Consider the following 115,343-nt stretch of genomic DNA (forward strand, 5'->3'; position numbering starts at 1 on the left):
CCCAACTACCGTTGGTCTTTTTGTCATGCAAACTTTTAGGCAAACTCCCTCAAAACCAATTTATCTTTCTAAAATTCCTCTCAAATAAGAAAGGACAGGCATTCTAAATGAATACCCGCCCCAACTATTGACAAAGAACCATAAATAAAAGTGCCACAAATCAATTTTAATAACTTTAATCAAAATTGTTTGTGGCACTTTTATTATTTAATTTATTTTTTACTTGGTAATTCTATTTTAGGTTTATTTTTGGATGGTCTATAAATTACAAATTTATTTCCAATAACTTGTACTGGTTCAGCCTTTAAAGCTTCACAAACTATATCACAGGCCTCTCTAGCTGTTAATAACGAATTTTTTAACACATTTAACTTTATTATTTCTCTAGCTTCTAAAGCTTCATCAATTTGATGCAATACTCTTTCGTCTATTCCTTCTTTTCCTATTTGAACTATAGATTCAATACCATTTGCTAAACCTCTTAAGTAGCTTCTTTGCTTGCTTGTAATCATTTTATTATATAAACCTCCCTTATTCTACAAATTCAAATTCAAAATCATTCATTCTTACTAAATCACCATCTTGTATTCCCATTTTCTTAAGTTCTTCAATTATGCCTCTCTTTTCAAGTGCTTTATGGAAATATTTGAGTGATTCACTATCATAGATATTTACACTTAATAACAATCTATCAACAAAAGAGCCTTCAATTACATATGATCCATCATCATCTCTTCTAATAGTATAAGTAAACCTCTTTTCTTCTGGAACATAAACTTCATAATCTTCTTTTTCCTCTACAATATTATCTAACATATTGCTTACATAAAACATAACTTCTTTTAAGCCTTTATTTGTTGCAGCTGAAACTTCGAAAACTTCAATTCCATGTTTGCTTAATTCTTCTCTAAGTCTCTTAACATTTTCTTCGCTACCAGGTATATCACATTTGTTAGCCACAACAACTTGAGGTTTTTTGGATAGTTTTTCACTGTATAGTTTCAATTCTTCATTAATCTTATAAAAATCATCAATAGGATCTCTTCCTTCTATACCTGATGCATCAATTACATGTATTAATACCTTTGTTCTTTCTACATGTCTTAAAAAGTCTATTCCAAGACCAACACCTTCATGTGCACCTTCTATAAGTCCTGGTATGTCAGCTAAAACAAAGCTTTTTATACCTTGCATATCAACAACTCCTAAATTAGGAGTAAGAGTTGTAAAGTGATAATTGGCTATTTTGGGTTTAGCACCAGTAACCATAGAAAGAATTGTTGATTTTCCTACATTTGGGAAACCTATCAACCCAACATCAGCTAACAGCTTAAGCTCAAGGGTAACCCATCTTTCTTCTCCAGGCATACCTGGTTCAGCAAAGTTTGGTGCCTGTCTTGTTGGTGTTGCAAATCTACTATTTCCTCTTCCCCCTCTTCCTCCTTTGCAAACCACAAATTCTTGACCTTCATCAACTAAATCAGCCATTATTCTACCACTTTCAGCATCTTTAATTACTGTTCCTGCGGGTACTTTTATAATTAAATCTTCTCCATCTTTACCAAACTTATTATTTGTTCCACCATTTTCTCCTCTTTGTGCTTCATATTTCTTCTGATATTTAAAGTCTAATAATGTTCTCATATTAGGATCAACTTTAAAAATAACATCTCCGCCACGTCCACCATCCCCACCATCTGGACCACCAAATGGAACATATTTTTCTCTTCTAAATGAAACACAACCATGTCCTCCGTCTCCTGCTTTAACATATATCTTAGCTACATCAACAAACATTGAAATCACCACCTTTAAATAACTTTAATTAACACCGCTTTACAATCTAGATAGTCATATTTATGAATTAAATCTTTACTATTATTCAGTTCTGATAAATATGAATCATCAAAATTTGAAGTATTTGTTAATAATATATACTGTATATTATCTATTGAATAAACAGTAATATATATTTCCTGTTTTTTAAAATCAGATTTTATTATTAGCATTAACTCATTTTTTATTTTTTCTAATGTATCAAAATACTTATTTATATTTTTAGTTATTTCCTCATCAGATATGTAACTTATAATACTTTTTATATGCCATTCTAATCCGCATCTTTCAATTATACTTATAATATCTTGTATAATTAATGCTATATAACTACTTTCTAAATTATATATTTGGCTTAGCATTACCATTTTATTATTTATTTTCTTTATGTAATTTAAGGCTTCATTTGGTTTGTTTATTTGTAAATATCCAAATATAACTTGTAAATAATTCATAAAATCATGTCTTTGCCTTCTCGACTGATTTATACACCACTTAATAATTTTATCATTTTCCATCTTAATCACCTGCTTACATGTGTATTACCAATACAATAATACACTACATATCCATATAATGCAATAAAAATGCACCCTAATGGGTGCATTTTTATTATTGAGCAACTTCAACTGGATATACGCTTACTTTCTTTCTATCCTTTCCGTATCTTTCAAATCTTACAACACCATTTATTAATGCAAATAGAGTATCGTCTTTTCCTCTACCTACATTTTCACCTGGATGTATCTTTGTTCCTCTTTGTCTTACAAGTATGTTTCCTGCAAGAACAAATTGTCCATCTGCTCTCTTGACACCAAGTCTTTTGGATTCACTATCTCTACCGTTCTTGGAGCTTCCGACACCTTTCTTATGAGCCATAATCACACCTCCTTATAAGAAAGCTCTATGTTAATTACGCTTCGATCTTTTCAATCTTAATTTGAGTATATGGTTGACGATGACCTTGCTTTCTTCTATAATCCTTCTTAGCCTTGAACTTGAAAACTATAACCTTCTTTGCCTTTCCATGCTTTACTACTCTTGCAACAACCTTTGCACCCTCAACTGTTGGAGCACCTACAGTTAACTTACCATCCTTTGAAACAGCAAGTACTTCATTAATTTCAACAGTTGAGTCAACATCTGCATTTAGCTTTTCAACGAATAGTAGGTCACCTTCTTGAACTTTGTATTGCTTTCCACCTGTTGCTATTATTGCGTACATCATTACACCTCCTCTACCCAGTCTCGCCGTGGATCTAGGCACCATAAGGTTTTAAGCCCGTCCCGTGCGGTCTACAAAAGGTAGTTTATCATATATAAAGCCATTATGTCAACACCTTTTTAATTTTATTTGAATAAAATCTCCTTCTTCCTTTAACTCATAAATACTTAAATTATTAAATGCAAGTTTCCAATCTTCCTTTTCTAAGTATTTATACGATTCAATTTTTGCGGGTAAAACTTTAATTTCACATTTATATTTTTTCTTTAATGATTTGGTTTTAGTAAAAATCAGGTTATAAAACTCATTAAACATGTGTTGATTAATCCAAAAAATATGCTCATTTTTATTGTATTTTGATATATATATTTCAAACTCCCTTAAAATTGTATGTATATTTTTTGTTTTAAAATCTGAAAGATAATATTTTTCAAAGAAGCTTTTAGAAAATCTTTTTCTTGATAGTTCTAAAATGCCTAAATTAGAAAATCCAAAAATATTAATATCTATATTCTTTTTATTAAAACTTTCTCTAATTGCGTTTTCTAAATAGAGTCTTTGTTTTCTATTAATATCAATAAAATCAATCAATATGTTACCTGTTAAATCATATCTGTTTATATAATCTGCAATAATAGAACAAGCTTCTTGATTTACCTGTAATGCATCTAGTCTTGTTGCTGATTCATCTGAATTTACATCTATTACAGTACATGCTTCCGTAAAATCAACAACTATATTCCCACCTGATTTTAATTTAATATATCTATTTAAATTTGCATCTATTAAGCGGTCTACTTTTAAAAATAATTTTTCGTCTAATTTAAAAATTAAATTTCTTAAGTCTTCATATTGAGTTAAGCTTTTAATAACTTCTTCACTATTTGTTTCAATTTCAAAAACATCTTCATCAATTAGTTCGTAATAAATATTTTTTAAAAATGAATTGCTTTTATATATCAAACTTGGTGATTTTAAATATTTATAGGAGTTTAATATATCTTCTGCTAAATTACATAATTTATAATATTCTTCCTTTGCATATTTTAAATCTTCCTTCTTAGTTCTACTTCTAATAATACAACCATATTTTCCTTTAAATTCAGTAGTATTACTATGTTCTAGAAATTTATTTTTATTAGATATTATCACTTCATTATTATTTAATTGCAGTATTATATATCTTCCTTTTAGTTGAATATTATGTTTTAGCCTTGGTCCTTTGTTTGATTTTGATTCTCTATTTACTTGAACAAGTATATCCTGATTAATTTTTAAATTGTAATCAGAAAAAAGAGGCAAGATAGCCTCTTTTTTAATACCAATATCAACAAAAGCTACATTCATTTTATTAGAAATACCTTTAACTTTACCAACGTATATGTTATCACATATATCCTCTTCTAATTCATTTTCTATATAAATCTTTTGAATTTGATCATCTTCTAACAAGATAGCCCGATTTTGGATTTCATTGTAGTCAATTAATAACTTTTTCAAATTATCACACCCTTTTATAATACTTATCAAGGGGTATAAATTCACTATCCTTTTCAGCATACATTTCAATTCTTCTAACAACTGGCTGACCAAATGCCCCAACTTCCTTCAACAAATCAGCTAAAATTTCTGGACTTAAACTACCTGAATTTGATGTTTTTATAGTGCATTCTACAATAAAATATTCATCAGCCACTTCCTTTAATTTTAAATCATATATCATTTCTCTAATATTTACAAGTTTTTCTCCAGACTTTGATTTTTTAGTTCGAATGATTTCTTTAGAATTTATTATATCTTTAATTTTTGCTTCTATGTTCTTTATATCATCATATTTCAATTTAATCTCATATTTTGCTACTTTAACTGCTGCCATTGATGTAGGCATTTTTTCTTTTATGTGTATTGCCTCAATAATCTCTAAACCTGATGGCATGTTATCATTAATTTTATTCTTTATTTCATTTGTATCAATAATTTTATCAAATTCTATATCTACATACTCTGCTAAACTCTCTACTCCTACTGATAAAGGAGCTGCAAATGAAATACTTGGATGTGGATTAAACCCCTTTGAGTATGTTATTGGTAACTCCGCCCTTCTAATTGCTCTGTGCAGAGTTCTCATTGTATCAAGATGAGATATATATTTAATATCCCCTATCTTCTTTAGTTTTAAAACATACCTATTCATTAAAGCATTTACCACCTTTCAAAAGCTTAGTAATTCCGCAGCCTGTACATCCTAATCTACAATCATGGGTTAATATAGCCTTCTCTGCCTTTTTATATTCATTTATTAGATAACTTTTGCTTACACCAACATCAATAAAATCCCAAGGTAAAACTTCATCTAAGTCTCTATGTCTTGTTGCATAAAAATGAGGATCAATATTGCATTCTTCAAATGCCTGCATCCACTTATTAAATTTAAAGTGCTCCTGCCATCCATCGAATTTACAACCAAGTTCCCAAGCTCTAATTAGCACCTTTGTTAATCTTCTATCTCCTCTTGCAAATACTGCCTCTAGAAAACTAATTGGAGTTTCATGCCAATTGTAAGTTATAAATTTACTCTTTATCTTTTCCTTTAATAACCTTTGCTTTTCATATAATTGTTCCATAGTATTTTGTCCAAACCACTGAAAAGGAGTAAAAGGTTTAGGAACAAAAGAAGAAGTACTAACTGTAACATTTAATCCTTTTTGCCTTTTTTCTTTTGGTACATTAAAATATTCATCTACTACCTTATAAGCAAGTTCAGCAATACCCTCAATGTCTTCATTCGTTTCAAATGGTAATCCGATCATAAAATACAACTTAATATTATTCCATCCTAACTCAAAGGCACTTCTAACTGATTTAATAAGATCTTCTTCAGTAACACCTTTATTTATTACATCCCTCATCTTTTGTGTACCTGCTTCTGGCGCAAATGTTAAGCCTGTTTTTCTAACCTTTTGTATTTCATTTATTAAATTAACAGAAAATGAATCTATTCTAAGGGAAGGCAATGAAATTCCAACATTACTTTCCCTATATTTTTCAATAAGCGTTTTTACTAAGTTTTCAATATCTGAATAATCACATATACTAAGAGATGTTAATGATATTTCATCATACCCAGTTGACTTTACTAATCTATCAGCTAAATCTACTAATTTACTTGTACTTCGCTCTCTTATTGGCCTATATATCATACCTGCTTGACAAAATCTGCATCCTCTTGTACAACCTCTAAATGTTTCTAACATTATTCTATCATGAACTACTTCAGTAACTGGAACAATCATTTTTTCAGGATAATATGATTTATCTAAATCCCTAACTATCCTTTTTGTAATCTTAGTTTTGTAATTAGATTTTTTGGGAACCATCTGCTTTATAGTACCATCGTCATTATATTCTATATAATAAAGTGATGGAACGTATACACCTTCTATTTCACTTACTTTTTCTAAAAATTCCTTTCTTGATGCCTTTGATTCTTTCCAAACTAAATAGAGATCTAGTACTTCATTTAATACTTCCTCAGCTTCACCTAGTATAAAGAAATCTGCGATATCAGCAAGTGGTTCTGGATTATATGCACATGGTCCACCAAAAACAACAAATGGATGATTATTTCTTTGTTCTGATAATAAAGGTATGCCTGCTAAATCAAGCATATTTATAACATTTGTATAACTCATCTCATATTGCAATGTAAAACCAACAAAATCAAATTCACTAAGTGGGTCCTTTGTTTCAAGAGCATAAAGCGGTATATTTTTTTCCCTCATAATATTTTCCATATCACTCCAAGGAGCAAAGGCCCTCTCACAATAGCAATCTTCTCTTTCATTTAACATATGATATATTATTTTTAAACCTAAATGAGACATACCAACTTCATATACATCAGGAAAACAGAAAGCAAATCTTATTTTAACGCTATTTTTATCCTTTTTAACACAATTTACTTCATTCCCAACATACCTAGCTGGTTTCTGTACACTATTTAATATTTCTTCATTTAGTATTACCATTATTAATTCCTCCTGTTTTGTATATTAATCAATTCCTCAAGTGTTATATTCCCATACATCTGAAAGAAATGTACAATATCATATTCAGTTACTTTTCCTAATAAATTTGAATTTTTAAATACGTATATCACATAATAATTATTAAAGCAGAAACTTTGGATAATATCAAGAATTTTATTGTTGAACTGTACTCCTTTTAATTTTATTTTAATAACTTTTTTGTTTTTTAATAAATAATTTTTTAAATACATATCTTTAAGAACATAAATAATTCTGTTCTTATAATCCAACATACTTTCTATGATTATATAAATACATAAAATCATTACTAAGATATAATTAATTTTTTTTATATTTATTGTTGCTAAAATAAATAATATTGATGAAAATATAATACTAGAAATATTAACTATAAGAAAAGACCTATAAAATCCCACATAGTATTTTAATATAATTTTTAATATCCTACCTCCATCAGAAAAATTAAATGGTAACATATTAAATGTAAATAAAACTAAATTAACTTTAAACATAATTTTATTAGGATAAATAAATTTAAATATAATTAAAAATAATAAATTTGCTAAGGGTCCACTAAAAGATATTAAAACATCATGTAAAGGTAATATGAATTCGTTTTTATAATTTATATTGAATCCAATCCATTTAAATTTTATACAGTCAATTTGATATCCCAAAACTAATGAAGTAAATAAATGAAAAATTTCATGTAAACAATAAAAGAAAAAATAATAAAATATTAATTTCATCTCAGCCATGTTATACCTCTATTCAGTGCTCATTAACTTAAGAGGGTCAACAAAATTGTTATTGAATAATACCTCAAAATGGATAGTTTTATTCTTTTCTTTATCTATTTGGCCTATTACGTCACCTTTTTTTACATCTTCTCCAATATCCTTTAACAGCTCAGATATATTATAATATTTGGTTTTGTAATTTCCACTGTGGCTAATAGTAACTACTATACCATTATCTTTTGTATTTTCAACCTTTTCAATTTTACCATCAAAAACACAGCGAACATTTAAATCATCCTTAATTTCTATGTCAACACCATTATTAAAAAAGCTCTTTTTTGTTTTAGCATCTACATATTCACCAAAAGGTCTTACTATATTACCTTCAACTGGCATTACCTCAATTGAAAAAGATTTTTGTTCTTTTTTTAATACCTTATTAGAAAATGTCTGTATTATATCACTATCTTTCATAAATCTATCTGCATATTCTGTGTAATCTTTATTTAAGTAGTTCTCTACCTTAAAAATTAAAGTACTCCCATTGTAATAATTAGTTACTTTTAATAATAAAGCCAATAGAAAAATCAACGTTGCAACTGCAAACCTTTTAGTTAGGCTATCTAAATATTTATTTCTTTTAATTCGATTATATTTATTGTAGGGATTGTTATAGTAATTCAATCAAACCACCTCCATTTTTATCTACTATAATATTTATTTATACATAATAAAAAAATGCATGCAAAACGCATGCATTAAAAATTTATTTTTTTCCTTCTCATACTAACATTTATTATAAGACCAATAGCAATTACATTAGTTAATAGTGATGTTCCTCCATAACTCATAAATGGTAATGGTATTCCTGTAATTGGCATCAGCCCTATGTCCATACCTATATTTTGAAAAACTTGAAAGCCTATCATTGTAACTATCCCAACTACTAAATATTGCCCAAATTTATCTTTTGCAACCTTTGATATTTTTATAGCTCTATATAAGATATTAAAATACAACAATAATAATATTATACTACCTAAAAAACCCCAGTTTTCAGCAAATACTGCAAAAATAAAATCTGTATGTGCTTCTGGTATAAACTTACCTGATGAAAGCTCAGTATTACTCCTAAATATATCTGCTAGTGAATTCTTTGGAAAAAACTTACCTGAAGCTATTGCAAGTTTTGCCATGGCAGCATTATAACCAATTCCTAGTTTATCTAGTTCTGGATTCAAAAATACTAATATTCTATGCTTTTGATGTTTAGCAATTAAATCTAGTTTCCATGCTATTGGAATAAATACTGCCATTATTGAAGCAGGGATATAAATAAATTTTAAATCTAACCCTGCAACAAATAAGATCCCTAAAACTATTACTGCAATAATCATATTAGTGCCTAAATCTGGCTGTAGTTGAATTAACGCCATTGGTATAATTACATAAATAAATATTCGCTTCAACACATCAAATTTATTGACTTCGTCTACCTCTTCAAGTATCTTTGCTAACCCAATAATTATTGACAGCTTTGCAAATTCAGAAGGCTGAATACCAAAAGGGCCTACACCCAACCAAGCTTTAGCTCCATTTACCTCTTTTCCAAATAACAATACTGCAACTATTAATAAATTAGTGGCAACATATATAAATTTATAATATGAACCTATGGTTGTATAATCAATTAAAATAACAAAACAAAATACTATTAAAGAAACAATCAATATAATTATTTGAGCAACTGTATTTCTATAATTCCCTGTCTCTAGAGCATTATTTGCAAAAAATATAGTTGAAATACCTAAAAAACATATAATAATCATGCTTATAAAAATATTTAAATCGAAATATCTAAATAATTTTTTATTTATAGTAATCATATTACACCTCCTCTAACTAATATATTATAAAACAAAAAGGAAGATAAGAAAACATCTTATCTTCCAAACTCCTTCATTTTTTTAATTGGAATATTTGCTACAAGGGCTGGTGAAGAAGTTCCATGTTCACCTGCTCGAGTTAATTTTATTTCTAATCCTGATTCATCTATTTCAGCGTAATCTGAAATTACCCTTATTATATCTCCTTTTACCATTTCTAAAAACTGTGGAGATACATTTGCTCTATCATGAATTAATATAAGCTTTAATCTCTCTTTTGCTACATCTTTAGAAGGAGTTTCTCTACTAAAAAACTTAAACAAATCCATAGTAACACCCCTTACTTCTTAAATAATAACTTTTTAATTGAAGCAAAAAATCCTGTTGGTTCTTCTTCTAACTCAATAAATGGTACATCTTCACCCATAATTCTTCTTGCTACATTTCTATAAGCTCTACCAGCTTTTGAGTTTTCATCTGTTACAGCTGGTTCACCTCTATTTGTTGATATTACTATTTTTTCATCTTCTGGAATAATTCCAAGTAACTTTATTGCTAATATATCAGTCATGTCGTCTATATTTAACATCTCACCCTTCTTAGTCATTTCATACTTTATTCTATTAATTATAAGCTGATGATCCTCTAAACCTTTTGCTTCTAACTTACCTATTATTCTATCTGCATCTCTTACTGCAGAAACTTCAGGAGTAGTAACAACAATTGCTCTATCTGCACCTGCAACTGCATTTTCAAATCCATGTTCAATACCAGCTGGACAATCAATTATTACATAATCAAATTCCTTCTTTAAATCATCAACTAGCTTTTGCATTTGTTCAGGTGTAACTGCTGTTTTATCCTTTGTTTGCGCAGTTGGAAGTAAGAATAAATTATCAAACCTTTTATCTTTAATCAAAGCTTGTTTTAACCTACAAACTCCTTCAACAACATCTACTAAATTATAGACTATCCTATTTTCTAGTCCTAAATGTAAATCTAAATTTCTTAATCCTGTATCTGCATCAACTACAACAACTTTTTGACCCATCATCGCCAATGCAGTTCCAATATTTGCTGTTGTTGTCGTTTTACCGACTCCACCCTTACCTGAAGTCACAACTATTGCCACTCCCATTGCTTTCTCCCTCCATCATTAGTAAAATTTATTTGGTAAATATGGCTCTATTACAATATAATTTTCCTTTACCTTTGCCACTTCTGGTGTTTTTGGTTTTATTTTTTCATCTGGAGCTCTTGAGGTAACATCAGCAATTTTTAATAAAGTTGGCTGAAGCATGTACGCAGCAACTATTGCTCTCCTATTTCCATTAGCTCCTGCGTGAACAACCCCCCTTAAAACACCTAATACTATTACATTTCCATAAGCTATAATTTCAGCTCCAGAATTAACATCACCAATAATTACAACATTTCCATTGTATGTAATTCTCTGTCCTGATCTAACAGTATTTTTGACAAACTTTGTTCTACCTTCATATATGCCCGAAAATACCTTTTCGTTTTCTTCTTTCTGCTTCTTAAAATCACAATATACATTAATATTATACTTTTCTTTTAAAATATCCTGTAACTGTTTTATAAAATCATCATCTAACGTATTTAGTTTGTCCACTAATTTAATAGTACTTCCTCTAAAGAATTCTTTAGCATTATCTAATTTGTTTAATATCTCATTTAAAACTATCTGTCTTTCACTACTATTAATATAGATAACCAGCCCATCTTTTGTTCCCTTCATTACAATGCTACTCATTTTACCCTCCAAGGTCATCTATTAATATTATTCAACATACAACTTAAAATTCCTTCTAAAAAATTACGACATATTTATATTTTAACATACAAATTAGTTTTAAAAAACAGATTTTTTGATAAAAAAAGCTGCCGAATGGCAGCAAAGGTTCATTGTGTAGTATTATTCTGATCAACATTATTTTGCTTATTTAAACCAAAATACTCATCATATATATCCTTTACAACTTTTGCACATGATGAACCATGTGCAGAGTTAAAAACTAGTGCAACAACTACAATCTGTGGATTATCAATAGGTGCAACCCCCACATACCATCCATTAGCAACAACTCCATCTGCTTGTGCTTGTTTTTTAAGCTCTGGCTTATTTGAACTTATAACCTGTGCTGTACCTGTTTTACCTCCGTTTGGTATAGGGTAGTTTCTTAATATACTTGCTGCTGTTCCTTCTTCTGCAACCTTTTTTAATCCTTCCATTACAGCTCGATAATTTTCTGGCTTTATATCTACCTTACTTAATACTTCTGGTTCCACCTTATATTTCACTGAACCATCAGGATTTAAGATTTCCTTAACAAGATGCAACTTATATCTATAACCACCATTTACTACTGTCATATAAAGCTGAGCTATTTGTAATGGAGTAAGTTGGTTAGCTCCTTGACCTATAGATGCATTTAAAAGCTCACTTAAGTTTTGAGTTTCATTTAAAAATATTTGATATTGTCTATATATATATTTCTTTTGATTTTCGCTTAAGCCTGCTAATCTTTCTTCATTTAAATTCTGCTTTAAAAACATCTCCTTTATATCCAATAATAACTTGTCATCTTCTTTTATTTTTAATTTCGCAGCTATCTGTTTTATACTTGCACCTACCTTATTTTCCATATTCTTCTGAACACTAGCTGCACTTCCTACTTTTTCTTCAATCTCAATACCTGTTGGATTTTCATTGTCTTTTGTATTTACTAATCCAAATTTTTCTAGCCATTTATTAAATCTTTCCCAACCTAGCTTATGTCCAACTGCATAATAAAAATAGTTACATGAAACTTGTAGAGCCTTTACAACATTTACAGGTCCATGGGTTGAATGTTTTTCATTATAAATCCAACAATTACCTGTAAAGTTCGGAAGCTCTCTATATGCACCCTTATCAACAATTATAGTATCTGGAGTTATTACACCTTCTTCTAATCCAGCAATTGATGTAAACAATTTAAATGTTGAACCAGGGGGTATTGCCGCTTTTGTGGCATAATTGAAGCTTGGTTTTGCTATTATATCAGTATAATTTTGATAAAATTCCTCTTTTGGTGAAACAAATTTTTCAGGATTTGTTATTTTAAGTCTTGTTTCTTCATCTTTAATTGTACCAAACTCTGCAAACAGATTAGGATCAAATGCTGGTCTACTTACTAATGCAAGTATCTCACCTGTTTTTACATCTACTACAACAACAGCACCTCTGTTTGCATATGGCCTCGGTGTACCATCTGCCTTACCAGACTGTAAATCACTTAACAGTTTATCAAAGGATTCTTCTGCAACCTTTTGTAAATTATAATCTATTGTTGTTACAATTGTATCTCCTGGAATTCCTTCAACTTCACCTATCAATTTTAATTGATTTCCAAATTTATCGACAGTGATATATTTTTCCTTAGGTTCACCTCTTAACGAAGCATTATATTGATTTCGTGTTTGAGTTATATTTTCAAATGTATTTTCTAAGCCTAACGCACCAATTAGTTCACTATTTATGTCATATCCTAAATTTTTATATTTATCAGCTTCACTATCTCCTATTCTTTTTAAATGACCTATTACATGGGCTGCCATAATACCGTTTGGATAATATCTTAATGGTTCTTCTATAAAAGTTATATTGGGTAATTCCTCAGACTTTGTGGCTATATAAAAAGCAGTCTGTCTTGTTACATTTCTTGCAATTACAGCAGGCTTATACTTGTAATATTTGTTTTTATCTATTTGAATTCTTAAAGCCAATAAATCTCTTGCTTCTTCTAAGCTCATATCTTGAATAAATGAATAGCTTTCACCTGTCTTGTTTGCTATTTTAAACTTTACAAGCAACTCATAAAAAGTTGTATTTGCATCTAAATTTAATGGAAGATTATAATCCTTTTTAAATCTTTCTTCTTTAGCCTTTAGCAATGCCTTTATTTTTTCTTCTCTTTTCTTAATTGCTTCCATCTGCTTTTCAGGATCATTTTCTACAGTTTCATCTTCTTCTGGAACGTATACTGTGAAACTAAACTCTATTTTATTATTTACTACCTTAAAAGGTACTGTATCTAACATAAACTTATTATAATCTTGTGTATTATTTTTAATAAGCCTCATTAGTTTTAATAAAACTATCGGAATGTCCTTTTCTGGTACTACCTTTCTATTATCTGTATAAACTATATTAAAACTTTGAATATTTGTAGCTAATTTTTGACCATCTCTAGTTAATATCTCACCTCTTGGGGACTTTTGACTATAAACCCTACTAAATACTGCTTCTGCCTGTTGACTATAATAATCACCATTTAATATCTGTAAAAATGCCAAACGTAATGTCAAAATTATAAACATAAAGATTAATATAATAGAAAAATATCTTATTCTATTATTTTTCATTGTATCACCTACTTAAAACTTCCATTCCCTCTTTAGTGTTTCTGAATTCATCATTCTTTTAACATAATTATAGACAATAACTGCTAAAGCTGAATTAAATAAAGTTTCAAAAACTACAGTCTTTCCAATATAATTATAATTAGTACCTAATATACCTGTTGGTAATAAAAACAGCAATGTAATAGCTAATTTAATTAGTGTTGCAAAAAAAGTAAATATCATAGGTATAATTATCGTATCTTTGTAAATCTTTTTTTCTATCATGCATACTATTAGAGATACTAATACTAAAATTAAAGTATTTAAACCAAAAACATAAGGAAAAAAGGCATCTTTTACAATGCCTATTGGTAATACAGTAAATATAATGTCTGTTTTATCAATAAACATGGAAATGCTAACAATAAAAATTAAAAGTAAATCTATTTTAATACCAAATAAGCTTATATTCATTATTACTGTTTGCTGTAATATTAAAATGATCAATCCTACTAATGCTATTATAAAATTCCTCTTCACAGCGTCTACCCCTTTATTTAACTATAACTTGTACCTTCGTAACTTTATAAAAATTAACAGCTGGTTTTATATATGCTGTTTTTGATAAGTTTATTTTTTCATATTCTATTTTTTCTATTGTCCCAACAATTATGCCACTTGGTACAACAACATCAGCATTATTTGTAATATTGCTTGTAATAACTAAATTGCTTACAGTTGATTTTGTATCGTTTGGCAAATATGATACTTTACATGTATTGCTGTTGTTATTACCGACTAGTAGTCCTTCTTCTAATGTTTCATTAATAACAACAGGTATTTTTATATTCTCATCTAATATAGTCATAACTTTAGATGTGTTTGAAGAAACTTCTATTACCTTTCCAACTAATCCATCGGCTGCTCTTACATAACAACCTTTTTTAACTCCATCATTTTGACCTGCATCAATTATCAAAACATTAAACCAATTATCTCCTACTTTACCTATAACATTAGCTGAAATCAGTTTAAAATTATTGTCTGGCCTAAATTGTAATAATTTACGCATTTCTTCATTTTCAGTTTTTATTTTTTGATAATCCACCAATTTATTTTTCAAGTCTTGTACTTGAGATTTTAATTCAGCATTTTCCTTTCTCAGTGTAGAAATAGATTTTATAAAAGAAAAAATATTTGTTATTCTTTGCCCTGCGATATAAATTTGTTTTTGAATGGGGGCTATAGTTGAAGTTATAACCCCCTGAAAAAAGCCTTCATTATTTTTATTATTGGCTGTTACTCCAATAAAAATTGTTAGTACAAGGCAAAGAACAAGTATAATTGTTAATAACTTGTTCTTTAAAAAATCCATTTAGCTCCCTCTTTCTATCTATTCTTTTGTGGGAAACCAAAACCTCTATTTAGGCCTAGCTTATCTATGTTGTCTAGAGCTTTTCCAGCCCCTATTGCAACACAATCCAATGGATTTTCAGCTATATGAACAGGCATATGAGTTTCCTTGTTTATAAGCTTATCTAATCCTTTAAGCAATGCTCCTCCACCAGTTAACATAATACCCTTATCCATTATATCTGCAGCTAATTCTGGTGGTGTTTTCTCTAATGTTGACTTTATAGCATCAATTATTGCTGCTACAGGTTCTTTAATTGCCTCTCTAATCTCTGCAGATGATACAGTTATAACCTTTGGCAGACCTGATATTAAATCTCTACCCTTTATGTCCATTGTAACTTCTTCTTCATCTGGGAAGGCAGATCCAATTTCCATCTTAATTTGCTCAGCTGTTCTTTCTCCTATCATTAGATTATATTCCTTCTTTATATATTGTACAATTGATTGATCTAGTTCATCTCCAGCTATTCTTAAGGATTTGCTAGTTACTATACCTCCTAATGAAATTACAGCAACTTCTGTTGTACCTCCACCAATATCTACAACCATACTTCCTGTTGGTTCGCTAACTGGAAGTCCTGCCCCAATTGCAGCTGCCATCGGTTCTTCCATTAAATAAACCTCTCTAGCACCTGCATGCTTAGTTGCTTCCTCAATGGCTCTTTTTTCAACCTCTGTAACCCCTGAAGGGAAGCAAACTACTATTCTCGGTTTAACAAATGAACTATTATTAGTAACTTTTCTTATAAATTTATTTAGCATAGTTTGAGTAATATCAAAATCAGCTATAACACCATCCTTTAAAGGTCTAATAGCAACTATATTGCCAGGTGTTCTACCTATCATTTCTTTTGCTTCATCTCCAACTGCTAAAACCTGTTTAGTATTGTCATTTCTAATAGCTACAACAGATGGCTCTCTAAGTATGATGCCTTTTCCCTTTAAGTATATTAAAGTATTAGCTGTACCTAAATCAATACCCATATCCTTTGAAATTCCAAATAGTCCCATTATTCATTCTCCTTTCGTGATGTCATATGATATTTTTTTCTTTTAAACTAATATATTTTCCATCTCCTATAATAAGATGATCTAAAACTTCTATACCCAATATTTTTCCTGCATCTATAAGCCTTTTTGTAATATTTATATCTTCACTGCTTGGATTAGGATCACCTGAAGGGTGGTTATGACACAATATAATAGATGCAGAACTCTGCTTAATAGCTTCTAAGAAAACCTCTCTTGGATGTACAATTGAGGAATTTAAGCTACCTATAGAAATATCTTTAACTTGAATTACATAATTTTTTGTATTTAAAAATATAACTCTAAAATGTTCCTTAGTTAAAAATCTCATTTCATCCATTACAAGCAGCGCTACATCCTCTGGACAAGTTATTTTTACTTTTTCCTGTCCTTTAAATGAATTTAACCTCTTTCCCAATTCAATACATGCCTTAATCTGACACGCTTTTGCAAAACCTATGCCTCTTATTTTACTCAATTCAAATACTGAACTATTTGCAAGAAAGGTTATACCACCATACATTGATAGAATCTTCTTGGCTAAGTCTAATGCGCTTTCTGACTTCGTTCCTGTTCTTAAAATTATAGCTAATAATTCAGCATTTGATAAGGCACTCTCACCATATTTAATTAATCTTTCTCTAGGTCTTTCTTCAATGGGGATATCCTTTATCCTTATGCAGTATTCATTCATAAAATCATTCTCCTTTTAATATATTAATCCCCATCCTTTTAATGTTATCATACAATTTACTAATAGGTAAACCAACAACATTAAAATAACAGCCCTCAATTTTCTCAACAAAAATGCTACCATAACCTTGAATAGCATAAGCCCCTGCTTTATCAAATGGTTCCTTAGTGTTAATATAATATTTAATTTCTTCATCACTCAAATTTTTAAAATAAACATATGTACATTCATAATCATTGATAACTTTGCCATTATATATTAAGCTTAATCCCGTGTACACCTCGTGCTTTTGACCACTCAAAAGCTTCAACATTCTATATGCATCAATTTCATTTTTAGGCTTTCCTAATACTTCTCCATCCTTGTATACAATAGTATCAGCCGCTATGATCAATGAATCTTTTTGTACCCTACTTTCCACATCTAATGCTTTATTATATGCAAAATTTTTAACTAATTCAACAGGATTACTTAAATTAATATTTTCTTCAAAATTTGAGGGTACTACATCGAATTCTAAATTTAAATTTCTAAGCAACTCTATTCTTCTTGGAGAAGATGATGCCAAAACTATTTTCATATCTATCACCTATACTTTTTTATTAGTATTATTCCTATAAGTAAACCTAAAAATGATATAAAGCTTAAATTTAATGTTAATCCAAAAACTAAATTAAACATTTTTAAATCAACGTTTATAGGTTTTGGAGTGCCTATAATAAGCTCAGTAGTAATAAATTTCAAACTTTTAAAGTTCTTAAGAGCATTATTTAATGCCTCTGAAGCCAGTAAGCATATAACGATAATAATTGTATTCTGTAACTTATAATTCACCTTACCCATTATTTTCCCCCTTAAGAATTTTAACAAAAAATAAAAACTTTAAACATATAAATACATAATAAGTTTATCATTTATGATTAATCACTACAATACTTAATGTGCTCTTAATAAAAATTTAATAAATAATTACAACTCTCCTTTAGAAAGTATAGCAACATTTTTAATTAGAGCACTAATTATTTCTTGACTACTGTTTATCTTATAGGCTTGATCATAGTTTTTTAAATATTTTATTATATTCTCCATTTTTTTATCATTCATATATCTTTTATAAAACTGTTCTGATATTAACTTGTAATCATCTAATGAAACTTGGCCATCTTTTAATTTGATTTGAGCTATTACTATTTCATACATATCTTTATTTAAATCATTTTTATTTTCAAAATTTATTTCCTTGATTATACACTTTAATCCTTTTTTTTCTAACTCATTCTTTCTTTTTTCAATTGAATCAGAACTTGTAGATATGTCTGTAATAATGCGATAGATATCATTATCTTTATAATAGTAACTATAGATATCTATTTTTTTTAAATTATCTATCAATACTTTTGCATTAGCTTCATTTGAAAAAACTCCTAATTGTAAAAGATAAATTTTTTGATCTTTTTTAATATTATTAGTTACTACGCTGTTTTTATCTAGTGGATTCAATCTAAGCATAATAAATTTGCTAATATACCAACCAAATAATATGGATATTATTGGTATTAAAATAAAAAAGCAAATATAAATTTTTTGTGCCTCTGTCATTTTCTTACCACCAATTTCAAGTCTTGTGTACTTCATTTTTTATCCCCCTCCATTTCAATTTAATTATATTAAAGTAATCTAAAAAATATTAATGATGAAATGCTATTTTTATTATAAAAATAGAGCCCATACTAGGGCTCTATTTTACTTTATTATTCTAACTGCACCTCTATATCTTGGTTTATAATATGATGAATTTAAATCGGAAATTTTTACTTTATAAGATGAGCCTGAGGAAGCATGTATAAACTGACCATTTCCAATGTAAATCCCAACATGTGATATACCTGCTCTTACTGTCTCAAAAAATACTAGATCTCCTGGTCTTAAGGATTCTTTTGAGACAGCTAGTCCCACTTGCGCCTGTTCACTTGCTGTTCTAGGTATGTTAACTCCTATTTGTCTATATACATATTGAGTAAATCCTGAACAGTCAAAACCATTTAATGTAGTACCACCATAACGATACCTTATTCCTTGTAGAGACAAAGCAATATTAATTAACTCGCTTACATTTCCTTCAGCTAAAACACTTCCTGATCCTCTTGAATAAATTCTTCCTCTTGATGCTGATCTTTTTAAGTTTTTCTTAACTGTTTTTCTTGTTTTGGTTATCCTTCTTGTTGATGTAATCTTTCTAGATTGTCTTGTACTTTTTTTGGCAGCTTGTACATTAATTATTGGGAAAGACGTAAATGTTAATGCAAGTGCCAATGATAAGGATATTAATTTTTTATTCATAAATACACCACTCCTTCTACGCCTCCGGAGTTAGCTGACGGGTTAGGGAGAAGGTGTCCCCGCTATTTTAAATAGCTTCACCCCAAAAACTTGGTTCCTCCGTACCCTTATGGGATTCGGCAATATTATCATAATATAGTATATGAAATAGCTATTGACTATTATACTATAAACAAATTAAAAATTCAACTTTAATAACCTAATTCATCTTTAACAATTATTACTATTCCTCTTCCTTTTACATTTTGTCTATAAGTAACTACATAATGGTTGCAAATCCTATCATTAGAATTACAATCTAAACAATAACCTGTTTCACAGCATGGAGTTCTTCTATTTAATCTCTTAGCATTAATAGGTGAAGCATAGTTTCTAACTCTGTCATATGCTTCTTCTAGGTCTTTAACTAATTTATTTTGTCCAACAATTACAATAACTTTTTTAGGACCAAAAATCATTGCTGCAACTCTATTTCCATTACCATCTAAATTTACCAATTCTCCATTTTCTGTTACTGCATTACTACTAGTTATATAATAATCTGCAAAGAATGTTTCCCTATAAAGATTTGCTATTTCATCACCAGTTAATCCCTCTTTATATCTATCAAGTAATTTTATATCCTTTTTTCTTAGTTCATCTAATATACCTGAATTAACTAACGTCATTGATCCGCCGAATGAAACTGTACTCTTATCCTGTATTAATTCAAGCACTTTTTCCTTCATTTCATCAACATTATTTACAACATATACCTCATAGTTATTCTTTTCAAGTGCTTTTTTTGTTCTTTCTATTTTTTTATCAAAATACCAACTTGTATTAAAATCCATATTATCCTCCCCTTCTTTTTGTGTATATATGTGAATTTAAATAGCCATCTGTATAATTCATTTTTCTATTAAACAAATATCCATTTTCAATCCAAAATTCACTGTTATCTTCATTTATTACTACATTAAAGGTATTAACCCTATATAAATTCGCTAAATATTCTTCAAAAATACCTAAAACATCACCTTTATAACGATTAAACTCATTTTTCATATACAATGCCATTAACCATGACTCCAGCTTATTTTTAATCTCTAACCTACCTTTTAAAAAACCAATTATGTTATCGTTCTTAAGTATTATACAGAAGTATTCCATAGAATTAGCTAATGTTTCTATGTATCTTGATTTAATATACTCATAATTCAATTCTTCCTGTTTAACTAATTGTTCATAATGATTTAGATCTTGAATTAATCTATATATGTTATCTAAATCGTTTTTTGTAATTGACCTAATTGTTAAGTCATCCTTTATAATATTTACTGGTATCATAATTATCACCTAACTTATCTTATATATTTTTTATATTCTATATAACTATCTAAATTCCTTCTGGTTTATTTAAACATATTTTATAAGTCACAAAAACAAAAATAGTCCTCTAAAACTTAGAGGACTTAATTTATAAATCGGCATATAAAAATAAAAGGCCTTTTAAGGCCTTTAGATTCACAATTGGTGCGGAGAGCGGGACTTGAACCCGCACGGGATACCCACACGCCCCTCAAACGTGCGCGTCTGCCGATTCCGCCATCTCCGCTTACAACTTTATATTATCATCCATTTTATTATTTGTCAATATCAATATAGATATATCTGTATAATTTGTAATATTTTCTTATTTTCTTTACATACCATTTGGTTTCATTAAATGGAATATCCTCAATATCAAGTTTACCTTTAGCATTATCTAACCACTTATTAACATTACCACATCCAGCATTGTATGCCATTAGAGCAACATCTATATCCCCATTATACATTTCAATCATTTTTTTTAAATAAAAGCACCCATATCTAATATTTAAATCTGGATCAAATAATTTACTTTTATCAAAACTATCATCCTTTAATAAATTAGAAATATATTCAGCTGTACTAGGCTTTATCTGCATTAATCCAACTGCCCCTTTGTTTGAAACAGCATTTTTATCAAAATTACTTTCAACTTTTATAACTGCAAAAACTAACATAGGATCTAAATTATAGTATTTAGAATACGTATATACTTGTTTTTGGTAACTTAATTTAAATATTTTTTTTAATATGAATTTATGATTAATAGCAACTACTACTAATAAAATCAAACACAAAATTCTTAGGAATTTGTTCATTTTTTTCCTCCATTGAGTGCTATATTTAATAATATGTCTACTTGTTCATATGTATATCTAATACTTGAATTATTATCAATTATAAAATCTGCATATTTTACCTTTTCTTCAAAAGGCATCTGTGCTTTTATTCTATTAATAGCCTCCTCTTTACTAATTTTATCTCTTTCAATAAGTCTTTTAATCTGTGTTTCTCTATTTACATATACTAACCATTTTAAATCAGTTACTTTATACCATCCACTTTCAATTAAGAGTGCTGCATCTAAAACGCATATGTTACTTCCTTGTATTGTAAGTTCCATTATTTGTCTTTTAATTTCATCAAATATAATAGGATGTGTTATCTTATTTAATATATTTAATCTTTCTTTATCAGCAAACACTATATTCCCTAATTTTCTTCTATTTATAGTTTTATCGTCATTTAATATTTCAACACCAAACTCCTTTACAACTGATACATAAGCTTTACTGCCTATATCATATATACTTCTAGAAATTTTATCAGCATCAATTATTTTTATTCCTTTTGATGCTAAATAATTAGATACAGTAGATTTACCTGAAGCTATCCCTCCTGTTAAACCTATTATCTTCACAAATACCACCTACTTCGCATTATACCAATTTTCTGCCCATTTAATATCAACTACTAATGGTACCTTTAGTTCTACTGCCTTCTCCATTTCATTCTTTACAATATTCTTTATATCATCTAATTCATCCTTATGAACTTCTAATACTAATTCATCATGAACTTGTAGTATTAACTTTGATTTATAATTACCTTGTTTTAATCTATTATAAACGTTAACCATAGCAATTTTAATTATATCGGCCGCAGAACCTTGTATAGGAGTATTCATAGCTAATCTTTCACCTAACATCTTTACGTTTCTATTGGATGAATTTATCTCTGGTATAAACCTTATTCTATTCATAATTGTTTTTACATATCCATTACTTTTTGCCTGATTTATAACATCATCTAAATATTTTCTAACTCCTGTATATCTCTTAAAATAATTATCTATATATTCTTTAGCTTCCTTTCTAGTTATCTTTAAATCCTGCGCTAGTCCAAAATCACTTAGTCCATAAACAATACCAAAATTAATAGCCTTTGCCCTACTTCTCTGTAAAGGTGTAACTTCCTCAATCGGAACATTAAAGACTTCTGAAGCAGTCCTTTTATGAATATCTTCTCCTCTAATAAAAGATTGAATTAAGTTTTCATCACCTGATATATGTGCTAAAACTCTTAATTCAATTTGTGAATAATCTGCAGTTAATATAACAAAATCATTGTTTTCAGCCTCAAAAGCACGTCTTATTTCTCTTCCCTGCTCTAATTTTATTGGTATATTTTGTAGATTTGGTTCTGTGCTAGAGATCCTACCCGTAGCTGTTACCATCTGATTAAAGCTTGAATGAATTTTGCCATCATTTTGTATAGCATTAATTAAACCATCAATATATGTAGTTTTTAATTTGACAAGCTGTCTATATGTAATAATTTTTGATACTATTTCATGTTTATCCTTTAACTCTTCTAGCACCTCTGCATTTGTAGAATATCCAGTTTTTGTTTTCTTAATTACAGGTAAATTTAACTTTTCAAATAAAATTACTCCCAACTGTTTTGGTGAATTTATATTAAATTCCTCTCCAGCAATGTCATATATCTCACTTGTTAACTTATCAATTTCTTCTGTAATTTTAAATCCAATCTGATGCAAAACCTCTTTGTTAACCTTAAAGCCATGGTACTCCATAGAAGATAAAACTTCAATTAATGGTATTTCAACTTCGTATAATAATTTTTCTAATGAATATTCTCTAATTGTTTTAACTTTTTCCTCAATAATTCTGTTCATATTATTGACAAAGAGCGCAATACTTTTAATTGTAATTGTTTTTTGATTTATTAACTGTGAAATCACTTCTTCATTTGATGAAAAATCCTCTGTTGGATTCAAAAGATAAAGTATAAGACCTAAATCATTTTTTAATCCATTAAATTTAATATCATTTTTATTTAGAAGGTTATAAACTGATTTAGCATCATATGTATTCTTTTTTATATTTATGTCTTCAAATATGTATTTTAGTTCTTTAACATCATTTTCTTTTATAGCGTAACCATCTTCAAAAACAATAACTCCATCCTTTTTAGAATAGTAAAGACTTATTTCATTTTTATCTTTTATTTTTTCCTTTAATTGTGTAATATCAAACTTCAACTCTATTTCTTCTTCATTCTCAACTATATCTTGTTCACATTTTGCCTCTTCTTTATTTGGTAATTTTGAAAGTAAACTTTTAAATTCTAATTCCTCAAATATTCTTCTAACCTCTGTAAAATCACAGTTTTGAATATCCATTTCATTTAACTCAAAATCAATAGGTACATCTCTATTAATTGTAGCTAATTTTTTACTTAAAAAAGCACTCTCTTTATAAGAGATTAGATTTTCCTTAACCTTTTTCGCTGTAATATTGTCTAAATTTTCATATATGTTTTCAATGCTACCAAATTCCATTAATAATTTAATAGCTGTTTTTTCACCAATTCCTGGCACACCTGGTATGTTATCCGAAGAATCTCCCATCAAACCCTTTAAATCTATTATTTTTATTGGCTCTAATCCATATTTTTGCTTTATATGTTCAACATCATATATTTCTAAGTCAGTAATTCCCTTTTTAGTTATCATAACCTTTGTATTATTAGAAACAAGCTGAAGCGAATCCTTATCACCAGTTAGTATTAAAATTTCATATCCCTGTTCTTCGAATTTTTTACTAATTGTTCCAATTATATCATCAGCCTCATATCCTTCAATTTCATATATTCCAACATTAAATGCCTTTAAAAGCTCCTTTGCTATTGGAAACTGTTGCGATAACTCATCTGGCATTTTTTTTCTCCCAGCTTTGTATTCTTCAAATTCAATATGTCTGAATGTCGGTGCCTTTTTATCAAAAGCTGCAGCAATATATCTAGGGTTAAACTCCTTTACAATTTTTAAAAGTATAACTGATAATCCATAAATAGCATTTGTATGTCTTCCATCTCTTGTATTCATTGGAGGTAATGCATAAAACACTCTATTTAAAAGACTATTAGCATCTATTATTAATAATTTTTTATTCATAATTCCACTCCACTCTCCATATAGTTTTATTATTAGTTATAAAATATAATAACATTATATTTTTTAATCTTCAATTACTTTAAATATAGAAAAATTTTTTGAAATTGATATAATATAAAAAGAAGGAGGGTATAAAATGGCAATATTATATCAAATTTTTATTATCATTGTTTTAACATTTGTTTCATTAGGAATTTTTAATCTATCAAAACCCTATTTAATCAACTTTTTCAAAAAGAGAAAGTGGTTATTATTTATTGTTATGTTTCTTGTATTATTTATACCAATATTCTTCAAAACATATTACGTTAAATCTTTAGCATTTCAATATCTTCAAACAACTTTATTTGTTGTAACATTCTTAACTTATTTTGAGTTGTTAAGACTTGCAAAAATTGAAAAACAAAAACCTATCGTAGGTCGTCCTAAACCAAAACCAAATAGAATTAAAAAGGGGCAGTAAACAATTTGCCCCTTTTATATATTAAAACATATTGACAAAATTTCATATTCATGCTATTATCAAATTGTTCTTGCCGAAGTGGTGGAATTGGCAGACGCGCCGGACTCAAAATCCGGTGGGGTAACACCCGTGCGGGTTCGACCCCCGCCTTCGGCACCAAGGCTGCATTTGCAGCCTTTTATTTTTGTATCTTCACTAACTTCGTGTTATTTGTTAGAATTTATTTGTAATAAATACTGAAATTAAGAAAGGAAGATAAATATGAAGCTTGGTATTGTCGGACTACCTAATGTAGGTAAAAGTACTTTATTTAATGCAATAACACAAGCTGGAGCTGAATCAGCTAATTATCCATTCTGTACAATTGAACCAAATGTTGGTGTAGTTTCTGTGCCTGATAAGAGACTTGAAAAACTTGCTGAAATGTACAATCCTGAAAAGGTAACTCCTGCAATTGTTGAATTTTATGATATAGCTGGACTTGTAAGAGGTGCAAGCAAAGGTGAAGGTCTTGGAAATAAGTTTTTATCTCATATAAGAGAAGTAGAAGCAATTGTTCACGTTGTACGTTGTTTTGAAGATACAAACATTGTACACGTTGAAGGATCTGTTGATCCAATTAGAGATATAGAAACAATAAATCTTGAGCTTATCTTCTCTGATATGGAAGTTCTTGAAAGACGTATGGACAAAACAAGAAAAGCAGCAAGATCTGGTGACAAAAAAGCACAAGAAGAATTAAGCTTTATGGAAAGATTAAAAACTCATCTTGAAGAATTTAAACCTGCAAGAACACTAGAAATGACTGAAGATGAAAGAGAAATGTTAAAACAATATTTCTTACTTACATCTAAACCTGTATTATATGTCGCAAATCTATCTGAAGATGATATAATAAATGGGTATGCCGATAATCCTTTATTAAATAAAGTAATTGAATATGCTAAAAATGAAAATTCTCAGGTTATTCCTCTATGTGCAAAACTAGAGGAAGAAATATCTATGCTTTCTGATGATGAAAAGCAAGAATTTTTAAAAGACTACGGACTTGATGAACCTGGTCTTAACAAACTAATAAGAGCAAGCTATAGTCTACTTGGCTTAATAAGTTTCTTAACAGCAGGACCAAAAGAAGTTAGAGCTTGGACTATTAAGAGAGGTACAAAGGCACCACAGGCAGCAGGTAAAATTCACTCAGATATTGAAAGAGGTTTTATACGTGCAGAAGTTATATCATTTGAAGATTTAGTAGCTTGTGGATCAGAAGTAGTTGCAAGAGAAAAAGGACTTATAAGGCTTGAAGGAAAAGATTATGTAGTACAAGATGGAGATGTAATAGTATTTAGATTTAATGTATAATAGGCTGCAATTTGCAGCCTATTCCTTTTTTTGTTTCTCTTTATTATCCTTAAACTTATTTAGCCTTTTTAAAATTTTTTCTTCAACATAATCAAAATTATTTGTCTTTCTTCCTTTTTTAATAGACGCAGGTAGTAAAATATCAAAACAATCTTCAACACTATTAACTGTATATATATTAAAATTACCTTCTTTTACTGCTGTAAGTATTTCATCATCCAAAACTAAATCATCAACATTAGATTCAGGTATTATAACACCTTGAGAACCATCTAATCCAAATATTTTGCATATATCAAAATAACCCTTAATTTTAGTATTAACTCCTCCAACAGCTTGAACTTCACCTTTTTGATTAACTGATCCAGTAATTGCTATTCCTTGATTAATAGGAACTTCTGCTAAACTTGAAAGTAATGCTACAGTTTCTGCCAACGTTGCACTATCACCGTCAATCTCTCCATACATCTGTTCAAAGCATATACTTGCATTAAAGGATAAGTTACCAGTTTGTGCAAATTTCTCGCCAATATAACCTGTTAAAATCAATATTGCTTTATTAAAAATATTACCACTTAAACCCACTTCTCTATCTATATTTATAATATTTCCATTACCACAAAATGTATTTACAGTCACTTTATTAACTCTACCAAATTCAAAATCACCATAATCAACAACCGACAATGCATTTATTTGTCCTATCTTAAAGCCCGTTACATCAACAATATATTTATTTTGTCTATATAAACTTAAAATCTTGTCTTTTATTAAAGAGTTTCTCTTGTTTTTATTTTCTATTGCCAATTTAATATCATTTTTATCAATATACCTATTCTTATTATCTTTTGCTATTTGGTTTGCCTGTTCTAAAATTTCTATTATTGATGAAATATTGGTTGTTAAATATTTTTTACTCTCTGCTTTGCGTTTTGCATAAGCTGAAATTTCTTGTATACCATCAAATGTAATATCTTTTAAATTCTTTTCTTGAACTATATATTTAATTAATTTTACAAATGTTATCATATTTTCATTATTATCTTCAAATTCATAATCAAAATCTGCTTTAATCTTAAATAGTTTTCTAAATTCCTCATCATAGTTATATAAGATGTAATATATTTCTGGTGTTCCAATCAATATAACTTTTGTTTTTATTGGGATTGGTTCTGGTTTTAAATTTACTATTGGTATTATATCTAATTGATTTTTTAGGTTTTCTATTATAATTTTATTTAAAAGTAAACATCTCTTTAAAGCTTCATAGCCAAAATAACTTTCTAGCAGCTTTCTTGCATCTAAAACCAAATAACCCCCATTAGCTAGATGTAGGCTACCTGGTTGTATCATGGTGAAATCTGTTACTAAATTTCCTGATTTATTCTCATATTCAACTAAACCAATTAATTTTTGATATTCAGGTGTTTCTTCTATTACTACTGGTGCTCCCTCAATTGAATTATTAACCATAACATTTACTTCATATCTGTTTATGAAATTTTCAACAAACTCTTTATCTAAATTTTCAAATTCAACAAATACATCTATATTTTCTATAATATCCAACTTTAAATTGTTTAGATATTGCTTAATTTTATCACTATAACTATATTTTTCAATTAAATTACTCATCTTACCTTCGATATATAGTGTACATAAACTGTTTTCAATATCTTTAATCTTTTGATTCAATTCTTTTTTTATATTTCTAGTTTTTCTTATAACATCATAGGCAGCAGATTTTAACTCATTTACATTTTTATTTATTTCATCTCTATCTTCATCACTCAATTCCAAATATTCCTGTTCAGTCATCTCTTTATTATTTTTGTTTATTGGAATGAATGCAAATCCATCATTAGTGTATTTAAAAACCAAGTTCTTTTCTTTACATTTTTCATTTATTTCATTTGATAAATCTAAAATAATCTTCTCGTAATATTCTATTAATTCATTTCTCTTCTTTTCAAATTCCTCACTACTTATAAATTCAGGTAATTCTTCAATTATATTATCTATAAAATCGTTTATATCTTGTTTGAATTCATATGCTGTTCCAGGTTTAAGTTCAAGTGCTATAGGTTTATAAATATCCTCAAAATTATATACATAGACCCAATCAGAAGGTGTTTTTTCTTTTTTGGCTCTTTTCTTTAACATATCAATTAGATAACTTCTTTTACCAATACCTTCATATCCACAAACATATATATTGTATCCAAATTGGTCCATTTCAAGTGCAAAATTTATTGCTTCAATTGCCCTTTTTTGCTCAATTAATTGATATTCAGGCTTTATCTCACTAGTATTTTTAAACTTAGGTAAATTGAATACAGTTTTTAATTGTTCATATGATAGTTTTTTTATTGGTGACATGCCTTCACCTCCTTACTTAATATATAATATTCTAAAACCTCAATTTTAAGGATAAAAAAATATAAAAAAGAGCTGTAATTCACAGCTCTTTTTTTAATATGACTTTTCTTCATTTGATTTTCCAATAATCTTTAGAGATGAACTTGCACCGATTCTATTAGCTCCTGCTTCAATCATTTTAACTGCATCTTCAAAACTATGTACACCACCTGATGCCTTTACTCCTTTTTCTGGTCCAACTACCCTTCTCATTAATTTAACATCTTCTTCTTTAGCTCCCCATTTGCTAAATCCTGTAGAAGTTTTTACAAAGTCTGCACCAGCTTCAACAGAAAGCTTACATGCAATCTCTTTTTCCTCATCAGTTAAAAGACAAGTTTCTATAATAACCTTAACTAAAGCTTTACCCTTTGCGGCATTTACAACAGCTTCTATATCCTTTTTTACGTAATCATAATTTTTAGCCTTTAACATACCAATATTAATAACCATATCAACTTCTTGTGCACCATCTTCTATCGCCTTTTTTGTTTCAAAAGCTTTAACATCTGAAGTTGTTGCTCCTAATGGGAATCCAATAACAGTACATACCTTTACATTTGAATCTTTTAATTCTTCTGCAGCAAGCTTAACATAACAAGGATTTATACATACTGATGCAAATCCATTTTCTTTTGCCTCATTGCAAATTCTTTTAACATCATCTGGTGTTGTTTCTGCTTTTAATATTGTGTGGTCAATTATTGATGCTACGTATTCTTTCGTAATCATACTACTCCTCCTTTCAAAGTTGCATAAATTATTTTAATATAAAATTATTAAAATTTCAAACACTTTGTTTTTGTTATAAATTAAATAATATTAATATATAATTTTAAATAAAATGAGGTCCCAATAAAGGACCTCATTTTGATTTATTTATTCTCTTCTTTTGGCTGATCATTTTGTGCTACTGGTTTTGGTTGAACTGGTGGAACAGGTGGTTTTGGAGGAGCCTTCTTTATGAAAGTACCTCTAACCATTAAATCCTCTTCATTCTCTGCAATCATTAAATATTCCTTTGTTAATTCGATAGCCTTTCTTGGACAAAAGTCTTGACATAATTGACAAAATGTACATTGTCCTAAATAAAATTGAAATGTTACTTTATCACCATCTTCAACCTTTTCAATTGTTCTTGTAATTGCACCAGGTGCACAAACTCTTATACACATTCCACAATTCACGCATTTATCTGGATGAAATACAATTTTCCCTCTATATCCTTCTGGTGCTTCTTTTACTTCCTTAGGGAAATTTTCAGTTGAAGGCTTTGAAAATAATGATTTAACAGCTTCTTTTAAATATGGAAATTTCATTTCATTGCCCTCCTTTTTTCCTTAAGTATCTCAACAGCTCTCACTAATCCTGCCATTATAGCTTCTGGTTTTGGAGGACAACCCGCAATTGATACATCTATTGGTGCATATTTATCTAATGGACCTTCAACACAATAGCTTCCATTAAATACATTACATGATCTTGGGCATGATCCTAGTGATACAACAACTTTAGGTTCTGGTACCTGTGCTAAAGTTCTTATAAGCCTGTCTCTAGATTGTGACGTTATTGGCCCTGAAACCACTATTATATCTGCATGTCTCGGAGAACCTGCAATCTTAAAACCAAATCTCTCTGCATCATATCTTGGAGTAATAACTGACACAAGCTCTATGTCACATCCATTACAAGAACCTGTATTTAAATGATATAACCATGCTGATTTTTCTAATCCTTTTTGAATTAGCTTTTCAAACATTCAAACACCTCCTAAATTACAACCCAAAGTAAACAAGAATTAAGCTTAATAATGCTAGGGCTGTAGGGTAAGTCCAATAAAATCTTAATGTTTGTTCTACTCTTAATCTTGCTGTAATAGCTTTTAATATAGTAATTGAGAAGAATACAACAACAATACTTAATATAAATTGTAAAATAGCATCTACTGCCAATATACCTGTTCCTGAACCACTTAAAAATAGTGTCACGAAAAGTGAAGTCATTACTAGCATTTTTATAGCATGGTTAAGCTTAAAGATAGCAAGTGGTGCACCACTATATTCAACAAGAGGACCTTCACAAATCTCTATTTCAGCTTCAGCTATATCAAAAGGTAAGCTTCCTACTTTACATGGTATAACAAGAAGCATTGCAATAAAAGCTGGAATCATGCTTAACTTTGTAAATAGTGGTCCATTTTGCGCTTGATATTCTACAATTTGTGATAGTGAGAAAGTCATTATCCCATTATTTAATTCTAATCCTACTTTTTTCGCAATAGCCAACAATGATATTACCATTGGAAGCTCATATGATATTATAGCAACCATTTCTCTTGATATACCAACACCTGCATAAGGTGAACCTGAAGCTGATCCTCCAACAATCAATGCAACAGCAGGAATTGTTAGAAGATATATAACAACAATTAAATCTGCATATGTGCTAAATGGACTAAATTTAAATACAGGTATAAATAATGAAACTGTTATTAAACTTATTAGCCCAATAACTGGAGCTGCTAGGAATGCTCTCTTAGCAGCATTTCTTGGTACTATTGTTTCTTTACCTAAAAGTTTAAAGAAATCATAAAATGGCTGCCAAATTGGTGGACCTACTCTTTTTTGCATTCTTGCTAATAATTTTCTATCTATACCTGCTAACACTAAACCTCCAACAAAACAATAAAGTAGGCCTGGATAAAATAATATATATAATATTCTTTTTAGTAATTCCACACCTAGTCCCTCCTTATCTAACAAATGTGAAAACATATAATAATACAACAGCAGCTGTTAATACAACTGAGAGGGCGTAATCATTTACTACTCCATTGTGAATCTTATGCATTAAATCAAAGTAATGTCTAAATTGATATTTTAAGCCCCAGAACAAGTCACTTCCACCAACATGTGAAAACTCAGCTGATTCACCACTATAGAATACATCATATTTAGCATCTTCTTCATCTGAATAGCTAAAGTGTTTTGGATTAAATCCACCTAGCAATGCTACTAATGTAAATGCTAATAACAATATTCCAAATAGTATTAACCATGCGATTGGTTGCCAATATCCAGCTAATTTATAATCAATTACTGGTGCATTTCCTAAATTGTTATAGAATTTTGACGCAAATTCTGGTCCCATCATTACTTCAACATACTTTGCTGAATTCATAACTGCATTTGCAGCTGGAGTTATCAAGTATTTTGTAAAGCTTGATGGGAATATTCCACCAACTATACATAAAATAGCCATTATCCACATTGGTACCCTCATTGAAAGAGGTACTTCTTCAACATTTTTAAACTCTTTTGGTAATTGTCCAAAGAAAGCTGATTGAGCAACTTTTATAAAAGAAGCTAATGTCATAACACTTACTATTAAAGCAATTATTGTAACAGGAGCATATCCTGCTTCATATGATGCTTGATAAATTATCCATTTTGATACAAAACCATTAAATGGAGGTATACCACTAATTGAAAAAGCACCAATTATAAATATTAAAGCAGTTTGTGGCATTCTTTTAGCTAATCCACCAAGTTTATCTAAATCTGTTGTTCCTGTTGCATAGTAAACTGCTCCAGCACATAGGAACAATAATCCTTTGAATAAAGTATGGTTCAAGGCATGATATAATCCACCAGTAATACCTAAAGCTGTTGCTAAACCAATACCTGTAATTACATAACCAATTTGTGAAATACTGTGGAATGCCAATAGCCTTTTAAAGTCGTGTTGTGCTAATGCCATTGTTACACCAATAAACATAGTAACAGTTCCCCAGAATATTAGCATAAATTGTACAGATGGAAGATTCATACTTTGATAAACTACATATAGTACTCTTAAGATACCATATACAGCTGCCTTATTAACAATACCTGAAAATAACATTGATATTGATGAAGGTGCTGTCATATATGCATCTGGAGCTACAAAGTGTGTAGGTACAGCAAACACCTTAACTGCATAACCTACTACCATTAATGCTAATGCAAACAATGTTGTAATTGTATAATTATTATGCAGTTCTCCTGCTATTTGTGCAAGATTCAATGTATGGAATTGTGCATAAATTATAACAGTAGCAAGTAGTATTAGTGATGAACCAATAGATCCTATAGCAATATATTTAAAACCAGCTTCAACAGCTTCTGGCTTATTGTTTCTAAAAGCCGTTAATGCTACCGAAGCAAATGTCATAATTTCTATCATAACATACATATTAAATAGGTCGCCAGTAAATATAAAGCCCATTACACTCGCTGACATCATTAAAAATAAAACATAGTACTTATCTTTTCCAGTCTCTTTTTCTATATATTTAAAAGAATATAATGCTGACAATACAATAGATAATGAAATAAATAAACCAAAGAATAAGCTTAATTGATCAACTTCTAATCCAATACCTATAGCCCAATTTTGTACAGGTTCCCAATTACCCATCCAGTAAGTAATTATATTTCCTTCACCAATTATTGGTTTGTACATCATTAAAGTAAATATAAAAGACATAAATGTTGCAATTAATACAACCGTATTTCTTAATACCTCATTTTTCTCTTTAATTAGTGCAACAATAAAGGCACCAATAAAAAGTGTAATAATAGCTAATATAGGTAAATGTTGTGTCATCCTTTTAACCTCCTTACCTTATCGGTATCAAGAGTACCATAATGTTTATTTATCATAATAACTAGTGCTAAAGCTAATGCAGTTACACAAGCACCAATTACGATTGATGTAAGAGTTAATGCCTGTGGTACTGGATCAACAAAAAAGGATGTTCTATCAAGCTCTGAAATTGTAAATATAGGTGCGGTACCCCCTGCTTTAAATCCTACACTTATAAGTAATAGATTTATGCCGTAATCTAGTAATCCCATACCAATAACTATCTTCATAGCATTCTTTTTAGTAACAATAGTATATAAACCTAAAACTATAAGAATTATACATGTAATATAATTCATTAATAACATTTAATCACCCCTATCTATGCTTCTTTATTTGCAAGAAGTCCAAACATTAGTAGAATTAAAAATCCTACTCCTGTTAAAACCTTATATCCTACTGCAAAATTCATTAAGAAAATTGTACCTGAGCTAAATAAATCACCAGGATTTCCTACATTATAAAATACATTTCTACAGAAGTTTGCAGCATAAAATATACCAAGTAATGCAAAGAATGAATACATTAAAGCACCTATAGCTTCACTCTTTTTAAGTAAATTTGGTTTTAAAGTATTTGTTGCAGTTTCATAACCATATCCTAAATAAATTAGTACTGCTGCTGAAGCAACTATAACACCACCTTGGAATCCTCCACCAGGGCTAAGATGTCCATGTAAAATTATATAAATACCTAATATTAATCCTATTGGTGCAAAAAAGTCTGCAGCAGATTTAATGATATATTCTTTAACCTTAACATTCTTATTGCTCATATTAATCTGCCCTTCCTTTCATAGCATTTCTTAATATAACAACTGTACCTGAAATGGCAGTAAATAGTACAAATGATTCACCTAATGTATCGTATCCTCTAAAGTCAAAAACTATTGCTGTAACAGCATTAATTGCATGAGTTTTATCAATAGTTTGTTTTACCATTAAATTGGCTACTCCATCCGCATCATTATTTTCATATTTACTTGGATTGTTATATAACTCAACAACATTTACTTTTTCACCATTGAAGGTAGGAGACAATTTTGACATTTCAATTGCTGTGTAACAACCAATTATTAAAAATACTGTAAGTGCAAAGTAAGTGAAAAACTTCTTCATTTTCTAACCCCCTTTACTTTTCTAAGGGCTACAATAAATATAACAGGTTGTAGTACAACTCCTACTGCAGCCTCTGCAATTGCAACATCTGGTGCATGTAACATTATAAACTCTAAAGTAACAAAGGCCCCTACAGCACCTAATGCTATAATTGATGAAAGAAGGTCATCAAAATATACTGTTAAAACTGCTGATACTAAGATACCTATCAATATTAATGTATTTAATAAAACAATATTATTCATTAGGAAAATCCCTCCCATAATCATCACATGTCAAATTATCAGCCTTTACGCCAGACTTATAAGCTGCTTTACAAATAGCATGTCCAGCCACTGGATTTGTAATAATTATAAAAATTGCTATGAATAAAATTTTTATTGCCATTGATGTATTTTTTAATGTTAAAGCAAATAAAAATCCACCAAGAAGAGCACCTAGGGTACCTAGTGTTGCAATATTTGTACTTGACTGCATTCTACAATATGAGTCAGGCATTCTTAAAACACCAACAGTACCTGCAAAGGCAAAAAAACAACCTATTATCATGAATATATAAGCTACATATATCATAGTTTTCCCTCCAGATACTTTGAAATTAGTAGTGTTCCTATGAAACCTAGAATTGCTAAAGTTAATGCAATATCAAGATATATACCTCTTTTGCTGTATACAGAAAATAATACTAATGCTACTACTGTTAGTAAATCAATACTATCTGCAGCAACAACCCTATCAACAACATTTGGACCTTTTAAAACTCTATATAATAGGATTATTGATAATATAATATAAAATATTGATACAAATATTAAACTATTCACTTCCATATCCTCCTTATCCAGTTTTCTAAAGTACCTTTTATTGCTTCTCCAGCTTTTTCTCTGTTTGTTTCAGCAACATCTATCCAATGTATATAGTAATAGTTTTTACCATTTTCTTCTACTATCTCCATTGTTATTGTCCCTGGAGTTAACGTAATTGAATTAGCAAGCATAGCCATTCCATATTCTGACTCTAAATTAACAGGTACTTTTACAATTCCTGGATTAACAGGTAAATTTGGATTTAGAGCTCTTTTTGCAACATCAACATTTGCCTTCCATAGCTCTTTTAAAAATACAAATACATAAAGAATTAAATTTATAAACTTTGCAGGATTAAATAGATGAAAAGCATTTTCATGGATGAAGAATCTTGAAACTAAAGTTGCAACTAATAAGCTTACAACTGCTCCTGCTAAAAGCTCTTGTGTTGTAAATGTCCATGTAAATAATATCCACAAGAGATAACAGAAGATGAATGTTGAAATAATTGAGCTAAATTTTGTTGGTTTCAATTAAAGCCCCCCTTACTTTTTTATTTTTTTATCAATTGCATTTTTCAATGCATTGACTAGCTCATTAAGTCCTTCTTTTGTTTTGTTGGATACTCTGAAAATGTTAATGTTTGGATTTAACTCTCTTGCAACAGATTCAACCTTTTTATCATCGAAGTCAAAATAAGACTTCATATCATATTTATTTAATACTAATATTTCTGAAGTTGAAAACATTAGAGGATACTTTTCTACTTTATCATCACCCTCTGGTATGCTTAAAATTGCAACTCTTATATCTTCTCCAATGTTAAATTCTGCTGGGCATACCAAGTTACCTATATTTTCTACAATAATCACATCAATTTCGTCTAAATTAAAATACTGAAGTATGTGTTTTATTGACATAGCCTCAATATGGCATGCTCCATCAGTATTTAATTGAACTACTGGTATATCCATCTTTTTTATCTTTTCTGCATCTATTTGACCAGCAATATCTCCTTCAATTACTGCTATTTTATAGTACTTTCTAAGCTCATTTATTAAGTTTACAATAAGGCTCGTTTTTCCTGCTCCAGGTGATCCCATCACATTTATCATATAAATATTCTTTTTTTCAAATGTATCCTTTATCTCATTGCTGCAATCCTCATTCCATTCAAGTATTTGTTTTACTACTTTTATTTCCACATCAATCAACCTCCAAACTATCCACGTAAAATTCCTTGCCAGCTGTTATTCTTACATTTAAACTACCACAATTTTTACATCTTAATCTATGTCTCTCAATAATACTTTCATTTCCACATTCATTACACTTCATTCTTGCTTCAACTCTACGTATGATAAGCTCTGCCCCTTCTGCAATTGTACCTCTACTTGCTATATTAAAGTACTCTTGAATTAGTTGGGGAAATACACCTGATAGTTCCCCAACTACTAACTTTATAGAATTTACCTTGTTAAAATGATGTTTTTTTGCTTCACTTTCAACTATTTTTATAATTCCTTCAGTAATTGATAACTCATGCATTTTATCACTACCTATCTAAACATGAGAAGCAAGGATCTATTGATGCAATTATTAAACCTGCATCTGCTACTGTATTATTTTTTAACATATAAGGTACAGTTGGAGCAGTTTTAAAGGTTGGAACATGTATACTTATTCTATAATTTGTTTGTCCTCCATCAGTTACTACATAATAAATTACTTGACCTCTTGGTGCTTCGTGTCTTGCTGTAAATTCTCCAGCTGGAACCTTAGGAAGTTTATTACCTAAATTTATTGGACCTTCTGGAAGGTTTTCTAACGCCTGTCTAATTATCTTTACACTTTCTTCTATTTCTAAAACTCTAACTACAACTCTTGCCCAAACGTCACCATCTTCTAATACAGGTATGTCAAAATCAAATTCATCATAACATGAATAAGGAGCATCCTTTCTAACATCAACTCTTATTCCTGACGCTCTAGCGTGTGGTCCAATTGTTCCCATTCTTTCTGCTACATCCTTTGGTAATACCCCAACGCCTTTAGTTCTTAAAGCAGCTGTTTTATCATTTAAGAATATTTCCTTCATTCGATTGTGTGGTTCATTTAAATCATCTAGCATCTTTAAAACCTTTCTTCTCATTTCATCGTTAATATCTCTTCTTGAACCACCAATTATAACCATACCGTAGTTTACTCTATTACCTGAAATTTCTTCTAGTATATCCATAACTTTTTCTCTAGCATCCCATACATACATAAATAGTGAATCATATCCTATTAAGTGGCAAGCTAATCCTATCCATAGATAATGTGAATGTAATCTTTCAAGTTCAGCCATAATAACTCTTATATATTGACCTCTTTTTGGCACTTCCATTTGTGCTATGTTTTCAATTGCCATAGCATATGTAAATGGATGTGAATGTGAACATATTCCACATACTCTTTCAACTAAAGTTAATGTCTGAATGAAATTTCTTTCAGTTGCTAATTTTTCTATTCCTCTATGGTTATATCCTATAAATACTTCTGCGTCCTTTATTACTTCACCTTCAGTATATAACTTAGCATGAATTGGTTCTTCCAAAGATGGATGATATGGACCTATAGGTATTGTATAACCCATTATTCTCCCTCCTTAAGTGTCTTCTTCCTTAATTCTTCTAATGGTGTTACTATAATATGTCCTTGTCCTTCAAGCATTGTGTCTGGCAGGAATAGTCTTCCCCTCATTTTTAAACCTTCAAATTTTACTCCCATAAGCTCATATAATTCTTCTTCAGGCCATGCTGCTGCAACATCATATATTTCAGAAATTGATGGTAAAGTGTCTTCTCCTACAACTTTGTAGGATTCAATACAATTGCCTACTTCATATTGGTAGTTAACTACATGTTTTCCTTCTTTGTCAACATAGCCATGAATCATTACAAGCCTATGTCCCTTTTCTCTCATTCTTTGAGCTAATGGAACTATTTCTTCTTTTTTAATTTCAATTGATTTAAATTCCTGCATAAATGCACCTCCTATGTACTTTAACATATTCTCGGCAATTGAGCACCTGTTAATTTTGTAAGTACTCTACTACCACCAAGATTTGTATTTAACACAACCTTTGAAGGAAAGTTTTTTGTAACTTTCCCTATTATGGCTGCATCCTTGCCTAATTCAATATTTCTTAAATCATTAATTAAACTTTCTGCAATACTATAATCAACAACAGCTAATATTTTTCCCTCATTTGCTGAGTATAAAGGATCAATTCCTAATATTTCACACAAATTGTTTGTTTTAACGCTAACTGGAATGTCCTCCTCATTTATTTCAATTGAATACTCTGTTCCTTCAACAAACTCATTTAATGTTGTTGCCACTCCACCTCTTGTAGGATCACGCATAATCTTTACTTTATTACCATATTGTAATATACATTGTGCTAATTCATATATTGGTGCACAATCAGATATCACTGAAAACTCATCAACTAGATTGTTTCTTGCAGCCATAATTGAAGCTCCATGATCGCCTACTGTTCCAGTAACTATAACCACATCATTTTCTGCTATTTTATCTTTCCCCAAAAATTCATGTGTTAAAACTCCTATACCAGAAGTATTTATATAAATACCATCACCTTTGCCTTTTTCAACTACCTTTGTATCCCCAGTAACAACTTTTACATTGCATTTTTCTGCTGTTTCTTTTATAGAATTTATTATCTTCTTTAGATCCTCCAGCTTAAATCCTTCTTCAATAATTAAACTTAAACTCAAAAACTTAGGTACAGCACCACAAACGGCTAAATCATTTACTGTACCACAGACAGCTAATTTTCCAATATCCCCTCCTGGAAAAAAGTAAGGGCTAACCACAAAACTGTCTGTAGAAAATACAAATTTATTTGAATCTAATTCTAATATTGCGCCATCTGACAAAGCATTAAGCTCATTACAAGCAAATGCTGGAAGAATTAGATTTTCAATTAATTGTGAAGTTTTTTTACCTCCACTGCCATAAGATAGCGTAATTATTTCGTCCATTTAATCACCTCAAAATTGTAAATATTTATAATACGCTGCACAAGCTCCTTCACTTGAAACCATACAAGGCCCAACTGCATTTTCTGGAGTACACAATCTACCAAAGAGCGAACACTCATTAGGCTCAATTTTTCCTTTTATTACATCACCACACCTACATGCTGTTGTCTTATTATTCTCTCTTAAAGTTATGTTAAACCTTGTAATTGCATCAAATTTTTCATACTCTTTTTTTAACTTAAGACCACTATTTTTAATTAAACCAATTCCTCTCCATAAATCATCTGAAACTTTAAAATACTTTTCTACTTTTTCTTTTATAATTTTATTACCCTCTGTCTTTACAACTCTTTTATACTCATTCTCTAGTTTAACATCATTATTTATAATTTGATTAATTATCTTAAATATCCCAATTAAGATATCTCCAGCTTCAAATCCACAAATAACTGAAGGTTTTTTATATTCATCAACTAAAAATCTAAATCCCTCTTCTCCTATGACTGCACCTACGTGACCTGGGCAAATAAACCCATCTATATCAAAATCAGGTTGTTCTAGTAGTGCCCTTAACGCAGGTTCAACTAATTTATGCATTGAATAGATATAAAAATTATTTATGTTATTATTAATGGCTTCTTCTAAAGCTAATATAGTTCCCGGAGTTGTAGTTTCAAATCCTATACCTAAAAAAACAACTTCTCTATCTTGATTATTCTTTGCTATTTCTACTGCATCTAATGCTGAATAAACAATTCTAATATCGCTTCCCAATGCCCTTAATTTTTCTAGACTTTCTCCTACATTTGTACCAGGCACCTTCATCATGTCACCATAAGTAGTTATTATTAAATCTCTATTTTTTCTACAAAGCTCTAAAATTGCATCTATTTCTTCAGAAGGTGTCACACAAACAGGACATCCAGGACCTGATATTAATTTTATATTTTCAGGTAGCAAACCCTTAATCCCAGATTTTGCAATCGCCATTGTGTGTGTCCCGCACACTTCCATAATTTTTATTTTTCTATCTATCTTTTTCAGAAACTTTATAACCCTATCAATATCTTGAGGTTTTCTAAATTCATTTAAGTGCATCAGTAACCTCCTTAATAAGACGTAGATTTTCTATAGCATCTTCTTCCTTTAATTTTTCTATTGCAAATCCAGCATGTACTATAACATAGTCTCCAACTTTTACGTCTTTAACAAAATCTATTCTAATTGTTCTTTTAACTCCCTCTATTTCAGCTTGAGCTGTATTTCCCTCTATATTAACCACCTTCAATGGTACTGCTAAACACATCTCATACCACCTCCATTTGCAACAACAGCAAGCTGACCTAATGATATACCTTCATCATTTGTTGAAACTCTTTTATGAATGTATACATTAAATCCATCACTTTGCAATCTTGTATATATTCTATCGAGCAAATACATATTTTGAAAAACGCCACCTGATATTACAATATCTCTACAATTAGTCTCTGACTCTATTTGTTTAACAGATTTAACAGCAAAATCAACCAATGTATTCATAAATTTAGCTGATATTATATTTATTGATACACCTCTACCAATATCTAAAACAATTTCTCTTATCATTGGTCTCCAATCAAACTCTAGTAAATCACTTTGCTCTAAATTGTAAGTATACACTCCATTTTCATTCAACTCTGCAGTTTTCTCTAAAAGTATTGCACCTTGTCCCTCATAGCTTGCATAATGCCTTAATCCTAATAATGATGAAACTCCATCAAAAAGTCTACCAATACTTGAGGTAAGGTATGTATTCACATTGTTTTCAATCATTTTATTTATTATTTGGCTATTTTTCATATCTAAAATATTTTTATCTACATTGCCAAAGGTTTGATACAAAAGATCATAAGCAATTCTATCAATTTCCTTTATCGCTAAATCCCCACCTACTAATCTAATCTTTCTTATTGTTGCTCTTCTTTCAAATTCTCTATAATTTCCATATAGTATTTCTCCACCCCAAAGTGTATTATCTAATCCAAGTCCTGTACCATCCCAAGTTATTGCAATAACATTTCCATTTAAATTATTATCAGCCATACATGAAGCCATGTGAGCATGATGATGTTGAACCATATAGACTTCTTTATTATGTTTTTCACCTATGTCTATAGCATATTCTGTTGACATATAATCTGGATGATAATCACACACAATCTTTTTAGGATTAATATCAAAAAGCTTCTTAAAATGCTCTATTTGACTAATATAATTATTGTATGTTTCTATATTTTTTAAATCTCCTATATGTTGACTTAAAAATGCATAATTCTTTTTCAGTAAACAAAATGACGCTTTTTGTTCTGCTCCACATGCTAAAATATCTTCAGCTTCAAATTCAACTTTTATAGGGAATGGGGTATACCCCCTAGAACGCCTTATAAAATATTCATTTCCCTTATATACAAAAATTAATGAATCATCACACCTAACATATATATCTCTATTATGCAAAAGGAAACCATCTGCTACTTCTTTAAGTTCTATTGTTGCTTCATCATTATCTTTGATTATAGGTTTATCCTTCATATTTGCACTTGTCATTACTAAAACATCTAATTCATCATCAAAAAGAAGAAAATGTAAAGGTGCATAAGGTAACATAATACCTAAATAGTTATTATCTATTGATATATAATCAAATATTTCACTTTTCTTTCTTAATAATACTATAGGTCTTCTAAAACTTGTTAGGTGTTCCTCTTCTTCTTTAGAAACTATACAAAACTGTCTAACTGTTTTTATGTCTCTACACATAAGTGCAAAAGGTTTTTCTTCTCTATTTTTTCTCTGTCTTAACTTTTCAACAGCAATTTTATTTTTTGCATTACATGCTAGATGAAAGCCACCTATACCCTTTATAGCAATTATTTTTCCTTCCTTTAAATCATTCTTAACACTTTCTATTACATTTTCCTTTATAATAATGTTATCAGAATTTAAATAATATATATTTGGTCCACAATCAAAACAACAATTGGGTTGTGCATGATATCGCCTATCCTCTATATCTTTGTATTCACTCAAACAACTATCACACATTTTAAATTTGTTCATTGTTGTTTTTTCTCTATCGTATGGTACATCCTTTATTATTGTAAATCTCGGACCACAATTTGTACAATTTATAAATGGAAATTTATATCTTTTGTCATTTTTATCATTTAACTCTCTTAAGCAATCATCACATATAGCTACATCAGGAGAAATTAGCGTAAACTTTGTAGTATCATTGGTACTTTCAATTATTCTAAATTCATTATAACCTAGCAATTCATCATACACAGTTAAATTTATACTTTCAATTACAGAAAGCTTTGGTTTTTTTATCTTAATATCTTCAACAAAACAATGTATCTTGTCTAACTCTCCCTCAACTTCTATTACTACTCCACTTGATGTGTTTTTAACCCAGCCCTTCAATTCATATTCCGATATTAGTTTATGAATAAAAGGCCTGAAACCTACTCCTTGCACTATTCCGTTTACTACTATATTTGCTCTTTTCAACTTCATCACCTATTTAATTAAATATTTAACAAACTGCAAACTATACTATAACAGTTAAAACCTGTACTATCAATATTTCTTGACATCTATTGCAATAATTTAATCTTTCTGTTATTATTATAATACAAAAAATCAATTAATTCAAACAAATAAATTTATTAATTTTTTCTATGTGGGAAAAATAAAATATGATATAATAAATTATTGCAATAATAAATTTTATAGAAAAGGGGAGTTATTATGAGTTTTAGAGAAACACTAGCTAAAAAATATGCTGAGGTATATTTTAAAAAATATGGAGACAGACTTACTCAAATCAGTGGCCATGTTTTAAGTATAAAAACAACAACAAAAACTATCCTTTGGATTTTTAATATTTTAACAGTAGATATAGTAGTTAAGCCTGAAAGAAGCAAATCTGTAATTAAATGTAGATATAAAGCTAAAAAATGGTTTAAAATGCCTACATTCATAGATGTAAGACAAGGTCATAGCGTAATTATTCAAGGCTTAAAACCAAAGAAAGGTAAAGAATCTACTGAATCAATTCAAATAATAAATGTAAGAAACCTTACTACAAAGAAGGACTTAATCCCAATCGATCAAGAAATAAAAAGAGTTCAACAAAGACAGTACATAAAATAAAGCATGTGGACAACCATATGCTTTTTAAATTATAAAAGGGGCTATCTGCCCCTTTTATAATTTATTAAACTTGATATTAATGAAATCAAGCCTGAACACAATAAAACAAGAATCCAATTTGATGTATTTAAAGGTTTTGTACTAAATATTCCTTGCAAATATGGTATATATATTATTGAAATAAGCATTATAAATGATATTAATACAGAAATCACCAAGTACATATTTGTGAATATACCCAAATTTAGTATAGATTGCCTTTCACTTCTGCATTCAAAAACATGGAATAATTGTGATAAAATCAATGTACTTAATGCTACGGTTCTTGCCAAAGTTATATCTGAATTAAATTTAACAAGAGTATATACAAACGACAATACCGTACATATTCCAATTAGCATACCTCTATTTAATATTTTGAACCAAAGACCATCGGAAAAAATGCTCTCTTTTCTATCCCTAGGTCTTCTTGTCATAATATCATCTTCTGCTCCTTCTAAACTCAATGCCATAGCAGGTAGCCCATCAGTCGCTAAGTTTACAAATAATATCTGTATAGGAATCAAAGGAACTGGTAATTTTAAAAGGGACGATAAAAACATAGTTAGTACTTCACCAATATTACATGACAATAAATATCTAATAAATTTTCTTATATTATCATATATTACTCTACCTTCACGTATAGCTTCAACAATAGTTGCAAAATTATCATCCATTAAAATCATTGCTGCAGCCTCTTTTGTAACATCTGTTCCTTGTATACCCATAGCAATACCAATATCTGCTTCTTTCACAGCAGGAGCATCATTTACTCCATCTCCAGTCATGGCAACAACATAACCCTTCTTCTTATACGCTTTGACAATTCTATATTTATGTTCAGGTCTTACCCTTGCAAATACTGAAACCTTATCAATAAAACTAACTAATTTTTCGTCAGATAGTTTATCTAACTCATCACCAGTTATAACCATTTCATCACTGTTTATTATCTTTATTTCTTTCGCTATTGCTTGAGCCGTTAATTTATGATCTCCTGTTATCATAACTGGTTTAATACCTGCAGCCCTACACTCTAGAACAGAATTTAATACTTCCCTTCTTGGAGGATCGATCATACCAACTAATCCAACATATATTAGGTTATCTTCTGTATATGAATTACTGTCAATTATTTTGTATGCAAAAGCTATTACTCTTAAAGCAGTTGATGCCAATTTATCATTCATTTGAATAATTTTACGCTTTAGATCTGTATCAAGAGGCATAACCTTACCATCAATGTCTATATACCTACATGATTTTAGAACAGATTCAACTGCTCCTTTGGTATACATATATTTACTATTACTGTTTGTAACTATCACAGACATCATTTTCCTATCTGAATCAAATGGAATTTCTCTTATTCTCTTAAAATAACTTCTATATTTATTTAAACTTAAACCTGCCTTTTCAGCTAACACAATTAGAGATATCTCGGTTGGATCTCCATAAAATACATATCTATTTTTTTCATAGTTGTAATAAGAGTTATTACAAAGCAACCCAATTTCTAATAGCCTATGTAAAGTACTATTTTTATTGTTTAAAATATCTCTTTTAACTCCATTTTCAATAAAATCTCCTTTAAACTCATAACCTGTTCCTGTAACATCATATTCCTTATTTGCTAATACTATCTTTTTTACAGTCATTTTGTTTTGAGTTAATGTACCTGTCTTATCTGAACATATTACATTTGTACAACCTAATGTTTCTACAGCAGGCAATTTCTTTACAAGTGCATTTTTCTTTACCATTCTTTGAACGCCTAGAGCTAAAGACACAGTAACAATGGCTGGTAACCCTTCAGGAATAGCTGCAACAGCTAGGCTAACTCCAATTAAAAACATATCATATATATTTTCTCCTCTAAGCACTCCAGTTACAGTAACAACACCACAAACAATCAAGCAAATATAAACTAGATATTGTCCTAATTTATCTAGCCTTTCTTGTAATGGTGTTCTAAACTCTTCTATGCTTTGAAGCATATTGGCTATTTTACCCATTTCTGTATTCATTCCTGTAGCTACAACCTTTGCTAGAGCCCTTCCATTAGTTATAGTACATCCCATATAAATATAATTACTTTTATCATTCATTTTACCTGAAAAAGCTTTCTTTTCCACTGAAACTGATTCACCAGTAAGAATAGATTCGTCACATTTTAAAGATTCACTAAATATAATTAATGCATCTGCAGGTACCCTATCACCTGATTCTAACTCAATAAGATCCCCAATTACAATTTCACCTGCATCAATTATAATCTGCTTACCATCTCTTATAACTTTTGCAGTTGGTGCAGAAAGTTTCTTTAAAGCTTCTAATGACTTTTCTGTTCTATATTCTTGAATAAATCCTAAAATAGCGTCAAGAATAATTATAGCTATTATAGTTATTGCGTCTGCCTTTTCTCCCATTATCCCTGATATTATAGTTGCAGCAATCAAAACCCATACTATAAAATCATTAAATTGAGACAATAAAATTTTAATTTTTGATATTTTTTTAGTAGTATTAATTTCGTTGCGACCAAATTTGTTCAGCCTTTTTTTTGCTTCTTGACTAGTTAAACCAGTTGTATCAAGTTTTTGATATTCCATTTGCAAAATATCACCCCCACATGCATCTGATAATATATATATTTAATTTTTAAATTTACTATAACATTTTATTTTTTTTAATTTTCTATAATTTTTCATTTGTATTTACTATTTTATAGTACTTAAGGTATAATTATTTAATGTAATTTTATTAGGAGGTGAATTAATTGAAGGATGTTATATATGTAACAGGACACAGAAATCCAGATTCAGACTCAATCTGTTCTGCAATTGCTTATGCTGAATTAAAAAGAAAATTAGGTTATAATGCTGAACCAAGAAGACTTGGTGAAATAAACAGAGAAACAGAATTCATATTAAATTACTTTAACATACCAGTACCTGAATATCTTCCAACAGTAAAACCTCAAGTAGCTGACTTAAACATGGATAAAGTTGTTCCTGTATCAAAAGATATTTCACTAAAAACAGCATGGTCACTTATGAAAAAAAATAATATTAAGTCACTTCCTGTAGTTGATGATAATGAAAAACTAATAGGTATTGTAACTTTATCTGATATTACTAATAATTACATGAGTACTTTAGATACAAACGTACTTGCAACAAGCAAAACTCCTCTTGCTAATATTGTTGAAACACTAAATGCAAAAGTGCTAACAGGAAGTCAAGAAATATTTAATACAAGTGGTAAAGTTGTTGTTGCAGCAATGGCACCAGAGCAAATGAAACCTTTTGTAGACAAAGGGGATATAGTTATTGTTGGTAATAGAAGTGACAACCAAAGAGTTGCAATTGAAACAGGTGCAAATCTTTTAATAGTAACTGGTGGTTGTGAAGTAGATGATGAAATTATAAAGCTTGCAGAAGAAAGAAAATGCATTATTTTAGTTACTCCAAATGATACATTTACAACATCAAGATTAATAAATCAAAGCGTTCCAGTTAAATATGTTATGACAAAGGAAAACATTGTAAGCTTTAATCTTGATGACTTTGTAGATGAAATAAAAGAAAAGATGCTTCAAACAAGATTTAGAAGCTATCCTGTTGTTGATGATAACAATAAATTAGTAGGTACGATATCAAGATATCATCTAATATCTCAAAAGAAGAAAAAAGTTATATTAATGGACCATAATGAAAGAGCTCAATCTGTACATGGAATTGATGAGGCAGAACTTTTAGAAATAATAGACCATCATAGAATAGCTGACATTCAAACTGGTAAACCAATTTATTTTAGAAATGAAACTGTTGGAAGTACATCCACAATAGTTGCTAATATTTATTTTGAAAATGGTATAAGACCTTCAAAACAAATAGCAGGTATTTTATGTGCAGCAATACTTTCAGATACCCTTAAGTTTAAATCACCAACTTGTACATATATAGATAAAATGACAGCAGAAAAATTAGCTGAAATCGCTGGTATAGATATAGATAAATTTGCTGATGAAATGTTCAAAGCTGGTACATCATTAAGTGGAAAAACTCCAGAAGAAATATTCTATCAAGATTTTAAAGAATTTACACTAGGTAAATATAAAATAGGTGTAGGTCAAGTTAATACTATGGATACTGATGCTCTTAAGGATTTAAAGAAAGATTTACTAGACTTTATGAATAATTTATGTAAGTCTAAGAACTATAATCTATTAATGCTTCTTTTAACAGACATAATAAAAGAAGGTTCAGAAGCCCTATTTGTTGGTGAGGATAAAGAACTAATTGCAAAAGCATTCAATGTAACACTAGGTGAAAACAGTGTATACTTACCTGGTGTTGTTTCAAGAAAGAAACAGGTTATACCACCTCTTTCAGCTGCAGTTGAATAAAAAAGTGCCATATAAATGGCACTTTTTTATTCTTTATGCAATCAATGATAGTGAAACTCTCTTCTTTTCATAGTCAATTCCAACTATCTTTGGCTTTACTACTTGACCTATTTTTAAAAAGTCTGTTGGCTTGTCAATTCTTCTTGTGGTAATTTGTGAAATATGTATTAGACCTTCTACTCCCTCAATGAGTTCAACAAAAGCTCCATAATCGGTAAATGCAACAACCTTACCAGTTACTACATCTCCCTCTTTGTATTTTAAAATAAACTCATCCCATGGTTCCTTCATTGTCCTCTTAATACTTCCAGAAACCTTATTTTCTTCTTTATTTATTTTTGTAACGACAACATTAATCTCTTGATTGATTTTAAACTCCTTTTGAGGTTTAACTTTTCTATCCCATGAAACTTCAGAATTTGGAACAAATATATCTATAGGACCAACATTAACAAATATTCCTGAATCAATAAAAGATTTTATTCTTCCATTTAAAACCTGTCCAAAAGATAACTCATCAATAAACCTACGTTTTTCCTCTTGAAGCTTATTCTTTAATATGCTCTTTCTTGAAACTATTAACTCTATAGTATCATTTTTTTGTAGCTTTACATCAATTATATTTACTTCAATTTCTTTTCCTATGATATTTTTTATATCATCTTTAGTTGTAATTCCTGAATGTGATTCTGGTAAGAATGCCTTTATGTTATTATATGAGCATTCATATCCACCTTTTATTTCACCTAACAATTTAACTTTAATTATTTTATCTTCATTTTTAGCCTTTTCCAATTCTTCAATAATATCATATTTTTCGATATTTATTCTACTTAATACAACATTTCCCTCTTTATCTGATAATTTTACAACTTCTAAATCATACACGTCTCCAACTTTAAATACGTCCTTTAAATTTATTTCTTTATTTGATGCTAATTCCTTTGGAAGTATTCCATCTGATTTATATCCTATATCAAAGAACACCTCATCTTTTGTTACATGAATAACTTTGCCCTCCACAATTTCTCCAACTGTTAATTTTTTAAATTCATAATCTAATTCATGTTCTTCATTTTTTGCATCATCTTCTATTTTTTCAATATCAACTGAGTGTAGCTTATCTATAACAGCTTTGATAGTATAATCTGGTGTAGATGCACCAGCAGTAATACCTACTTTACTTAATCCTTTAATATCATTTAAATCTAGTTCACTTTCATCTTCTATAAAAATAGCTTTTTTACAGTTTTCTTTACATATCTCATATAATTTTCTTGAATTTGAACTATTCTTTCCTCCAATAATAATCATAGCATCAACTTGTTTTGATAATTCTATTGCTTCGTTTTGTCTTTCATCAGTTGCAGAACAGATGGTATTATAAATTATTATCTCCTTTGCTCTTTTTATTATTTCTGAGGATAAATTATACCACTTATTTTGATTGAATGTTGTTTGTGCTACCAAACAAACTTTTCCTAAATTTTGGTTTAATTTTTCAATATCATTTACATCACTAATTATTGTAGCAGTATTGTCACACCAACCATTTATTCCCTTTACTTCAGGATGATTTTCATCTCCAACAATTATTATTTTATACCCTTCACTATATCTCTGCTCAACAATCTTATGTATATGTTTAACATAAGGACAAGTTGCATCTACTATAATAGCTCCCTTTTCTTCTAATTTTTTGTATTCATTCTTTGGTATTCCATGAGATCTTATTATTACTTTATCTTTAGGCTTTATATTTTCTAAATCCTCTACTACTTCAATTCCTCTATTTTTTAAATCCTCTACTACCTGCTTATTATGAATGATTGGTCCATATGTAAAAACTCTTTCTCCATTTTCATTAAATGCTTTTTCTATTGCTTTTTTAACACCAAAACAAAATCCTGCTGATTTAGCTACCAAAATCTCCATATTACATCCCCTCTTTTAATTTTTTTATTTCATTCATTACAATTTGACTTAATTCCAAGTAATCAGAATTACTCATTTTTTCCTTTTTATATTGCGTAAAATCAATAGGCTGTCCAATTTTTATAATAATTTTTGTAAAAGGCTTATAGTTACCAATAATACAAACTGGTATTACAGGCTTGGCAGATTTTATTGAAAACATCGCAACTCCAGCATTAGCTTCCCCAAGCTCTCCTGTTTTTGAACGAGTTCCTTCTGGAAATAGACCAACTAAATTATCTTCTTTTAATAACTTAAGTGCTGTTTTAACTGCATTTAAATCTGCCTCATGTCTTCTAACTGGAAATGCTCCTAACTTTTTTAAAAATTTATTTAATAACTTATTATTAAATAATTCATATTTTGCCATAAATCTTATTTGTCTATCTATATATACACCCACAACTATTGGATCCATCCAATGAAAATGGTTAGGGCTTATTATTGCTCCCTCGTGTTTTGGTATATTTTCTTTTCCATAAATTTCTACTCTGTACACAAACATAAACAAAAACTTTACTATTTTCTGACATAACTTATAGAGACTCATAGGTTAGCACCTTCTTTAATAATACTTATTATTTCATCTACAACTTGTTGTATTGATTTTCCGGTTGTATCAACAAGTACTGCATCATCAGCTTTTCTTAACGGATTAACCTCTCTATTGGTATCAATATTATCTCTATTTTTAATATCATTACATATTTCCTCAAATGTAACATCAATACCTTTGTTTTTCAATTCTATGTATCTTCTTTTGGCTCTTTCTTCAACTGACGCAGTCAAATATATTTTAACCTCTGCATCCTTTAAAACATTTGTACCAATATCTCTACCATCCATTATTACACTTGTTTTTTTAGCCATTTCCCTTTGCAAATGAACAAGTCTTTCTCTCACACAAGGTATAGCTGCTACATCTGAAACCTTTGCACTTACATATGGCATTCTAATTTCTTCTGTTACATCAATTTCATCTAAATACACTCTACCATTTACCAGTTCAACTTTTGTACTATTAACAATATCCTTTACTTTTTGTATATCTGATATATCTACCCCTTTATTAATTAATTTTAATGTAATTGCCCTATACATAGCCCCTGTGTCTATGTATTCAATTCCCATTTTTTCTGCAATTAATCTTGATATCGTGCTTTTACCTGCACCAGCTGGTCCGTCAATTGCTATAGCAATCCTATTCATATTTTACCTCCTATATATATAAAATTTATTCTATATAAAAACTAAAATTCCTTCATTAAATCAGGTCTCAAATTTTTAGCTTTTTTTAAAAAAATATGCTTTACTTCATTTTGTTTTTTATTTCCATTTACTAACATTAAAACCCTTATGCACTTTTCTAATGAATTCTCCACAAACATTTCTTGAAAACACAATAAACTTGCATACTTTATTCCTATATTTCTTGCTGCTTCAGCAGGATATGCAGTTGTTAAGTCTTTAGTTGCTGTAAATAATACAGCTACTATGTCTTCAATATCTATTTCATTTGCTTTTAACATTTCATTTAGTAGATTTTCAGTTTCCTTTATTATTTCTTCACTTTTATTGTTATCAACAGTTATAGCTCCTCTAATTGAATACATTTTTTACCTCCTAACAATGCATGCCTGCACAATAACCTGTACTAAAAGCAATCTGTAGATTAAACCCACCTGTTAATGCATCTACATCCAAAAGCTCACCTACTATAAAAAGTCCTTTTATCTTCTTTGATTCCATTGTTGAAGGGTCAACTTCTTTAACACTGACTCCTCCTCTAGTAACAATAGCCTCTTCTATTGGTCTAGTATCAATTACTGTTACTTTAAATGATTTAATAAGATTTACTAAATTGCTTCTCTCCTTTTTAGTTATGGAATTTACAACCTTATCTTGAGGAATTCCACTTAGCTTTACTATAACAGGTATGAGCTTTTTAGGAAGTAAATCATCTAACGCATTTTTAAATTGTTTATTTATATACTTTTGAAAATCTCTCAATATTCTTTTATCTAATTCATCATGATTTAATGCAGGTTTTAAGTCAATAAAAATTTCTACCTCATTTGGTAAAATATCTGATACTTTTCTACTTGCTGAAAGTATTATTGGTCCAGAAACACCAAAATGAGTAAATAACATTTCTCCAAAATCTTCATATATTGTCTTACCTTTATACTTTACATCAATACTTACATTTTTTAATGATAACCCCATTAAATCCTTTATCCATTCTTCTTTACAAACCAAAGGAACTAATGATGGTCTAATATCCACTATAGTATGACCTAGTTTTTTAGCAAAAACATATCCATCTCCTGTCGATCCAGTACCAGGATATGATTTTCCTCCTGTTGCAAGTACAACTGAATCACACCTGATTATCTGCTTGTTGTTAATTTCTACACCAAATATTTTATTATCCTTTGCTATAATATCAGTAACTTTCGTATTTAGCAATATTTCAACATTATTTTCCTTTAAATATTCTTCAAAGCACTTAATTATATCACTTGATTTATCAGACTCTGGAAACACCCTATCTCCTCTTTCAATCTTCAACTTCACACCCTTTTTTTCAATCATCTGCATTAAATCATAATTAGAAAAAGTATAAAGGGAACTATACATAAACTCTCCATTTCCAGGTATATTTTGTATTATATCTTCAATATCTTTACTACTTGTTACATTACATCTACCTTTTCCAGTTATAAATAACTTCTTACCTAGCTTTTCATTCTTTTCTATTAATGTTACCTTCTTTCCTCTTTCAGCAGCCTTTATTGCTGCCATCATTCCTGCAGCGCCACCACCTACAACAACTACTCTGTTCATGTTTTTCTCCCCTTACTGCTTTTTATGTTATTATATCTAAAACATCGCCATACAATACAATACCACATAATATGCAAAAAATAAATAAAAAGCCCATAGGGCTTTTTATTCATTATTAAATTTATTTTTATAATTATATACATTGTGTTCTTCCCAAATTTCTTCAAGAGTCTTAAATGTTTCTTGTGTTTTATCCTTTTCCTTCAATCCAACTGCAACCACAAGTGCATTAATTAAACTTAGTGGTGCAACAAGTGAATCAACAAATGAAACCATATTACTTTGTGCAATTAGAGTATAATCAGAATAAGTAGCAAGTGGTGATAATAGACTATCTGTAATAGTAATTACCTTGGCACCCCTGCTTTTTGAAAATTTCATAGCTTCAATAGTTCTTGCTGAATATCTTGGAAATCCTATTCCTATTACAAGGTCATCTTTTCCAACCCTTAAAAGCTTTTCAAAAACATCACTAATTCCAGTAGAAACTATTCTTACATTATCTAAAATCAAGTTTAAATAGAATCCTAAAAATTCAACAAGAGCTTGTGAACTTCTAAAACCAACTATATAAATTCTTTTGGCATTAAGAATTTCATTAACAGCTGCATCAAATGTGTCTGTATTAATTTTTTCTAATGTTGCCCTTAGATTTTCCATATCAGCCTTTAATACGCTTTTTAATGGGTTTTCTTCAATGAAGTAATCATTTGAAATTTCTATTCTTTGCACACTTGTAAGCTTATTCTTTATAAGTTCCTGAAGTGCCTTTTGTAATTTTGGATATCCACTATATCCTAGTTCATTTGCAAATCTAACAACCGTTGATTCACTAACACCAACTGTTGTTCCAAGCTTTGCTGCCGTCATAAAAGCTGCTTTATCATAATGCTTTAAAATATATTCAGCAATTAACTTTTGACCCTTACTTAATCTTGGAAATTTAAGTTGAATTAATTTCATTAAATCCTGTTTGTTCTCCTGCATGTTAACCATCCCTCTTTTATGTCAAATTTAGTCTAGATTCATTTTAGCATTTTTTTCGTTAAATTGCAATAATATTTGCAAATGAATAAAATAATGTTACAACTTCATCATTAATTTTTCATTTAATGTTTCCAACTCTATTAAATTCATTCTCTACTTTTTTCATTAATTTAAAATTTGTTAAATCATAATGCAATGGTGTTATTGTGATATACCCTAAATTTATAAAATAAACATCGGTATTTTCTACAACATCTCCAATTGGAGTTCCTTTTATTTCATATGTTTTTTCATATTCATTACTATTCTTTTCTATAAATACATTTGAATAAATTCTTGTTCCTAAGTTGCAAACCTTATAACCTTTTATTTTTTCATATTCTAAATTTGGTACATTAACATTTAAAACAACATCTTTGCCTATATTTTTAACATCTATTTTTTTTAACATTTCTTTAATAAACATTGCTGCGGAAAAATAATTTATTTTCCCATTTTCTCTATCTATTGAAACTGCAATAGATGGTACATTGTAAATTGCTCCTTCGATTGCAGCCGATACAGTTCCTGAGTAAAGCACATCTGTTCCAACATTTAATCCATTATTTATACCTGAAATAATAACATCAACCCTATCTTCAATTATTTTATTTATGCCTATTTTTACACAATCTGCAGGTGTGCCGTCAACAGAGTAGCACTTAGAATTTAAACCTTCAATTTTAACTTCTTTTATAGTAAGTGGTTTGTATATAGTAATTGAATGACCACATGCACTTCTTTGTACATCAGGTGCTATTACAGTTATATCATGTTCCTTTTCAAGAAGACTCGCTAATGTTATTATACCTTCAGCTTTTATACCATCATCGTTTGTAATTAATATCCTCATAACATCACCCCTATTTTATTATATAATGTGCATTTTTTATACATAATATAAATAAACACCAAAGAAAGGAGCTACATCATGATACAAATAGACGATGCAGGAAGTGGAAGCTTAGTTGGCGGTACTGCAATTGGTATATTAAGAGTAGAAACTAACGAATATCTTTGGGATATAATACCAATAAAATACTTTACTAGTCCATATTTTGAAAACAAGCGTTACGAAGACTATACATTATCTATGATAAAAAAATATATAAAGGAACTAAATATATCTAAAAATGAACCTATTGAAATTTGTCAAGGCTATATATTTAATAAAACCAGAAAGTATCTACAAGAAAATAATTATAATATTATAAGTTCTAAAATATCTGACCCTCTACAATCACTAATTGAAAATTCATTTATTGATTATTGTACACAAATTGGTATACCTTATGATTATTTAAGGTATACCAAATATCCATTTCACTTCCATAAAATGTTGCGATGGGTTTTCGCTGATAAAAAAAACAGAATAAAATTATGTAAAACTGCTTGGAGTAGTTGGAAAAAGTATTCTGATACTCCATTAAAAATACATTATGATTATATTGTTTCAGGTAACTATATATGTTTAAAATGTGGAAGAAAAATACAATGTCCTTCAAGAATAAAGGTTATTGAATTTATAACTAATAAAAAACAATTTATATATCTTCACGAAGATTGTCGTTTTTCTCAATAACAATCAAAAATGGTGCATTTTTTCTATTAATAAAATTTATTTTCATAATAGAATAACATTTGGAATCTATCTGACTAACATATTTCACAACTTCCTCTGCTTCCTTCTCTCCCTCATCATGCCCAATATAAGCTGCTATAGTCATAATTCCTCCAGGACTTAATATATTAAGTCCCTTTTCAACTGCCTTTAGAGTTGTATCACTTTTAGTTGTAACTGTCTTATCTGAGCCTGGTAAATAACCTAAATTGAACATTATTGCCTTAACCTTTGTTTTTATATATTTATCCATATTTTCATGTCCATCGTGAATTACCTCTATATTTTTTAAATTTTTTTCCTCTATTAAACTTCTAAATTTATCTACTGCATGTTTTTGTACTTCAAAGCTATAAACAATTCCATTCGGAGTCAACGAATTTAAAAATATTGTATCATTTCCATTACCTAAAGTTGCATCAACTACACAGTCACCATCAACTACTACTTTTTTAACTATATCGTGAGCTAAAGTTGTTGCTTTTAGAACTACTTTATACATAAAACCACTCCTTTAAAAAAATATATGAGGATGGCTAACCATCCTCATATATTTTACATCTTTTATTTTGTTGTGGCTACCTCTTCATTAACATTCTCAATGGTTTTGGCAAAACTTGATGCTTTTGTTAAGAATAGTACTAGTAATATTCCTGCAACAACTAATCCTATTATATTTGATATACTAGCTGGCATTTTAAATCCTTCTTTTGCTTGCATTATATAACTTACAGACACATAAGACATAAATACAGCTGGAATTACAGCAATCCAATAATTTTTATTATATTTTAGAAGATATACAGCTGTTGCCCATAGTGTAACCATTGCAAGTGTTTGATTTGCCCATGCAAAATATCTCCATATTATATCAAAATTAATGAAGGTTAAAGCAATTCCTATTGCGAAAAGTGGTAAAGCTAATGCCAATCTCTTTACTATTTTATCTTGTGGAACTTTAATCATATCTGAAAGCATTAGTCTTGCCCCTCTAAATGCCGTATCCCCTGATGTAATTGGACAAGCTACAACACCTAACATTGCTAAAACTCCACCAACTGGTCCTAAAATAGTCTTTGTTATCTCAAGAACAACACCACTAGGTCCAACCTTTCCTAACACTGCTGCAAGACCAGGTACACCTTTATAGAAAGCCATACCAGCAGCTGCCCAAACTAATGCAATTATTCCTTCTGCTATCATAGCTCCATAGAATACACTTCTTCCATATTTTTCGTTCTTCATACATCTTGCCATTAATGGTGATTGTGTTGCATGGAAACCAGATATTGCACCACATGCAATTGTAATAAACATCATTGGGAAGATAGGTAATTTCTTTGGATGCAAGTTTGCCATTGTTATTTCAGGAATATGATAACCCTTTAATATTATACCTCCACCTACTCCAACAGCCATTACTACAAGTGCTATACCAAATAGAGGATATAAATTACCAATTACAACATCTATTGGTAATATTGTTGCTAAGAAATAATAAGCAAATACTACAACAACCCAAAACGTTAATGTCATATGAGATGGTGTAATTGCTGCTAAAAGCTTTGCTGGACCTGTAACAAATACTACGCCAACTAATACTAGAAGAACTATAGTAAATATTCTCATTACATTTTGAACCTTTTTTCCTAAATAAATACCTTGTATTTCTGAAAGGCTGGCACCCTTATGTCTTATTGAAATCATACCTGAAAGATAATCATGCACTGCACCTGCAAATATACTTCCAAATACAATCCATAAAAATGCTGCTGGACCAAATAGCGCACCTTGAATTGCCCCAAATATTGGCCCTAATCCTGCTATGTTAAGTAGCTGAATTAAATATACTTTCCATGTAGGCATTGGTACATAATCTACTCCATCCTGTAAAGTATATGCTGGAGTCATTCTTTTTTCGTCAACACCAAATTGTTTTTCAACATATTTTCCATAAACAATATAACCAAGTACTAAAAGTATAATACCAAAAATAAATGAATACATTTTAACCCTCCTTTGTATTTTTTGAATGTTTGTACAATTTTAATAATATAATAACATTACGCTTGATTAAATTCATTTATTTGAGGGTAAAATGTATCATTTCAAATCTAAATAGCAATATTTTTAATGTATTTTGCATTAATTTTTTATAATTATAAATTATAATAATCTTTTACCAACTTAGCTTTACTTCTACTAACAGGTATCTCTGACTTTTTATCATCTTTCATAATCAATTTGTATGTACCATTAAACCATGGGTGTATTTCTTTTACTTTATTAGGATTTACCAAAAAGCTCCTGTGAGTTCTTAAAAAATCTGTCATCTTCTCAAGTTCATTAAGAGTATAATTTATCTCATATTGATTAGATGAAGTCTTTAAGAATGTTTTATCGTTTTCAATAAAAAAATAAAATACTTCATTAATATCTATTAATATTATCTTTCCATTAATTTCACACGGAATAGTTCTTTCTTTTTGCTTTATAACCTTTTTTAAAATATTTTCTAATTCCAAACTAGAAATTTTATTGTTTCCTCTTTTATATTTAAAAATATCCCTTAATCTATTTATTGTTTCATCAAATCTTTTTTCATTAATTGGTTTTAAAACATAATCTACTGCTTTAAACTCAAAAGCCTTTACTGCGTACTCATCATACGCAGTTATAAATATAATTTCCGCTCTATTTTGTTTATTTTTTATAATATTACAAAGTTCTATTCCGCTTCCCCCTGGTATATTTATGTCAAGGAAAGCAACATCAAAATCTAAGTTATTTATTTTTTCAACTGCATCCTTCATATTATTTGCACAATCTATTATCTTAAAATCAGGATATTTGGATAAGTAATATTTTATTTCTTCAATTGCAGGCAATTCATCCTCTACAATTATACATTTAATTTCATCCATTTTATCCCTCCAACATAGGTATTTTTATAATTGTTTTTGTGCCTTCTTCTATAGAACTACTTATATCAAATATGTAATTTTCACCATAATATAAATTCAATCTTTCCTTTATGTTTGTTATACCTATTCCTTCACCCTTTATAAAATTATCTTGTGGATTAAAACCAACTCCTGTGTCTTCAATTATAAAAATTAAATATCCTTCTTTATAAGATCCTTTTAAAAAGACACTACCACCAACTGCTTTAGGAGAAATACCATGTTTTATTGAATTTTCAACAATTGGCTGTAGCATAAATGATGGTATTTTTTCATCTAAAATTCTATCATCTATCTCATAAAAATAATTCAACCTCTCTCCAAACCTAGCTTTTTCAATTGATATATAGGAATTGATTAGATCTATTTCATCTCTAACTTTAACAAAGTCCTCATTTCTTTTTAATGTCCCTCTAAAGTAATCAGATAAATTTAAAATTAGTTCTCTTGCTTTTAATGGATTTGTTCTGCAAAAGGATGCTATTGTATTTAGGGCATTAAACAAAAAATGCGGATGAATTTGTGCTTTTAAGGCTTTAAGCTCTGCCCTTGATATGTTCTGTGCTATCTTATTTAACCTAAATATTTCAATTTGAGTTGATAAGAGTTCTGCTAACTCATCTAAAAAGTCTAGATAATATTTATCAACACTATAATTATTCTTTATACTTAAACCAATAAGACCTACATTTGTACTATTGAATTTTAAATTTTTAATGTAAAAATAAGCTCCTTGATGCTCAATCATTTCTGAATTATTACTATCGTTAAACTTCTTTATAACTTCTTTAATAAATAACTCATCATAACAAGTTGTATATAAAACATCATTATTATCGCAAATAAAAACACATTTTGATCCTGTTTCGTTAGAAATTATTTCACAAATTTCTCTTGCAGTTTCTCTATTAAAACCTAATTTTATATAAAGGGATGTTTGTTTTGCAATACTTAAAGCCTTATAAGCATTAAATGCCGCAACTTTATTAAAGTCTTCCTTAACATTATTTAAAATATTTATAAATAGAGCCACACCTAATGAATTAATTATAATCATTGGTAGGCCAATGTTTTTTTCAAGTTCTAATGCTGCACTATAAGGTTTTGCCATAAGTAATACAATTACTACTTGTATAACTTCAGCTAAAATGCCAACAAAAAAACTAATTAATACCTTATGCTTAGTTTTAATTAGTGCTGACTTTAAAAAACCTCCTGTTAATCCCTCTGCAACTGTTGAAAAGGCACAAGCTAAAGCAGTAAAACCACCTAAAGTATATCTATGTAATCCTGCTATCAAACCAACTATAGCTCCAATTAGAGGACCTCCTATAAGTCCAGCTACAATAGCGCCTATTGGTCTTATATTTGCAATGGCTCCACCTTGAACTTTTATTCCAAGATACGTACCTAATATTGATAAAAATGAAAAAAATACAACCAATATTAATTTGTCTTCATTAGTAAATTTTTTTGTGAACATCCTTTTAAAAAATATAGTTTGTGAAAATATGTAGGCTGCCAAACCTATAATAGACATACGTTCTAACAATTGTAAATACAGCATAGTATCCCCTCACTACAATGACTTCAAATACTCAATTTCATTTTGATTTAAATATCTCCATTCTCCCTCTTTTAAATTTCCTAGTTCTATTTCACCAATTTTAATCCTTTTTAATTTGATCACCTTATGTCCAATTGCATCACACATTTTTCTTACCTGTCTGTTTCTTCCTTCATGTATTATAACTTCAATTACACTAGTTCTTCCTAAATTCTTTAAAATCTTAATATCAGCTGGTGCTGTAACATAATCTTCTATTTTTAGCCCTCTTTTAAATTTATCCATTTCTTGTTTTGTTGGAACACCTAAAACCTCTGCAACATAAACTTTGTTAACTTCTTTAGATGGATGCATAAGTTTATTTGCAACTTCACCATCATTTGTTAAAATTATTAAACCTGAGGTATCATAATCTAACCTTCCTACAGGGAAAATCCTTTCTTTAACATTTACTAAATCTAAAACTGTTCTTCTTCCAAACTGATCTTTAGCAGATGTTATGACGCCAGTTGGTTTGTTAAGCATTATGTATACTCTTTTTTCCTCTGGTTTAACCTTTTTCCCTTCGACTTCTACAGTGTCTTTTTCTGGATCTATTAATATTATTTCTTTTATTACGCTTCCATTAACCTTAACTTTTCCACTTAAAACCAATTCCTCTGCTTTTCTTCTAGAGGCAACTCCACACCTTGCTAAATACTTTTGAATTCTTTCCTTCATCTTTCCACTCCCTTCTTGTATTTAATTATAAACTCAAAATTTAATTTAAACAACAATATAAAAATATACTCATCAACAACAAACTAAGTAACATAAATATATACTAAATAAAAACTGTAATTGTTTTTATTTTAATGTTATAATAACAATTAGTCTAATAAAAGGAGCTGAAAAAATGTCAATAAAGAAGATTCAATATACTAATACAATATATAGAACATTTGTTGCACTTGACTTTGAAACAACAGGATTAAAACCAGATAAAGACAAAATAATAGAAATTGCTGCCATTAAATTCATTGACAATAATATCGTAGATAAGTTTCATTCATTAGTTAATCCACAAATTGAAATACCAGAGTTTATAACTTCAATAAATGGTATTACCAATGAAATGGTTAAAAATAAACCAACAATTGATTTATTAATACCTAAGCTTTTAAACTTTATTGGGGATCTTCCTATTGTTGCCCATAATGCTGGGTTTGATGGCAAATTTTTAAAATATGCTGTCTACAACCTTTATGGTAAAGATATAATAACAAACTTATTTATTGACACAGTTAAAATTGCAAAACAAATATACCCTTATCTTCCAAACCATAAATTAGAAACAATAAAAAATCATTATAAATTAAATCTTATAAGCCATAGAGCTTTAGATGATACAATAGTCGCAGCCAACATATATATAGATTATTGTAATATGATGAAAAACAATTCATGCATAAAATAAAAAAAGCCCCATGTAAGAAGTTTATAAAAACAATTAAACATTGCATGGGGCTAAAATATGCACTTAATTATTGTCACTTATTAAAATTTATAAATTCAAATTAATTTTTCTTTAAACATGTCATTTAATAATAGTTTTCTTACTCTTCTTTTGATTTCATCTACATCTACAGTATATAGGTTCAAAGACTTCATTCTTTCAAAATACTCTGCTCCTGCAAAGGTATATCTTTTTCTTAAGCCGTCCTTCTTCTTTTTACTTTCATTTTCAAATTTAATTATATCTCCTACTGCCAATGAAGAAGGTAATTCGATACATTTTAAACCTATTACATGCCTTACTGCATTATAGCCTGCTAATGTTCCTGTTACTATAGCTTCTGTATGTCCTACAAATAGGCCACTCTTTTCTCCTCCGACAAATAAATTATCTAGTCCTATTACTTTCATTGTATCATCCCTTGGAGCCATTGATAAATATCTTATTGAATTAGCTTTTCCACCAGCATATGGATCAATAAACCTAGCGTTTTCAAAACCCTTTATTTTTCTAAGTTTTTCAAGTGGATAATAACTTGTCATAAGCTTAGCATGTCCTGTATCCAATAGTATTATTTTTTCTGCAAATTCCTTTAGTGCATACTGCTGACAAACCTTCATTTTTAGTTTTTCAGTATTTATATCTTCTTTAGGTACATCTATTATATAAACTCCTTTTGAATCAAGTTCATTCCTAATGTCTTCAGATAAAGATGATTTATCTAACTTACAAGAACCGCTCATGGCTCCAAATACTCCATCATCTCTCATCCCTAGTATGTCCTCAATACCTGCTCTTTGACTTATACTTATTCTTGGACCATATGCAGGGCATCTTAATATACACATTGAACAGCCCTTTCCATATCTAATACAGTTACCCATAGGTCCAGTTGATCCTGTTGTTTCAATATAAACGTCTCCTTCAACTTTATCTCCATTGTGAAGATAAATTGCATTAATATGATTATTATCCACATCAACATCAACAGCTCTTGTCTCAAATAAAATTTTTATACCCATATCTAATAAAAATCTTCTTACATTTGCTTCTATTATTGTTACATCATAAAGGTATGCATGTTTATGACCAGGAAACTCAACATTTCTATGTCTTGTACATTTATCAATTATTCTAAACAAATCGTCTGCCCCAAGTTCAATAAGTTCTTCTGCAGCAGTAAACCTTCCATTATTTCTCATTATTCCACCAACATTACCTAAACCTAGTAACATGTCTGTTCTTTCAATTAAGACAACATCAGCACCACATTTTTTTGCTTGTATAGCTGCTGCACATCCTGCCCATCCACCGCCAATTACAACAACTTTCATTCTAAATCATCCTCCACTAAATAATACTCTAGGGGATTATACTGTTGCTTACATGAGCGAATGTATTTTCCAGATAACTCTATTTGACAGCTACCACATATTCCTTCTCCACAGCACATTATACTGTTATTAACACTTGCAAAGTACATATCTTTCTTAATTCGATAAATGTAATTTATTATTTTTCTATTAAACTCATCATCACCTGCAACTAAAATAACTTGGATATCCTTTGTAGCTAATAATTCGTTAATTCTTAACTTAAATGCTTCTGTAATCTTTTTGCTTTTATAATCAATTATACTTAAATTCTCAACTTCTGCTTTGTATTTAAGATAGTATTCTGTGCATGCATTTTGAATGCTTTTACCAGGATCTAGCATTACATACACATTATTATTATTTATATTTAACTTTCTTGATCCTAAAACTCCTGGTGCTGCAGCTACACCTCTACCAATTATTAAAACATCCTTGTTTATTAAATTTCTTAGAAATCTTTGTCCTTGAATTCCATTCCAATAGGGACCTTTAACCATAATCTTATCATTACATTCTATTATATCTTTTGTTTTTACTCCATGAACTTTAATCAAAATTTTAATTGTTAATTTGTCATAGTCAACATCCATGATAGATAATGGTGTACTAAAATAATCTGGTGCGTTTGGCTTTTTTAAAAATACATAGGCACCATAATTATCTAATTCCCTTAATAAGTAGTTTGTAACTTTTATCTCATATAAATATAGATCATCTCTTATTTTATCTATTTTCGTTATATCAAATTTTCTATACTGTCTTGGCTTTTTAGCTTTATTTCCATTGTTTAATAATTCATGGTATATACATGTACCCTTCCAGTATAAACAATCGCAAAACACTTTATTTTGAAGTTGGCTACATATAATACATTGACCTTTTTCAGCAAGATGACATGGACAATATTCTGAACCTGCATCAATACATTCAACAAATTTATACACCAAAACCCCCCCTTCTTTTATAGATTATTCACATCTATATAAAATGGTTACAAAAAAGGGCTGTTAATTTAACAGCCCTTTAGTCTAGTGAAAAACTTCTAAATGTTTCTCTTATTGTATTTATTAAATTTTTTCTATCTACATCTCTATCACTTATAACAGGATATTTAGCAATAATATTACCATCATAAAATACTGCTAAATTTCCTAAAATATCTCCTCTTCTAATTGGTGAAAATACTACTGATGGTACAAACACTTCTGTTCTTATATACTGCATTTCTTCATCTCTTAATGGTACATAAATGTCTTCTTCAGTTTCAGCAATAACATATTTGCTTTTACCACCAAAAACTCTTAAGCTTTTTACCTGTTCACCCTTACTGTATACTTTAATAAATTTATAATTATGCTTTGCATACTTAACAAGCTCTTCAGCATCCCTCCATCTATCAGCACTATTTAATACTACACATATAAATCTACCATATTCATGTTTAACTGAAGCAACTAAACATCTTCCTGCTCCACCTGTATAACCTGTCTTAACACCATCAGCATTTTCAACTCGGTATAAAAATTTATTGATATTACTATAACTTCTATTAAATTTTCCACTTACACCACTTGAAATTTCCCTTGTTGATACAATCTTGTTAAAAACCTCGTTTTTCATTGCATATGCAGTTATTTTGGCAAGATCCTCTGCAGTAGTATAATGACCATCTGCATCAAGCCCATGTGGAGTTTTAAATGATGTATTATAGGCTCCTATCTCAATAGCTTTTTCATTCATCATTTCAATAAATCTATCTACACTTCCACCAATATGTTCAGCTATTGCAATGGCTGCGTCATTTCCAGACCTAAGCATTAGACCATATAACAACTCCTCTAATGTTAACTTTTCTCCTTCTTTCAAACCCGCACTTGATCCTCCAACAGCTGCCGCCCTCTTGCTTACAATTACCATATCATTTAAATTACCCTTTTCTAAAGCTATAATAGTTGTCATAATTTTAGTTGTACTAGCCATTGGAAGCTTTATATCACTATTTTTACTATACAAAATTCTACCAGAATACTGATCTATAACAATTGCTGAATACGATTGGAGCTGTATTTTTTTTATTTGATCTTTTTTATCTAGTTTAAAGCTAGTTCCAAGCATTAAAATTATAAATAAAACTGTTAGCATATACTTTTTCATTTTAACTCAGCTCCTCAAATAAACAAACATCTATACTGTTATGATGGATTAATTGTAATATCCTTTTCATCATTTTCTTTTTTCTTTTTATAGCTTTTTATTGCATCCTTTAAAAGTTCTGGTATATTATCTAAAAATCTCTCTATGTAATTCATTTCGGTAACAGGCAGCAACCTCACATCTTCACCTACAACTAAAAAAGCAATTGGTTGAACAGATACACCTGCTCCACTTCCACCACCAAATGGATAGTCGTTTATATTCTGTTGAGAATTTGCCTTATTAAATTCACTTCCTCCAGATACAAATCCCATAGATACCTTTGAAATTGGAATAATAACTTTACCATCTTTTGTTTCAACTGGTTGACCTACAATTGTGTTGACATCAATCATTTTTTTCAAATTATCCATTGTTGTTCTCATTAATGATTCTATTGGATGTTCTGACATTTATAACACTCCCCTTTTTTATTTTTATATATGTACTTGAAATCTTAACTAAAAATAATATAGTTAATAATAAGTTAATAGATAAAGTTAGTCTTAAATATAAACTAGTTTTTGTTTTATTAAAGTCACAACTAATATCAATTTTCGGATATACCTTGTATTTGTTCGATAATGCAGATATTAAACTATATATAATTGTATTAGCAAATCCATATAACATTGCTGTATTAAAAGCATCGTTACTTGCAATATTTAGACTTAATTCAACATCGAATTTTATTCTTTTTATAATAAATTGTAAATTTTCTAATATTAAATTTTTATTTTTTAAAAGTGCACTTGCATCCAATTTATTTTTTTTATTTTTTCTATCCTTTACTTTATTAGTTTTATTCTTTTTATTTAAATTTATAACCCAATATTTAAAAAGTATAATTTTCAATGTTTGTTTTTCATAAATAAATGAAATTTTAATAGGTAATAATAGGATTAAAATTAATAGCAAAATAACAATATATATCATATAGTACCACCTTAAACTATAAATAACAAAAATGAGGAAGAATAACTTATTATATTATTCTTCCTCATTTTCCAGATTTAATTCAATTAATTCTGGCAGTTCATTAATATTTTTAAATCCAAAATACTTTAAAAATTCATCTGTTGTACAATATAAAATAGGTCTACCAGTAGTCTCCAATCGACCACTTTCTTTTATAAGTCCACGTTCTAGTAAAGTATTAATAGCTCTATCGCTTCTTACACCTCTAATTTCATCGATTTCAACCTTGGTTATAGGTTGTTTATATGCTATTATTGCTAATGTTTCAATTGCCGCTTGTGATAGGTTTTGTTTTGACTCAGGCTTTATTATTTTTTTGATATAGGATGAATATTCTGGTTTAGTTGCTAATTGTACTTTATTATTATATTCTACTAAGATTAATCCTCTATTTTCCTTTTCATAGTCTTCTGATAAATCCTTAAGAATTTTTTTTAATTCTTTTACATCAATTTCTACTATATTTGCCAATTCTTTGATTTCAATACCATCACCAACTACAAAAAGAACAGACTCAATAATACCTTTTATTCTATCTGTATTTTCTGAAAGGCCTAAATCTCTCAAAAAATCTACATCTGCCATTCTTCATCCTGCCCTTCTATATAAATATCATCAAAATTTTCCCTTTGATATACTTTAATCTTTTTTAATTTAATAAGTTCCAACATAGCCAAAAAAGTAACTATTAATTCAAGCCTACAACTTGCTTCTTCGAAAAATCTTTGAAATCTAATTCTTTTATATATTTCAATTAAACCTATTATATATTGCATTTTATCCTCTATTCTAAACTCATCATGACTTATGTTTTCATCTACTAAAGACTTTTTATTACTTCTTCGTTCATATGCCTCCATAACTTTTTTAAAAGCAAACATTAAATTTTCTAATGTAATATTTTTAAAAAATACTTCTTTGCTTTCTATATCATCTATGATCTCTGGAGGTTTAAAAAATATTATGCTCTGTTCCTCAATCATCTTTAACTTCTCAGCAAACTCCTTATATTTCTTATATTCAATAAGCTTTTCAACAATCTCTTTTCTAGGATCATCTTCCTCTTTTTCATCGTCTTGACTTTTCTTTTTAGGTAGCAACATTTTCGATTTAATTTCTAAAAGTGTTGCTGCCATAACTAAAAATTCGCTTGCAATGTCTAAATTTAACTCTTCCATGGCCTTTAAATATTGTATATACTGTTCAGTAATTTCAGCAATTGGTATATCATATATATCAACTTCTGCCTTTTTTATAAGATGTAAAAGCAAATCTAATGGTCCTTCAAAAACTTCTATTTTTATATTTATTGACATTTAACCTCACCTTATATAAAAATTTGTACTAAATTTATAATTATCGTACCTAATAATCTGTTTAAGTAAATTAAAATACTTCGAAATGGTGCAAACCAAAGCAACATAAATAAAATTAAATTTGAATATTTCTCAAAAGAATAAATATAATATGCCATTTTTCCTCTAAATAATTCTGCAAATATTTTGGAACCATCTAATGGTGGAAGGGGCAATAGATTAAATACTGCTAAACCAGTATTCATAAAAAATAATATTTTTAAAAATTCAGCTACCCCTAATGATTCTTGAGTAAAATTTGTTTTAAATAAAATGAGTGCAGAAAAAAAAGCAAGTAAAATATTTGATATTGGCCCAGCTATTGATGTTATTATAATACCAACTCTTCTATTTTTAAAATTATAGGGATTTACAGGAACTGGCTTGGCCCAGCCAAACTTTACTACAAGCAGTGCTAAAAAACCTACTAAATCAATATGAGAAAAAGGATTAAATGTTAGTCTATTATAAACCTTTGGAGTATCATCTCCTAATACAGTTGCGGCAACCGCATGTGAATATTCATGAATTGTTAATGAAACAATAATAGCAATTATAACAAAAATTGTTTCACTAAAATTATTGCTTATCATTTAATCACCCTCATTTAACAAATGCTTTATTTTATAATCTAATATAAACTCTTTTCTTTTATTTGGTTCAATACTTTTTATTAAATCATAATCAACCTTTATTTCATTGTAGTTTATATATTTATTAATTCTTCTATCATTAAATATAGATTTTAGCAAACTTTTATTTAATCTATTTTTAAATAGAAACTCATAAACTTTATAATCATCATAATTAAGAATATCATTTAATTCATTTAATTTCAAACATTTTTCTAAGAAATCATTTGACAAGCATAACTTATTTTTAATATTTTCTAATGCTTCTAAAGAATTTTTATAAAAGATTGCTACATATTTATCCTCATTTTCAATTATTATAGGATTATATAAGTCAAAATTAATATTTACTAGAAAGTTGAAATATGTGTTAAAAAAATTAAACTCATATAAGTAATACAGTGCTTTTATAAAGTTCTCTTCATTCATAATCAAATCCAACTCACTTCTTACCCTTGAAATTGGTAAGTAGTCTATCAATCTACATTTTATACATTCCTTCATCAAGTTGAAAGTATATTTATCAAAATTAAAATTAAATCTTGCCGCATATTTAATGCCTCTAAAAAAACGAGTTGGATCATCCATATAACTTTTATCATGCAAAACAACAATTTTTTTATTTTTAATATCATTGATACCATTAAATATATCTATGTAATTATAATTTATCATATCAAGGGCAATGGTATTTATTGTATAATCTCTTCTCTTTAAATCATCATATAATGTGCCTTCAAATATAGTCGGTCTTGACGCTATCCCATCATACTTTTCTTTTCTTGCCATAACAAAATCAATATCTATTCCATCAACATAAAACTTAGTAGTAGAATAGTATTCATTGTATTGATAATCACAATTTAAATATTCCTTTAGCTTTTTACTGATTTCTAAGTGTTGTTTTTTATTTATTTCAGCAACAAAATCATAATCCTTTGATTGAGTTCCAATAATAATATCTCTTACTGCTCCACCTACTAAATAAAAATTTATATTTAATTCATTTAAAATTTTAATAAATCTTTTTACTGCGTCATTAAACATATAAACCACCTGCCGAAGTATAGTATAACACAAGTAAAATAAAAAAGGGAGTTGTTGTAACTCCCTCTACTTTACATTTAAAAAACTTTTTACAACTTTATTTAATGTATCAATAAATTTCATCTTCTCAACTTTAGTATCTACTATTGCCTCTACTTGACCAAATACCTTTTCACCTTCAACAGCTTTAACAATTCCTACTGTATCTCCTTTATTAATTGGAAGTTTTAGGTCTTTAAACATTTCAATCTTTTTCTCTATATTAGGTTTATTACCCTTTTCGACTATAACATTTAAATTATCCTTTGCAATAATCTTAACACTCTCAGGCTTAGCCTTTGGTATTCTTACTTCACCTACAACTTCACCTTTTTTAACAACATCAAAACTATCATATTTAGCAAAACCTATGTCTAAAAGTTGAGATGCCATTGCATTCCTTTCTTTTGAGGTTGGTGCACCCATAATTACTGATATTAATCTTACATTTCCTCTTTTTGCTGTAGCTGAAATACAATACAATGCTTCTTTTGTATATCCTGTTTTTAGCCCATCGCAGCCTTTATAAGCCTTTATCATTTTATTTCTATTTACTAGTGTAAAGGGTGTTTTTCTTCCTTCAGATATTGTTTCCATCCAAATTGTTGTGTAATCTAATATTTTTGAATGTTTAAGAAGCTCTCTTGACATAATAGCAACATCATATGCTGATGTATAGTGATTTGGATCATAGAAGCCATAACAGTTAACAAAATGAGTATCATTCATTCCTAAACTTTTGGCTCTTTCATTCATCCTTTTAACAAACTCTTCTTCTGTTCCACATAAATATTCAGCTAATGCAACACATGCATCGTTAGCTGACTCAATAGCAGCACCCTTCAAAAGTTCTTCTACAGTTCTTACTTCTCCTGTTTCTAAATACATAGTGCTTCCGCCCAGCCTCTTTGCATTTTCACTAACGACTACTTTATCTGTAAGTTTAATTTTACCGCTATCAATAGCTTCCATTACCAACAGCATTGTCATTATTTTTGTTACACTAGCTGGTGCCAATTTCTGATGAGCGTTATATTCATATAATATTTTCCCTGAAGAAAATTCCATTAACAAAGCTGATTTACAATTCAAATTTGGTTCTACCGCTAATGCAGGATTTGTTTGATATGTAAACATAAAAAGTAATATTACAGTAAATATAACTGTACTGATTCTTCTTTTCATTCCTTTTACCCTCCTTAACGATTTATTTATTGTTATTTTTCCCTATTTTTTAAAATGTATTTATACCAATATATAAATAAAAGAGGGTGTTGATTATAGAACATAATCAACACCCTCTTTTATTAAAATCTCTTTATTCCATCTTTTGTAACTATTCCAAATATTAATGGTCTTTCTTCTGGCTTCTTCTCTTCAATATGATAAGCTTCAAGTAATTTTTGTTCAGATATTTTTGCTTTATTTAAATCATTAGCATATAAGTATGCAATTACATCTCCCTTTTTAACGTAGCTTCCTACTTTTTCTTTAATTACAATACCCACTGCAGGATCAATTGAGCTTTCTTTTGTTTCTCTACCTGCACCTAATATTAATGCTGCAATACCAATTTGATCTGCAACGATTTTTGTTATGTATCCTTCTCTATCTGATTTTACTTCAATTACATGTTCAGCCTTTGGAAGTAGTTCTAAATCTTCAATTACAGAAACATCTCCACCTTGTGCTTTAACAAATTCCTTAAACTTTTCATAAGCTGAACCTGAAGTAATAGTTTCTTGGAGCATTTTTCTTGCTTCCTCTTCTGTTTTTGCTTTTCCAGCAAGTAAAAGCATTTGTGTTCCAAGAACTATACAAAGTTCTAATAAATCTTCTGGACCATGACCTTTTAATGTTTCAACTGCTTCTTTTACTTCAAGTGCATTACCTACAGCATACCCTAAAGGTTGATCCATATCAGATATTACCGCTATTGTATTTCTTCCAACATTTGTACCAATGTCAACCATCTCTTGAGCTAGTTCAAAAGAATCTTCTAATGTCTTCATGAAGGCTCCTGTACCAGTTTTAACATCCAATACAATTGCATCAGCACCAGCAGCTATCTTTTTACTCATTATGCTTGATGCAATAAGTGAAACATTGTCAACAGTTGCTGTAACATCTCTTAGAGCATATAATTTTTTATCAGCAGGTGCTAAATCTGCAGTTTGCCCACCTACTGCCATTTTTATTTTATTTACATTATCTATAAATTGTTTTTTAGTCATCTCAACAGAAAAACCTTTAATTGATTCAAGTTTATCTATTGTACCTCCAGTATGTCCTAAACCTCTTCCTGACATTTTAGCAACAGGTACTCCACAAGCCGCAACCATTGGAGCAAGAACAAGTGTTGTTTTATCTCCTACTCCTCCTGTACTGTGCTTATCTACTTTAATACCTTCAATTTCAGATAAATCTATAGTTTCACCTGAATTAACCATAGCCATTGTTAAATCAGCAGTTTCTCTTTTAGACATTTTATTAAAATAAATAGCCATTAGAAGAGCTGATACTTGGTAATCTGGGATTTCCCCCTTTGTATATCCTTCAACAAAGAAATCAATTTCCTCTTTAGTTAATTCTTGTCCATTACGTTTTTTAAGTATGATATCATACATTCTCATGGCTATACCCCCTTACATTCTAGCAACAATTTCACTAACTAATTTTTTAAACTTGTCTTTAACTAAATTTGATGTTTCTATAACTTCTTCATGGCTTAATGGTACTTCTAAAATTCCTGCTGCCATGTTTGTTATGCAAGAAATTCCAAGAACCTTCATACCACTATGGTTTGCTACAATTACTTCTGGAACAGTTGACATTCCAACTGCATCGCCACCTAAAGTTCTTATCATTCTTATTTCTGCTGGTGTTTCATAGGAAGGTCCTGTCATCATAAAATATACCCCTTCCTTTAAGTCAACTCCTGTTTGTTGTGCAGCACTTTTGGCAATTTCAATTAAATTTTTACAATATGCATTGGACATATCTGGGAATCTTGGTCCAAATTCTTTTAAATTAGGTCCAATTAATGGATTTGTGCCTGAAAAATTAATATGATCTTTAATTAACATTAAATCCCCTGCTTTGAAGCTTGTGTTAACTCCACCAGCTGCATTAGTTACTATTAACTTTTCAACACCAAGTAGTTTTAAAACTCTAATAGGAAATGTTACTGTATTCATGTCATATCCTTCGTAGAAGTGAAATCTACCCTGCATCATTATAACTTCTTTTCCATTTAGGTCACCAAATATAAATTTACCTGCATGCCCTTCTACAGTTGATACAGGAAAATTAGGTATTTCACTATAGTTTAGCTCAATTTTATTTTTTACCTCATCAGCTAAACTACCTAATCCTGAACCTAAAATTATTGCTATTTTAGGTTCAGCATTTATTTTTTTCTTAATATAATCGCACGCTGCATTTAGCTTTTCAATATAGTTCATATACATTCCTCCCATTATTTTAGTATGTCTTTTGCAAAGCTTTCTCCTGCAATATCTGCTTTAACATTCAATAATTCTGCTATTGTCTTTCCTATATCTGCATAAGACTTTCTCGTACCTAAATTTACTCCTGCCTTAATATTTTTACCATAAACTAAAATAGGAATGTATTCACGTGAATGATCTGTACTTGGAGTAGTAGGATCACATCCATGGTCTGCTGTAATAATTAATACATCATCATCCATTAAGTTTTCTATGATTTCTGGAAGTCTATCATCAAATTCTTTTAACGCCTTTGCATAGCCTTCTACATCATTTCTATGTCCATATACCATATCAAAATCTACTAAGTTAGTGAATATTAATCCCTTTGTATCTTGTTTTAAATATTCTATAGTTTTATCAACGCCATCCATATTATTTTTAGTATGTACTGCCTTTGTTATACCATATCCACCAAATATATCTTCAATTTTACCAACAGCGCAAACATCCATACCACTTTCAACTATATAATTTAATAGTGTTTTTCTAAATGGTTTTAATGAAAAATCTCTTCTATTTGGAGTTCTTTTATAGTTGCCACTAGTTCCAATAAATGGTCTTGCAATTACACGTCCAACTCCATGCTCATCCTTAAGCATTTCTCTTGCAATTTGGCACATTCTATAAAGTTCTTCTAATGGTATAACCTCTTCATGTGCAGCTATTTGGAATACACTATCTGCTGAAGTATAAACTATAGGGTAACCAGTTTTTACATGTTCATCTCCTAATTCTTCAATTATAGCAGTTCCTGAAGCTGGCTTATTACCTAATACTTTTCTGCCTATTCTCTTTTCGAATTCTTCTATTAATTCTTTTGGAAAACCATTTGGATAAGTAGGGAATGCTCTTTCTAAAATTAATCCAGCTATTTCCCAATGCCCTGTTGTAGTATCTTTACCCTTTGACATCTCTAAAGATCTACCATATGCTCCTATTGGATTCTCTTCTTTTTTATAATCATTAACCCCATCTATATTCCCCAAACCAAGCTTTTGCATATTTGGCAGCTCAAAGCCTTTTAATTGTTTTGCAATATTACCTAAAGTATTACTGCCTTCATCATTATATTCATGTGCGTCAGGTAACTCCCCAATACCTACGCTGTCTAAAACAATTAATGTAACCCTATTAACCATAAAAATCACCTCTTTTATTAATAATTTTCAAAATAATCTGTAGGAACTATATTATAACTTATTTTTTCAAAAAAGAAAAGGGCTTGATTAAGCCCTTGGATGTGTTTTTTTATATACATCACTTATTTTATTTTTAATAAGCTCCGTATATATTTGTGTTGTTGATATATCTGAATGTCCAAGCATCTGTTGTACAGATCTTAAATCTGCTCCATTCTCTATTAAATGTGCTGCAAATGAATGCCTTAATGTATGTGGAGTAATCTCTTTACTAATATTAGCCAGAGTTGCATAATACTTAATAACCTTCCAAAATCCTTGCCTTGTCATTCTTTCGCCTCTATGATTTAAAAACAATGCTCTTTCATCTTCGTTTTTTAAAAATTTATATCTATACTTTTCTATATAATTTGAAAGTGCTTCAATTGCAAGTTTTCCTATTGGTACAATCCTTTCCTTTGGGCCATTACATTTTATATAACCTAGAATTAAATTAACATCATCAATATTTAAACTAATAAGTTCTGTTACTCTTATTCCAGTTGCATAAAGTATCTCAAGCATCGCTTTATCTCTTGCTCCCTTTGGTTCTCCTTCATTTGGCATAGCTAATAATGTTTCTACTTCATCAATTGTCAAAATTTCAGGCAATTTTTTCTCAGCTTTTGGAGCCTCTATATCTATTGTTGGATCATGTTTTACTAATCCTAGTTTAATGTTATACTTGTAAAATGCACGAATAGTAGCTAATGCTCTTAATATTGAAGAGGTTGCTTTACCTTGTTTTTGTAAAAATAAAATATATGCAATGATATTAGTTCTCTTAATACTCTTATAGTCAATTCCTTCATTATTTAGATAATCTAAAAACTGCTTTAAATCTCTACCATAACTTTCAATCGTGTTTTTACTTAAAGTTTTATTTGACTCTAAGTCATAAATAAATTCCTTAATTATTTCATTCATTTGCAGTTCCCCTTCATTATTGTTTTTAATATTTTATTCTACATAATATTTTAAATTCCTCTAGATAATTATCGTAATAATAATTTATTTATTAATATCCAAATTAAATTATTATTTTTTTTATCTAAATTATACATTACAAGTTTTGCATCACCTTCTGGCTTTAACTCAATAAAACTTAAAACAAAATATAGTAAGCCCTTTATCAAAAAAATAATAAATAGAACAACTAAAAAAACAACTATAAATCTCAATATTTTTTTCATAACATCACCCTATTGAATTATTAAAAAGCCAGATAGCTTTTTAATAATTGTAGGAACAACAAATGCTTCATAAATACTTGCTACTGTCATAATCAAAAATATAATAGCCAAAATTAATGATAGATTTATTAAATTTGTGTTATTTTTATGATAATAAACCTTATTTACATTTCTCTTAAAAATGCTTAGCCCATAATCTACTGCTAACGCTGATGCTACTATAATACATGGTACATATATTATATTTTGTGGAACTACTGCAATTATTAAAAACAATAATCCTTTAAGTCCCATGCTTTGAATACAAAAGGAAATTGTAAATCCTAGTATAAACCCTCTAAATAAATCTACTAAAAATACAATAGGTACACCTATATAAGTTAAACATAATAACCATATTATTATAATAAATTGAATATTATTTTTAAAAGCCCTTATAAAAACAGCTTTACTTTCTACATTTTCATTTCCTATAGTATGAAAAAAATTATTCATGAAAATTAATATATTCTGCTTGCTATCTGTATCTAAAGCTTTGGATGTAAAGGCACCAACAGATAGTCCAATAGCAAAAAATAAAATTACAAAAAATACAACCACACATTATCTTTAACATGTTTCATAATGCTACTGTTAATATTTCCCATAATAATCTACCTCCTCATTAGTCTTGTTTATATATATGAGGAGGTTTTTTGAAATATTCATAGAGTATTTTTAAAGTGATCTAGCATCATTATACCTACAATCGTCTTAGCATCTTTTATTAATCCTTTTATAATCATTGATTTTGCCTCATCAATAGATACTTTAATTAATTCTAAATATTCATCTTCATCGAAATTAGTTTTTGATAATTCCATATCATTGCAATAATATATATATAACTTTTCTGTACAAAAACCTGGTGATGGATAAATAACATTCATTAATTTCATTTCCTTAGCCTTATATCCTGTTTCTTCTTCTAATTCTCTAAATGCACATTTTAAAGGCTCTTCATTTTTTTCTAGTTTACCTGCTGGGATCTCATATAAAACCTCTTCAAAAGGCTTTCTAAATTGTTTAACTAGGAAAATACTATTGTTTAATTCTGCTACAATTCCAACTCCACCATTATGTTCAACTATCTCTCTTGTAGCCTTATTTTTAGAATATGTTTCCACTTCATCAATTCTTAAATTTACAACCTTGCCATTATATAAATATTTACTATTTATAGTTTTTTCTTCAAACATCTTATCACTCCCTGGCTATTACTTAAAAAAAATAATCCATTAAAAATGGATTATTTTATCCTAATTTTTGCTTTAATCTTAATTTATCAGCAATCATAGCAATAAATTCACTATTAGTTGGTTTTCCTTTATCGTTATGAATTGTATAACCAAATATTTTATTAATAGTCTCAACTTGACCTCTAGCCCAAGCTACTTCAATAGCATGTCTTATTGCTCTTTCAACTCTGCTTGGAGTAGTGTTGTACTTTCTAGCTATTGAAGGGTATAATTCCTTTGTAATGGCACTTAATAATTCAATATCATTAACTACCATTTGTATTGCATCTCTTAAATACATATATCCTTTTATATGTGCAGGTACTCCAATTTCATGGATAATATTTGTGATCTCTGCTTCTAGGTTGTTATTGGTATTATTTAACTTTGAAATAGTTGATTCTGTAGAAATAAGTGAAATTCTCTTATTAGTCTCAACAACGCCATGATTAAACATTTGTCTTATTCTCTTTGAGAATATTTCCATGTCAAATGGTTTTACAACATAATATTCAGCTCCTAAATTTATAGCTCTTTGAGTAATTTTATCTTGTCCTACAGCAGATAAAACAATAACTTTAGGAACTTTTTTATTCTCTAAAGAATTAATTTTTTCTAGAACACCAAGACCATCTAAATGAGGCATTATAATATCTAATACTAATACATCTGGACTATACTTTTCTACTAACTCTACAGCCTCTATTCCATCCTTTGCAACTCCTAATACGTCAAAGTCATCTTGAGTCTTAAGATACTCACATAGTATTCCTGAAAATTCTTTGTTATCATCTGCGATCACTATCTTTATCTTTTCACCATTCATCGTTAAACCTCCCCTACCCGCCTTGACCAATGTTTCAATACTATTCTATAAGAAACTATTCGACAAAGCAATTTAAATTCCTGCTAAAATAATAAATTTTTTTCATTTTTGAGAAAGCTGCATACTGCAGCCTTCTCCATTAAAATTCATCGTTTAACTCATTATACATCCATTCTGCATAAATTGCATAACCCATATCAGGTCTATTGACAAATACATGAGTAACAGCTCCAACTACTTTGTCATCCTGTATTATTGGACTTCCACTCATTCCTTGAACTATTCCACCTGTTTTTTCAATTAATGTTTTGTCACTTATTCTAATTACCATACTTTTAGCATTTGGAGAATTTTGTTTGTTTACCTTTTCTATTATGATATTGTACTCCTTAACACTGTCATCCACTTGCACCAATATTTTAGCAGCACCCTCCTTAACCTCATCTTTATTTGCAATATAATATAAGCGAGAATTTGGTAAAATTAAATCATTTACATCTTTTATCTCTCCATAAATACCACATAGAGTATTTTTGGTAAGTTTACCCACAACATCCTCTTCACTAAAAGCACCTCTTAGTTCTCCTGGTTTACCCTTTTCACCTTTTTCTATATCAATTATTTTTGCTTTATATATATTTCCATCTCGTACATTTAGCATCTGTCCAGTATCAATATCATTTATTGGATGACCTAATGCAGCAAATTTTTTAAGCTTTGGATCAATAAAAGTTAACGTACCAATCCCCGATGTTGAATCTCTTACCCAAACACCCAATTTATATTGATTATTTTTATTTAAAATAGGTTCAATAGTTGTTTCAAAATATTTTTCTTTCCTTTTAACTTTAAGTGTAAGAGGTTTTCCATTTGAATTTATAATCATATCTGAAAGTTCTTTAATATTTCTAATTCTTTTATTATTAACTTCAACAATCATATCTCCAATTTGAATGTTTGCTAGCACTGCAGGACTTTGCTTTTTACCATATTGAGTTTCAATATCAGAAAATCCAACTACCAATATACCTTCTGTGTATAGTTTAACTCCAATTGAATGTCCTCCTACATAAACCTTTCTATCTTTATTAAAATTTATAGTTACTTCCTTAATAGGGATTATTCCAAATAATTTAGCATATCCCTTAATGCTATTTGCATTATCATAATTAACATAATTAGTGTTTTTAGGAGTTATTTTTATGATCTGATTTTTAGTTATATTCAATTCATTCAATTGTTTTGTCACATTGATAGTTGAAGGAATATTATAAACTAAGTTTCCAAAATATAATATAAATAATATACTAAACAGCATTAAAAATGCTGATTTTTTAGATGTTTTTTTCATTTTATCACTCCTCTACCAAACTTTATAACGTCACCTACCTTTCTTTAATTCTAAGTTAACCTTTTTCTTGTCCACATATACTATAATATAGAATGCAATGCATACATCATAAACTTTATTTGTAATCTTATGTTTTTAAACATAAAAAAATGGACTTATTTATACATAAGTCCATTTTATTGCCTTATTTTAACTTTTAATTGATCAGCTAAATCTAGAATCTCTTTTGCATTAACTTTTGTAAGTTCTGTAACAATTGCTCCACCTAACATTCTTGCTAGTTCTTCAATTCTTTCATTATTTTGTAAATTTGTAACTAAAGTAACAGTTTTATCATTTTTTATTACTTTTTGTATTTTAAAATGCTTGTCTCCCATAGCAGCAATTTGTGGTAGATGCGTCACACATAATATCTGGTGTGTCTTTGAAATCAATACCATTTTTTCAGCAACTGCTTGAGCTGTTCTACCGCTTATTCCTGTGTCAATCTCATCAAATATAAGTATTGGAATACTGTCAACATCTGCAACAACACTCTTAATTGCAAGCATTATTCTTGAAATTTCTCCTCCAGATGCAACTTTGTGTAGCGGTTTTAATGGTTCACCAACATTTGATGATATTAAAAATTCTACTCTATCCTGCCCATTATAATCAAATTTATTTTTATTTTGTATATCAACTTCAAATATAGCTCTTTCCATGCCCAAATATTTTAGTTCATTTTCTATTTTTGATTTCAACTCCTTTGCTGTGCTCTTTCTTATATTCGTTATTTGATTTGCCAATTCTTTAATTTCACATAATAATCTTTCATATTCATCCTTTAATATTTCTATCATTTCATCACTTTTTTCCAATTCTTCTAATTCCTTTTTTATAGATTCATAGTAACTTAAAACCTCTTCAATATTTGCACCATATTTTCTCTTAAGCTTGTTTATTAAATCTAGCCTGTTCTCAATATAGTTCAATTCTTCATCATTGTACTCAATTTTATCTCTATAATCCCTTATAGTATCAACTGCATCCTCTAATTTATAATAAACTTCCTCTAGTACTTTTTTTATTTCATCTAATTTGGAATCAAATTCACTTATTTGTCCCATACTAACTATTGCAGAACCAATTGAGTCAAACGCACTTTCATTAATTTCACTATCATAAATTTTTTTGTACGCAGAATTTAAACATGAGTATATTTTTTCAGCATTTTTTAAAATATCTCTTCTTTGTGTTAATTCCTCTTCTTCACCTAACATTAAATTAGCATCATCTATTTCTTGTATCTGAAACTTTAATAGGTCAATTTTTCTTAACCTATATTGTTCATCTTGGTTTAGTCTCTCAATATCCTTTTCTATTGATTTTATTTTTTCATACTTGTCTTTATAGTTATCTTTTAAGCTTTTTAACTTTTCCCCACAAAATGAATCTAGTATTTCGATATGTCTAGCATCATCTAGTAAAGATTGATGTTCATGTTGTCCATGTATATCTATTAAATATTTACTTATTTCCCTTATAAATGAAACACTAGTTGTTCTTCCGTTAACTCTTGAAATGCTCTTATTACTTTGATTAATTTCCCTAGCAAGGATTAAATAATCATCTACTTCAATACCATTCTCTTTAAGATAAGATATTATCTTTTCATTTTTTATTTCAAAAATACCTTCTACAAAGGCAAAATCACTACCTGTTCTTATTATCTCTTTGTTAAATTTTTCACCTACTAAAAAACTAACTGAATCTATTAATATTGATTTACCTGCTCCTGTTTCTCCTGTCAACACATTAAATCCATTTGAAAAATCTAATTCTAATTCTTCAATTAATGCAAAATTTTTTATCCTTAGTTTAAGAAGCATATTATGCCTCCTATTCATTTATTAATCTTCTAAATCTAGTAACTATTTCCTCTGCTTTTTCATTAGATCTTGCTAACACAAAAATTGTATTGTCGCCTGCTATAGTTCCAACAATTCCATCTAACTTTAATGTATCTATAGCTTCTGCTGCTGCTGAAGCAGATCCAGATAATGTTTTTACAACTATCATATTGTTTACATAGTCTATAGACAATACTGTTTGTGAAAATATATTTACAAGCTTTTCGGTTAAGTAATTATCACTTTGTGACATTGAAGCATATTTGTATTTACCATATTTTGTTAATACCTTTACTAATTTTAACTCCTTAATATCTCTTGATATAGTTGCTTGAGTAACATCCATTCCAATTTTTCTTAACTCTTCTACTAATTCTTCTTGTGTTTCAATTTCTTTATTATTTATTATTTCTAGTATTTTAGCATGTCTTGAAATTTTCATAAAGTTCCCCTCACTTCCCGCTTATCTGTCCTTAAGCTTATTTCGTAGTATATCATAGAAGGATCTATTAGATATTTTTATCAAATTCAAACAATTTAATGCCCTCTTAATTTTAACTAAATCACCACCTACAAGTTCATATCCTTCTTGTCCATCAGCTGTTAAATAAATTAAACCTTCCTGTGATCTATCAACCACTACATTAATTTCATCATCTGATGAAACTACTATCGTCCTTGATTTTAATGAATGAGGACAGATAGGTGTTAATAACATTACATCCAATGTTGGATTAACAATTGGACCTCCTGCAGATAGGGAATACGCAGTTGAACCTGTAGGTGTTGAAATTAATAATCCATCAGCATTGTAGGTATCAACTAAGTTATTTTCGATATAAGCATCTAATTTAACCATTCTAGATAAATATCCTCTTGTTATACAAATATCGTTCAATGCAAAAAATGTTTTTAAACATTTATTTTCTCTAAAAACATCAGCTTTAATCATAATCCTTTTTTCAATTCTATAATCTCCTGCTAAAACCCTATCTAATGCATTGTATATATCATTTATTTCAACTTCCGTTATAAAACCCAAACGGCCTAAATTTACTCCCAAAATAGGGGTATTATATTTTTGGATTTCTCGTGCTACACCTAATATTGTTCCATCTCCACCTAATATAATTACAAAATCTGAATTTCTATATATTTTATCTTTGTCTGTGCAAATTAAATTATTGTTTTTTATTCCTAAATCATAATAAACATAAACACATAGATTTCTATCTAAAAGCCATTTAACTATTTCTGTAGTTAGTTTAAATTCGGCATCCTTTTCTCTATTAACAACAATCCCCACCTTAACCATAATGCACTCCTCAATATTTTATTCTACAAAAATTATAATTTTCCTTCTATGTATTCAACGAATTATGAGCTTCTTCAACAACTTTTTCTATATTTATATTCTCAAATAGCTTTTCATCATCTTCTTTATTAATCAAATATGCCAAATATTCTATATTTCCTTCTGGACCTTTAATCGGAGAATATGTTAATCCTTTAATTGTAAATCCTAAAGATGTAGAAAATTCTAATATAGTTTGTATAACCTCAACATGAACATTTTTATCTCTTACTACTCCTTTTTTACCAACCTTTTCTCTACCAGCTTCAAATTGTGGCTTGATCAAACAAACAACTTCCGCACCCTCTTTTGATAATTCCTTAACCACAGGTAACACCAATTTAAGAGAAATAAAAGAAACATCTATTGAAGTAAAATCTACTAACATACCAATGTCTTCTTGCTTAACATATCTTATATTTGTTCTTTCCATACAGACTACTCTTGGATCATTTCTTAGTTCCCATGCCATTTGACCGTAACCAACATCTATTGCAAATACTTTAGCTGCACCATTTTTTAACATACAATCAGTAAACCCGCCAGTGGAAGCTCCAACATCCATTGCTATTTTATCCTGTAACTTAATGCCAAATTCCTTTATTGCTTTTTCAAGTTTTAAACCTCCACGGCTAACATAAGGAATTGCTTGTCCTTTAACTATAATATTAGCATCTTTATTTACTTTTTCTCCAGGTTTATCAACCCTTTGGTTATCAACAAACACAAGACCTGCCATTATATTTTTTTTTGCCTTTTCTCTTGTTTCAAAAAAACCTTTTTCTACTAATAGTACATCAATTCTCTCTTTTTCCGCCATTTCCATCTCCTCTTAATCTATATTTTTTATTATTGTGTTATATATACCTTCAGTATCTAACCCATATTTCTTATACAATATATCCACACTTCCGTGAGGAATAAACTCATCAGGATAAGCAATATTAATAACTTTTCCTTTATATCCATGTTTTAATAAATATTCATTGACTGAAGAACCAAAGCCTCCATATAATACATTGTCTTCAACTGTATAAATATATTTACTTGTTTTTATTATTTCATTCAACTTTGATTCATCTATAGGTTTTACAAACCTACAATTAATAAGTCCAACATCCAATCCTTTTTCCTTAAGTTTAATTGCTGCCTTATATGCATGCTGAACCATTTTTCCAGCTGCTAAAATTGTTATCTCTTCACCTACTAATAATGTTTCCCACTTTCCTAAATTTATATCATCATACTTATCAAATAAAACATCTGTATCTCCACCTCTAGGATATCTTATAGCAATTGGAAAATCTTGTTTAAAACACCATTGTAGCATTAATCTAAATTCCTTTAAGTCTTTTGGTGATAAAATTGTTAAGTTTGGAATAATTCTTAGGTAGGATAAGTCAAAAACACCCTGATGAGTTTCACCATCTTCTCCTACCACACCTGCTCTATCTATTGCTAATAGAACAGGTAAGTTCTGTATACAAATATCATGAATCACTTGATCGTAAGCTCTTTGTAAAAAGGTTGAGTATACAGCAAAAACAGGCTTAAATCCCTCTTTTGCAAGACCAGCTGCCATTGTTGTTGCATGCTGTTCTGCTATACCAACATCAAAAAACCTGTTAGGAAATCTATTGGAAAATTCAGTTAAGCCTGTTCCATCTGGCATAGCAGCCGTTATGGCTACTACTCTATTATCTTTTTCTGCATATTTTACTATTTCTTCTCCAAACACTTTTGAGTATGTCATTTTTTTAACACTTAGTTTTTCACCGGTTTCAATTTCAAAAGGATCAACACCATGAAATACATCTGGCTTTTCTTCCGCATGAGTATAACCTCTACCTTTTTTAGTAACCACATGTATCAACACAGGTCCTTTTATTGTTTTTGCTCTATTTAAAACCTCTATTAGAACCTCTATATTATGGCCATCTATAGGACCTAAATATTTAAATCCTAAGTCTTCAAACAACATTCCATGAACAACAAGATGTTTTAAACCATCCTTAACTTTTTCTGCTGATTTATAAAGATTGCCACCTACTGCTGGTATTTTCTTAATAATACTTTCTAGTTCATCTCTTAAATTTATGTATGCTGGGGCTGTTCTAATTTTACTTAAATAACATGCAAGACTTCCCACATTTTGAGATATTGACATTTCATTGTCATTTAATATAACTATCAAATTAGTCTTTGAACTTCCTGCATCATTAAGTGCTTCAAATGCCATTCCGCCTGTTAACGCCCCATCTCCAATCACTGCAATAACATTATGTTTTTCACCCTTTAAATCTCTTGCTCTAGCCATTCCTAGTGCTGCAGAAATTGATGTGCTACTATGACCTGTTACAAAATGGTCATATTCGCTCTCTGTTGGTTTAGGGAATCCACTTATTCCCTCATATTTTCTTAATGTATGAAATCTATCCCTTCTACCTGTTAAAATTTTATATACATAAGTTTGATGGCCTACATCCCAAACTATTCTATCTTTTTTAAAGTTAAAAACATAAAATAACGCTAAAGTTAATTCAATTACTCCTAAATTGGAAGCTAAATGTCCACCTGTCTTAGAAACAATATCTATTAAAAAGTCCCTTAATTCATTTGATAACTTATTTAATTCTTTATATGATAATCTTTTTATATCATCTGGAGTATTAATTCTATCCATGTACTTCATACTTTCACCCTATTTTCTTTTTACTTTTATTTTTTCTATAATCCAAGCAGTATTATATACAATATTGTTACTTTGAGTCATCGCAAAATTTTTACCCAATGCTTTACCACCAACAGTTAGCGAAGCAATCATTGCACTTATAACTAAAGCTAATAACGTTTGATTTTTAAAATATCCACTAGACATTAATTTTGATATAATAATTCCACCTGCAGCACCACTTAATACGCCACAAATATCTCCGATAACATCATTACAAAAGTTAGAAACCTTATCAGCGTTTCTAATCAATTTAACAGCAGTTTTGGCACCTGTAACCTTTCTTGATGCGAGTGAATGAAAGGGTACTTCATCTGCTGCAGTAACCGCAACACCTATTATATCAAAAATAATGCCTATAATAATTATTGTAATTAAAATAAAAAATGCAAAAAAAATTCCTACACCACTTAGTAGAAAATTAGAAATAAATCCTATACTGCCTGATATTAAAAATGTCCATAATGTAATTAACATTATCCATTTATAATTAGTATTTTTATCATTCGATTTCTTTTTATACAATTTTATTTTCTTATTTTCCTTTGACATATTACCACCTTTTATGTACATAGGGTGGTAACAGAAGAGGTTAAGTTTGCGGCTTAGGTCCAGCAGGATTTCCCGTTTTCGGACCAGAACGTCGCCGTTCTGGTGGTTTCCCTTTAACCAAAAACCCATATCGTTGCCGTATATGGGGCTGGATTACCACTTAGTCCACACTGCAATCCCTCTTCTGCCTCCATTTGGAACAGTCTAGGAGTTTTCCTCAACAGCATCGTCCATTCCTAGCCTCTTTTGCAAATGTGGTTTCCTGTAGCAATAACCCAATAGTGAGGGCCCTTCACCATTGAGTCTGATCTACCCTCCACCACACTCGCTCAAGGCAGGCTACACTGCACGCAGCTTCCACCACGATGCAGGTTTAATCCCTAATCATAGAACCTTGAGGCTCCACAAGTTAGGGTCTCCGCGGGGGTAGGGTCGATTACGCATGCCTTTGCGGTCGCCCCATCCCCCTTACTCCCAGTACCAACCCACCACTGGGCGTAGCGAGCCAGCACAAGGAACTTCATCGATGTGCCCTTTGGCGGATTTTTAGCCCCGCCTTCAGAATGGACTAAGCTGACTAGAATACTGCACCACCCTAAGCAGAATGTTATTGTATCATAATTATTTAGTATATACAATAATATTTTTTATACAACTTTGGCAGATAAAATATCAATTTTCACGAACAAGTAAGTACTCAGTTAGTTTAGATAAAAATCCAGTTTTATCTAATCCATTTGCTATTTCAATAGCCTTTTTTGTATGTTCTTGAGCCTTCATTTTTGCTTCATCTAGGCCTAATATTGTTACAAAGGTTGCTTTATTTGATTTTAAATCTTTACCAACAGTTTTGCCAAGCTTCTTCTCGTCTCCAACGAAGTCTAATATATCATCCACTATTTGAAAAGCTATTCCTAAATGTTGACTAAATTGCTTGATTTCCTCTAATCTATCTTCTCTTCCTGAAATATATGCAGCAACAGTACAAGATGCTTCTATTATAGCCCCTGTCTTTAAAGAATGCATTTTATATAGCTCATCTAATGATAAGATTCTGTTTTCACTTGTAATATCGATAGTCTGTCCTGCTATCATTCCTCTTGCACCTGATGCTTTAAAAATCTCATTTATTGCTTTTATGTAATTTAAATTATTGTTATTAATAGCTTTTTGAGAAAGTATTTCTATTGCAAAGTTAAGTAATGCATCTCCTGCCAATATTGCAATTGCCTCACCAAAAACCTTATGATTTGTTGGTTTCCCTCTTCTAAAATCATCATTATCCATAGCTGGCAAATCGTCATGTATTAAAGAATATGTATGTATTAATTCAATAGCACAACCAAAGTCTAATGCATCTAATATATTTCCATCTAATGCCTCTGTTATACTAATAGTTAGAATAGGTCTTATTCTTTTTCCACCTGCTTCTACGCTATATTTTATTGAATTATGTAAAACTTCTGGTATACCACTTATATCTAACAGTTCATTTAATCTCTTGTTTACTATTGATTGCTTTTGTAAAAGCATTTGATTAAAATTCATCAGTTTCCACCTCAACGGTAAATTTTTCTTCTATAAGCTCTCCATTATCTCCATTAAGCAATACGTTAATCCTTCTTTCTGCTTCATCCAGTTTTTTATTGCAAAGATTTGCTAATTCCATTCCTTCTTTAAACTTGCTTATTGTTTCTTCAAGAGATAAATTTTTATCTTCTATCTCATATACAATTTCTTCAAGCCTCTTGATCGCCTCTTCAAATGTTAAATCATTCTTTTTCATTCTTGCCATAACTTAACCTCCGATTTTTCATTAATAGTACATATTGCTTTACCATCTGAAAAATATACTTCTATTATATCATCTTTATTTAGCTGTTGGATACTCTTTATTAATTTTTCCTCCTTAACAACTGCTGCAAATCCTCTACTTATTGATTTTAGAGGACTTAAGCCATCAAGCTTTTGTATAATTAACATCAAATTATGCCTTTTATTAATAAATTTATTACTTACACTATTAATAAGCTTTTCTCTTAAATTATCTAAATATTGATAATTAACATTTATTCTATTTTGAGGTGAGTACAGCTTTACTTTTGACCTCAGATTTTCAACATAAATCTTATCTCTCTTCAGTCTATTATTAACATTACTAAATAATGTATTTTTTAATGTGTTTATTTTATATACCAATTCTGAATATGAAGGTACAACAATTTCTGCTGCATGTGAAGGTGTTGATGCTCTAACATCAGCAACAAAATCTGCTATAGTAAAGTCAGTTTCATGTCCAACAGCAGATACAACTGGAATTTTACTATTATAAATTGCCCTTGCGACTATTTCTTCATTAAAAGCCCATAGTTCCTCAATAGAACCTCCACCTCTACCAATTATAATAACATCAATATCATTTCTAGTATTAAAATATTCTATTGCCTCCACTATTGTCTGTGCTGCCCCTTCCCCCTGAACTTTTACAGGATACAAAAGTATATCTACATTATAAAACCTTCTAGTTGAAACGTTTATAATATCTCTTATAACAGCGCCAGTACTTGATGTTGCTACACCAATTCTTCTAGGTAACATAGGCAATTTCTTTTTGTGCCTTTCATCAAATAGTCCTTCAGCTTCTAATTTCTTCTTCAATTCCTCATAGGCTAGATATAAATCGCCTAGTCCATCCTTTTTTATATCTGTACAATATAGCTGATAAACACCATCTCTCTCATAAACAGAAACATATCCCTTAGCTAAAACCTTCATCCCATCTTCAAGCTTTATTTTTAAATAACTATTATAACCTTTAAACATTACACATTTAATTTTGCTCTCATTATCCTTTAAAGTAAAATACATATGTCCTGAGCTATGGTGTTTAAAATTTGATATTTCACCCTTTACAACTATATTATTTAATTCAGAAGTTCCCTCAATTAATTCTTTTATGTAAAGATTTAACTCTGATACAGTTAAAGCATTTTTACTCATGATAATCTCTCCTATTTTTTAACCTTCTATATCCGATTAAAGCAACCCCGATAGCATTATCTGATGCATAACTTGCATCAGCTATATATACCCTTCCACTATAATTAAAATTAATATGTTTTTTAATATATTTACTAGAAGCTACTCCACCAAATAGTAATATTTTTTTATTATATTTACTAAAAATATTGTTAAATAGCTTATCTAAAGTTTTTATAAGACATTTCATAGAAGCTAATGCAATTTGATTTTTATCATATCCATCGTTTATGTATTTTAGAGCTCTTGTTTCTTGACCTGATAAATTAAAAAATAATCCATCCACTTTAGATGGGATTACTATATCCGTTTTTTCTGTATTTAAAGCGAGTTCATCTACAAATTTTCCTGATGGGAAACTATATCCAAGGGCAACCCCTATTCTATCCAAGAATTGCCCCATACTAATATCCCTTGTTCCTCCAATCAAATTAATCTCAAGTTCATCCTTACCTCTACACAACAATACCTCAGAAGTTCCCCCTGATAAATGAATAGCAATAAATTCATCTTCATTAAATCCTATAGAAAATTTAGCAGCTTCTATATGTCCTTCTTGATGAGTTGTTTCAAATAAAGGAATATTTAAAGTTTTGGCAATAGATTTAGCTATTGATTCACCAGCTTTAAATACAGGCATATATGAATCTTCATAAGGTCTTGGTCGTGTACTCACACACACCGCATCTATATTAATTAAAAATTTCTCATCTAATAAATTTGGTATATTCTTTATATGTTGAAAAAGGGCTTCCGATTGTCTTAAGCCCCTTTTCCCTAATTCAACATCTAATATCTTTCTTTTTTCATATATTACTGTATTATTTTCTACCACTGCTACAGATGTCGTATAATTGCTTGTATCAAATCCAAGAACTTTACTCATTTCCAATCTCCTTGATTACATTACCCAATATACCATTTATAAAAGCTGGCGAATTTTCTCCTCCATATTTTTTAGCTAGTTCAACAGCTTCATCTATTGCCCCTGCATTTGGGACATCCTGTCTATATAACATTTCATATATAGCCAGTCTCATTATTGCCAAATCAACCTTGGCAATTCTATTAATCTTCCATCCTCTTGAATACTTTTCAATGTATTCATCAAGCTTTTGTATGTTCTTTTCTACCCCTTCAACACAGTCTGTTATGTACTCTAATTGGTCTTCTAAATTTTTATATTCTGCCATATCATTTAATTTACTTAGTATATCCTTTGCTGATTCCTTTGTCATTTCCATTTGGAACACAAGTTTCATAACTAATTCTCTTGCTGCTTTTCTACTCATATCCATTCCTCCATTACTTCCATTCATTTGGTATTAATTTTTGTATTATGTCTAAAATATCTTCTTTATTATCCACCCTACTGCCCAAATAAAATCCAGTCATACTGCAAAATATAATAAATATTGTTTTAAAAAAACCTACAACAAGCACTAAAATTGAAAAGATTAGTCCTAGAAAAACTCCTGCTACCTTACCTTTATTTTTTGCCAAAAATTCAAAAATTACTTCTTTATTCATAATTTAGCACCGCTCCTTTAACGAAGCCTTGTAGCCGCTGCCAAATCTTCGACTACAACCTTTACTTCTTCAACAGGGATTTCTATGTAAGTTTCTATCTTCTCTTTAACCAATTTTTGAAGTTCATTTACTGTCTGTGGAACATTTAACTCAGGCAAAATTGTCCCTCTTATTAATACACAAACTTTTTCTCCTTTTGGTTTTATAAAAACTTTAACATCTTTTAGTCCTCTTATTTGTTGTGAAGCTTTATAGACTATTGATTTAATCGTATCAAATGTAATTGTTATTTCACCATCTGGTGAATATTTTATTAAATAACTTGTTTTATTTCTTTTAAATAAACTCATTAGTAAAATCAAGCTTATAATAATTAATATAACTATTGTAAATATAGTATATATAGAATTATAGTTTTTGTCTAATAAATTTACAAACCTGTTATAATCGTATATTCCAACAGATACTGACAATAAAAATCCTAAAATTAGCATTACGCATGTAATATAAACAAATACGAATAACTTTTCCATAAATTCACCTCTTTTTCAAATTTGAAGCTCATATTATGCCAAATTAAACTGCATTAATATGAGCCCCTTTTAACCTATTTGTTTCTTTTTTCTTCTTCCTTGCTTTCCTTTGGCATATTGATTCCTTGTACGTGTATATTCACATCTACAACCCTTAAGCCAGTCATAGTTTCAACAGATCTTTTCACATTTTGTTGAACTTCAAAAGCAACATCTGGTATTCTTACTCCGTATTCTATAATTAAATTAAGGTCAATAACTACTTCCTTATCTTCATTGATTTGAACTTTAATTCCCTTGTTAGATGACTTAACACCAAATTTTTCAACAAACTCTTCTGTAAAACCTCCATACATTCCAGCAACACCCTTAACTTCAGTTGCTGCAATAGAAGCAATTATGCTCACAACTTCAGGTGCTATTAAAACTTCCCCAATTCCGTTTGTATAAATAGTATTATCTGCCATTAAATACACCTCCACAATTATCAAAAAGTAATAATTTTCGGGCATTAAAGCCCGAATATATATCATCTAAATATTTACAAATAACTTCAAATATTAGTGTACAACTAATATCAAATAAAATCAATAGTTTATTTATGCAAATTAATTATTTTTGTGTTTTAATTATAATTTTAGTTGGTGATATGCTTGTAGTTCTAACTACATCATCCATTAATTGTGCAGCCTGTTCACTTGTAAGTGCTTCTGCACTCTTTACACAAAGCTCAACACCATTTTCATTGATAAAACAAACTGCATCTTCAAATCCTCTTTGTTTTGCTAGCTGTTCAACTCTAGCTTGTTTATCTGCCCAATCAGCCAATAGTATGAGTTTTGCTTGAGCTTCAGCAATGGCTTGCTTTGTTGAGTTTTTGCTGTTAATTATGTTTTGTAGCTCTTGCTTATGCGCACTTAACTGATTGTCTCTGCTATTTCTAGCCTCAACAAAATAATTAGTAGTTTCATTAACCTTCTTAGTTGTTTCTGTAATTTTGCTTACTCCCTTTGTTTGATCATTAAACTTTTTAGCGTACCATGCTGAACATGCAATAAGTACAACCAACACGGCAATTATTGCAGTTTGTTTTCTGAATTGTTCCATTCAACTCCCCCCAAACCTATTTATTATCTCTAAATAATTTATATGTAAATTCTGTAAGTTATATTCTTTATTTTTTCATTGGTTCTACAGTTACTTTATTAGCAGGTAAATTTAAAACTGTTTTTACTGCATTCTTTATCATTTCTTTTATATGAGGATCTTCTGCACCTTCAGCTACTACAATAACACCTCCTATTGATGGATTTACTTGTTTTAAAATAAAAGGTTTTTGAGATGTTCCTTCATTAACCATAACTACATTTATACTTTTGTTATTCTCATTTGTTGTTCTAGTTCCACCTTGACTATCCTTTTCCTGTATTACTCTATTGTTTTCATTTACATTATAAGCCGGTTGTGATTCCGAACTTCCTTCAAAATAAACCATTACATTTACCTTTCCAACACCCTTTATTTGAGATAATATGTCAATTAAATCTCTTTTTATTTTGTCTTCATAGCTTGTGGGTGCTAAAACTTCAACATTCTTTGAAGACGTCTGTTCAACGTCCCTACTTGTAGGTTTTGGCTTACCAAATATGTTTGAAAATATATCCGCGGCTAAAAATATCAAAATGCCTATAAAAAATACTATAGCTGCCCAAGTCATATATTTCTTTACATTTTTTCCATTTAGTTTTATCATACCTATAAATTTCATACCCATCCCCTCACTTTACAAATGCTATATTTTCTTCAGATATTCCATAGGTTTTTGAAATATAGTTTAATATTTCCTTATCCTTATTAACATGTACAGTGTTTGAATTGTTACTTCCAATTATTATTTTCTCAACAGGTTGTATTTCTGATGACTGTTCCTTTTTAACTTCTATGTACTTTATTTTCCCAAAATCATCTGCTCCAAATTTTTCGTTTACTTCCAAACGGACTACTAAGACTTTTTTGCCAGTATTTTTTAATATATCCTTTTCAATATTTTGTTTTAAATTATTCTTAAATTCATTAATTGTTGCCTCCTGCATTTTGCTTTGCATATCTAAGCTATTTTTATTTTCAAAATAAGATTCATATTTTTTTTCATAAGTTGATATTGACTCCTCTAAACTAAATCTTCTGTCAAACAATTTGAAAACTGGAACTAAAATGTTTATTATAACAATGATCCCTATTACAAATCTTACGTATTTTCTCATTGAGTTGTCAGGTAATATTAATTCTACAAGAGATAAAAATATTATCAGAACAACAATATTTGTTATCCATTCCTTTAAAAAATTAATCATATGCATCACCTAACCATAACAAGTAATCTTCCTGTTGATGCAATCATTGTTATTATTATAAAAAACATTATTGCAACAGATAAAATGCTAGCAAATAATACAGAAACTGATCCTCCAACCGACGACAAACAGTCTACTATTTTACCATCAACAATAGGTTCCATAATCGCACCAACAAATTTGAATATTAAGGCAAGTATAACTAATTTTATAAGAGGCAATAAACATATACTCAGCATAACAACAAGTCCAACTACACTAATTGCATCCTTAAGCAACAATGAGTATCCTGCTACAGTTGAAACAGCATCCGACAAGGACTTTCCAACTACTGGTATAAACGTGTCCACCATAAACTTTGTTGATTTAAGCGTTACTTGATCAATAGAGGCTGATGTACTACTCCTTATAGTAATAAAAGCCACAAATACCGTCATTAAAAAGCCTAATGCCCAAAGAGTAATTTGCTCCATTAATTTTACTAGCTTAGAAATTTTGATTTCATCACTTAAATTGTTAACTATGTTTAATATAACAATCAAAAAAGTAAGAGGAAGTATAAAATCCTTTATAACATCACTAAACAGCTTTGAAATAAACATTATTGCAGGATCCAACATGGTAGCAGTCGCAAATCCACCTACAGAAGCTACTAAAATCATTAACGTTGGCATAAGCGAGTTTACAAATTCAATCATTTGGTCAATTGTAGTTCTACTTAATTCTACAATCAAAGCAAATGCTTTAATAATAATAACTACAATAACTAAATAACATGCATAAAAGGCAATCTTTGAAACAGAAGAACTAGAAAAAGAGGACTGCATATTTTTTAATAGAGCACAAAATATACCTAATATTAATAACTCAATCATCAATCTCGAATTTGCTATTACTTCTTTAAAAATATACTTCTTAGAACCTTCAATTAAACTCTTTATAACACCCTTCAATGAATGAGTTGCTTTATATTCATTTACCAATTCTGAAAAACTAAAATCTGGTATATATTCACTTCTCTGCTGTATTTGTTTAGATACTTCATCAATCTTATTTAAATCAACAATAGAGTTATCTAAAGGAGAATGAGCTAATATATTAAAAGGAAATAATATAAATAACATAAATATAAACAATAATATTTTTCTTTTCATTTTTATCACCTACGGTAACAATTTTAAAACCATCTCCATAACAGCCATTATAATTGGTATTGCTAAAATCAAAATAAGTATTTTCCCAGCAAATTCAATTTTAGATGCCAAGGAGGATTGTCCAATATCCTTACAAATTTCAATTCCAAAGGAAGCAATATAAGATATTGCAATAATTTTAAGTACTATGTTAATGTATGTATAGTCAATATTTGCTTTAATTGCAAGTTGTTGCATTGCTTGAATAACTGCTGTAAATTTAGTAAACATCATAAAAAATATAACTATACCAAAAAGTATACTAACCTGAACTGCAATTTCTTTTTTTTCTTGGCTAAGCAAGGTAAGAATTATTGCTACAACTAATGCCATTAATACAATCTGTGCTATCTCCATTTAATCTCACCCTCTATAAATGAAACATTGTTACTAAGCTCTTGAAAAGGTTTGACATATACCCAATAGTCATTAATAAAATCATCACAAGACCAATAATAGAAACCATTGCAGCAATATCTTCTTTACCCATACTGTCTAAAATTTTATCTAATACTGCTAATATTATGCCAAAAACTGCTATTTTCAATATTTGAACAATATCTAATTGCATCTTAATACCTCCCTACACTAATAAAATTACTATGAGCAATCCACAAAGAACTCCTAAATAGTTGTAAAGTTTTTCATTTTTTTGCCTTTTATCTTCTGCATCCTTTTCTATACTCTCTAACTTTTTAATTGCTATATTAAAATTCTTTTTATGTCCTTCGGTATCATTGCTACTAAGCCCTTGTATAAAAGTATTTAACAGCTCAATGTCCTCTTTTTCTAAATAAAATTCTTCTTTATATTCGTTATATGCTAAATTAAAAGCTTCAACTAGTGTTTCTGTTGATCTATTTTTTAGGTTTTCTGAAATTTTTAAGAATAGTTCTTTAAATGGCGAGGTACATACTTTTGAGACATTGCTAAAAGCTATCCATAATGGATTTGAAGCATACAATATTTCGCTTGATAAACTATTTAATGAAAATTGTAATTCCCTAAGTTGCCTAACCCTTTCCCTATAACCAAAGGAATATAAATATCCCATGGCAGATGTTGACATAATAATTAACATAGCTCCTAAAATCTTAAGCATCTCAATCCCCCCTAGTTTATTCTCATTATATTTTCAACTGTGCCTGGCCCATGTCTATTGCTTAAAAAAACAATTATGTCTATACAGTTATTTTCTAATAGTTTTCTTATTCCTGAACGCTTTAATATCTCATCAAAGTCTCTGCCATGTGCAGTTGAAATAATTTTTACACCTGTATTTATAGCATCCATGATTGCATCAGCATCTTTTATTCCACCAATTTCATCAACTGCAATTACATCTGGTGACATTGATCTTACAAGCATCATGAGGCCATCTGCCTTTGGACAGCTATCTAAAACATCTGTCCTAATTCCTACATCCTTTTGAGGTATTCCCATATAACAACATGCTATTTCACTTCGTTCATCAACAACTGCAACCTTTTTACCTTTAAGATTAATTTGATCAACACCATTACTTAGTAATCTGACTATATCCCTTAATATAGTTGTCTTTCCACAGCCTGGAGGGGACACTATAAGTGTGTGTTTTACACCATCAAAATATATATTCTTAACTAGTTCTAATGCACATCCTTTAACTTCCTTAGCTATTCTTATATTTAAACTTGATATATTTTTTATTGTTTTAATTTTACCTGCTTCGCTAACAACTTTTCCAACTATACCAACTCTATGACCACCTTTAATAGTTAAAAAGCCCTGTTTTATATCCTCCTCCATTGAATATAAGGAATAATCACACATTAACAAATAAATTTTAGATATTTCCTCCTGATAAACAATTAATCCATTATCTTTTCTTAAATTCCCAAATTCATCAACAAAATAACCTTCATTATTTTTATAAACCATAAGAGGTTTATTAGTTCTAAGTCTAATTTCTTCAATTTCAACATAACCATTGTTGTTTATTTTATTTATAGCGTTTCTTATTCTTTCTGTTAAAACTGGAAATATGTCCTTTTTAAAAGTTTCTTTAATTTTTTCCTTATCATATGTAAACATTTATCCTCCCCCTTTCTTAATACAAATTATATTTAAACTATTAATTATTTATTACACAAAAAAAGAGGGCTAATTTTAGCCCTCATTCTTTATAACAGTCACAGTCATCATCTTCACAGTTGCAATGTTCAACAAAATAAATTGGTTTATCACAGTTTGGACAAACTATTTCTCCATCCTCATCTTCATCTTCAAACATTTCTTTGTCTAAGTAAACTTTTTCATGGCAATTTGGACATTCAACCTCAACAAAACCATTGTCGTCAAAGTCTTCATAATCTTCAAAATCTTCATCATAGTCCTCTTCATCATCTTCATCATAATCTTCATATATTTCATCTTCCACATCTGCTAAGTCTTGATCTATTGCATCAACATATTCATCTAACTCATTTTGATTTTCTTCAAGGATCTCTATAGATTCTGCAATATCATCTAAAACATCAATTATGGCTATAAGTAATCTTCCTTCTTTTGTTTCATGTGTTATTCCTAAACCATCTGATAGTCCCTTTAAATAAGCCACCCTTTCCTTAATATTTTTCATATTTTTTCCTCCTTTACATATTAATTAACAGTGGCCGAAGCCACTGTCTAATATTATTATGCATTATACTCTTGACATATATTCACCAGTTCTTGTGTCTATTCTAATTACGTCACCTTGATTTACAAATAGTGGTACCATGAATGTAGCACCTGTTTCAACCTTTGCTGGCTTTAATGCGTTAGTTGCTGTGTCTCCTCTAACACCTGGTTCAGTTTCAACTACTTCAAGTTCAACGAATGTTGGTGGTTCAACTGAGAATGCTTCTCCCTTGTAGAACTTGATTATAGCTGTCATGTTTTCCTTTAGATACTTTATTGCGTCTTCAACCTTTTCATAGTTTAATGGAACTTGATCATAAGTTTGAGTATCCATGAAGTAATATAATTCTCCATCATTGTAAAGGTATTGCATTTCCTTTCTTTCTATAACAGCTTCTGGGAATTTTTCTGTTGGGCTGAAGGATTTTTCAATAACAGCACCAGTTACAACATTCTTTAACTTTGTTCTAACAAATGCAGCACCTTTTCCTGGTTTAACATGCATAAATTCAATAACTGTGTAAACTTGTCCATCCATCTCAAAAGTTGAACCTTTTTTGAAATCTCCTGCTGTAATCATTGTAAACTATCCCTCCATAGTAAATTTATTATAATTTTTTAAACTATAGCTCTATTAGGTGCTTTGGTGATTTAGATAATACCCTATATCCATCTTCTGTAACAAGTACTAATTCTTCTATTCTTACTCCACCAAAGCCTGGTATATAAATACCTGGTTCATCTGTTATAATCATTCCAGGTTCTAAATTAAACTTACTTCTTGCATTAACAAATGGTAGCTCATGTACTTCCCTACCTACTCCATGGCCTAGACCATGACCAAATCTATCTCCATATCCTTTTTCTACTATAATATCTCTTGCAATTTTGTCAAGTTCAACACAGCTAATTCCAGGTCTAACAGCCTTTAAAGCTGCTTCATTTGCTTCTAATACTATGTTGTAAATTTCCTTTTGTTTTTCATTTGCTTTTCCAAGAACTATTGTTCTTGTCATGTCTGAACAATATCCCTTATATACACAACCAAAATCTAATGTTATAAATTCTCCTTCTTGTATTATTTTATCTGAAGCAGTTCCATGAGGTAGAGAAGATCTTGTACCTGAAGCTACTATTGTTGGGAATGAAAGTGCTGATGCACCCATCTTCTTCATAAAGAATTCTATTTCAAGTGCAACTTCTCTTTCTGAAATTCCTGGCTTTATAAATTTAAGAATATGTTCAAATGCTTTATCTGCAATGCTTGCAGCTGTTTCTATTAACTTTATTTCTTCATCGTCTTTTATCATTCTTATCTTTTCTATAGTTTGTTCAAGTTTTACTATTTCTACTCCTTCAAGTTTTTCCTTATATGTAATATAATCTGATAAAGACATTCTGTCTTCTTCAACACCTAAACGTTTTACGTTGTGTTTTTCTACTAATGATTTAATAAAATCATGTATTGGAGGTTTGTATTCTAGTACCTCAAAACCAACAACCTCATTTTGTGCTTGTTCAGTATACCTTGAGTCAGTTATAAAATATGACTTTTCCTTAGTAATGAATAAGAAACTGTCATCTCCTGTAAAACCACTTAGATAGTTTCTGTTTTCATCCTTATAAACTAAAGCAGCATCGATATTTAATTCATCAAATTTTGCTAAAAATTTTTGTAGTCTTTTTTCAATCATTTGTATTACCCCCTATGTCTTTTAACGCCATTAAGGCTAATTTATAACCTATTTCTTTAAATCCTGAGATTACACCTACACAAGCAGGTGCAGTAACTGATTTTTGTCTAAACTCATCTCTAGCATAAATATTTGTTAGATGCACTTCAATAACAGGTTTGTTTATTGATTTAATGCAATCATATATAGCATAGCTGTAATGAGTATAAGCACCTGGATTTATAATTATACCATCAACTTTATCATAATTGTTCTGTATTATGTTTATTATTTCTCCTTCCACATTACTATGTAATATTTCAACATCTATGTTTAAATTTTCAGCCTGTTTTTTTATATAACTACATAGTTCTTCATAACTCATTTGACCATATATCTCTTTTTCTCTTATTCCTAAAAAGTTTATATTTGGACCATTTATTACAAGTATTTTCATAAAATCACCCATTATATACAATAACAATTGTATTTTAGCAGATTATTGTTCAAATTGCAAACTCTAGTTTAATTTTGTAATGTATTCATTGTATATTTTTTTCATTTTTAATGCATCTTCTGCCATATTCTCTCTTGATTCGCAAATTATCCTTACAGACATCTCTCTTTCTGCTAATACTTGTGCTAAAGGTTCAAATTCCGGTCCATATTGTGTATCAGTAAAAGTCCAATGCTTCTTTTCTCCTGCTTCTGTAAACTCAACTCTACTAAAATGGCAATGAAGGTTATCTAGTCTAAACCTACCTAATGCATTTTCTACTCTATTAAATATATACTCATAGTCTTCTTTTGAATTTATTGCTCCTCTTCCTAAAGCATGAATATGTCCAAAGTCAATCGTTGGAATAAGCGTTTCATCAATTTGACATATATCTAAAATTTCATCCAATGTGCCTAACTGGTTCTTTTTTCCCATTGTTTCAGGGCATATATGTATCTTTCCATATAAATTTAGTTCCTTTAATAGGTCTATTGCTTGCTTTATAGACATAACCAAATTACCAAATGCCTCATCTCTTGAGTTTTTACCTACAGAACCAGGATGTAAAACAACTCTATCAGCCTGCATTTTATCTGCTAGTATTATTGTTTGTTTTAAATAGTTAATAGATTTTTCTTTTATTTCTGGATCTTTACTACCAAAGTTTATATAATATGGACTATGTATGGATAATGCTATACCATTTTCAGCTGCTGCTCTACCAATTTTTTGAGCAGTTTCAACTCCAATGTTTATCCCTCTACCAAATGAATATTCATAAGCATCTAATCCTTTTTGTTTAAGCCACTTGGGCATATCAACTGAAGATTTAAACCCTTCATCATAAAAGCTTTTTGAGTTACCTGAAGGTCCAAATTTAACTGTCATATTATCCTCCTTTTTTACTATTTACATATATGATTTGCATATTTTGATTATTTTATCAATTGTATCGTCTATACTAATATTTTCAATTTCATAATCACAATATTTACGATATAATTCAATTCTTTGATGATATAATTCAAATATTTTATTTTTATCTTTTAATAAAGGTCTGTTCGAAGTATCAATAGTTTTGATTATGGCATCTAAATCTCTGTTTATAAAAAAAATAACACCTCGCCTTTTTAAATTTTTTATATTACTATCGTTTAAAATAACACCTCCACCAGTAGATATAACACAACAATCTTTATTTGAAACCAACTCTACAACTTGTGATTCCTTTAATCTAAAATATTCTTCACCCTTTTTAAACATTTCAGGAATTGTTTCATTATAAATTTTTTCAATAAGCATATCGGTATCAAAAAAAGGTATACCTAGTTTCTCCGCTAATTTAACACCTATAGTAGTCTTCCCACACCCAGGCATACCAATTAAAACAATATTCATATCTATCACCTATTCCATACATTATTAATATTATCTTCTTTAAGTTTATCATTTGAAGTATAAAATTCAATAAAAAAATTAGCATTGTAGCTATTACTTGTTTTTCCTATTTTAAAACTTTTTACTTTCAGAGCATAATCGGATTCGTAAAAATAATTTATTATATTCTTTAAATTATAAAGTTCACATTCAACATTGAAATTAACTATAACAGTAGAAGTAAATTTATCTTTTTTAATTTCATTAAAATTAATATCTTTTATAGTAACTTTACATTTATTCTCCATTTGATACATCAAGTCCATTATACTTGTATACTTTTTATTACCTAAGTTAATTTTTTTAGTTATATTATTTTTTACTATATTACATGTTATATATTTTCTATTTATTTCTTCTAATTCGGTATTATACCTTTTAATACTTGTTAATATTGGTTTAAAGTAAAATTTCATATAAAAAAATACAAACAAGCTTACAGCTAGTAGTATTTTTTCTCTTTTAGTAAGTACTAACACAAATATCACCTATCTTAATTCAATAATAAAAATATATTTACTATCTTCTTTTTTAACGTTCACTAATTTGATAGAAGAAAACAACTTATTTTCTTCTATTTTTTCAATAAAACTTCTAAATATTTCATAATCAGTTGTCGTTGCTAAAATTTGCATCGCATTTTCTTTAAATTCAATTGAATTTATATCCATTAAATCATTATTAATTAAATCTATCACTTGTATATAATTTTTGATATTTTCTTCTGTATCTTCAAAATCCATTTGAGGTACTTTAATATCTATTTGTTTGTAGGTGTTTTGGTGTTTATTTTCATATTTTGATTTAACATTTATTAAGGCTAACGCTGGAAATAAAAATAAAATAGTATTTAAAATAATAAATAAATAAATTAGAATTCTGTTTTGCTTGCCGTCATCTTTATGTATAAAGTTAAACCTATACATTCTATCCCCTTCTTAACATCAATCCCATTAGGCTTAAAGAAGCAGTATGTTTTAAAGCTTCCCCAAGTGGGCTAAACATTACTTTCATTTTATTTATATCCATACTTCTATTTATTCCTACCAAGTTTTCTTCTAATCCTATTTCATTCCCATTTAAATTATCCAAATATATATAAAAGTTATTATTTAAGTTTTCTTGTTTTATTAAATTATAAATTTGTTCTTTTACTTTTAAATTATTGTTTATTTCATCGACGCATATACATTTACCATCTCTATATATATAAATAAAATAAAACTTATCAAGCTTGCTAACAACAATACATTTTTGTTTTAATCTATAATATGAATTTAATATTCGTATAGTTGAAATTGTATTTGTTTCAATAGAATTAATTGTAATTTTGTTTTCATTCAGTACGTTTATAATTTCATCTATTATGTTTTTCTTTATTGTAGCTAAATATATTCCATTTGTTTTTTTGTTTTTATATACCTTCTCAAAGGAAAAATAATATTTTGATTTATCTAGATATGTCCTATTTATTTCCCATTCAACTGACTTATATGTACTTTCATAGTTCATTATTGGGATTTCTATTATTTTTTGATATTCTATATCATCATACAATCCTATGTTTGTTTCAATAACATTAATTCTTTTTTCTTTTGTTAATGCAATTAACAACCTAACTGTTTCTGCATAACTACTTAAACTTAAATCTTCTTGCCTGCCAAATAACAAAATTTTTCTGTTTTGAATTATAACAAACTCATAATAGTTTTTACCTATTATACATTTTAATGCTGCTCCACCCATACAAACACCCTATCTATAGGATATTTCTTTATAGATTGATTTCACATAAGCTCCACTTCTGCCTGTTATTGTTATTAAAAATTTCTTTTCATACTTTCTATTTTTAAAAACAATTTCTACTTTATTTATATTATCAAAATTAAGTACAACCTTTCTATCTTGTGCATTTGACCCCTCTTTTTGAATTATATTTCTATATACATAAATCCACCCTGCTTGTGCATTGTTATATGCCTGTTCTGAGGCTACAGTACTTTTTATGATCTTGTTTGAACTTAATAAAATCATAGAAGTATATGATATAACAACAACAAATAAAAAAATTAAAACAATATAAAATAACGCTACATTACCCCTATGTTTTATCACAATCCACCACCAACATAGCATATGTAATTTTTACCCATACTTGTAGTTACGCTTATTTTAAATAAATTGTTAGAAATCTTTTCAACAAAGACATAATCAATATTTGGTGTTATTTGCTGTGAATCTGTTGAATATCTTAAAATACCATTTTTTAAATAAAGTATACTTCCATCAAATGTTTTTAGTATCTCTAATCTATCTTTGTTATAATTATTTATAGGTTCAATATTTCCTGTTCTTATCTTATCTTGAATAAAATCAATAGCAATGGTCGCATTTATCAAATCACTACTTCTACCCTTTAAATCCATATTTAAACCCATACTATAGCTTATAAATTCTAAAGTTAGTGAAATAATTATAAAAAAAATAAAAAGAGAAACCATTACCTCAATTAATGTGTAACCCTTTTTAATCATCCTCTCACCTATTTATAACAGCTTAAACTTATTTTTTCACCCTGTAATAAATCCTCAACTTCTATCTTTAATTTATAAAGTCCTGTATCCTGTAATTTAAAATTCAAACTGGCTTTATATCTTTTATTTGTGTCATCCCTTAATTTATCTAAACTCATTTCTATGCTTTGATCTAGTTCATTTGAAGAATTAAGGTAAATTTGACAGCTTAATTCTTCATAATAGTAGCTACTATTTTTATATAATTCACAGATAGATGACGCAATTAAAAACATTTTATAACTATTTTCACTCTCTTTGGCCATAAATATATTTACTTTATCAACATCAATAAATGCTGGAATTAAAATAGTAATTATAAAAATACCAAGTAATACTTCAATTAAAGTAAAACCTTTTTTAATCAATTTATTTTATAACCTCCATAATTCTTGTATACCCAATTGTCAATGTAATATATCTATATAGTCCTCTTTTTTTATCATAAATAGCAACAGTACATGCATGTGGAGAAACGCTACCATTTGTTTTAAAAATTATTTTACCTTCAATTGGTATTGTACTTTTAATTCTACTTATACTAAAATAATGATTTAATTTTCTATTTTTAATAACCTTTCCATCACTTCTATAGACTATATATCCATCGTAATCCTTTTGTGAGCTATCTTGCGTAAAATATACATTTATGTCGTATATACCATTATTAATAGCCAACATTTTTGCTTCTTGTAAATCAGCAATAACTAAGTCAACAGTTTGTTGTAAATAAAAATGATTAAAAATCTCTATATTTAAACTAATAATACTAAAAGACAACATCATTATNGTCTTATTCTCTTTGAGAATATTTCCATGTCAAATGGTTTTACAACATAATATTCAGCTCCTAAATTTATAGCTCTTTGAGTAATTTTATCTTGTCCTACAGCAGATAAAACAATAACTTTAGGAACTTTTTTATTCTCTAAAGAATTAATTTTTTCTAGAACACCAAGACCATCTAAATGAGGCATTATAATATCTAATACTAATACATCTGGACTATACTTTTCTACTAACTCTACAGCCTCTATTCCATCCTTTGCAACTCCTAATACGTCAAAGTCATCTTGCGTAAAATATACATTTATGTCGTATATACCATTATTAATAGCCAACATTTTTGCTTCTTGTAAATCAGCAATAACTAAGTCAACAGTTTGTTGTAAATAAAAATGATTAAAAATCTCTATATTTAAACTAATAATACTAAAAGACAACATCATTATTGCTATTGTATAAACTACTTCTATTAAAGTATAACCTTTTTGTTTTTTCACTTTCTCCCTTCCTTAAAATAACCCTAAATACCAATTTAATAATTTGTCACCAAAAAATACAACTAGAATGGTTGATAAAGAAATAAACGGACCAAATGGAATATAATCCTTCCTGTCTTTGATTTTTAAAATAATCAATATAGCTCCTATAATTCCCCCTATAATGAAGGAAAATAAAAGCATTAAAAATGAATATTTATATCCTAAAAAAAGACCACTTAAAAAGCAAATTTCAATATCTCCCTCTCCCATAGCCTTTGTTAAATAAACTATAGCAGCTATTACACCTGCAGCAATTAAACCACCTAAAATAGCATGAATTATAGGCTTATTTAAATAAATTTTTTCTAAAACAATAAAAATAGCACCAAATATAACCCCTGTTACTGTAATTGAGAAATATACATCTGTTGTCAAATAATCAATTACACCAATAACTATTAAAAAACAAATCATAACAGCATATTTAAAAAATTCAAGGCTATAACCAAATTTTAAATATAAAAATCCAAACATAATTCCAGTAAATAATTCTACAGTGGGATACAACATTGATATCTCTTCCCCACAACTTCTACACTTACCTCTAAGAAATATATAACTTACTACTGGTATTAAGTCATACCATCTTAATCTGTAGCCACAATTTGTACAGTGTGATGGTGGAAAAACTATCGACTCGTCCCTTGGTATTCTATAAATACAAACATTTAAAAAACTTCCAATTACTAACCCCAAAATAACAGCAAAAATAAAAAGAGTAGTTTCCATAAACGCCCCTCCTGTTCTATTTCATATTACCACTTTACTCATTTGCACTTTCTTGTTTTAACACTCCATATTCAACTAAATTTCTAATATCTGATACAGTATAATCTTTTAAAGGACTATCGTTGTCTAGTTTATCAATCAAGTCTATAAGCCCCTTGCCATCATTGGAGTCAACTTTTGAAGTTATGCTTTCAATAACATCATTATTGTTGATTAATTTGTTTTCATCAGTAACAGAAGCATTGTACATTTCAATTGCATTTAATAAAATCCTAGCATCTGCCCTAAGTTTTGCCTTTTGTGCATTTGTAGTATAACTTGACACTTCTGGGATTAATGTTGCAGCAAGTATTCCAATAATAGCAATAACAGCAATAAACTCAATTAGTGTAAATCCTTTTTTTCTCTTCATACAATCCCTCCCTGTCAATTTTTGTTATAATTATTGACAGATTGGGAATTTTTTAAACCTAAATAATAGTCCTGTATATTTTAAAAATTGGTAACATCAATGAAAGAACAATAAAGCCTATAATTAAAGCTATAAATATTAAAATTATAGGTTCAATATAAACAGTTATTCTCTTTATATATTCATCCAATTCGTTATAATAAAATTCTGACACATTAATCAATGCGTCATCAATTCTACCAGTCTCCTCACCACTTTTTATTATATTCTTAAACATACTTGGGAAACACTCTATGGCTAATAAGCTATCGCTTATACTTAAGCCTGATTTTAGGATTCCTATTGAATTTGATATATTTCTTTTTATCTCTCTATTCTCTATAACATCTTTTATTATTTCTAATGAGCTAATAACAGACACTCCACTTCTTAGCAACATTGCTAATGTATTTGAAAATTGAACTATATAATTTAATATATAAATCCTTCTTATAATTGGTATATTTATTTTTAACCTATCTATCAGATCACATATATAATGATTTTTAGATAATAATTTTATTAAAAAAATTATCCCAAATAAAATAAGAATATAAATTTTAAAATAACCTTTTATGCTAGCTGATATCCCTACCACTATTTTTGTATATAAAGGAAGTTCAACACTATTAAACTGATTAAAAACATTTAAAAAAATAGGCACTACTCTATTTAATAGAACAAAAGTAATCATTATAGAAATAATAAAAACCAGTTTGGGATAAGCTAAAGCTTGATTAATTCTATTTTTAATTTTGTAGTCTTTATAATAATATTGCGAAAGCATTTGCATCACTTCATCTACTTTCCCACTTACTTCTCCAGCTCTAACCATACAGATAAAAAATGTTGGAAAAATTTTTGTTTCTTTAAATGCATCTGATAAACTTATTCCTTCTTGAACTCTTTTATATATTAATTTAAATTGTCTTTTAATATAATCATTCGAATTTTCCATTAAAAATTCAAATGCCCTTAAAATATCAAATCCAGACTTTAATGCCATAGCCATCTGATTACTAATTAAATACAGATCTTTAGAGCTCATTTTTCTTTTACTAATCACAAAGGGACTTTTTTCTCTTATAAAAATAGGATAGACACTGTTCATTCTAAGAACAGTGTCTGCTACTTCAATATTATCTGCTTCAATTACTCCTTTTATATTGTTTCCATCTTTAGTTTTTGCTTTGTAATAAAATAACGGCATACAAACACCCCTTAAAACTTAGCTATAGACTTAAAAGCCTCATTACAATATCTCTATCTACTGAATAATTTAATGCATCCTCATAGGATATTAATCCCTTTTTATACAGATCAACCAGTGACATATCCATAGTTTTCATACCATACTTTGCACCTGTTTGAACAGCAGAATCAATTTGATGTGTCTTTCCTTCTCTAATTAGATTTCTAATTGCAGGTGTTGCAACCATTATTTCCATAGCACAAACTCTTCCATTTCCATCTGCCCTTTTAATTAACTGTTGTGATATAACCCCTTCTAATACTGCTGAAAGTTGTACCTTTATTTGTTGTTGTTGATACGGTGGGAATACATCTACAATTCTATCTACTGTCTTCGATGCACCTATTGTATGTAAAGTAGATAAAACTAAATGCCCTGTCTCTGCAGCAGTTATAGCTATTGATATAGTCTCTAAATCACGCATCTCTCCAACTAATATTACATCTGGATCTTCCCTTAAAGCCGCCCTTAATGCATTAGCATAGGATTTTGAATCATGTCCTATTTCCCTCTGATTTACAATACTCTTTTTATGTTTATGTAAATATTCAATTGGATCCTCTAATGTTATTATATGGCAGCTTCTATTTTGATTTATTTCATTAATCATAGCTGCAAGAGTTGTTGATTTACCGCTTCCAGTTGGACCAGTTACAAGAATTAAACCACGTGTCTTATTAGTAAGTTCCTTTAGGACAGGAGGCATATTTAATTTATCAAGGGTAGGAACTTGAGCTGCAACTGTTCTTAAGGCCATTGCATCACTGCCTCTTTGTCTAAAAGCATTAACTCTAAATCTTCCAACACCTTGAATTGAATATGAAAAATCTATTTCACCTACTTCTCTATATTTTCTAAACTGTTCTTCATCTAATACTTCTCTCACATACTGCTCTGCCATTTCAGTGGTTATCTTTTCTTCACAAATATGAACCAATGTACCATTTACCCTTGCAGTAGGTGGAATACCTACAGTAATATGTAAATCTGAAGCCCCCATGTCGACAACCATTCTTAATAATTCGTCAAATTTTATCATATCTATCCTCCTTAAAATACTAGTCATAGTTAAATGTATTTTTTATCATTTCCTCAACTGTTGTTACACCACTTAAAACAAGTTCTCTACATGAATTTTTCAAAGTTTTCATACCTTTATTAATACATAAATCTCTTAGTATGTCAATATTTAGATTATAAATTATCATATCTCGTAGTTCTCTGTCGATTTCTAATATCTCAAATACACCTATTCTTCCTTTATAGCCTGTACCCTGACAATCTCTACATCCTGTTCCCTTATACAATACAACTTTTTCATCTTTGTTAACACCAAGTAGCTGCTTTTCTAAATTGGTTGCAATATATTCTGTTTTACATCTTGTACAAATTCTTCTAACAAGCCTCTGGGCAATTATGCCTTTGATAGCTTCACAAACTAAATATGGTTCAACTCCCATATCTATTAACCTTAAAAAAGCTGACGCAGAATCATTAGTATGTATTGTACTTAAAACTAAATGCCCTGTAATTGCAGCTCTTACTGCTATCTTTGCTGTCTCTGAATCTCTTATCTCTCCCACCATAATAATATCTGGATCCTGCCTCAGCACTGATTTTAAACAAGTAGAAAAATCTAAACCAATTTTTGTATTTATATTTATCTGATTAATTCCCTCTATCATATACTCAACTGGATCCTCTATTGTAACAATATTTCTACTATCTCTGTTTAAATCATTAAGTAAAGAGTATAAAGTTGTAGTTTTACCACTTCCAGTTGGGCCTGATATTAAAATAAGCCCTCTATTACAATTCATCAACCTTTTTATTATTATCTCTTCATCTTTTCTAAAACCTAGTTCTAATCTATCAAGATTTATATTACTCTTCTTTAAAACTCTTATAACCATTTTCTCACCATGAATAGTTGGAATGGTTGAAACCCTAAAATCCACCAATATTCCTAAAATATTTTTAACAATTCTACCATCCTGCGGAAGTCTTTTCTCTGAAATATCAAGTTGTGATAAAATCTTTAGTCTTCCTATAATAAATGGAAATATCTTAATTGGAAAATTAAATAATTCAACTAATTCACCATCTATTCTATATCTAATTCTAAAACTTTTTAACATAGGTTCTATGTGTATATCACTAGAGTTATATATAACAGCAGTTTTTAATATATTTTCTACTAAATCAATTACGGGAGAATCAAAATTATTTATTTCTTTCCCTATAAAATTATTATTTAAAATTTGATCAGATAAACTTTTTATTCTTTTAGGCATAAAATAAGTGTGATATAGCTTTAAAAATTCAGTTCTTTTACATAAATATAATCTAGCTTGTTTTTTAGTTAATACTTTTATTGCTTCAAATGAACTTATTGACTTAAGTGTATATGAGGCTATTTTAAACTCCCCTTCGCTTACTTCAATAGGTAAAATTTTATATTCTATTACCAACTCTGTCGGAATTGAAATAAACACATCTTCTTTTAAATCCACTTCATTTAAATTAATTACATTAAAACTTGATATATCTTGTAATAAATGTAACATTTCATCTTCCTTTATATATCCTAAATCAATTAATGCATCTTCAAATGAACAATTATTTTCTCTTTGAAACTCAACTATTTTATTATAATTTAAATCATCTATTTTTAATATTTTAATTAAATCAAAAATATATCCTGTGCAGTTAATCAATGTAGATTCCCCCTTACTTCTACATAGATTATGCACAGGATATTTATTAATTAAACAGCTAAAACCTGCTAAATTCTAGTTTTTTTCGAATTTTATATTCTATTTTTCTTACTAATCGTGTAAAGACAAACTCCCTTTTATCTAATGGTTCAACAAGAATAGTTATAATTCCAACCCTATTTCCACCTAAAATATCAGTAAATATTTGATCTCCTATAATACAAGTTTCATTTACTTTGTTATCAAACAGCTCTAAAGCCCCTAAAAATTTTCTTCTCATAGGTTTTATTCCTAGTCCAGTATAAGCTAAAACTTTATCATTATTTATGAATTCTTTTACTCTTCTACTTGAGCTATTTGATAGTAAACACACATTGAATCCTAGTTCAATAAGATGCTCTATTAAATGTAATCCCCTTTCATCTATCTTCTTTGTTCCCCATTTAACTATTGTATTATCTATGTCTAATATTATATTCTTTATATTCATTTCCTTTAATTTATTAAAATCTATTTCATATATGCTCTTAACATAATAATGAGGTATTAATAGCTTATACATACATGCCTCCTAAAACAGAAGTTTTTATATATTTTACCAGAAAGTCCTTTGCTTGTCTAAAAATATAATATTAAAAGTCATGGGGTAAATCCCCATGACCTATTTATTTCTGCATTTCTTTAGCTAGCTTTTTTAATGCCCTTTTTTCTATCCTTGAAACATAGCTTCTTGAAATACCAAGTAATTGTGCTATTTCCATTTGAGTCTTAGGTTCACCACATAGTCCATACCTTAGCTTTATAATTATCTTTTCTTTTTCTTCTAGAACCTTATCGATAATTCTATATAATTTTCTAATAGAAATTTTACTTTCTACTTCATCTAAAATCTTATCACTTTCTGTCCCTAGTACATCCATTAAACAAATTTCGTTTCCTTCCTTATCTACACCAATAGGGTCTTGCAAATATACCTCTGTTTTAACCTTTTTCACAGATCGCATATACATTAATATTTCATTTTCAATACATCTTGCTGCGTATGTTGCAAGTCTATTTCCTTTGTCATAATCAAAGCTTTCAATAGCTTTAATCAAACCAACAGTACCTATAGAAATTAAATCATCTGAATCTTTTCCCATAGGACCAAATTTTTTTATAATATGAGCAACCAACCTTAAATTCCTTGTAATTAACTCTGCCTTTGCTTCCTGATTTCCATTTTTAAACTCATAAAATAACTTCTTTTCTTCCTCTTCAGTTAGGGGTTTGGGGAAGGAACTTCCATTTGTTATATATCCTGCTAGTAAAAACAAGCCATCTAAAAAGCTGCATATAGCTTCTATAATCAATAAAACACCCCCCTGATAGGCCTATGTACATTATATGCATTTCAGGAGGGTTATGTTACAATTTATTCTTTTGTATATTTATATTTTACCATAAATCCCATAAAATTTAAATACTAAATTACTTTAAACCTTGTTTTTTTCTTACAATTTCATTAACCTTTGCAATCATTATATCAATTGCTACCTTGTTGTATCCACCTTCTGGGATAATGATATCCGCATATCTTTTAGTTGGTTCAACAAATTGTAGATGCATTGGTCTAACTACATTAATATACTGATCTATTACAGAATCAAGCGTTCTTCCTCTTTCTTTAATATCCCTTTTAATTCTTCTTATTATTCTAACATCTGCATCAGTGTCTACAAAAATTTTAATGTCTAACATATTTCTAATTTCAGGTTCTACCAAAATCATAATTCCTTCTAAAATTATTATATCCTTAGGTTCAACTCTCACTGTTTCTTTTTTTCTTGTATGATTTGCAAAATCATAAATAGGCTTGTCTATTGCCTCTCCCCTTGATAATTTTTTTAGATGTTCTAAAAGCAAAGCTGTATCAAAGGCATCTGGATGATCATAATTTGTCTTTGTTCTTTCTTCAAAGGATAAATGGCTTTGATCTTTATAATAATTATCTTGTTCAATAACTGCAATACTCTCCTCTGGGAGACTGTTGTAAATTTCCTGTGCTACTGTACTTTTTCCAGAACCTGTTCCACCTGCAATTCCAATAATAATAGGTTTACTCATTTCAATCCCCTTTCTCTTTTACCAACATATCGTATGGTTTTAATTCTTTATCTGACTTTATTTTGTATATCATTTGTGGATGAGGCGCAACATCTATTTCTTGGCCTTCCTCATTCCACATTTTGTCTAATATAAGATCAAAATTTGGTCCTTTTGAAGTTAAAACTTCTACTTTATCTCCCTTGAATACTCTATTTCTTTGTTCTATAATTGCTATTTTTGATTCTTTGTCATAGTCTAGAACTAATCCAACAACATCATGTGTTCTTATATATGATGAATTATTATATATCTGTTTTTCTGGCCTTCCAAAATAAAAACCTGTTGAAAATTCTCTATGACTTGACTTTGAAACATCCTCAAGCCACTTAGGATTGAATTTATAATTTTCTCCTAATTCATAATAAGAATCTATTGCTTCTCTATAAGCCTTCACTACTGATGCTACGTAATATGAACTTTTCATTCTTCCTTCTATCTTAAAGCTTGATATTCCTGCATCAATTAACTCTGGTATATATTCAATCATACACAAGTCATGAGAATTCATAATATAAGTTCCTCTTTCATCTTCAAAAACTGGGAAATACTGCCCAGGTCTTTTTTCCTCTACAAGATAATATTTATATCTACATGGATGTGCACACATACCCCTATTTGAATCTCTATTAGTCATATAATTTGATAAAAGACATCTTCCAGAATATGAAATGCACATAGCTCCATGTACAAAAGCTTCAAGCTCTAAATCTTCTGCAACTTTACTTCTAATTTCTTTTATTTCTTTTAATGTTAACTCTCTTGCAAGAACAACTCTTTTTGCTCCAAGTTTATACCAAGTTTCAGCTGATTTATAGTTTGTATTATTAGCTTGTGTACTAATGTGTATTTCCATATCAGGTGCAACTTCTTTTACTATTGAAAAAATTCCCAAATCAGAAACAATAACTGCATCTGCATTGATTTCTTTAAGAGATTTTATATATTCAGGCAAACCCTTTAAATCATTATTATGTGGAAAAATATTTATAGTAACATATACCTTTTTACCTAACTTATGTGCAAATTCTATGCCTTCTCTCATTTCATCAATTGAAAAGTTGTCAGCAAGTGCTCTTAAACTAAAATTTTCTCCTCCAACATAAACGGCATCTGCACCATATATAAATGCTGTTTTTAGCTTTTCTAAATTACCTGCTGGCGCCAATAACTCTACCTTTTTCATTTTTAATCCTCCTTTATTTTGGTGCTTAAAGCCACCCCATCTCCAACAGGAAGAATAACTGTTTCATAAATATTAGACTCAGATAACTCCTTCAAATATTTTCTCATTCTCTTTACAATAGTTATTTTTCTTCTAATGAGTAATTCATTTGAACAAACCATTCCTCTAAACAGAACATTATCTGCAAAAACTATCCCATTTAACTTTAATAGTTTGCTTATTTTATTAAGCATTTCACTATAATGTCCCTTTGCTCCATCTATAAAGATCATATCAAACTTACCATCTATTGTATCTAATACCTCTAAAGCATCACCTTTTATTACTTTAATGTTATCTTGTAGATTTGCTCTTTTTATATTCTCTAAAGCTAAAGCATACATTTTCTCATCTCTTTCAATAGTAACTATCTCACAATCATTGCCTACAGCCTTAGCCATCAAAATTGCTGAATATCCAATTGCTGTACCAACTTCAAGAATTCTTTTTATATTATTGGACTTAATTAAAACCTTTAAAAACTGTGCAACCTCTTTATGAACAATAGGGACATTGTTTTGCTCAGCATACTCTCTAAGAACTTTTAAAAATTCATCTTTTTCTATAATTAATTCTCTTATATATTCTTCAACATAATCATGTACTATATTGCTCATAACTTCCTCCAAGCAGCTTAAATTTCTACTTTTTCTTGTGTTTTTGTTTTAAAAACTCTTCATAGGAGTTTGTAAAATAATGACTGCCATCCCTTTTGTCTTCATTTACTAGAAAATATAAATAATCTACATCTGCAGGATTTAAAGCTGCAATAATTGAATCTAACCCTGGGTTACAAATTGGTCCAATAGGAAGCCCTTTATTTTTATACGTATTATAGGGCGATTCAATTTTTAAATCTTCTAATGTTAATTTTTCCTTAGGAGTACCTAGTATATACTGTATAGTAGCACATGATTCAAGTTTTATGTCTTTTTTTAATCTATTATAAAAAACAGCAGCTACTTTAGGCCTTTCTTCCTTTAATTTAGCTTCCCTCTCTACTATAGAAGCAATTATAATTATCTCATCAACGGTATAGCCATCTTTATTTACTTTACCTTTAATATTTTTAACGTAAATATCATTAAATCTCTTAAGCATTATATTAATAATATCATGTTCTGACATACCTTTTTTAAATTCATATGTATCAGGGAAAAGATATCCCTCCAACCTTGAAGGTCTATCCTTAATCCCCTGTATAAATTCATACTCAAACTTACCTGTTTGAGCCTCCATAATAAACCTGTCAACATCTTTTATAACATCTAATGCCTTTAATTTTTCTGCAATTTGTTTTACCGTATAACCCTCAGGAATAGTCACCATAATAATATTTTTATCTGTTTCACCTGAATTTATCATTTCAAAAATCCTTTTTAATGGCATTGTTTGATTAAATTCATAGACACCAACATTTAACTTTATTTTATTTATCATAAAATAATACTTTGTAAAAATATAACTTCTTACTAGTCCCTTTCTCTTTAAGCTTCTTGCCACAAAATCTACATCTGCTTTTGTACCTATTCTAAAGTCTACTCCTTTATTATTAGTTTTAGAAATTGGTACATTGATTAAATAATAAACTCCACTTAATACCGCTGCCAAAACTATGAATGTTATAATAAGCAATTTTTTATTTTTTCCCATATACCCCTTTGCCTCCTATTGCTTCTTCTTTGCAGCTTCTCTCTTTCTTATAGTCGGGTCTAGTATTTTCTTTCTCATTCTTATGCTCTTTGGTGTAACCTCAATAAGTTCGTCTGATGAAATTAGTTCTATACACTTTTCTAAAGTTAATTCCATCGGTGGTGAAAGCCTTAAAGCCTCGTCTGATCCAGCTGCTCTCATGTTAGTAACGTGCTTCTTTTTACAAACATTAACATCTATATCTTCATTTCTTGAGCAAATACCTACAATCATTCCTTGATATACAGGTGTACCAGGTGTTATAAATAATGTTCCTCTCTCCTGTGCATTGTAAAGGCCATATGTCACCGCTTCACCTGTTTCAAATGCAACTAGTGCACCTCTACTTCTCTCTTGTATATCACCTTTATAAGGTTCATAACCATAAAAAACATGATTCATAATTCCATTTCCCTTTGTATCAGTAAGGAACTCATTTCTATATCCTATCAATCCTCTTGCTGGAATTTTAAATTCTAATCTTACATAACCATTTATTGCCGAAGTCATATTAACCATTTCAGCCTTCCTCGTTCCAAGCTTCTCCATAACTGCTCCCATATACTCTTCTGGAACATCAATTGTTAAATATTCGATAGGTTCATGTAAAACTCCATCAATCTCTTTATAAATTACCTGTGGTTTAGATACTTGGAACTCATATCCTTCTCTTCTCATTGTTTCTATTAAAATTGATAAATGTAATTCACCTCTACCTGAAACTTCATAAGCATCAGGTGAATCTGTTTCTTTAACCCTTAAAGCAACATTTGTTTCTAATTCTCTAAACAACCTATCTCTCAAATGTCTTGTTGTTACATATT

134 protein-coding genes, 2 tRNA genes, 2 pseudogenes and 1 riboswitch (1 of these 139 running past the window's edge) are annotated in these 115,343 nt (G+C 29.2%); of the genes and pseudogenes, 7 read left to right on the forward strand and 131 right to left on the reverse strand.

Translation table 11 applies throughout. The annotated features are described in order from the left end of the window. Positions 1-212 precede the first annotated feature (212 nt). The 29 genes from yhbY to polA form a co-directional block, all read right to left on the reverse strand. Positions 213-512: a ribosome assembly RNA-binding protein YhbY gene (gene yhbY / locus TCEL_RS05280; RefSeq protein ID WP_018661888.1), complete on the reverse strand. Its 300-nt coding sequence runs from the start codon at positions 510-512 to the stop codon at positions 213-215. Between the two features lie 19 nt (positions 513-531). Beyond that, positions 532-1,797: a GTPase ObgE gene (gene obgE, locus TCEL_RS05285; RefSeq protein WP_018661890.1), complete on the reverse strand. Its 1,266-nt coding sequence runs from the start codon at positions 1,795-1,797 to the stop codon at positions 532-534. Positions 1,798-1,811: 14 nt separating this feature from the next. Further along, positions 1,812-2,354, reverse strand: coding sequence for a Spo0B domain-containing protein (locus TCEL_RS05290; protein ID WP_018661891.1), 543 nt, complete (start codon positions 2,352-2,354; stop codon positions 1,812-1,814). Positions 2,355-2,448: 94 nt separating this feature from the next. After that, positions 2,449-2,715 carry a 50S ribosomal protein L27 gene (gene rpmA / locus TCEL_RS05295; protein WP_018661893.1) on the reverse strand — a complete coding sequence of 89 codons (267 nt, stop codon included), beginning with the start codon at positions 2,713-2,715 and terminating at the stop codon, positions 2,449-2,451. 34 nt (positions 2,716-2,749) lie between these two features. Beyond that, entirely contained in the window at positions 2,750-3,061 is a 312-nt protein-coding gene (rplU, locus tag TCEL_RS05300) for a 50S ribosomal protein L21 (protein WP_040683749.1), read from the reverse strand. Positions 3,062-3,169: 108 nt separating this feature from the next. Next, complete coding sequence (locus tag TCEL_RS05305; protein WP_040683750.1) at positions 3,170-4,561, reverse strand: ribonuclease E/G; 1,392 nt, start codon at positions 4,559-4,561, stop codon at positions 3,170-3,172. Positions 4,562-4,565: 4 nt separating this feature from the next. Further along, positions 4,566-5,255, reverse strand: a complete 690-nt coding sequence (locus tag TCEL_RS05310; RefSeq protein WP_018661903.1) for a TIGR03936 family radical SAM-associated protein — start codon at positions 5,253-5,255, stop codon at positions 4,566-4,568. Next, complete coding sequence (locus tag TCEL_RS05315; RefSeq protein WP_018661905.1) at positions 5,248-7,089, reverse strand: TIGR03960 family B12-binding radical SAM protein; 1,842 nt, start codon at positions 7,087-7,089, stop codon at positions 5,248-5,250. The genes TCEL_RS05310 and TCEL_RS05315 overlap by 8 nt, the downstream gene beginning before the upstream one ends. A 2-nt stretch (positions 7,090-7,091) precedes the next feature. Continuing rightward, positions 7,092-7,787, reverse strand: a complete 696-nt coding sequence (locus tag TCEL_RS13820) for a zinc metalloprotease (RefSeq protein ID WP_207636302.1) — start codon at positions 7,785-7,787, stop codon at positions 7,092-7,094. Positions 7,788-7,877: 90 nt separating this feature from the next. Continuing rightward, entirely contained in the window at positions 7,878-8,534 is a 657-nt protein-coding gene (locus TCEL_RS05325) for a murein hydrolase activator EnvC family protein (protein ID WP_040683751.1), read from the reverse strand. 74 nt (positions 8,535-8,608) lie between these two features. After that, complete coding sequence (gene rodA, locus TCEL_RS05330; RefSeq protein WP_018661911.1) at positions 8,609-9,736, reverse strand: rod shape-determining protein RodA; 1,128 nt, start codon at positions 9,734-9,736, stop codon at positions 8,609-8,611. Positions 9,737-9,792: 56 nt separating this feature from the next. Next, positions 9,793-10,065, reverse strand: a complete 273-nt coding sequence (minE, locus tag TCEL_RS05335) for a cell division topological specificity factor MinE (protein ID WP_018661913.1) — start codon at positions 10,063-10,065, stop codon at positions 9,793-9,795. Positions 10,066-10,076: 11 nt separating this feature from the next. Further along, positions 10,077-10,874, reverse strand: a complete 798-nt coding sequence (gene minD / locus TCEL_RS05340) for a septum site-determining protein MinD (RefSeq protein ID WP_018661915.1) — start codon at positions 10,872-10,874, stop codon at positions 10,077-10,079. An 18-nt stretch (positions 10,875-10,892) separates the two neighbouring features. Then, positions 10,893-11,513: a septum site-determining protein MinC gene (gene minC / locus TCEL_RS05345; protein ID WP_018661916.1), complete on the reverse strand. Its 621-nt coding sequence runs from the start codon at positions 11,511-11,513 to the stop codon at positions 10,893-10,895. Positions 11,514-11,662: 149 nt separating this feature from the next. Then, a complete protein-coding gene (locus TCEL_RS05350) occupies positions 11,663-14,167 on the reverse strand; it encodes a penicillin-binding transpeptidase domain-containing protein (RefSeq protein ID WP_018661917.1) in 2,505 nt (834 codons plus the stop codon). Positions 14,168-14,179: 12 nt separating this feature from the next. Further along, positions 14,180-14,686 carry a rod shape-determining protein MreD gene (gene mreD, locus TCEL_RS05355; RefSeq protein ID WP_018661918.1) on the reverse strand — a complete coding sequence of 169 codons (507 nt, stop codon included), beginning with the start codon at positions 14,684-14,686 and terminating at the stop codon, positions 14,180-14,182. A gap of 13 nt (positions 14,687-14,699) precedes the next feature. Beyond that, positions 14,700-15,521, reverse strand: coding sequence for a rod shape-determining protein MreC (mreC, locus tag TCEL_RS05360; protein WP_018661919.1), 822 nt, complete (start codon positions 15,519-15,521; stop codon positions 14,700-14,702). Between the two features lie 14 nt (positions 15,522-15,535). After that, complete coding sequence (locus TCEL_RS05365) at positions 15,536-16,573, reverse strand: rod shape-determining protein (RefSeq protein WP_018661920.1); 1,038 nt, start codon at positions 16,571-16,573, stop codon at positions 15,536-15,538. 22 nt (positions 16,574-16,595) lie between these two features. Further along, positions 16,596-17,285, reverse strand: a complete 690-nt coding sequence (radC, locus tag TCEL_RS05370; RefSeq protein WP_018661921.1) for a RadC family protein — start codon at positions 17,283-17,285, stop codon at positions 16,596-16,598. A 4-nt stretch (positions 17,286-17,289) separates the two neighbouring features. Then, a complete protein-coding gene (locus TCEL_RS05375) occupies positions 17,290-17,865 on the reverse strand; it encodes a Maf family protein (RefSeq protein ID WP_018661923.1) in 576 nt (191 codons plus the stop codon). Between the two features lie 5 nt (positions 17,866-17,870). Continuing rightward, complete coding sequence (locus TCEL_RS05380; RefSeq protein ID WP_018661925.1) at positions 17,871-18,128, reverse strand: DUF4321 domain-containing protein; 258 nt, start codon at positions 18,126-18,128, stop codon at positions 17,871-17,873. Between the two features lie 126 nt (positions 18,129-18,254). Next, complete coding sequence (locus TCEL_RS05385; RefSeq protein ID WP_018661926.1) at positions 18,255-18,920, reverse strand: SPOR domain-containing protein; 666 nt, start codon at positions 18,918-18,920, stop codon at positions 18,255-18,257. 108 nt (positions 18,921-19,028) lie between these two features. After that, entirely contained in the window at positions 19,029-19,625 is a 597-nt protein-coding gene (locus TCEL_RS05390) for a C40 family peptidase (protein WP_018661928.1), read from the reverse strand. 3 nt (positions 19,626-19,628) lie between these two features. Next, positions 19,629-19,757: riboswitch (cyclic di-AMP (ydaO/yuaA leader) on the reverse strand. Between the two features lie 59 nt (positions 19,758-19,816). Then, entirely contained in the window at positions 19,817-20,458 is a 642-nt protein-coding gene (locus TCEL_RS05395) for a lactate utilization protein (RefSeq protein WP_018661930.1), read from the reverse strand. Between the two features lies 1 nt (position 20,459). Beyond that, a complete protein-coding gene (locus TCEL_RS05400; protein ID WP_018661932.1) occupies positions 20,460-20,954 on the reverse strand; it encodes a GNAT family N-acetyltransferase in 495 nt (164 codons plus the stop codon). Between the two features lie 184 nt (positions 20,955-21,138). Then, a tRNA-Leu gene (locus tag TCEL_RS05405) sits at positions 21,139-21,222 on the reverse strand. Between the two features lie 28 nt (positions 21,223-21,250). Beyond that, a complete protein-coding gene (locus tag TCEL_RS05410) occupies positions 21,251-21,796 on the reverse strand; it encodes a lytic transglycosylase domain-containing protein (RefSeq protein WP_018661934.1) in 546 nt (181 codons plus the stop codon). Further along, positions 21,793-22,398: a dephospho-CoA kinase gene (gene coaE / locus TCEL_RS05415; protein ID WP_018661935.1), complete on the reverse strand. Its 606-nt coding sequence runs from the start codon at positions 22,396-22,398 to the stop codon at positions 21,793-21,795. Before coaE ends, TCEL_RS05410 begins: the two co-directional genes overlap by 4 nt. 9 nt (positions 22,399-22,407) lie before the next feature. Continuing rightward, positions 22,408-24,957 (reverse strand): DNA polymerase I, encoded by a 2,550-nt coding sequence (polA, locus tag TCEL_RS05420; protein ID WP_018661937.1) that lies wholly within the window; start codon positions 24,955-24,957, stop codon positions 22,408-22,410. A 136-nt stretch (positions 24,958-25,093) separates the two neighbouring features. Between polA and TCEL_RS05425 the strand changes: the two genes are divergently transcribed. From TCEL_RS05425 to ychF, 3 genes are all read left to right on the forward strand, one after another. Further along, complete coding sequence (locus TCEL_RS05425; protein ID WP_018661938.1) at positions 25,094-25,420, forward strand: hypothetical protein; 327 nt, start codon at positions 25,094-25,096, stop codon at positions 25,418-25,420. Between the two features lie 72 nt (positions 25,421-25,492). Continuing rightward, positions 25,493-25,579: transfer RNA gene (locus tag TCEL_RS05430), tRNA-Leu, on the forward strand. Between the two features lie 102 nt (positions 25,580-25,681). After that, positions 25,682-26,779, forward strand: coding sequence for a redox-regulated ATPase YchF (gene ychF, locus TCEL_RS05435; protein ID WP_018661940.1), 1,098 nt, complete (start codon positions 25,682-25,684; stop codon positions 26,777-26,779). A gap of 18 nt (positions 26,780-26,797) precedes the next feature. Here the strand turns inward: ychF and TCEL_RS05440 are convergent, their stop codons facing one another. The 21 genes from TCEL_RS05440 to hypF form a co-directional block, all read right to left on the reverse strand. After that, positions 26,798-29,158 carry a Lon protease family protein gene (locus TCEL_RS05440; protein WP_018661942.1) on the reverse strand — a complete coding sequence of 787 codons (2,361 nt, stop codon included), beginning with the start codon at positions 29,156-29,158 and terminating at the stop codon, positions 26,798-26,800. Positions 29,159-29,251: 93 nt separating this feature from the next. Beyond that, a complete protein-coding gene (deoC, locus tag TCEL_RS05445; protein WP_018661944.1) occupies positions 29,252-29,929 on the reverse strand; it encodes a deoxyribose-phosphate aldolase in 678 nt (225 codons plus the stop codon). Between the two features lie 143 nt (positions 29,930-30,072). Next, on the reverse strand, positions 30,073-30,516 hold the full coding sequence (locus tag TCEL_RS05450) for a 4Fe-4S dicluster domain-containing protein (RefSeq protein ID WP_018661945.1): 444 nt from the start codon (positions 30,514-30,516) through the stop codon (positions 30,073-30,075). Next, positions 30,513-30,956 (reverse strand): NADH-quinone oxidoreductase subunit B family protein, encoded by a 444-nt coding sequence (locus TCEL_RS05455; protein WP_018661947.1) that lies wholly within the window; start codon positions 30,954-30,956, stop codon positions 30,513-30,515. Before TCEL_RS05455 ends, TCEL_RS05450 begins: the two co-directional genes overlap by 4 nt. Before the next feature lie 16 nt (positions 30,957-30,972). Further along, the gene (locus TCEL_RS05460; protein WP_018661950.1) at positions 30,973-31,935 is read right to left on the reverse strand and encodes a respiratory chain complex I subunit 1 family protein; all 963 of its coding nucleotides are present in this window, start codon (positions 31,933-31,935) and stop codon (positions 30,973-30,975) included. Between the two features lie 13 nt (positions 31,936-31,948). Further along, positions 31,949-33,844, reverse strand: coding sequence for a proton-conducting transporter transmembrane domain-containing protein (locus TCEL_RS05465; RefSeq protein WP_018661952.1), 1,896 nt, complete (start codon positions 33,842-33,844; stop codon positions 31,949-31,951). Further along, the gene (locus TCEL_RS05470) at positions 33,841-34,191 is read right to left on the reverse strand and encodes a sodium:proton antiporter (protein ID WP_018661954.1); all 351 of its coding nucleotides are present in this window, start codon (positions 34,189-34,191) and stop codon (positions 33,841-33,843) included. The genes TCEL_RS05465 and TCEL_RS05470 overlap by 4 nt, the downstream gene beginning before the upstream one ends. 14 nt (positions 34,192-34,205) lie before the next feature. Further along, a complete protein-coding gene (locus TCEL_RS05475; RefSeq protein ID WP_018661956.1) occupies positions 34,206-34,658 on the reverse strand; it encodes an MnhB domain-containing protein in 453 nt (150 codons plus the stop codon). A 1-nt stretch (position 34,659) separates the two neighbouring features. Next, positions 34,660-35,001 carry a hydrogen gas-evolving membrane-bound hydrogenase subunit E gene (gene mbhE, locus TCEL_RS12775; protein WP_018661959.1) on the reverse strand — a complete coding sequence of 114 codons (342 nt, stop codon included), beginning with the start codon at positions 34,999-35,001 and terminating at the stop codon, positions 34,660-34,662. Continuing rightward, complete coding sequence (locus tag TCEL_RS05485; protein ID WP_018661961.1) at positions 34,998-35,246, reverse strand: hydrogenase subunit MbhD domain-containing protein; 249 nt, start codon at positions 35,244-35,246, stop codon at positions 34,998-35,000. The genes mbhE and TCEL_RS05485 overlap by 4 nt, the downstream gene beginning before the upstream one ends. Continuing rightward, on the reverse strand, positions 35,239-35,574 hold the full coding sequence (gene mnhG, locus TCEL_RS05490) for a monovalent cation/H(+) antiporter subunit G (protein WP_018661963.1): 336 nt from the start codon (positions 35,572-35,574) through the stop codon (positions 35,239-35,241). Before mnhG ends, TCEL_RS05485 begins: the two co-directional genes overlap by 8 nt. After that, the gene (locus TCEL_RS05495) at positions 35,571-35,825 is read right to left on the reverse strand and encodes an MrpF/PhaF family protein (protein ID WP_018661965.1); all 255 of its coding nucleotides are present in this window, start codon (positions 35,823-35,825) and stop codon (positions 35,571-35,573) included. Before TCEL_RS05495 ends, mnhG begins: the two co-directional genes overlap by 4 nt. Continuing rightward, on the reverse strand, positions 35,822-36,340 hold the full coding sequence (locus tag TCEL_RS05500) for a Na+/H+ antiporter subunit E (protein WP_018661967.1): 519 nt from the start codon (positions 36,338-36,340) through the stop codon (positions 35,822-35,824). Before TCEL_RS05500 ends, TCEL_RS05495 begins: the two co-directional genes overlap by 4 nt. Positions 36,341-36,352: 12 nt before the next feature. After that, on the reverse strand, positions 36,353-37,012 hold the full coding sequence (gene hypB, locus TCEL_RS05505) for a hydrogenase nickel incorporation protein HypB (protein WP_018661969.1): 660 nt from the start codon (positions 37,010-37,012) through the stop codon (positions 36,353-36,355). 1 nt (position 37,013) lies between these two features. Then, positions 37,014-37,355 carry a hydrogenase maturation nickel metallochaperone HypA gene (hypA, locus tag TCEL_RS05510; protein ID WP_018661971.1) on the reverse strand — a complete coding sequence of 114 codons (342 nt, stop codon included), beginning with the start codon at positions 37,353-37,355 and terminating at the stop codon, positions 37,014-37,016. Positions 37,356-37,362: 7 nt separating this feature from the next. Then, positions 37,363-38,445 carry a hydrogenase large subunit gene (locus tag TCEL_RS05515; RefSeq protein WP_018661973.1) on the reverse strand — a complete coding sequence of 361 codons (1,083 nt, stop codon included), beginning with the start codon at positions 38,443-38,445 and terminating at the stop codon, positions 37,363-37,365. After that, positions 38,445-38,834: an NADH-quinone oxidoreductase subunit C gene (locus TCEL_RS05520; protein WP_018661975.1), complete on the reverse strand. Its 390-nt coding sequence runs from the start codon at positions 38,832-38,834 to the stop codon at positions 38,445-38,447. Before TCEL_RS05520 ends, TCEL_RS05515 begins: the two co-directional genes overlap by 1 nt. 20 nt (positions 38,835-38,854) lie before the next feature. After that, complete coding sequence (gene hypE / locus TCEL_RS05525) at positions 38,855-39,859, reverse strand: hydrogenase expression/formation protein HypE (protein WP_018661977.1); 1,005 nt, start codon at positions 39,857-39,859, stop codon at positions 38,855-38,857. Between the two features lie 9 nt (positions 39,860-39,868). Then, positions 39,869-40,957: a hydrogenase formation protein HypD gene (hypD, locus tag TCEL_RS05530; protein WP_018661979.1), complete on the reverse strand. Its 1,089-nt coding sequence runs from the start codon at positions 40,955-40,957 to the stop codon at positions 39,869-39,871. Next, a complete protein-coding gene (locus TCEL_RS05535; protein WP_018661981.1) occupies positions 40,944-41,165 on the reverse strand; it encodes a HypC/HybG/HupF family hydrogenase formation chaperone in 222 nt (73 codons plus the stop codon). Before TCEL_RS05535 ends, hypD begins: the two co-directional genes overlap by 14 nt. Continuing rightward, the gene (gene hypF, locus TCEL_RS05540; protein ID WP_084739310.1) at positions 41,156-43,420 is read right to left on the reverse strand and encodes a carbamoyltransferase HypF; all 2,265 of its coding nucleotides are present in this window, start codon (positions 43,418-43,420) and stop codon (positions 41,156-41,158) included. The genes TCEL_RS05535 and hypF overlap by 10 nt, the downstream gene beginning before the upstream one ends. 234 nt (positions 43,421-43,654) lie before the next feature. Here hypF and TCEL_RS05545 point away from each other — a divergent pair, with 234 nt between their 5' ends. Next, on the forward strand, positions 43,655-44,059 hold the full coding sequence (locus tag TCEL_RS05545) for a hypothetical protein (protein WP_018661985.1): 405 nt from the start codon (positions 43,655-43,657) through the stop codon (positions 44,057-44,059). A 41-nt stretch (positions 44,060-44,100) separates the two neighbouring features. Here the strand turns inward: TCEL_RS05545 and TCEL_RS05550 are convergent, their stop codons facing one another. Continuing rightward, positions 44,101-46,713 (reverse strand): calcium-translocating P-type ATPase, SERCA-type, encoded by a 2,613-nt coding sequence (locus TCEL_RS05550; protein WP_040683926.1) that lies wholly within the window; start codon positions 46,711-46,713, stop codon positions 44,101-44,103. A 167-nt stretch (positions 46,714-46,880) separates the two neighbouring features. Here TCEL_RS05550 and TCEL_RS05555 point away from each other — a divergent pair, with 167 nt between their 5' ends. After that, positions 46,881-48,512 (forward strand): putative manganese-dependent inorganic diphosphatase, encoded by a 1,632-nt coding sequence (locus TCEL_RS05555; RefSeq protein ID WP_018661989.1) that lies wholly within the window; start codon positions 46,881-46,883, stop codon positions 48,510-48,512. 33 nt (positions 48,513-48,545) lie between these two features. Here the strand turns inward: TCEL_RS05555 and TCEL_RS05560 are convergent, their stop codons facing one another. The 7 genes from TCEL_RS05560 to surE form a co-directional block, all read right to left on the reverse strand. After that, positions 48,546-50,447 (reverse strand): bifunctional 4-hydroxy-3-methylbut-2-enyl diphosphate reductase/30S ribosomal protein S1, encoded by a 1,902-nt coding sequence (locus TCEL_RS05560; RefSeq protein WP_018661991.1) that lies wholly within the window; start codon positions 50,445-50,447, stop codon positions 48,546-48,548. Between the two features lies 1 nt (position 50,448). Next, on the reverse strand, positions 50,449-51,036 hold the full coding sequence (locus tag TCEL_RS05565; protein ID WP_018661992.1) for a lysophospholipid acyltransferase family protein: 588 nt from the start codon (positions 51,034-51,036) through the stop codon (positions 50,449-50,451). Then, on the reverse strand, positions 51,033-51,695 hold the full coding sequence (cmk, locus tag TCEL_RS05570; protein ID WP_018661994.1) for a (d)CMP kinase: 663 nt from the start codon (positions 51,693-51,695) through the stop codon (positions 51,033-51,035). The genes TCEL_RS05565 and cmk overlap by 4 nt, the downstream gene beginning before the upstream one ends. A gap of 41 nt (positions 51,696-51,736) precedes the next feature. After that, entirely contained in the window at positions 51,737-52,099 is a 363-nt protein-coding gene (aroH, locus tag TCEL_RS05575) for a chorismate mutase (protein WP_018661995.1), read from the reverse strand. Between the two features lie 10 nt (positions 52,100-52,109). Beyond that, positions 52,110-53,333 carry a BaiN/RdsA family NAD(P)/FAD-dependent oxidoreductase gene (locus tag TCEL_RS05580; protein ID WP_018661996.1) on the reverse strand — a complete coding sequence of 408 codons (1,224 nt, stop codon included), beginning with the start codon at positions 53,331-53,333 and terminating at the stop codon, positions 52,110-52,112. A 105-nt stretch (positions 53,334-53,438) separates the two neighbouring features. Continuing rightward, positions 53,439-54,320: a MurR/RpiR family transcriptional regulator gene (locus tag TCEL_RS05585; RefSeq protein ID WP_018661998.1), complete on the reverse strand. Its 882-nt coding sequence runs from the start codon at positions 54,318-54,320 to the stop codon at positions 53,439-53,441. A 118-nt stretch (positions 54,321-54,438) separates the two neighbouring features. Further along, positions 54,439-55,212: a 5'/3'-nucleotidase SurE gene (surE, locus tag TCEL_RS05590; protein ID WP_018662000.1), complete on the reverse strand. Its 774-nt coding sequence runs from the start codon at positions 55,210-55,212 to the stop codon at positions 54,439-54,441. Positions 55,213-55,290: 78 nt separating this feature from the next. Here surE and TCEL_RS05595 point away from each other — a divergent pair, with 78 nt between their 5' ends. Beyond that, complete coding sequence (locus TCEL_RS05595; RefSeq protein WP_018662002.1) at positions 55,291-55,941, forward strand: hypothetical protein; 651 nt, start codon at positions 55,291-55,293, stop codon at positions 55,939-55,941. On the opposite strand, the gene mnmM is transcribed toward TCEL_RS05595, so the two are convergent. From mnmM to TCEL_RS05620, 5 genes are all read right to left on the reverse strand, one after another. Beyond that, the gene (mnmM, locus tag TCEL_RS05600; RefSeq protein ID WP_018662004.1) at positions 55,904-56,482 is read right to left on the reverse strand and encodes a tRNA 5-(aminomethyl)-2-thiouridylate-methyltransferase MnmM; all 579 of its coding nucleotides are present in this window, start codon (positions 56,480-56,482) and stop codon (positions 55,904-55,906) included. The genes TCEL_RS05595 and mnmM overlap by 38 nt on opposite strands. Positions 56,483-56,544: 62 nt before the next feature. After that, positions 56,545-57,987, reverse strand: coding sequence for a carbon starvation CstA family protein (locus TCEL_RS05605; protein ID WP_018662006.1), 1,443 nt, complete (start codon positions 57,985-57,987; stop codon positions 56,545-56,547). A gap of 152 nt (positions 57,988-58,139) precedes the next feature. Then, positions 58,140-58,904, reverse strand: coding sequence for a LytR/AlgR family response regulator transcription factor (locus TCEL_RS05610; protein ID WP_018662008.1), 765 nt, complete (start codon positions 58,902-58,904; stop codon positions 58,140-58,142). Position 58,905: 1 nt separating this feature from the next. Next, positions 58,906-60,510 carry a LytS/YhcK type 5TM receptor domain-containing protein gene (locus TCEL_RS05615; RefSeq protein ID WP_018662011.1) on the reverse strand — a complete coding sequence of 535 codons (1,605 nt, stop codon included), beginning with the start codon at positions 60,508-60,510 and terminating at the stop codon, positions 58,906-58,908. Positions 60,511-60,522: 12 nt separating this feature from the next. Continuing rightward, positions 60,523-61,230 (reverse strand): pseudouridine synthase, encoded by a 708-nt coding sequence (locus TCEL_RS05620; protein WP_018662013.1) that lies wholly within the window; start codon positions 61,228-61,230, stop codon positions 60,523-60,525. Between the two features lie 175 nt (positions 61,231-61,405). On the opposite strand from TCEL_RS05620, the gene TCEL_RS05625 reads away from it, so the two are divergent. After that, a complete protein-coding gene (locus tag TCEL_RS05625; protein ID WP_018662015.1) occupies positions 61,406-61,966 on the forward strand; it encodes a 3'-5' exonuclease in 561 nt (186 codons plus the stop codon). A gap of 95 nt (positions 61,967-62,061) precedes the next feature. On the opposite strand, the gene TCEL_RS05630 is transcribed toward TCEL_RS05625, so the two are convergent. The 68 genes and pseudogenes from TCEL_RS05630 to typA all read right to left on the reverse strand — a co-directional run. After that, positions 62,062-63,339 (reverse strand): FAD-dependent oxidoreductase, encoded by a 1,278-nt coding sequence (locus TCEL_RS05630; RefSeq protein ID WP_018662017.1) that lies wholly within the window; start codon positions 63,337-63,339, stop codon positions 62,062-62,064. Continuing rightward, positions 63,336-64,325: a sulfide/dihydroorotate dehydrogenase-like FAD/NAD-binding protein gene (locus TCEL_RS05635; protein WP_018662018.1), complete on the reverse strand. Its 990-nt coding sequence runs from the start codon at positions 64,323-64,325 to the stop codon at positions 63,336-63,338. The genes TCEL_RS05630 and TCEL_RS05635 overlap by 4 nt, the downstream gene beginning before the upstream one ends. A gap of 79 nt (positions 64,326-64,404) precedes the next feature. Then, on the reverse strand, positions 64,405-65,535 hold the full coding sequence (locus TCEL_RS05640) for a D-alanyl-D-alanine carboxypeptidase family protein (protein ID WP_018662020.1): 1,131 nt from the start codon (positions 65,533-65,535) through the stop codon (positions 64,405-64,407). A gap of 38 nt (positions 65,536-65,573) precedes the next feature. After that, positions 65,574-65,987 (reverse strand): GerW family sporulation protein, encoded by a 414-nt coding sequence (ytfJ, locus tag TCEL_RS05645; protein WP_018662022.1) that lies wholly within the window; start codon positions 65,985-65,987, stop codon positions 65,574-65,576. Further along, positions 65,941-66,510: a DUF2953 domain-containing protein gene (locus TCEL_RS05650; protein WP_018662024.1), complete on the reverse strand. Its 570-nt coding sequence runs from the start codon at positions 66,508-66,510 to the stop codon at positions 65,941-65,943. The genes ytfJ and TCEL_RS05650 overlap by 47 nt, the downstream gene beginning before the upstream one ends. 54 nt (positions 66,511-66,564) lie before the next feature. After that, the gene (gene scpB, locus TCEL_RS05655; protein ID WP_018662027.1) at positions 66,565-67,137 is read right to left on the reverse strand and encodes an SMC-Scp complex subunit ScpB; all 573 of its coding nucleotides are present in this window, start codon (positions 67,135-67,137) and stop codon (positions 66,565-66,567) included. Next, positions 67,125-67,868, reverse strand: a complete 744-nt coding sequence (locus TCEL_RS05660) for a segregation/condensation protein A (RefSeq protein ID WP_018662030.1) — start codon at positions 67,866-67,868, stop codon at positions 67,125-67,127. The genes scpB and TCEL_RS05660 overlap by 13 nt, the downstream gene beginning before the upstream one ends. A gap of 11 nt (positions 67,869-67,879) precedes the next feature. Beyond that, positions 67,880-68,500, reverse strand: coding sequence for a site-2 protease family protein (locus TCEL_RS05665; RefSeq protein ID WP_018662031.1), 621 nt, complete (start codon positions 68,498-68,500; stop codon positions 67,880-67,882). Further along, positions 68,501-69,586: a tRNA nucleotidyltransferase/poly(A) polymerase family protein gene (locus tag TCEL_RS12780; protein WP_018662033.1), complete on the reverse strand. Its 1,086-nt coding sequence runs from the start codon at positions 69,584-69,586 to the stop codon at positions 68,501-68,503. It abuts the gene before it with no gap. 66 nt (positions 69,587-69,652) lie between these two features. Further along, entirely contained in the window at positions 69,653-70,810 is a 1,158-nt protein-coding gene (locus TCEL_RS05675; protein ID WP_018662035.1) for a D-alanyl-D-alanine carboxypeptidase family protein, read from the reverse strand. A 122-nt stretch (positions 70,811-70,932) separates the two neighbouring features. Further along, entirely contained in the window at positions 70,933-72,258 is a 1,326-nt protein-coding gene (locus tag TCEL_RS05680) for a pyrimidine-nucleoside phosphorylase (RefSeq protein WP_018662037.1), read from the reverse strand. A 12-nt stretch (positions 72,259-72,270) separates the two neighbouring features. Continuing rightward, positions 72,271-73,089 carry a purine-nucleoside phosphorylase gene (locus tag TCEL_RS05685; RefSeq protein ID WP_018662039.1) on the reverse strand — a complete coding sequence of 273 codons (819 nt, stop codon included), beginning with the start codon at positions 73,087-73,089 and terminating at the stop codon, positions 72,271-72,273. 14 nt (positions 73,090-73,103) lie between these two features. Beyond that, positions 73,104-74,276, reverse strand: a complete 1,173-nt coding sequence (locus TCEL_RS05690) for a phosphopentomutase (protein WP_018662041.1) — start codon at positions 74,274-74,276, stop codon at positions 73,104-73,106. A gap of 87 nt (positions 74,277-74,363) precedes the next feature. Then, on the reverse strand, positions 74,364-75,242 hold the full coding sequence (gene xerD, locus TCEL_RS05695) for a site-specific tyrosine recombinase XerD (RefSeq protein WP_018662043.1): 879 nt from the start codon (positions 75,240-75,242) through the stop codon (positions 74,364-74,366). Positions 75,243-75,310: 68 nt separating this feature from the next. Continuing rightward, positions 75,311-75,508 (reverse strand): hypothetical protein, encoded by a 198-nt coding sequence (locus tag TCEL_RS05700; RefSeq protein WP_018662045.1) that lies wholly within the window; start codon positions 75,506-75,508, stop codon positions 75,311-75,313. A 9-nt stretch (positions 75,509-75,517) separates the two neighbouring features. Beyond that, positions 75,518-76,108, reverse strand: coding sequence for a stage II sporulation protein M (gene spoIIM, locus TCEL_RS05705; protein WP_018662048.1), 591 nt, complete (start codon positions 76,106-76,108; stop codon positions 75,518-75,520). A gap of 104 nt (positions 76,109-76,212) precedes the next feature. Continuing rightward, the gene (locus TCEL_RS05710; RefSeq protein WP_018662050.1) at positions 76,213-76,746 is read right to left on the reverse strand and encodes an NUDIX hydrolase; all 534 of its coding nucleotides are present in this window, start codon (positions 76,744-76,746) and stop codon (positions 76,213-76,215) included. Between the two features lie 55 nt (positions 76,747-76,801). Next, a complete protein-coding gene (spo0A, locus tag TCEL_RS05715) occupies positions 76,802-77,611 on the reverse strand; it encodes a sporulation transcription factor Spo0A (RefSeq protein WP_018662052.1) in 810 nt (269 codons plus the stop codon). A 139-nt stretch (positions 77,612-77,750) separates the two neighbouring features. After that, positions 77,751-78,962: a SpoIVB peptidase gene (gene spoIVB / locus TCEL_RS05720; protein WP_018662054.1), complete on the reverse strand. Its 1,212-nt coding sequence runs from the start codon at positions 78,960-78,962 to the stop codon at positions 77,751-77,753. 176 nt (positions 78,963-79,138) lie between these two features. Continuing rightward, entirely contained in the window at positions 79,139-80,833 is a 1,695-nt protein-coding gene (recN, locus tag TCEL_RS05725; RefSeq protein ID WP_018662056.1) for a DNA repair protein RecN, read from the reverse strand. 10 nt (positions 80,834-80,843) lie between these two features. Then, on the reverse strand, positions 80,844-81,296 hold the full coding sequence (locus TCEL_RS05730) for an arginine repressor (protein WP_018662058.1): 453 nt from the start codon (positions 81,294-81,296) through the stop codon (positions 80,844-80,846). A 21-nt stretch (positions 81,297-81,317) separates the two neighbouring features. Further along, the gene (locus tag TCEL_RS05735; protein ID WP_018662060.1) at positions 81,318-82,169 is read right to left on the reverse strand and encodes an NAD(+)/NADH kinase; all 852 of its coding nucleotides are present in this window, start codon (positions 82,167-82,169) and stop codon (positions 81,318-81,320) included. Between the two features lie 46 nt (positions 82,170-82,215). Then, the gene (locus TCEL_RS05740) at positions 82,216-83,028 is read right to left on the reverse strand and encodes a TlyA family RNA methyltransferase (RefSeq protein WP_018662062.1); all 813 of its coding nucleotides are present in this window, start codon (positions 83,026-83,028) and stop codon (positions 82,216-82,218) included. A gap of 12 nt (positions 83,029-83,040) precedes the next feature. Then, positions 83,041-84,900, reverse strand: coding sequence for a 1-deoxy-D-xylulose-5-phosphate synthase (dxs, locus tag TCEL_RS05745; protein WP_018662063.1), 1,860 nt, complete (start codon positions 84,898-84,900; stop codon positions 83,041-83,043). Between the two features lie 9 nt (positions 84,901-84,909). Then, positions 84,910-85,491 (reverse strand): hypothetical protein, encoded by a 582-nt coding sequence (locus TCEL_RS05750; protein ID WP_018662065.1) that lies wholly within the window; start codon positions 85,489-85,491, stop codon positions 84,910-84,912. Positions 85,492-86,163: 672 nt separating this feature from the next. Further along, the gene (locus TCEL_RS05755; RefSeq protein ID WP_018662069.1) at positions 86,164-87,039 is read right to left on the reverse strand and encodes a polyprenyl synthetase family protein; all 876 of its coding nucleotides are present in this window, start codon (positions 87,037-87,039) and stop codon (positions 86,164-86,166) included. Then, positions 87,029-87,286 (reverse strand): exodeoxyribonuclease VII small subunit, encoded by a 258-nt coding sequence (gene xseB, locus TCEL_RS05760; RefSeq protein WP_018662072.1) that lies wholly within the window; start codon positions 87,284-87,286, stop codon positions 87,029-87,031. The genes TCEL_RS05755 and xseB overlap by 11 nt, the downstream gene beginning before the upstream one ends. Then, positions 87,274-88,491: an exodeoxyribonuclease VII large subunit gene (gene xseA, locus TCEL_RS05765; protein WP_018662074.1), complete on the reverse strand. Its 1,218-nt coding sequence runs from the start codon at positions 88,489-88,491 to the stop codon at positions 87,274-87,276. Before xseA ends, xseB begins: the two co-directional genes overlap by 13 nt. Continuing rightward, on the reverse strand, positions 88,484-89,416 hold the full coding sequence (locus TCEL_RS05770) for a tRNA (adenosine(37)-N6)-threonylcarbamoyltransferase complex transferase subunit TsaD (protein ID WP_018662076.1): 933 nt from the start codon (positions 89,414-89,416) through the stop codon (positions 88,484-88,486). The genes xseA and TCEL_RS05770 overlap by 8 nt, the downstream gene beginning before the upstream one ends. Then, complete coding sequence (nusB, locus tag TCEL_RS05775; RefSeq protein WP_018662077.1) at positions 89,409-89,822, reverse strand: transcription antitermination factor NusB; 414 nt, start codon at positions 89,820-89,822, stop codon at positions 89,409-89,411. The genes TCEL_RS05770 and nusB overlap by 8 nt, the downstream gene beginning before the upstream one ends. Before the next feature lie 13 nt (positions 89,823-89,835). Further along, on the reverse strand, positions 89,836-90,060 hold the full coding sequence (locus TCEL_RS05780; protein ID WP_018662079.1) for a DUF2273 domain-containing protein: 225 nt from the start codon (positions 90,058-90,060) through the stop codon (positions 89,836-89,838). A gap of 17 nt (positions 90,061-90,077) precedes the next feature. Continuing rightward, positions 90,078-90,593, reverse strand: coding sequence for an alkaline shock response membrane anchor protein AmaP (amaP, locus tag TCEL_RS05785; protein WP_018662080.1), 516 nt, complete (start codon positions 90,591-90,593; stop codon positions 90,078-90,080). Positions 90,594-90,667: 74 nt separating this feature from the next. Continuing rightward, the gene (locus tag TCEL_RS05790; RefSeq protein WP_018662082.1) at positions 90,668-91,060 is read right to left on the reverse strand and encodes an Asp23/Gls24 family envelope stress response protein; all 393 of its coding nucleotides are present in this window, start codon (positions 91,058-91,060) and stop codon (positions 90,668-90,670) included. A 145-nt stretch (positions 91,061-91,205) separates the two neighbouring features. Next, a complete protein-coding gene (locus tag TCEL_RS05795) occupies positions 91,206-91,700 on the reverse strand; it encodes a SpoIIIAH-like family protein (RefSeq protein WP_018662084.1) in 495 nt (164 codons plus the stop codon). A 67-nt stretch (positions 91,701-91,767) separates the two neighbouring features. Beyond that, positions 91,768-92,361: a stage III sporulation protein AG gene (gene spoIIIAG / locus TCEL_RS05800; protein WP_018662087.1), complete on the reverse strand. Its 594-nt coding sequence runs from the start codon at positions 92,359-92,361 to the stop codon at positions 91,768-91,770. Between the two features lie 10 nt (positions 92,362-92,371). Next, positions 92,372-92,947, reverse strand: coding sequence for a stage III sporulation protein AF (spoIIIAF, locus tag TCEL_RS12785; protein ID WP_018662088.1), 576 nt, complete (start codon positions 92,945-92,947; stop codon positions 92,372-92,374). Positions 92,948-92,952: 5 nt separating this feature from the next. Beyond that, on the reverse strand, positions 92,953-94,101 hold the full coding sequence (gene spoIIIAE / locus TCEL_RS05810) for a stage III sporulation protein AE (RefSeq protein WP_018662089.1): 1,149 nt from the start codon (positions 94,099-94,101) through the stop codon (positions 92,953-92,955). Positions 94,102-94,110: 9 nt separating this feature from the next. After that, the gene (spoIIIAD, locus tag TCEL_RS05815; protein ID WP_018662091.1) at positions 94,111-94,497 is read right to left on the reverse strand and encodes a stage III sporulation protein AD; all 387 of its coding nucleotides are present in this window, start codon (positions 94,495-94,497) and stop codon (positions 94,111-94,113) included. A gap of 13 nt (positions 94,498-94,510) precedes the next feature. Next, positions 94,511-94,711 carry a stage III sporulation protein AC gene (gene spoIIIAC, locus TCEL_RS05820; protein ID WP_018662092.1) on the reverse strand — a complete coding sequence of 67 codons (201 nt, stop codon included), beginning with the start codon at positions 94,709-94,711 and terminating at the stop codon, positions 94,511-94,513. A gap of 12 nt (positions 94,712-94,723) precedes the next feature. Next, on the reverse strand, positions 94,724-95,242 hold the full coding sequence (spoIIIAB, locus tag TCEL_RS05825; RefSeq protein WP_018662094.1) for a stage III sporulation protein SpoIIIAB: 519 nt from the start codon (positions 95,240-95,242) through the stop codon (positions 94,724-94,726). A gap of 11 nt (positions 95,243-95,253) precedes the next feature. Continuing rightward, entirely contained in the window at positions 95,254-96,213 is a 960-nt protein-coding gene (gene spoIIIAA, locus TCEL_RS05830) for a stage III sporulation protein AA (RefSeq protein WP_018662095.1), read from the reverse strand. A gap of 82 nt (positions 96,214-96,295) precedes the next feature. After that, complete coding sequence (locus TCEL_RS05835) at positions 96,296-96,760, reverse strand: CD1247 N-terminal domain-containing protein (protein WP_018662098.1); 465 nt, start codon at positions 96,758-96,760, stop codon at positions 96,296-96,298. A gap of 63 nt (positions 96,761-96,823) precedes the next feature. Then, on the reverse strand, positions 96,824-97,381 hold the full coding sequence (gene efp, locus TCEL_RS05840; RefSeq protein ID WP_018662099.1) for an elongation factor P: 558 nt from the start codon (positions 97,379-97,381) through the stop codon (positions 96,824-96,826). A 43-nt stretch (positions 97,382-97,424) separates the two neighbouring features. Further along, a complete protein-coding gene (locus TCEL_RS05845; RefSeq protein ID WP_018662100.1) occupies positions 97,425-98,495 on the reverse strand; it encodes a M24 family metallopeptidase in 1,071 nt (356 codons plus the stop codon). Beyond that, a complete protein-coding gene (aroQ, locus tag TCEL_RS05850; RefSeq protein ID WP_018662101.1) occupies positions 98,488-98,931 on the reverse strand; it encodes a type II 3-dehydroquinate dehydratase in 444 nt (147 codons plus the stop codon). Before aroQ ends, TCEL_RS05845 begins: the two co-directional genes overlap by 8 nt. A gap of 63 nt (positions 98,932-98,994) precedes the next feature. Further along, on the reverse strand, positions 98,995-99,861 hold the full coding sequence (locus tag TCEL_RS05855; protein WP_018662102.1) for a TIM barrel protein: 867 nt from the start codon (positions 99,859-99,861) through the stop codon (positions 98,995-98,997). 21 nt (positions 99,862-99,882) lie between these two features. Continuing rightward, on the reverse strand, positions 99,883-100,371 hold the full coding sequence (locus tag TCEL_RS05860) for a shikimate kinase (RefSeq protein WP_018662105.1): 489 nt from the start codon (positions 100,369-100,371) through the stop codon (positions 99,883-99,885). 5 nt (positions 100,372-100,376) lie between these two features. After that, positions 100,377-100,889 (reverse strand): hypothetical protein, encoded by a 513-nt coding sequence (locus tag TCEL_RS13825; protein WP_018662107.1) that lies wholly within the window; start codon positions 100,887-100,889, stop codon positions 100,377-100,379. A gap of 9 nt (positions 100,890-100,898) precedes the next feature. Then, a complete protein-coding gene (locus tag TCEL_RS05870) occupies positions 100,899-101,336 on the reverse strand; it encodes a hypothetical protein (RefSeq protein ID WP_018662109.1) in 438 nt (145 codons plus the stop codon). 1 nt (position 101,337) lies between these two features. Further along, positions 101,338-102,156 (reverse strand): hypothetical protein, encoded by an 819-nt coding sequence (locus TCEL_RS05875; RefSeq protein WP_018662111.1) that lies wholly within the window; start codon positions 102,154-102,156, stop codon positions 101,338-101,340. Between the two features lie 9 nt (positions 102,157-102,165). Then, a complete protein-coding gene (locus TCEL_RS05880) occupies positions 102,166-102,525 on the reverse strand; it encodes a hypothetical protein (protein WP_018662113.1) in 360 nt (119 codons plus the stop codon). Next, positions 102,522-102,944, reverse strand: a complete 423-nt coding sequence (locus tag TCEL_RS05885) for a PulJ/GspJ family protein (RefSeq protein ID WP_018662116.1) — start codon at positions 102,942-102,944, stop codon at positions 102,522-102,524. Before TCEL_RS05885 ends, TCEL_RS05880 begins: the two co-directional genes overlap by 4 nt. 8 nt (positions 102,945-102,952) lie before the next feature. Beyond that, positions 102,953-103,351, reverse strand: a complete 399-nt coding sequence (locus tag TCEL_RS05890; RefSeq protein WP_018662118.1) for a type II secretion system protein — start codon at positions 103,349-103,351, stop codon at positions 102,953-102,955. 1 nt (position 103,352) lies between these two features. Beyond that, a complete protein-coding gene (locus tag TCEL_RS05895; protein WP_018662120.1) occupies positions 103,353-103,769 on the reverse strand; it encodes a hypothetical protein in 417 nt (138 codons plus the stop codon). Positions 103,770-103,774: 5 nt separating this feature from the next. After that, positions 103,775-104,107: pseudogene (locus TCEL_RS05900) on the reverse strand (response regulator); the annotation flags it as partial. Positions 104,108-104,197: 90 nt separating this feature from the next. Continuing rightward, positions 104,198-104,266, reverse strand: a pseudogene (locus TCEL_RS14385) (prepilin-type N-terminal cleavage/methylation domain-containing protein); the annotation flags it as partial. A 12-nt stretch (positions 104,267-104,278) separates the two neighbouring features. Continuing rightward, positions 104,279-105,037 carry a prepilin peptidase gene (locus TCEL_RS05905; protein ID WP_018662124.1) on the reverse strand — a complete coding sequence of 253 codons (759 nt, stop codon included), beginning with the start codon at positions 105,035-105,037 and terminating at the stop codon, positions 104,279-104,281. A gap of 34 nt (positions 105,038-105,071) precedes the next feature. Continuing rightward, on the reverse strand, positions 105,072-105,449 hold the full coding sequence (locus TCEL_RS14190; protein WP_018662126.1) for a type II secretion system protein: 378 nt from the start codon (positions 105,447-105,449) through the stop codon (positions 105,072-105,074). Between the two features lie 58 nt (positions 105,450-105,507). Next, on the reverse strand, positions 105,508-106,698 hold the full coding sequence (locus TCEL_RS05915) for a type II secretion system F family protein (RefSeq protein WP_018662128.1): 1,191 nt from the start codon (positions 106,696-106,698) through the stop codon (positions 105,508-105,510). 22 nt (positions 106,699-106,720) lie between these two features. Continuing rightward, positions 106,721-107,779, reverse strand: a complete 1,059-nt coding sequence (locus TCEL_RS05920) for a type IV pilus twitching motility protein PilT (RefSeq protein ID WP_018662130.1) — start codon at positions 107,777-107,779, stop codon at positions 106,721-106,723. A gap of 19 nt (positions 107,780-107,798) precedes the next feature. Beyond that, complete coding sequence (locus TCEL_RS05925; protein ID WP_018662132.1) at positions 107,799-109,457, reverse strand: GspE/PulE family protein; 1,659 nt, start codon at positions 109,455-109,457, stop codon at positions 107,799-107,801. 58 nt (positions 109,458-109,515) lie between these two features. Beyond that, a complete protein-coding gene (locus TCEL_RS05930) occupies positions 109,516-110,019 on the reverse strand; it encodes a YqeG family HAD IIIA-type phosphatase (RefSeq protein ID WP_018662133.1) in 504 nt (167 codons plus the stop codon). A 103-nt stretch (positions 110,020-110,122) separates the two neighbouring features. After that, complete coding sequence (gene sigK / locus TCEL_RS05935) at positions 110,123-110,809, reverse strand: RNA polymerase sporulation sigma factor SigK (protein WP_018662136.1); 687 nt, start codon at positions 110,807-110,809, stop codon at positions 110,123-110,125. A 118-nt stretch (positions 110,810-110,927) separates the two neighbouring features. Then, positions 110,928-111,563, reverse strand: coding sequence for a uridine kinase (gene udk, locus TCEL_RS05940; protein WP_018662138.1), 636 nt, complete (start codon positions 111,561-111,563; stop codon positions 110,928-110,930). Position 111,564: 1 nt separating this feature from the next. Next, entirely contained in the window at positions 111,565-112,788 is a 1,224-nt protein-coding gene (locus tag TCEL_RS05945) for a peptidase U32 family protein (protein ID WP_018662140.1), read from the reverse strand. Between the two features lie 2 nt (positions 112,789-112,790). Next, positions 112,791-113,444, reverse strand: a complete 654-nt coding sequence (locus TCEL_RS05950) for an O-methyltransferase (RefSeq protein ID WP_018662142.1) — start codon at positions 113,442-113,444, stop codon at positions 112,791-112,793. A 25-nt stretch (positions 113,445-113,469) separates the two neighbouring features. Beyond that, positions 113,470-114,480, reverse strand: a complete 1,011-nt coding sequence (gene mltG, locus TCEL_RS05955; RefSeq protein WP_018662145.1) for an endolytic transglycosylase MltG — start codon at positions 114,478-114,480, stop codon at positions 113,470-113,472. Positions 114,481-114,495: 15 nt separating this feature from the next. After that, on the reverse strand, positions 114,496-115,343 hold the final stretch of the coding sequence (typA, locus tag TCEL_RS05960; protein ID WP_018662146.1) for a translational GTPase TypA. It continues 973 nt past the right edge of the window; 848 of the gene's 1,821 nt are visible here — the last part of the coding sequence; its start codon lies beyond the right edge, outside the window; its stop codon occupies positions 114,496-114,498.

It is taken from the genome of Thermobrachium celere DSM 8682 (assembly GCF_000430995.1).
In the GTDB taxonomy this organism is placed as follows: domain Bacteria; phylum Bacillota; class Clostridia; order Clostridiales; family Caloramatoraceae; genus Thermobrachium; species Thermobrachium celere.

Bases quoted from the DNA above. Each gene is read 5' to 3' on its own strand.
- yhbY (WP_018661888.1), bottom strand. From the start codon at position 512: ATGATTACAAGCAAGCAAAGAAGCTACTTAAGAGGTTTAGCAAATGGT.
- obgE (WP_018661890.1), bottom strand. From the start codon at position 1,797: ATGTTTGTTGATGTAGCTAAGATATATGTTAAAGCAGGAGACGGAGGA.
- TCEL_RS05290 (WP_018661891.1), bottom strand. From the start codon at position 2,354: ATGGAAAATGATAAAATTATTAAGTGGTGTATAAATCAGTCGAGAAGG.
- rpmA (WP_018661893.1), bottom strand. From the start codon at position 2,715: ATGGCTCATAAGAAAGGTGTCGGAAGCTCCAAGAACGGTAGAGATAGT.
- rplU (WP_040683749.1), bottom strand. From the start codon at position 3,061: ATGTACGCAATAATAGCAACAGGTGGAAAGCAATACAAAGTTCAAGAA.
- TCEL_RS05310 (WP_018661903.1), bottom strand. From the start codon at position 5,255: ATGAATAGGTATGTTTTAAAACTAAAGAAGATAGGGGATATTAAATAT.
- TCEL_RS05315 (WP_018661905.1), bottom strand. From the start codon at position 7,089: ATGGTAATACTAAATGAAGAAATATTAAATAGTGTACAGAAACCAGCT.
- rodA (WP_018661911.1), bottom strand. From the start codon at position 9,736: ATGATTACTATAAATAAAAAATTATTTAGATATTTCGATTTAAATATT.
- minE (WP_018661913.1), bottom strand. From the start codon at position 10,065: ATGGATTTGTTTAAGTTTTTTAGTAGAGAAACTCCTTCTAAAGATGTA.
- minD (WP_018661915.1), bottom strand. From the start codon at position 10,874: ATGGGAGTGGCAATAGTTGTGACTTCAGGTAAGGGTGGAGTCGGTAAA.
- minC (WP_018661916.1), bottom strand. From the start codon at position 11,513: ATGAGTAGCATTGTAATGAAGGGAACAAAAGATGGGCTGGTTATCTAT.
- TCEL_RS05350 (WP_018661917.1), bottom strand. From the start codon at position 14,167: ATGAAAAATAATAGAATAAGATATTTTTCTATTATATTAATCTTTATG.
- mreC (WP_018661919.1), bottom strand. From the start codon at position 15,521: ATGGATTTTTTAAAGAACAAGTTATTAACAATTATACTTGTTCTTTGC.
- TCEL_RS05365 (WP_018661920.1), bottom strand. From the start codon at position 16,573: ATGGGACTATTTGGAATTTCAAAGGATATGGGTATTGATTTAGGTACA.
- radC (WP_018661921.1), bottom strand. From the start codon at position 17,285: ATGAATGAATACTGCATAAGGATAAAGGATATCCCCATTGAAGAAAGA.
- TCEL_RS05375 (WP_018661923.1), bottom strand. From the start codon at position 17,865: ATGAAAATAGTTTTGGCATCATCTTCTCCAAGAAGAATAGAGTTGCTT.
- TCEL_RS05380 (WP_018661925.1), bottom strand. From the start codon at position 18,128: ATGGGTAAGGTGAATTATAAGTTACAGAATACAATTATTATCGTTATA.
- TCEL_RS05385 (WP_018661926.1), bottom strand. From the start codon at position 18,920: ATGAAGTACACAAGACTTGAAATTGGTGGTAAGAAAATGACAGAGGCA.
- TCEL_RS05390 (WP_018661928.1), bottom strand. From the start codon at position 19,625: ATGAATAAAAAATTAATATCCTTATCATTGGCACTTGCATTAACATTT.
- TCEL_RS05395 (WP_018661930.1), bottom strand. From the start codon at position 20,458: ATGGATTTTAATACAAGTTGGTATTTTGATAAAAAAATAGAAAGAACA.
- TCEL_RS05400 (WP_018661932.1), bottom strand. From the start codon at position 20,954: ATGATACCAGTAAATATTATAAAGGATGACTTAACAATTAGGTCAATT.
- TCEL_RS05410 (WP_018661934.1), bottom strand. From the start codon at position 21,796: ATGAACAAATTCCTAAGAATTTTGTGTTTGATTTTATTAGTAGTAGTT.
- polA (WP_018661937.1), bottom strand. From the start codon at position 24,957: ATGAATAAAAAATTATTAATAATAGATGCTAATAGTCTTTTAAATAGA.
- TCEL_RS05425 (WP_018661938.1), top strand. From the start codon at position 25,094: ATGGCAATATTATATCAAATTTTTATTATCATTGTTTTAACATTTGTT.
- ychF (WP_018661940.1), top strand. From the start codon at position 25,682: ATGAAGCTTGGTATTGTCGGACTACCTAATGTAGGTAAAAGTACTTTA.
- TCEL_RS05440 (WP_018661942.1), bottom strand. From the start codon at position 29,158: ATGTCACCAATAAAAAAACTATCATATGAACAATTAAAAACTGTATTC.
- deoC (WP_018661944.1), bottom strand. From the start codon at position 29,929: ATGATTACGAAAGAATACGTAGCATCAATAATTGACCACACAATATTA.
- TCEL_RS05450 (WP_018661945.1), bottom strand. From the start codon at position 30,516: ATGAAATTTCCATATTTAAAAGAAGCTGTTAAATCATTATTTTCAAAG.
- TCEL_RS05455 (WP_018661947.1), bottom strand. From the start codon at position 30,956: ATGTTTGAAAAGCTAATTCAAAAAGGATTAGAAAAATCAGCATGGTTA.
- TCEL_RS05465 (WP_018661952.1), bottom strand. From the start codon at position 33,844: ATGACACAACATTTACCTATATTAGCTATTATTACACTTTTTATTGGT.
- TCEL_RS05470 (WP_018661954.1), bottom strand. From the start codon at position 34,191: ATGTTATTAATGAATTATATTACATGTATAATTCTTATAGTTTTAGGT.
- TCEL_RS05475 (WP_018661956.1), bottom strand. From the start codon at position 34,658: ATGAGCAATAAGAATGTTAAGGTTAAAGAATATATCATTAAATCTGCT.
- mbhE (WP_018661959.1), bottom strand. From the start codon at position 35,001: ATGAAGAAGTTTTTCACTTACTTTGCACTTACAGTATTTTTAATAATT.
- TCEL_RS05485 (WP_018661961.1), bottom strand. From the start codon at position 35,246: ATGAATAATATTGTTTTATTAAATACATTAATATTGATAGGTATCTTA.
- mnhG (WP_018661963.1), bottom strand. From the start codon at position 35,574: ATGATATATGTAGCTTATATATTCATGATAATAGGTTGTTTTTTTGCC.
- hypA (WP_018661971.1), bottom strand. From the start codon at position 37,355: ATGCATGAGTTATCAATTACTGAAGGAATTATAAAAATAGTTGAAAGT.
- TCEL_RS05515 (WP_018661973.1), bottom strand. From the start codon at position 38,445: ATGGGTTATACAATACCTATAGGTCCATATCATCCATCTTTGGAAGAA.
- TCEL_RS05520 (WP_018661975.1), bottom strand. From the start codon at position 38,834: ATGCAGGAATTTAAATCAATTGAAATTAAAAAAGAAGAAATAGTTCCA.
- hypE (WP_018661977.1), bottom strand. From the start codon at position 39,859: ATGGACGAAATAATTACGCTATCTTATGGCAGTGGAGGTAAAAAAACT.
- hypD (WP_018661979.1), bottom strand. From the start codon at position 40,957: ATGCACTTAAATGAATTTAGAAAACCTCAAGATATTGATAGGGTTATA.
- TCEL_RS05535 (WP_018661981.1), bottom strand. From the start codon at position 41,165: ATGTGTTTAGCAGTACCATTGAAGGTGGTTAATATAGAGGGAAATACA.
- hypF (WP_084739310.1), bottom strand. From the start codon at position 43,420: ATGAAGTTGAAAAGAGCAAATATAGTAGTAAACGGAATAGTGCAAGGA.
- TCEL_RS05545 (WP_018661985.1), top strand. From the start codon at position 43,655: ATGAGTTTTAGAGAAACACTAGCTAAAAAATATGCTGAGGTATATTTT.
- TCEL_RS05550 (WP_040683926.1), bottom strand. From the start codon at position 46,713: ATGGAATATCAAAAACTTGATACAACTGGTTTAACTAGTCAAGAAGCA.
- TCEL_RS05560 (WP_018661991.1), bottom strand. From the start codon at position 50,447: ATGGAGATTTTGGTAGCTAAATCAGCAGGATTTTGTTTTGGTGTTAAA.
- TCEL_RS05565 (WP_018661992.1), bottom strand. From the start codon at position 51,036: ATGAGTCTCTATAAGTTATGTCAGAAAATAGTAAAGTTTTTGTTTATG.
- cmk (WP_018661994.1), bottom strand. From the start codon at position 51,695: ATGAATAGGATTGCTATAGCAATTGACGGACCAGCTGGTGCAGGTAAA.
- aroH (WP_018661995.1), bottom strand. From the start codon at position 52,099: ATGTATTCAATTAGAGGAGCTATAACTGTTGATAACAATAAAAGTGAA.
- TCEL_RS05580 (WP_018661996.1), bottom strand. From the start codon at position 53,333: ATGAACAGAGTAGTTGTTGTAGGTGGTGGCGCTGCAGGAATGATGGCA.
- TCEL_RS05585 (WP_018661998.1), bottom strand. From the start codon at position 54,320: ATGCAGGAGAACAAACAGGATTTAATGAAATTAATTCAACTTAAATTT.
- surE (WP_018662000.1), bottom strand. From the start codon at position 55,212: ATGAGGATATTAATTACAAACGATGATGGTATAAAAGCTGAAGGTATA.
- TCEL_RS05595 (WP_018662002.1), top strand. From the start codon at position 55,291: ATGATACAAATAGACGATGCAGGAAGTGGAAGCTTAGTTGGCGGTACT.
- mnmM (WP_018662004.1), bottom strand. From the start codon at position 56,482: ATGTATAAAGTAGTTCTAAAAGCAACAACTTTAGCTCACGATATAGTT.
- TCEL_RS05605 (WP_018662006.1), bottom strand. From the start codon at position 57,987: ATGTATTCATTTATTTTTGGTATTATACTTTTAGTACTTGGTTATATT.
- TCEL_RS05610 (WP_018662008.1), bottom strand. From the start codon at position 58,904: ATGGATGAAATTAAATGTATAATTGTAGAGGATGAATTGCCTGCAATT.
- TCEL_RS05615 (WP_018662011.1), bottom strand. From the start codon at position 60,510: ATGCTGTATTTACAATTGTTAGAACGTATGTCTATTATAGGTTTGGCA.
- TCEL_RS05620 (WP_018662013.1), bottom strand. From the start codon at position 61,230: ATGAAGGAAAGAATTCAAAAGTATTTAGCAAGGTGTGGAGTTGCCTCT.
- TCEL_RS05625 (WP_018662015.1), top strand. From the start codon at position 61,406: ATGTCAATAAAGAAGATTCAATATACTAATACAATATATAGAACATTT.
- TCEL_RS05630 (WP_018662017.1), bottom strand. From the start codon at position 63,339: ATGAAAGTTGTTGTAATTGGCGGTGGATGGGCAGGATGTGCAGCAGCT.
- TCEL_RS05640 (WP_018662020.1), bottom strand. From the start codon at position 65,535: ATGAAAAAGTATATGCTAACAGTTTTATTTATAATTTTAATGCTTGGA.
- ytfJ (WP_018662022.1), bottom strand. From the start codon at position 65,987: ATGTCAGAACATCCAATAGAATCATTAATGAGAACAACAATGGATAAT.
- TCEL_RS05650 (WP_018662024.1), bottom strand. From the start codon at position 66,510: ATGATATATATTGTTATTTTGCTATTAATTTTAATCCTATTATTACCT.
- scpB (WP_018662027.1), bottom strand. From the start codon at position 67,137: ATGGCAGATGTAGATTTTTTGAGAGATTTAGGCCTTTCAGAAAATACA.
- TCEL_RS05660 (WP_018662030.1), bottom strand. From the start codon at position 67,868: ATGTCAATAAATATAAAAATAGAAGTTTTTGAAGGACCATTAGATTTG.
- TCEL_RS05665 (WP_018662031.1), bottom strand. From the start codon at position 68,500: ATGATAAGCAATAATTTTAGTGAAACAATTTTTGTTATAATTGCTATT.
- TCEL_RS12780 (WP_018662033.1), bottom strand. From the start codon at position 69,586: ATGTTTAATGACGCAGTAAAAAGATTTATTAAAATTTTAAATGAATTA.
- TCEL_RS05675 (WP_018662035.1), bottom strand. From the start codon at position 70,810: ATGAAAAGAAGAATCAGTACAGTTATATTTACTGTAATATTACTTTTT.
- TCEL_RS05680 (WP_018662037.1), bottom strand. From the start codon at position 72,258: ATGAGAATGTATGATATCATACTTAAAAAACGTAATGGACAAGAATTA.
- TCEL_RS05685 (WP_018662039.1), bottom strand. From the start codon at position 73,089: ATGAACTATATTGAAAAGCTAAATGCAGCGTGCGATTATATTAAGAAA.
- TCEL_RS05690 (WP_018662041.1), bottom strand. From the start codon at position 74,276: ATGGTTAATAGGGTTACATTAATTGTTTTAGACAGCGTAGGTATTGGG.
- xerD (WP_018662043.1), bottom strand. From the start codon at position 75,242: ATGAATGAAATAATTAAGGAATTTATTTATGACTTAGAGTCAAATAAA.
- TCEL_RS05700 (WP_018662045.1), bottom strand. From the start codon at position 75,508: ATGAAAAAAATATTGAGATTTATAGTTGTTTTTTTAGTTGTTCTATTT.
- TCEL_RS05710 (WP_018662050.1), bottom strand. From the start codon at position 76,746: ATGTTTGAAGAAAAAACTATAAATAGTAAATATTTATATAATGGCAAG.
- spo0A (WP_018662052.1), bottom strand. From the start codon at position 77,611: ATGAATGGTGAAAAGATAAAGATAGTGATCGCAGATGATAACAAAGAA.
- spoIVB (WP_018662054.1), bottom strand. From the start codon at position 78,962: ATGAAAAAAACATCTAAAAAATCAGCATTTTTAATGCTGTTTAGTATA.
- recN (WP_018662056.1), bottom strand. From the start codon at position 80,833: ATGCTTCTTAAACTAAGGATAAAAAATTTTGCATTAATTGAAGAATTA.
- TCEL_RS05730 (WP_018662058.1), bottom strand. From the start codon at position 81,296: ATGAAAATTTCAAGACATGCTAAAATACTAGAAATAATAAATAATAAA.
- TCEL_RS05735 (WP_018662060.1), bottom strand. From the start codon at position 82,169: ATGGTTAAGGTGGGGATTGTTGTTAATAGAGAAAAGGATGCCGAATTT.
- TCEL_RS05740 (WP_018662062.1), bottom strand. From the start codon at position 83,028: ATGGCGGAAAAAGAGAGAATTGATGTACTATTAGTAGAAAAAGGTTTT.
- dxs (WP_018662063.1), bottom strand. From the start codon at position 84,900: ATGAAGTACATGGATAGAATTAATACTCCAGATGATATAAAAAGATTA.
- TCEL_RS05750 (WP_018662065.1), bottom strand. From the start codon at position 85,491: ATGTCAAAGGAAAATAAGAAAATAAAATTGTATAAAAAGAAATCGAAT.
- TCEL_RS05755 (WP_018662069.1), bottom strand. From the start codon at position 87,039: ATGAATTTTAATCAAATGCTTTTACAAAAGCAATCAATAGTAAACAAG.
- xseB (WP_018662072.1), bottom strand. From the start codon at position 87,286: ATGGCAAGAATGAAAAAGAATGATTTAACATTTGAAGAGGCGATCAAG.
- xseA (WP_018662074.1), bottom strand. From the start codon at position 88,491: ATGAGTAAAAATGCTTTAACTGTATCAGAGTTAAATCTTTACATAAAA.
- TCEL_RS05770 (WP_018662076.1), bottom strand. From the start codon at position 89,416: ATGAGTAAAGTTCTTGGATTTGATACAAGCAATTATACGACATCTGTA.
- nusB (WP_018662077.1), bottom strand. From the start codon at position 89,822: ATGAGTAGAAAAGCAGCAAGAGAATTAGTTATGAAACTTGTGTTCCAA.
- TCEL_RS05780 (WP_018662079.1), bottom strand. From the start codon at position 90,060: ATGAATAAAGAAGTAATTTTTGAATTTTTGGCAAAAAATAAAGGTAAG.
- amaP (WP_018662080.1), bottom strand. From the start codon at position 90,593: ATGGAAAAGTTATTCGTATTTGTTTATATTACATGCGTAATGCTAATT.
- TCEL_RS05790 (WP_018662082.1), bottom strand. From the start codon at position 91,060: ATGGCAGATAATACTATTTATACAAACGGAATTGGGGAAGTTTTAATA.
- TCEL_RS05795 (WP_018662084.1), bottom strand. From the start codon at position 91,700: ATGGAACAATTCAGAAAACAAACTGCAATAATTGCCGTGTTGGTTGTA.
- spoIIIAG (WP_018662087.1), bottom strand. From the start codon at position 92,361: ATGAAATTTATAGGTATGATAAAACTAAATGGAAAAAATGTAAAGAAA.
- spoIIIAF (WP_018662088.1), bottom strand. From the start codon at position 92,947: ATGATTAATTTTTTAAAGGAATGGATAACAAATATTGTTGTTCTGATA.
- spoIIIAE (WP_018662089.1), bottom strand. From the start codon at position 94,101: ATGAAAAGAAAAATATTATTGTTTATATTTATGTTATTTATATTATTT.
- spoIIIAD (WP_018662091.1), bottom strand. From the start codon at position 94,497: ATGGAGATAGCACAGATTGTATTAATGGCATTAGTTGTAGCAATAATT.
- spoIIIAC (WP_018662092.1), bottom strand. From the start codon at position 94,711: ATGCAATTAGATATTGTTCAAATATTGAAAATAGCAGTTTTTGGCATA.
- spoIIIAB (WP_018662094.1), bottom strand. From the start codon at position 95,242: ATGCTTAAGATTTTAGGAGCTATGTTAATTATTATGTCAACATCTGCC.
- spoIIIAA (WP_018662095.1), bottom strand. From the start codon at position 96,213: ATGTTTACATATGATAAGGAAAAAATTAAAGAAACTTTTAAAAAGGAC.
- TCEL_RS05835 (WP_018662098.1), bottom strand. From the start codon at position 96,760: ATGAAAAATATTAAGGAAAGGGTGGCTTATTTAAAGGGACTATCAGAT.
- efp (WP_018662099.1), bottom strand. From the start codon at position 97,381: ATGATTACAGCAGGAGATTTCAAAAAAGGTTCAACTTTTGAGATGGAT.
- TCEL_RS05845 (WP_018662100.1), bottom strand. From the start codon at position 98,495: ATGATTGAAAAAAGACTACAAAAATTTTTAGCAAAATTTGATGAATTA.
- aroQ (WP_018662101.1), bottom strand. From the start codon at position 98,931: ATGAAAATACTTGTAATAAATGGTCCAAATATAAACTTTTTAGGAATA.
- TCEL_RS05855 (WP_018662102.1), bottom strand. From the start codon at position 99,861: ATGACAGTTAAATTTGGACCTTCAGGTAACTCAAAAAGCTTTTATGAT.
- TCEL_RS05860 (WP_018662105.1), bottom strand. From the start codon at position 100,371: ATGAATATTGTTTTAATTGGTATGCCTGGGTGTGGGAAGACTACTATA.
- TCEL_RS05870 (WP_018662109.1), bottom strand. From the start codon at position 101,336: ATGTATAGGTTTAACTTTATACATAAAGATGACGGCAAGCAAAACAGA.
- TCEL_RS05875 (WP_018662111.1), bottom strand. From the start codon at position 102,156: ATGGGTGGAGCAGCATTAAAATGTATAATAGGTAAAAACTATTATGAG.
- TCEL_RS05885 (WP_018662116.1), bottom strand. From the start codon at position 102,944: ATGATTAAAAAGGGTTACACATTAATTGAGGTAATGGTTTCTCTTTTT.
- TCEL_RS05895 (WP_018662120.1), bottom strand. From the start codon at position 103,769: ATGATGTTGTCTTTTAGTATTATTAGTTTAAATATAGAGATTTTTAAT.
- TCEL_RS05905 (WP_018662124.1), bottom strand. From the start codon at position 105,037: ATGGAAACTACTCTTTTTATTTTTGCTGTTATTTTGGGGTTAGTAATT.
- TCEL_RS14190 (WP_018662126.1), bottom strand. From the start codon at position 105,449: ATGAAGAGAAAAAAAGGATTTACACTAATTGAGTTTATTGCTGTTATT.
- TCEL_RS05915 (WP_018662128.1), bottom strand. From the start codon at position 106,698: ATGCCGTTATTTTATTACAAAGCAAAAACTAAAGATGGAAACAATATA.
- TCEL_RS05920 (WP_018662130.1), bottom strand. From the start codon at position 107,779: ATGATAAAATTTGACGAATTATTAAGAATGGTTGTCGACATGGGGGCT.
- TCEL_RS05930 (WP_018662133.1), bottom strand. From the start codon at position 110,019: ATGTATAAGCTATTAATACCTCATTATTATGTTAAGAGCATATATGAA.
- udk (WP_018662138.1), bottom strand. From the start codon at position 111,563: ATGAGTAAACCTATTATTATTGGAATTGCAGGTGGAACAGGTTCTGGA.
- TCEL_RS05945 (WP_018662140.1), bottom strand. From the start codon at position 112,788: ATGAAAAAGGTAGAGTTATTGGCGCCAGCAGGTAATTTAGAAAAGCTA.
- TCEL_RS05950 (WP_018662142.1), bottom strand. From the start codon at position 113,444: ATGAGCAATATAGTACATGATTATGTTGAAGAATATATAAGAGAATTA.
- mltG (WP_018662145.1), bottom strand. From the start codon at position 114,480: ATGGGAAAAAATAAAAAATTGCTTATTATAACATTCATAGTTTTGGCA.